Consider the following 111,596-nt stretch of genomic DNA (forward strand, 5'->3'; position numbering starts at 1 on the left):
GACGCTCGACCTGGTCGCCGTCGACGCGGCCACCCTGGCGCAGCGCACCCTGCTGACGGAAACGTCCAAGACCTGGGTCAGCATCCATGACGACCTGCGCTTCCTGCCGAACGGCACCTTCCTGTGGTCGTCCGAGCGCACGGGCCGCAACCATCTGTACCTGTACGACATGGGCGGCAAGCTGCTGCACCCCGTCACTTCCGGCGCATGGGGCATCGACAGCGTGCTGGCCGTGAACCAGAAGACTGGTAAAGTGTTCGTCGCGTCGAACCGAGACGCCGTGATCGACAAGCAGACCTACGCCCTGGCCCTCGACGGCAGCACGGCCGACAAGCCGCAGCGCGTGACGAAAGCGGACGGCTGGCACGACACGACGTTCTCACGCAATGGCGAAGTCTTCGTCGACACGTATTCCGACCCGGCCACGCCGCCGCAAGTGAGCATCCGCCGCCCGGACGGCGCCATGGTGGGCTGGCTGGAAGAAAACGCGCTCAACGCCAGCCACCCCTACTTCAAATACAAGGCCGACCACCTGCCGACCGAGTACGGCACCCTGAAGGCCAACGATGGCCAGACCCTGCACTATTCGATCGTCAAGCCGTCGAACTTCGATGCGGGCAAACGCTACCCCGTCTACCTGTCGACGTATGGCGGCCCGCACTCGCAGCACGTGGCGCGCCGCTGGGGCAACAACTTCGACCAGTACATGGCGCAGCAGGGTTTTGTCGTCTTCCGCCTCGATAACCGGGGCTCGTCGCGCCGCGAGCGCGCGTTCACGGACGCGATCTATCACAAGCTGGGCGCGGCCGAAGTGGCCGACCAGTTGGTCGGCATCGACTGGCTGGGCAAGCAAAGCTTCGTCGATGCGAAACGCATCGGCGTGTTCGGCTGGAGCTACGGCGGCTTCATGACCCTGCGCCTGCTGTCGGCCGCGTCCGACAAGATCGCCATGGGCGTGTCGGTGGCGCCCGTGACCGACTGGTCGCTGTACGACACCCACTACACGGAGCAATTCCTCGGCATGCCGAAGGAAAACGTGGAGGGCTACAAGGCCAGCACCGTGTTCGCACACCTGGACGGCCTGAAGTCGCCGCTGCTGCTGGTGCACGGCATGGCCGACGACAACGTCCTGTTCAGCAACAGCACGCGACTGATCGACGCGCTGGTCAACCGCGGCGTGCAGTTCGACCTGATGACGTATCCGGGCGCCAAGCACGGCATCTCGTCGCGCGCGGGCCAGCGCCACGTGTACAAGAAAATCGAGCTGTTCTTCAAGCAGAACCTGATGAAGCCGGCACAGTAAGCTTGCGCTGCATCAAATAAAAAACCGCCGCCTGTCTCGCGACAGGCGGCGGTTTTTACATTCTTGCTGCCAGAATTAAGGCTTGCGCGTGACGGTCTCTACTGCTTCCTTCACATCGCCAACCTTCTTCTGCACTTTACCTTCGACCTGGTTTGCCAGGCCCTTGGCTTGCTGTTCTTCACTGCCGACGACTTTGCCAGCGGCTTCCTGGATTTTACCGCCGACTTCCTTCAGTTTACCTTCGACTTGATCTTTGTTCATGATGGATCCTCACTGTAGTTGGTACATCTGTTGTCCAGCCAAAAAGGCCGGTACTGCGGCTCACACGCTGCTTGTTGCGTGTCGATGTGTCCATAGTACGCAGTGGGGATCAAAGGCTCTGTACGGTTCCTAACACAGTGCCAACATCGTCGATCAGACCGTCAAATCCTTGCGCCACACGGTGGCCAGCCACGGCTGCTGGTCGCGCGGCAAGCCGGGCGGGCGGTAGTACTGTTCGACCAGGCTGAAACCGGCCGCCTGCACGTACGCGGCCCAGCTCGCTTCATCGTGGTAGCTGCCGTAGCGCGCGCCATTCCAGCCTTCCTGGTTCTGCCCGCGCGGGTTCGAGCTGAACAGCACGCCGCCCTCCTTCAGGCACGCGTGCAGGGCGCGCAGCACGCCGGGCAAGGCGGCGCTGGGCACGTGAAACAGCACGGCATTCGCGAACACGCCGTCGAAATGCGCAGCCGGCAGGTCGAGGTCGACGAAATCCTGCTGCCACACGGTGCAGCCGCTGTAGGCGCGCGCCATCTCGACGAAACGGGGGCAGCCATCGACGCCCGTCGCGTGGTGGCCCAGGGCCGTGAACGCCTTCAGGTCGCGCCCGGGGCCGCAGCCCAGGTCGAGGATGGCCAGCGGCGCCGGCTTGCCGATGGCGTTCAACAGCGCGCCGATGTTCTGGCTGACGTCGTGATCGCGCGTGCCTTCGAAAAACTGCTCGGCGCTGGCGTCGTAGTGAGCCAGGGTGCGGCCCGTGATGGCGTGGATGGGGTCTTGCTGGTCGTGCGGCGGGGTCGGTTTCATGGCGGTCCTGTCGATATGTTCCGCCATTTTACGGTGCCGGCGCGTCGGGCGTCCGGCACCGTCCATGATTACCAGACGCGCACGCGCTGTTCCGGCGCCAGGTACAGCTGCTGCCCCGGCTTGACGTCGAAGGCCGGATACCAGGCGTCGAGGTTGCGCACGGTGGCGGCGCGGTATTGCGCCGGCGCATGGCCATCCGTGAGGATTTGCTGGCGCGCCGCCGCTTCGCGCGCCTTGCTGCGCCAGCTGACGCCGTAGCCGATGAAGAACGCGCGGTCCGCGTCCGCCTGCGCCGGCTTGCCCTGCTGCGACAGGGTGAACGCGTCATGCGCGGCCGCCACGCCGGCCAGGTCGGCCAGGTTTTCGCTCAGGGTCAGCTGGCCATTCACGGCCAGGTCGGGGAACGGTTTGTAGGCGGCGAACTGTTCCACCAAGCGCTTCGATGCCGACTGGAAATGCGCCAGGTCGGCCGGCGTCCACCAGTCGCGCAGCTTGCCCTGGGCGTCGAATTGCGCGCCCTGGTCGTCAAAACTGTGGCTGATCTCGTGGCCGATGGTGGCGCCGATGCCGCCATAGTTGGCCGCATCGGATGCTTGCGGGTCGAAGAATGGCGGCTGCAGGATGGCGGCCGGAAAGTTCAGCGCATTTTGCAGCGGCAAGTTAACGGCATTGACCAGTTGCGCCGGCATGGCCCAGGCCTTGCGGTCGGGCGACTGGCCCAGCTTGGCCAGTTCCTGCCGGTAATGAAACTGTTCCGCCCGCTGCACATTCCCGAGCGCATCGCCGCGCACCACGCGCAAGCCCGCATAGTTTTCCCACCGTTCCGGGTAACCCACGCCCACGTACAGGGTCTTGAGTTTTTCCTGCGCCTGCGCCTTGGTGGCCGGCGCCATCCAGTCCAGCTTGTCGATGCGGCGCGAGAAGGCGGCGACGATATTCGTCACCATGTCTTGCACGCGGGCTTTCGATTCAGGCGGGAAATAGCGTTCCACGTACAGCTTGCCGACGGCGTCGCTGAGGGCCGCATTCGTCGCGGCCAGCGCCCGCTTGCTGCGCGGCGACTGCTGCGGCGTGCCGCTCAGGGCGCTGCCATAGAAGGCGAAGCGCTGATCGGCGGCCGCTTTCGGCAAGACGGTGCTGAAATGGTTGATCGCGTGGAAGGCCAGGAAATCCTTCCACGTGGCCAGCGGCACGCTCGCCACCAGTGCGGCGCTGCCCGTCATGGCCGTCGGATGCCAGACGATGAAATCCGTCTGCCGGCCCAGCCCTGCCGCTTCGAAGAAGGCTTTCCAGTCGAGTCCCGGCGCCTTGCTGGCGAAGTCGGCGGCACGCCACGCATTATTGCCCTTGGCGACATCGGCCGAATCCTCGCGGCTGGCGTGACTGGCGGCAATTTGTTGTTCCAGCGCAAACACGCGCGCGGCGCGGGCCGGCGCATCGCGGTAGCCGGCCTGCTGGAGCATGGCGGCGATATGCGCCTGGTAGCCCGCGCGCAAGCCCTGCATGCGCGCGCTGTCGCTCTGGTAGAACGCGCGGTCGGGCAAGCCCAGTCCGCCCTGCAGCAGGTAGGCCACGTTGCGCGTGGTGTCGTTCAAGTCTTGCGCCACCCACAGGCCGAACAGGTTTTCCGTATAAAAATTGGTGGCGTTGAGCGGGTCGACGTCGGCGCGCAGGCTCTCGCCCAGCGCGCGGGCCAGCCCTGCCCGGTCGCGTATGCCGTCGATCTTCCTGAGCAGCGGCTTGATCGGCGCCCAGCCTTTCGCTTCGATAGCCGCTTCATCCATCCAGGACCGGTAAAAATCGCTGACCTGGCGCGCGCCCGCATCCGCCTGCGGCGCCGCCGCCAGGCCTTCGACGAGGCCGATGATGCGCTCGTTGGTGGCGTTGGCCAGCATGGCGAACGAGCCCCAGCTGCTGCGGTCGGCAGGGATATCCGTGCTGCGCAGCCAGTCGCCATTCACGTAATCGTAGAAATCATCGCCGGGCAAGACCTGCGCGGCAGCGGGGGCGGCGGCGCTGGCGGCCGCTTGCTGGCCATGCGCCTGGGCAGGCAAACCGGTCAGCGAGACGCCGGCCAGGGCGAGGATGATGGCGGCCTGGACTGGTGTCCGGGACCAGGAAAAACGCAAACCGTGCATGACGATCCTTTCGATGTAATAGCCAAAATCATACCCTGAAAATCCTGCCTTTTTAGGTGAAAAAGCGTCCCCTAACTTTTTTGCATGTGGACAAAAAATCGGCATATAGTGGCACGACCGCACGCCGTACCGCGCGAACGCCAAGGAGATTGCCATGCAACTGGAAGCGCTGTTCCAGCATCCCCACGCCCTGCCTGCCGCCCCGAAGATCGTCGATGAACTGGTGCGCAGTTTCGACAACCCCGCCATCGCCACCGAAGACATCGCGCGCCAGCTGGGAGCGGACCCGGCCTTGAGCGCCAAGCTGCTGCGGCTGGCCAACTCGGCCTATTACCACGTCTCGCGCAGCATCGGCACGGTGGAAGACGCCGTGCTGATGCTCGGTTTTGTTACCGTGCGCACTCTTGTCATCAGTTCCGGCCTCGTCAGCGGTTTCAAGGCCGTGCCGGGCCTGAATTTACCGCAATTCTGGCGCTACAGCCTGCACAGCGCCGTGTCGGCCCGCTGGATCGCGAGGCAGACGGGCGACAACCAGGACCTGGCCTTCACCATCGGCATGATGCATGCGATCGGGCAACTGGTGATCCACGCCGCCATGCCCGAGCAAGCCATGCAGCTCGACAAGATTGCCCCGCCGCTCGATGCGCGCCGGCTCGACGCGGAACGGGTATCGCTGGGCTACGATTATGCGCAGGTGGGCGCCGAACTGGCGCGCCGCTGGAAGTTTCCGCCCGCCTTTGCCGAGGCCATCGCCGCCTTTCCCGATCCGCTGGCCAAGGCACCCTTGAACCGCCTGGCCGCCATCATCCACCTGGCCGCCTGGCGCGCGCGCATCGAGGAAAATGCCTTGAGCAATGAAGAAATCATCGCCTGCTATCCCAACGAGGTGGCCGAAGCGCTCGGTTTGCCACCGTCCGTGCTGGTCGACAGGATGCCGCCGCCGGCCGAACTGAGCGCAGGACTGGAAGAACTCGTCAAATAAATCCACCGCTGCCGGCATCGCCACCCCGGCATCCATGGGGGTTTGCGGACGATGCCGGCGGCCAGCCAGAAAACATCCAAATTATTTTCATTTTTTTCAAAAACACCCTCAAGTTCCCGTTGGACCCGCCGTTAATCTGGACAAGCGGTAATCCATTCACTAGTTACGGGTGTGCTCATGACCTCCAACGACGTTCTCTCGATGTATGAAAATATTGCAGGAATGACCAATAAAATGGTCGTGGCCGCACGTTCGAGCGACTGGAATGACTTGGATGCCCTGGAAAACCAGTGCGCCAGCGCCGCCAGCGCAACCATGGCGGGCAAGGTACCTGCCCTGGCCGGCGCCTCGCGCCTGCGCAAGATCGACTTGCTCAAGCAAATCCTGGCCAATGACCGCGAAATCCGCGCCATCACGGAACCGTGGATGACGCAGCTGTCGAACGCCATGCCAGGTTCGCGCGCCCGCATGTAAGCCAAGAGGCAAGCAAGTCGCCGCGCCAGAAACGACAAAAGCACCCGCGGGTGCTTTTTACGTCTATCACCCTGACATCGAGCGCGCCATCTGCGGCGCTCAAAAAGCAAGGTGGGGAATGTGGAAGGCGAGCCCCAGGTATCTCCTGGCGTCGCCTCGCTGCCGGTTGCATCCGGCGTTCGCGAGCACATCGTCGGCATCGCAAACCGCTTCCAGACCCAGGCGTTTATGCAACGCTACACCTGGTTTGCCGCGCCACACTATCGTTGGTGACTGCGCCAGGCTGGGGCTGTTTTGTCGTAGAGCAAGTCCACTGAATTAATCATATCACCATCTTTAAAAAATAGGCAACACGAGAGACGTACATTTTCTGTCTTTTTTGAATATCTTTTTTTATATCAATTTTTAGCACGGCCCCGCACACAATTTAACGCGAGAACGGCTCCGCTTCCGGCTCGGCCGCCCCTTCCTCCACCGCCTCCGTCAACACGGGCACCTCCTTCTTCTTCCTGCGGCCGAACGGCTTGCGCAGCAAGACCCAGTATTTCGACGGCGCACCCGGCTCCGCCGCTTGCCTGCGCTTGCGCACGGCATACACGATGAGCGCCGTCAGCAGCAGGAAGAGCACAGTGCCGATACCGAGCCACAGCAAGCCGTTGCCGCCCGATTTCTTTTCCTTGTCGGCCGCAGGCGCCGCGTGCAGGGGTTTGGGCTTGGCATGGGGCGCTTCCGCCACGGCTGGCGCGGCAGCGGGCGGCACGGCGGCCGTGGCGGCGGCAGGCAGGGCCAACGCCTGCTGCAAGACGCCGATCTTGCCTTCCAGTTCACCGAGCTTTTCATTCAAGGCCGTATTTTTCTCGTCCAGCGCCACGCATGCCGCCGCCTGCCCCGCATCCGCCTGCGGCGCACAGGCGGCCACGGGCGCCGTGGCGCGGCGCAGTGGCGGCGGGCGCAGCGCAGCGGCGGCCGGCTTCGGCGCGGCGGGCGGCGCCACGAACACGCTGGCCGGGCGCACCATGCCCTCGGCCCGCGCGCGGGCCGCCAGCGCGGCGGCGTCGGGCGCCAGCATGCCAGGCACGGCGCGCGGCAACGGCGCAGGCGCGAGCAAAGGCGCGGGCGCCGGAACGGCTGGCCTGGCCGGCGCACTGGCGGCGGCGGGCGGCGCCGGCGTCAGCCACAAGGTAGCCAGGCGCACGATGGCGCCATTGCCATTCCCCAGCAATAAGTACAAATGCACGTGGCCCGCCTGGATCGCTTGCCGCGTGGCCACGCGCACATACTGCCGCCCACCGCGCTCAAACGGGCTGATCGTCAAGGTTTGCAGGGCCGCATCCATGCCGATGCCGCCGCCCCGGTACACATCGGGCGAGGCGAGGCGCACGGCCACGCCGTTGGCCTCATCTGGCGCCAGGGTCGTCAGCTCGATTTCGGCCAGCAGAGGCTGGCCCACGTGCGACTGCACCGCCAGCTCGCCCAGTTCGGCCGCCATAACGGGCGGCAAGGCCAGGCTGGCGGCGGCGCACGCGATCAGGGACCAACGGGGAAGGATGCTGCTCTGCATGGACTGATCGCTTTGATAACGGGATAAATAATGGGGACTCGCCTGTCTTTAACGGCAGGAAATCGCAAAAATATAGATGGGTCAGGGCAAAAATGATGCAATACAGCATCATCCTGTGTCTTTTTGACGTCTGGAGTACACTCGATCCACCTCCATCGATGAAAGGGATGCCATGAGCAGCAGAATCGAACGCGACAGTTTTGGCCCGATCGACGTACCCGCCGACCGGCTGTGGGGAGCGCAAACGCAGCGCTCGCTCGAGCACTTCCATATCTCCACGGAAAAGATGCCGCCCGAACTGATCGCCGCCCTGGCCACCGTCAAGCGAGCGGCCGCCCACGTCAACCTGGACCTGGGATTACTGGATGGCAAGAAAGCCATCGCCATCACGCAGGCGGCCGACGAAGTGCTGGCCGGCAAGCATGATGCGGAATTCCCGCTGGCCGTCTGGCAGACGGGGTCCGGCACGCAAAGCAATATGAACATGAACGAAGTGCTGGCCAACCGCGGTTCCGAGCTGATCGGCGGCTTGCGGGGCGCCGGGCGCCTGCTGCACCCGAACGACGACGTCAACCTGGGCCAGTCCTCGAACGACATCTTTCCCACCGCAATCCACGTGGCGGCGGCGCTGGCCGTCGCCAACACGGTCTTGCCGCCGCTGCGCCAGCTGCGCGCCACCCTGGATGAGAAAGCCACGGAATTTGCCGACATCGTCAAGATCGGCCGCACCCATTTGCAGGATGCGACGCCGCTGACCCTGGGCCAGGAATTTTCCGGCTACGTGGCGCAGCTGGACTTCGCCGAACACATCATCACCGCCTCGTTGCCGCCGCTGCTGCAGCTGGCCGCCGGCGGCACGGCCGTGGGCACGGGCTTGAATGCCCACGTGGAATTTGCCGGCCGCATTGCGGCGGAACTGGCGCGCCTGACGGGCCAGCCATTCGAAACGGCCAGCAACAAGTTTGCCGCCCTGGCCGCCCACGATGCCTTGGTGGCCGCCCATGGCGCCTTGAAAACCCTGGCCACGGCCCTGATGAAAATCGCCAACGACGTGCGCTGGATGGCGTCCGGCCCCCGTTCCGGCCTCGGCGAAATCACCATCCCCGAAAACGAGCCGGGCAGCTCCATCATGCCGGGCAAGGTCAATCCCACCCAGTGCGAAGCGCTGACCATGCTGTGCTGCCAGGTGTTCGGCAACGACGTGGCCATCACGGTAGGCGGCGCCTCGGGCAATTTCGAGCTGAACGTCTTCAAGCCCTTGATTGCACACAACTTCCTGCAAAGCGCGCGCCTGCTCGGCGACGGCATGCGCAGCTTCGATGAGCATTGCGCACACGGCATCGCGCCGAACCGTGGTCGCATCGCCGAACTGATGGAACGCTCCTTGATGCTGGTCACGGCACTGGCGCCGCACATCGGCTACGACAAGGCGGCGCAAATCGCCAAGCAAGCCCAGCACGAAGGCACGACCTTGAAGCAAGCGGCGCTGGCCCTGGGCTTTGTGACGGAAGAGCAATTCAGTGCATGGATCGTTCCCCTGGAGATGACGCAGCCCAAAAAAGTTAAGGCTCAGCCTGCATTCCCCCTCGCTTCATGTAAACTATGACCTTAGTTGACACCGTCATTCAGTGTTGAAAACACATCGTTGCAATAAGGGATACAATGCAAAAAGTAAGCTTTGATTTAACATCCGAGTTCGTCGAGCTGAACCAGCTGCTGAAGCTGGTCGGCTTATGCGACAGCGGTGGCGCAGGCAAGGTCATGGTCGATAGCGGCGTGGTGAAGGTCGATGGCAAGAAGGAATTGCGCAAGACCGCCAAGATCCGCGCCGGCCAGGTCGTCAGCGTGGGCGAGATCCGTATCACGGTCGTCGGCCCCGCTTGATGCCGGCATGGGGCGCGAAAGCAGCCCCATGCGTCCAGCCTGCCTGCCAGCCCGGCTGCCTGGATCAAGCTGCAACACGTCGTTATTGTCAGATAAATATCGATTGCAGAAGGGAAGCGCCATGGACCATCCCGAACAAGGTACGCGCAGCCAGGAACGCCTGATCGGCGACTTGCGCCAGGTAATAGAAAACGCGGAAGAATTACTGCGTAACACAGACAAATACACCAGCAGCCTGTACCAGAGCGCGCGCGCCAGGCTGCAGCTGGCCCTCGTCGCGGCCACCGCCGAACTGGCCCGCTTTGAAGAGGAGCAAGTCACGCGCATGATGGACGCCACGCTGGCCGCGAACGCGCTGTACCGCGATCAGACGGGCGAAGCGCGCGTGCTGCGCGCCTTCGAATAAATAATTACGCCGCCAACACCGCATGCGCCAGCCACTGGCGCAAGTGCGCGGCCAGGTCGAATGCCGGGTCCAGCTCGAACGCCGCATCGAGCGCGGCGCCGAACGTGCGGCCCTGCCGCAAGGCCAGCAAGGCCGCATGCGCGGCCGCATCCAGCACCAGCACCTGCGCTTTCCAGCGCGGCCGGCACACCAGCGCGTAACTAGCCGTCTGCATATCCTGCGGAAATACCCCCTGCCCTTCACCCTCTTGATGCGCCTGCCACAGGGCCGCCGCTTGCCAGTTCGATGCCAGCAAGGCACAAGCGGGATGCAAGGTGAAACACCGCGTTTCCAGTTGATCGGCATGCAAGGCGGCCAGCGCCTCGGGCGCCAGTGCCTGCGCATCGGCCGCGTAATGGGCCAGGTGCAAGGCCCATTCCAGGCGCGCCACATCGGGCAAATAGGGCAATTCGCCGGCTGGCGGGAACTTGGCGAGAAAATCGGCGAAACGGGCGCCAAACTGGTTCAAATCGGCGCTATCCGACGGAGATTGCCGGCCGTATGCGCGCGCCAGGCCGCCAAAGAACGCCTCGCCCACCAGCGCCAGCACGACGGGGTAGACCTGGCTCAGGGTGCGGCGCCAGGTGGCGCCCAAGCTGCCACGGTACAGCGAAAAACGCTGCGGCGCCGCGTCTCCCGCGAACGCTGGCAGAACTGCCGCCGTATCGAGCAAGGCGGTGGCGAACGCTTGCTGGCCGGCCGCCAGCGCGTCAAGCGACGCGGGTGGCGGTGACGGCAGCGGCGCCATCCCAAGCCATGGCGTTTGCGGCGTATGGCGCGCCAGCATGGCTTGCGCCTTGTCCGCCTCGCCCAGCAGGATATCGAGCGGCGGCAACTCCGTATCCCATTCGACCAGGGTGGGAATGGCGCCAAAGCGCCGCAAGGCGGCCGCATATAACGCCCAGACGGGGTCGGCCACGGCGGCGCCATGATGGTCGACCACGGCGTGCGGCGTCAGCAGATGGCCGCCCAGGTGCAGCTCGCCCACGCTGCCCGGCGCGATGGCTTGCATCGCAAGCAAGGCGTCTTCGCCGTGGTTACACTGGTTCACATACAGATTATTGATATCGAGCAGCAGCCCGCAGCCGCTGCGGCGCGCCAGTTCCGCCAGGAATTGCGCCTCGCTCATGGCATCGTCGGCAAAACGCAGGTAAGTGGAGACATTCTCCAGCAAGATCGGCCTTTTCAACACATCCTGCACCCTCCCCACCCTTGCACACAGCAAATCGAGGGCCGCGCCATTCAAGGCCAGCGGCAACAAATCATTGAGTTGCTGCTCCGCCACGGCGCCCCAGCACAAGTGCTCCGACACGAGGACCGGCTCGATGCGCTCGACCACGGCGCGCACGCGCCGCAAATGGTCCTCGGAAAAGCCCCGCGCGGAACCCAGGCCCAGGCCCACGCCATGCAGGCTGATCGGGTAATCCTGGCGCAAGGTGCGCAGCACATGGCTATCCCAGCCCGAAGGCTGCAGATAATTTTCAGTGTGCACTTCCAGCCAGCCGACCTGGGGCCGGCGCGCCAGGAAATCGCGGTAGTGCGCGGCGCGCAGGCCGACGCCGGCAAGCGCCTGGATGGGCGGCGGCATGGACAGGCGGCGGACGCTTAGGGCTGCGTGGCCGGCTTGGCCGCCTTGCCGGCCTTGATGGGCTTGACGGAACCGCCCGCCTGTTCGCACGTGCCCTTGGCTACATAGGCCCATTCCGTGGGCAGCTTGTCCGCCTCCGCCTGGCCCGCGCAGGAATGCGCGCCATCGGACGAGGCGCAATCGTTCTGCCCCGCCTTGGCCACGCCGTAGCATTTTTCCTTGTCGCCGGGGGCGGGACCATCGTGGGCGGCCGCATTGACGGCGGTACCGGCGCAGAGGCCAGCGAGGGCGGCGGCGATGAGAGCTTGACGTTTGTTCATGGGGATTCCTCTTGCATGGGTCAAAGTAAAGTGGGCACGCCCCGGGCTGCACGATGGGCAACGCGAGGTGATGCACGCCATTTTACTGAATCGGCCGATTCATGGCGAACAGAGACGGAAGGAAGGCGAAAAGGAAGCGGAAAAGACAGACAACAACGCCCACGCGCCACCGTCGGCGACGGTGGTGTGGGCGTATCTATGGCGAGCGCCAGGCTGGCGCCGCGGGACCGCGCTCAGGCTGTCGTGTTGATGCGGTTGCCGAGGTGAGCCGGCAGACTCGGCGCCGACTGTACCGGCGGCAGCGCTGCCAGCAAGGCGGTGGCGGTCGAGCTTTGGATATCCTGGGCTTTTTTCAGGACAGTCAAGCCGACGGCTTGCCGCGTGCCTGTCTCCGCCATCGTGGTTGACAGTTGAGCAATGCTTCCGACGTCCATACGTTTCTCCAATGAGGTTCTACCCTTGTTAACGGATGCCGCAGGCAAACCTTTAACTTATTTTTTCAGCTTATTTTCCAACTGCAGCAGCAACCAGCCCAGCACCTGCTCGCGCGCATTCAAGTCCAGCCATTGCACGCCCTCGCGCAGGCCGGCCGGCGCCGGGCTGTCGGAGGCGACGGCGATCACGTACGGGTCATGCGGATATAAGGGTGCTTGCCCCACTTCCGCGCGGAACACTTCCAGCTTGGGGATAGGGTCCGTCTTGAAGCCCTCGACCAGGGTCAGGTCTGCCGGCCCCATGCGGGCCAATTGCTGCGCCAGGCCCGGTTCGGGCGCGCCGCGCAGCTCATGCACGATGGCAAAGCGGTACGGCGACGCCACCAGCACTTCCGCCGCCCCGGCCAGGCGCAGGCGGGCGCTGTCCTTTTGCGGCGGCTCCAGCGCCAGGTCATGGTGGCTGTGCTTGACCAGGTTGACGCGCAAGCCGCGCGCCGCCAGTTCCTTCACCACAAATTCCAGCAGGGTCGTCTTGCCGCTACCGGAACGGCCGATCACACCCAGTACCGGGTGGGTGGGCATCGCATCGTGCATGGTCACTCCTTGATTGAGAAGGAATGATTATACGCAGCCCCACGGGCGCCAGCGCCTTGCATTGCCCAAGCCATCGCACAGGTCAAGCGCCGCCGGATTTTCCGCCATTCCCCCCGTCAAAGGGGGCCGGCGGACCACCCTGCCGCGGGCGCCGGCCCGCCGACTTCGGCGCCTTCTTGCCCGCAGTTTTGCCCGCAGCCCTGCCATTTTGTGCCTGCGCATTCCTGGCCGTGCGGGCCAATTGCCGGTGGGCGGCGATCGCCCCCGCCTCGGCATCGGACTGGAAGGGGACGGCGGCAGCGGCAGCCACCTCGCCATCAGGCTGGCAAGCGGGCGCCAGCGGGGTGAAGTCCTGCGCCCGCACATCGGCTTCCCAGGCGGCCCGCTGCGCCGCCACACTAGCGGGCACGGCCGGCGCCGCGCGGGCGTGCGCCAGGGTCAGCACGGCGCCCAGGCCGCTGGCGGCCGCCACGCGCGCGCCCATCTGGGGCAAGCTGCCATCGGCGGCGCGGCAAAAGCGCTGCAGGATGGTCTTGATGATCGACGTGTGGTCGACCACCTCGTGGCTGACGCTGCCCGGCGCGATCAGCGGCGACACCAGCAGCATGGGCACGCGCACGCCGTACTGGCGAAATGCGGGGTCGTCATCGATGGCGGCGCCAGGCGGTACATGGTCGAAAAAGCCCCCGTGTTCGTCATAGCTGAGGATCAGCAAGGTGCGCGCCCAGGCGGGACCGCGCGACAGGGCCTGATAGACCTGCGCCACCAGCGCCTGGCCGGCGCGGATATCGGCCGGCGGATGGTCGTCGTTTTCAAAAAATGCGGATCGATCCAGCTGACCGGGGGCAAGGTACCCGCCAGCGCGTCGCCGATGAAGCCATAGCGGCGCGCGCTGGAGCCGAACGGCTCGTACAGCTCGGACGAGCGGTAATGGTCGTCCGTCAGCGCCAGGCTCCAGGGTTTCCAGGCGGAATAAAATTTCCAGCCGACCTGGGCGCGGTCCAGGTGGCGCACGAAGGATTTGTTCGCATACAGGGGCACGCGCTTGCTATCCTTGCTGCCGGCCGCCTTGCCGCTGACCGCATACAGGCGGTTGGGCCAGGTGGCGCCAGGCACGGCGCTGTAGCAGCGGTCGCAGACGCAGAACTGCTGCGCCAGGAAATCGTACATGGGCAAGTCGGCCGCATTGTAGTAACCCATCACCAGATCGATGTCGGGGTCGCCCGGGTGCGTTTGCGCATAGTTGTCGACAAAACCGCCGTTATTGTTTTGCAATTGCTGCGCCACCGACAGGCCCGTGTGCGACGGGTCTTGCTGCGGGCCGAAGGCCGTGCGCCGCAAATGGTGCACGGGATAGCTCACGCCCGCATGCACATTGGCATGGCTGGCCTGCAAGCCGTCGATGTCGGTGCGCCCGCCTTCCAGGCTCAGGTAGCCGAGCATGTGGTCGAACGAGCGGTTTTCCATCATCAGCACGACGATATGGTCGATGCGCGCCAGGTTTCCCAAGCCATGCGCATCAAACGCACCCTCACCAGCAGCTGCGGCAGCAATCATGGGACCTCCCCGGCCGCGCACACGGGCGCAGCGACCCTGGTTCGACCAGGCCAGGCCAGTATGGTTCAGCTATGACGGCCCGGCCTTGATGCACAACAACTCAGTACGGCACGCGGTAGCGGTAGCCCTTGAAACTGAAGATGGCCGCCTTCGGCTGCAACTTTTCCAGCACCAGGCCGGGCGCCAGCTCCTCGCCTTCGTGGCGCAGGACCTTGTCGATCAACAATAAACGATCGGCCGGATTCTTCGAATAGATATAGCCGCCGATGGCGATCGGCGGGATTTGCCGCTGTATCGGCTCGGGCAAGTCGCGCATGCCCGGCACGCTTTCTTCGGTCGCAGGCGCGGGCACGGCGGGCACCGGGGCCGCAACGGGCGGCGGCGCGGCCTGGACGGGCGGCTTCGGTTCCTGCTGCGGTTCCGCCACGGGCCTGGCATGGTGCACGGGTGCGGCCGTGGCCGCCGGCGGCACGGGCGCGACTTGCGTGACGGGGGCCGGCGCAGGCGCGGGCACTGGTGGCGGGACTGCCGGCGGAACGACTGCCGGCATCGGCGCGGGCACAGCCTGGACCAGCACGGCAGGAGCGGCCGCAGGTACAGGCACGGGCGGCGCCGCCCCGCCTGCCAAGGCTGCCACAGCAGCAACGCGGCGGCCAAGGCCAGCGTCACGCCGCCCAGCGCCAGCCAGACGGGCGCGCGCCGCGCCGCGCCGGACGCCGCGCCATCGTGCAGCTGCACTTGCGGTGCGTGGATCGACGGCAACTCGCCCAGCTGGCGCTCGGCTTGCGATTTTTTCAGTGCTTCAAGTATGTAGGACATCTTATTTCCCCGCCACCATCGCCGTCGCAGCGGGCGCCGCCACGGCAGGCGCCGCGCTGCTCAGGCGCGGCTCCGCATTGTCACCCAGCTGCATCAGGCGTATATATGTTTTCGGACCCGCCAGGCCATCGGCGCGCAGGTTCTGGCTTTGCTGGAAAGCGCGCAGCTGGCTTTGCATCTCGGCATCGAGCGGCAGATTGGCGGCCGGCGCCGGCAAGCCCCGCTGTTGCGCCAGCCGCTGCGCCAGCCAATCCACGTCGGCGCCGCGCGCGCCCAGCGGCACCTCGTCGCGCCAGCTGCGCGGGGCGCGCCAGAAGGTCGTGAAACCGCCATCGCTGCGCTGCGCCAGCTGGGCCAGCGGCAAGTCTTGCTGTTGGCCGTCGAGCATCAAGGTGGCCGTATCCCCCTGCAGACGCGTCAGCAGCGCCAGCTGTTCCGTGCCACCCGGATCGCGCAAGACCAGCATGGCGGGACGGTCCAGCACGCGCAGCTCGGCGATGCCGCCCCGGCTGTGCAGGCAGCGCAGGCCGGTGCGGGCGCCCGCCTGGCAAGCATCGCCAGCCGGCAACTGCTCGCCCCACAGACTGGCCAGCTGGCGCAGCACGGCGTTGCGGTCCGGCACGCTGACGGGCGCGGGCGCAGGAACAGGTGCGGCAACGGGCGCCGGTGGCGCTACCACGGCGGGTGCTTTCGCCACGGCCACTGTGGCAGGCGCGTGCGGCATGAAATGCCAGGCCAGCGCGGCCGTGACCAGCGCACCGGCCAGCACGCCGCCGGCCACGTGCGGCCAGCGCAAGCCCCGTCCGGCAACCGGCGTCCCCTCTTCCGCAAACACTTCCTCGGCGGCACGGCGCAGTATCTGGCGCGTCACTTGCGGCTGGTTTTCCACGTAGGCGCCCAGCAGCGCGCGGTCGCACAGCAGGTTGATGCGGCGCGGCACGCCTTTACTCAAGGCATGGATGGGCGCCATCAGGCGCGGCGCGAACGGCGTCTGCGCCGTGCTGCCCGCCACGGCCAGGCGGTGGCGGATGTAGCTGGCCGTTTCCCCGGCCGTCAGCGAACCCAGGTGATACCGGGCGATCACGCGCTGCGCCAGCTGCTCCAGTTCGGGCCGCGCCAGCATGGCGCGCAATTCCGGCTGGCCGATGAGGATGATCTGCAGCAGCTTGCGCTCGCTCGTCTCCAGGTTGGTCAGCAAACGCAATTGTTCGAGCACGGCGGCGGACAGGTTTTGCGCTTCATCGATGATCAGCACATTGTTCTTGCCCTGCGCATGGCTGGCCAGCAGGTGCGCATTGATGGCGTCGACATAGCCTTTCACGCTGGCCACGCCGGGCGCCAGGGCGATGCGGAATTCCTCGCAGATCGACAGCAGCAATTCCTCGACGGACAATTTCGGATTGAAGATATAGGCGAGCTGGCAATTCTCCGGAATCTGCTCCATGAAGCAGCGGCACACGGTGGTCTTGCCGGCACCGATTTCTCCCGTCAGCAGCACGAAGCCGCCGCCGCTGCCCACGCCATACAGCAAGTGCGCCAGCGCTTCGCGGTGGCGTTCGCTCATGAACAGGTAGCGCGGATCGGGGGCAATCGAAAACGGCGATTGCTTGAGCTGGAAATAATGCGTGTACATGGAGACCCTGCGGATGAAACGATCAAAATGCGCGACGGCAAGCCGAGACCCTCAGCGGGTGCGGGCGGGCGGCAACGGCTTGTATTTGGCGCAATACACTTTCGCCTTGCTGCGAAAGTAGACGATTTTACTGCCAGGCACGGAACCACGGACAGGAAAGGCGGAATTGTCGAGTTTATTGAAACGCAGGCCCGAAGCGCCGCGGATGGCCGGCTCCAGCTTTTCCGGTGTCGCGTCCGCCACCACGCCCATGAAGACGAGGGGACTGGTGTCGTCGCTGACGATGACGTCGGTAACGGGCGCGCCCCACAGGGTCGCTTCCGTGCGGAACCAGTAGGCGCCCCCTTCATGCTTGTAGGCGGGGCCGAAGGCCGTCAGCAGATAGGCATAAAAGGCCTTGTTGTCGATCTGGTCGATGCACAGCACGGCATTGCCCACCACTTGCCCGAACGTGCTCGGCGCCGGCTTGGCCTGCGCCAGCACGCCGGACACGGGCACGCCGCAGGCCAGCAGGGCGAACGCCGCCAGCAGGGCCGGCGCACGCCACGGGCGCGTCAAGGTACGGCGCACGCGCATGATCAGCGCTTGCGCTCTTCTTTCTTGACCTTCTTGGCTTCCTTCTTTTCTTTCATGGTCTTGGCCGGTTCTTTCTTGGCTTCCTTCTTGCTGTCCTGTGCCTTGCTCATCATCTACTCCATGCCTGGGCGGAAATGCCAGGGCCATTATGACACTCCCCATGAAAATGCCACGTCATTTCCCCCATGCAATAGACCCGCCCGGCAAGCACAGTCAGCGCATGCGCTTATTTGCAAAAAGACGTTTGCATTTTCATTTTATTGTGTTTTAATACACGCAATTTATAAAAAGATATTATTTCTGTGCTGCATGAGCAACACCGGAAAGCATACACACTGGGGACAGGACATGGACCGGCATACGGCGGGGCCATGCGTGATCGACTTACAGCCCTCGGCAGAAATACAGAACATGATGAGAAAGATGATCTTGCTGTGCGCGGCCCTGTCGCTCTGGGCCGCTGGCAACACGCATGCGGCGCGCACGCCGCCGATCCAGGTGGCCGCGTACCAGGCGCCGCCCGCCCCACTGGCCGCGCGCCTGGCCAGTTTTCAGTCGCCCGACGCCAGTCCGCGCGTGCGCGCCCCGGATGAACCGAGCACGCATTCGCTGCTGCTGGTCGCCATCGTGCTGCTGAGCCTGCGCATGCGCGCCAGGGCCACTACCAGCAGCGAAAAATTCAGTACCTGACGTGAAAACGGCCGCGCAAGGCGGCCGCTCCAGTCACGCGTCAGCGCACTATCAATGCAGGCACAGACGGCGGCGCGTCTTTTCGATCAGCGCCGCATCGTAGGGATACAGGTTCTCGATAAAGAACAATTCCGTTTCCGCCTCGTCTTCCAGGCACATTTCGATCATGACCGGGCCATCGCTTTCGCGGCCCAGGAAATCCTTCGGCCAGCGGTTCTTGCGGTGCGTGCGCATCATTTCCATGCCCAGCGCGGCCAGCGGCGCCGACACACCGGCGGCCAGCGCCTCTTGCTGCCAGTCGTCCCAGTACTCGCTCTTTGCTGCCTTGTCGTTCATCATGCTCTTCCAACTCAGGTGTAAAAGGCGGACTTTACTCTTCATGGCGTCCCTTGCCAAGCATGCATACAAGCAATACCGCGCGGCCAACAACAGACCAGTTCGAAAAAATTGGCATTAAACAAGGCCAATTTCAATACCATTTCCAATCGACAAAAACTCCTTTATTAACAACAGCTTGCGGCGAATTTTCCGGGCGCGACACATCAAGCGCAAGAATATTTTACAATACCACTTAAATACCTCTTGACTAGCCATCGGGGCAACAATATAGTGCCTTCAGCTTTTTCGCCGCCCGACAAATAAAAAACCGAGACAGGCGCATCCAACCATAAGCGGGACTGCATAACATGATCGAATACATAATCGGCGTCGACGGCGGGGGCAGCGGTACCCGCGTACGCCTGGCGCGCCTCGATGGCCAGGAACTGGCACAGGGACAAAGCGGCCCATCCGGCCTGGGACTGGGCATCGAACGGGCCTGGACCTCCGTGGCGCACGCCGTCACCCTGGCCTTCCGCACGGCCGGCCTGGAACAGCCCTCCTTGCAGCGCATGGCCATCGGCCTGGGCCTGGCCGGCGTGCACAACAAGCAGTGGGCCGCCAGCTTCGTCGAACACAATCCCGGCTATGCCTTGGTGGCGCTCGAATCGGACGCCCTGACCACCTTGCTGGGCGCGCACGCGGGCCAGCCGGGCGCCATCGTTGCCATCGGCACGGGCAGCGTGGGCGAAGTGCTGCACGCGGACGGCAGCCGCCACGAAGTGGGCGGCTGGGGCTTCCCCTCCGGCGACGAGGCGGGCGGCGCCTGGATCGGCATGCGCGCCATCAACCATGCGCAGCAAGTGGTCGACGGCCGCGTGCCCGGCAGCGCCTTCGCCACGGCCGTCATCGACGCCTGCGGCGGCCAGCGCGACGCCATGCAGGTGTGGCTGGCGGCCGCCAGCCAGACCAATTTCGCGCAACTGGCGCGCCTGGTGCTCGAACACGCGGCCAGCAATGCCGTGGCGCGCGCCATCCTGACCGACGCGGGCCAGCAGATCGCCCTCATCGCCAGGGCGCTCGACCCGGCCGGTACCTTGCCCGTGGCCCTGTGCGGCGGCCTGGCGGCACCCTTGTCCGCCTACCTGCCGGCGGAACTGCTGAAACTGGTCGTGCCGGCACAGGGCGACTCGGCCGCAGGCGGCCTGCGCCTGATACGCAAGCACTTGCGGGAGCAATGACCATGCTGGCCAAACTGTCCGCCTTCAAACCGAATCCCGCCAGCGACACGCCGCTCTACATGCAGCTGGCGAACATGCTGTCGGACGGCATCGCCAGCGGCGACTGGCGCGCCAACCAGGCCTTGCCCTCCGAGCGCGTGCTGTCGGAGATCCTGGAAATCTCGCGCGTGACGGCGCGCAAGGCCATCGACATGCTGTGCGACCGGGGCATGCTGACGCGCAAGCGCGGCTCGGGCACCTACATCACGCCCAAGCTGGAACAGCCGCTGTCGCGCCTGACGAGCTTTTCGGAAGAATTGCGCCAGCGGGGCTTCACGGCCGGCTCGCGCTGGCTGCAGCGCGACATCGGCTCGGCCGCGCCGCTGGAACTGCTGTCGCTGGGACTGTCGCCGCACATGCCGGTGGCGCGTTTGCGCCGCCTGCGCACGGCCGACGAAGTGGTGATGGCGATCGAGACGACCACCATCCCCGCCCTGTACATGCCGGACCCGCAGCAGGTGACCGATTCGCTGTACGGCTACCTGGAGTCGCGCGGCACCATCCCGATGCGCGCGCTGCAGCACATCCGCGCCGTCAACGCCACGGCGGAACAGGCCAAGCTGGCCAATATCAAGACGGGTGAAGCCATGCTGCACATCACCCGTGTCAGTTATCTCGACAACGGCGCAGCGGTGGAACTGACCCACTCGTATTGCCGCAGTGATTATTATGAATTCGTAGCGGAGTCGCGCAGATGAGCAGCACTATCAAAGGCAATATCCTTACCCCCGGCGGCTGGATCCACGGCGCCATCGCCTTCGGCGAAAGAGTCGACAGCATCACGGGCGATTCCCTCCACCCGTCGGGCAACAGCGACGACTACATCCTGCCCGGCTTTATCGACCTGCACGTGCATGGCGGCGCCGGCAAGGACATCATGGAAGGCGGCGAAGCCGTCTACACCATCGCGGCCATCCACGCGCGCCACGGCACCACCAGCCTGCTGGCCACCACCATGACGGCGCCGCCGGAAGATATCGACATGGCCTTGACGGCCATCGGCATCGCCGCCAAGCACCGCCGCCCGAACACGGCGCGCGTGCTGGGCGCCCACCTGGAAGGCCCGTACATCAATTCCGGCAAGCTCGGGGCGCAGCCGAACTACGCGCGCGCCGCCACGCTGGCTGAAATCGAGCGCCTGCAAACCCTGGCCAAGCTGCGCGTCATCACCGTGGCGCCGGAAATCGCCGGCCACCTGGACCTGGTGCGCGCCCTGGCCGACGCCGGCGTGCGCGTGCAGATCGGCCATACGCTCGGTTCCTATGAAGACGGCGTGGCCGCGCTGGAACACGGCGCCATGGGTTTCACACATCTGTTCAACGCCATGAGCGGCCTGCACCACCGCGAGCCGGGCATGGTCGGCGCCGCCCTGGCGCACGCCGAATACGCCGAACTGATTCCCGACCTGCTGCACGTGCATCCGGGCGCCATCAAGGTGGCCCTGCGCGCCATCCCGCGCCTGTACTGCGTCACCGATTCGACGGCCGCCACCGGCATGCCGGACGGCGAATACATGCTGGGCCGCCATGCCGTGCAGAAATGCATGGGCGGCGTGCGCCTGCCCGACGGCACGCTGGCGGGCAGCACCCTGACCCTGGACCAGGCGCTGCGCAACCTGGTGGGACTGGGACTGGACCTGGCCGACGCGTCCAGGCGCGTGTCGACCAACGCCGCCGATTACCTGGGCCTGGAAGAACGCGGCCGGCTGGCCCCGGCACCTACGCCGATCTGGTGGTACTCGATCGCGACCTCAAACTCAAAGCTGTCTATATAGAAGGAGAAATCTGTGACCTCAATGATGCTTAAAGAAGCCGTTTCCGCCGCCGAATGCGTCGCCCTGCAACTGGCCAGCGACACGGAACGCTACGCGGAACTGGGCCGCAAATTGAGGAGCACCTCGTTCTCGACCGCGCTGACCATCGCGCGCGGCAGCTCCGACCACGCCTGCAACTACGTCGCCTACCTGATCATGGCGCGCCTGGGCCGCGTCGTCGCCTCGCTGCCGATGTCGCTGGTGACCCTGAACAAATCGCCGCTGGTGACGCGCGACACCTTGGCCATCTCGATCTCGCAATCGGGCCAGAGCCCGGACGTGGTCGAACCGATCCGCTACTTCCGCGACGGCGGCGCCACCACCGTGGCCCTCGTCAACGACATCGATTCGCCGCTGGCGCACGCCGCCGAATGGGCCATGCCCCTGCGCGCCGGCAAGGAACAAAGCGTCGCCGCCACCAAGAGCTTCATCACCAGCCTGGTCGCCGGCGCGCGCATGGTGGCCCAGTGGCAGAACGATCCCGAGCTGCAGGCCGGCCTGGAAGCGCTGCCTGAAGCGCTGCTCGAAGCGACCCGCGTCGACTGGTCGCCGGCGATCGACGTGCTGGCCCCGGCCCGCAACATCATGGTCGTCGGACGCGGCATCAGCTTTCCCGTGGCGCTGGAGTCGGCCCTGAAATTCAAGGAAACCTCGGCCCTGCAGGCGGAAGCCTTCAGCGGCGCCGAAATCAAGCACGGCCCCATGGCCCTGATCGAAGACGGCTACCCGCTGCTGATTTTCGCCACCCGTGGCCCGACCCAGGCCGGCCTGCTGCAATTGGCCACGGAGATGCGCGGGCGCGGCGCCAAGGTCTTGCTGGCGGCGCCCGCCGACGTGGCCGAGCGCGACCTGACCCTGCCCGTGGCGGCCACGCCGGACCTCGATCCGATCGTCGCCATCCAGTCCTTCTACGTGATGGCGGCAAAACTGTCGGCCGCGCGCGGCATGGATCCGGATGCGCCGCGCCACCTGAGCAAAGTAACAAAAACAAACTAAGCACTCTTCGGCAGCTTCGCCCCCGGCACGGGCGCGGCTGCCGTCAGCAGCACGCATATAAGCGACGGCAAGGGCATGTACCCGCGCCGCGGACTCATGGACATTGGAGCCTCGCGCTCCAGGATAAAAATGACGATCAAGAGACTGTTGGCGGTTGTTGCCTGCGCGGGCCTGCTCGCGCCACAGGCATGGGCCGCCGAGAAAATCGAATTCTGGACCTTCAGCATGAAGCCCAAGTTCACGCCGTATTTCAATGCGGTGGTGGCGCGCTATGAGGCGCAGAATCCCGGCGTCAGGATCGAATGGATCGACTTCCCGTGGGACGTCATCCAGACCAAGCTGGTCACGCGCATCGTGGCCGGCACGCCGCCCGCGCTGGTCAGCCTGAACGTGCCCTGGGCCGACGAATTTGCGCGCGACGGCTTGCTCACACAAGTCGATGACCTGATCGCGCCTGCGCGCGCCAGCTACATTCCCAGCGCCCTGGACGACCTGCGCTTCAAGGGCCGCACCTACGGTTTTCCCATGTACAGCAATGTCGCGGTGATCGCCTTCAATACCGATATCTTCAAACAGGCGGGACTCACGCGCGGCCCTGCCAGCCTTGATGAACAGCTGGCGTTCGCGCGCCAGATCGCGCAACGCACGGGCAAGGCCGGCATCGCCCCGGCGCTGTCGAAGATCGACGGCCTGTTCATGCAGCAGGGCCTGGCCGTCATCACGGACAAGCGCGCCGTCTTCAATTCGCCGCAGCACGTGGCGCTGGTGCAGAAACTGGCCGACACCTACAAGGTGGGCGGCCTGCTGAAGGAAAGCCTGTTCGCCGAAGATAACTTCCCGGCCGTCATCGACGCCTACAAGGGCGGCCGCCTGGGCATGCTGCTGGCGCCCCCCACGGCCATGCAGCGCATCCGCGGCGACGCGAAGGACATCTACGCCATCACCGACGTGGCGCCCGCGCCGCTGGGCCCCACCGGCATCGCCGATGGCGGCTGGCTGGTGCACTTCGCCATCCCGAAAGGCGTGCCGGCGCGCCAGCTGCCCTCGGTGGGCAAGTTCGCGCGCTTCCTGACGAACGATAAAAACCAGCTGGCGTTCGCGCGCCAGGCCAGCGTCTTCCCCACCACCGTCAAGGCGGCGGCCGATCCGTTCTTCCTCGCCACGCCGAAAACGCGGGCGCGGCCGAAAAAGCGGTGGCCGCCGGCGCCCTGTCGATGGGCCACTCGCGCACCCTGTACGTGGCCGGCATCGACGACTACGACGAACTGCGCCGCTCGCTGGTAAAAGCCGTCGAGGCGGGCGTGACGGGCAAGCAGGACGTGAAGCAGGCGCTGGACCAGGCCGTCGCCATCTGGAACCGCAAGCTGGCCACCCTGCCGCGCCACTAAGGACACCATGAAACTCGCCCACCGCCACACCCTGCAAGCCTGGCTGTTCCTCGCCCCGGCCCTGCTGCTGCTGGCCGCCTTTTCCTTCTGGCCCGTCGGCTACGGCTCCGTGCTGGCCTTCACCGACTACAGCCTGATACGCGAGACGCGCTTCGTCGGCCTCGACAACTTCCGCTACATCTTCAACAACGAGATGTTCGTCTCGGGCCTGAAGAATTCGCTGATGTTTTTACTGATGGTGCCCTTCGTGCAGGTGGGCGCCATCACTCTCGCCGTGCTGGTGAACAACCGCCTGCCCGGCATCCGTTTGTTCCGCGCCGCCTTCTACGTGCCCGTGGTGACCACCGTGTCCGTCGTCGGCATCATGTGGGGCTTCATGTTCCACGAACAGGGCGCGCTCAATTACGTGATGATGACGTTAAAACTGGTGAACGCGCCCGTGGGCTGGCTGACGAACGACAGCCTGGCCCTGTTTGCCGTGATGTTCGTCACCTTGTGGCGGGGCCTGGGCTGGTACATGGTGATGTACCTGGCGGCCCTGCAATCGATCCCGTCGGACATGCAGGAAGCGGCCATGCTCGATGGGGCCAGCCGCTGGCAGCGCTTCTGGAAGATCACCGTGCCGATGCTGCGCCCGACCATCATGCTGTGCTCCATCCTGTCCGTGCTGGCGGCGCTGAAGGCTTACCAGGAAGTCGACGTGCTGACCCAGGGCGGCCCGATGAATTCCACCTTCACGGCGCTGTACTACGCCTACGACCAGGGCCTCAAGCACTTGAAACTGCCGCGCGCGCTGGCGGCCAGCTTCGTCGTCTCGCTGTTTTGCATCGCCATCGCCCTGCTGTGCCTGCGCTACCTCAAACCCAAGCACCGCTGACCGGGACAAGACCATGCAAAAACGTTCCCGTCCCCTGAAAACCCGTCTGCACATGCTGGGCCACTATGCCGTGCTGTGCGCGATCGCCGTCGTCTGCGTCTTCCCGTTCTGGTGGACCCTGGTGACGGCCATTTCCACGCAAGGCAATATCTTCGCCTTCCCGCCCACCTTCTGGCCCAAGGCGCCGTCTTTTGAGAACTTCGTCGAAGTGTTCAACGCGATCCCGATCTGGTCGTTCTTCAAGAACTCCGTGCTGATCGCCGTGTTGACCGTGTTCTGGAAGCTGCTGCTGTGTTCACTGGCCGCGTATCCGCTGGCGCGCCTGAAATTCCGTGGCCGCAGACTGGTGTTCGGCCTGATCCTGGCAACCCTGGTGCTGCCGTCGGAAGTGAACTTCCTCGTCAACTTCATCACCATCACGCAAATGAGCCTGGTCGACACCTACACGGGCGTGATCCTGCCCAACGTGGTGACGGCCGTGGCCATCTTGCTGCTCAAGCAGGCGTTCGAGGAAGTGCCGCAAGACCTGATCGACGCGGCGCGCGTCGATGGCGCGTCCGAGTGGGTCATCTTCAGCCGCATCATGCTGCCGCTGATCACGCCATGGCTGGCCACCGTCGGCATCCTGACGGCCGTCGAATCGTGGAACGAGTACATCTGGCCGTCCATCGTCATGAGCAAGCCCGATGAGTTCCCGCTGTCGGTGGGCGTGCTGTATTTGCGCGGCACCTTCGGCAGCAGCACGCGCGTGATCGCGGCCGGCACCTTGATCACCATCGTGCCGGCCCTGCTCGCCTTCCTGTTTACCCAACGCTTCTTCATGCGCGGCATGGACGGCGCCGTCAAATGAAAACGTCTCTCGATAAGGAAGCCTCCATGCACGACAAGCGCATCAGCATCAGCAAACGCAGCCCGATCACCTGGGTGCCCACCTTGTACTTCGCCCAGGGCTTGCCGTTCTACGCGGTGGCCCTGGTGGCCGGCCTGATGTTCAAGAGCATGGGCGTGCCGAACGACCAGATCGCCCGCTGGACGGGCCTGATCGGCTTTGCCTGGGTCTTCAAGTCGCTGTGGAGCCCCTTCCTCGAGCTGGCGTCGAGCAAGAAGAGCATGGTGGTGCTGTTCCAGTTCGCGGGTGGCCTGAGCCTGGGCCTGATCGCGCTGGCCCTGCAAACGCCGCTCTGGTTCGCCGCCTGCATCGCCGTGCTGTTCGTCGCCGCGCTGGCCTCGTCCACGCACGACATCGTCTGCGACGGCCTGTACATCGCCAGCCTGTCGGACAAGCAGCAGGCCGCCTACGCGGGCTGGCAAGGCGCCTTCTTCAACGCGGGCAAATTCATCTCGCTGGGCGGCCTGGTGATCCTGGCCGGCTATCTGGAGAAAAAGATCGGCATCCAGCCCGCCTGGTCGGTGATCTTCCTGATCATCGGCGCCATGATGCTGTCGCTGGCCGCCTACCACCTGTGGGCGCTGCCGCAGGTGCGCAACGCGGCCGTGGCCGACAAGAGCGTGGCGGGCATCAGCCGCACGCTGTGGGACGTGCTGGTGGACTTCCTGAAAAAGCCCGGCATCTGGGGCATGATCGCCTTCATCATCCTGTTCCGCGCGGGCGAGGCGCAAGTGCAGACCATCGGCCCGCTGTTCCTGCGCGAAGCGCGCGAACTGGGCGGCCTGGGCCTGTCGACGACGGAAGTGGGCGCCGTGTACGGCACGGCCGGCACCGTGGCCTTTTTGCTGGGCAGCATAGGCGGCGGCTACTTCACGTCGTGGCTGGGCCTGAAGCGCGCCATGTTCTTCCTGATCCTGGCCATGAACTTGCCGAACCTGGTGTTCTACTACCTGAGCCACAGCATGCCGACCGACCTGACCCTGATCACGGCCGCGCTCAGCGTGGAGATGTTCGGCTATGGCTTCGGCTTCGTCGGCCTGATCCTGTTCATGATGCAGGTGGTTTCTGTCGGCAAGTACCAGACGGCCCACTATGCGTTCGCCACCGGCGTGATGCAGCTGGGCTTCGTGCTGTTCAAGATGATCAGCGGCGACATCCAGACGGCGCTCGGCTACAAGACCTTTTTCCTGTGGGTGCTGGTGTCGGCCGTGCCCGTATTGATCCTGTCGCGCTTCATGCGCATCGGCCCGAAGGATACCTCCGACCCGTCTGACGCCGGCGCCACGTCCGCGCCGGCCAGCGCCAGCTAGGAATCGCACAACCCATGGCACACATCGCTTTAAAGAATATCGTCAAGCTGTACGACGACAAGCACCCCGTCATCCACGGCATCGACCTCGATATCCGCGACGGCGAATTCGTCGTCTTCGTGGGGCCGTCCGGCTGCGGCAAATCGACCCTGCTGCGCATGATCGCCGGGCTGGAAGACATCACCGACGGCGAGCTGCATATCGGCGGCCAGCTGGCCAACGACATCGCGCCGGCCGAGCGGGGCCTGGCCATGGTCTTCCAGAGCTACGCCCTGTATCCGCACATGACGGTGTACGAGAACATGGCCTTCGCCCTCTCCCTGGCTGGGCATAAAAAGGCCGAGGTGCGCGCCGCCGTCGAGCGCGCGGCCGAGATCCTGCAGATCACGCCACTGTTGAAACGCAAGCCGAAGGACCTGTCGGGCGGCCAGCGCCAGCGCGTGGCCATCGGCCGCGCCATCGTGCGCAAACCGCAGGTCTTCCTGTTCGACGAACCGCTGTCGAACCTCGATGCCTCGCTGCGCGTGCAGATGCGCGTGGAAATCTCGCGCCTGCACCAGGAGCTCAAGACCACCATGATCTACGTCACGCACGACCAGGTCGAGGCGATGACCCTGGGCGAGCGCATCGTCGTCTTCAATGGCGGGCGCATCGAACAGGTGGGCAGTCCGCATGAGCTGTACAACAATCCCGGCAACCTGTTCGTGGCCGGCTTCCTCGGCGCGCCGAAGATGAACTTCATCGCTTGCGACGCCGTCGCCTGCGGTCCCGGCACGGTGGCCGTGCGCCTGCCCGGCGGCGCCGTGATCGACGTCGAAGCGCACGGCGAGAGCGTGGCGCCGGGCGAGCGGCTGACCCTGGGCGTGCGGGCCGAGCACGTCAGTCTGCAGAACAGGGAGACGGCGGGCGGCCATGCGGAAAACAACGTCGTCGACGCGGCCGTCAGCCATGTCGAATACCTGGGCGACGTGGCCATCGTCTACGCCAGCATGCCGGGCGTGAGCGAGATGCTGGCCGTCAAGCTGCCGGCCGAGGATGGCTTGCGCCAGGCGGGCGACGCCATGCGCCTGCATCTGCCGCCGCAGCGCTGCCTGCTGTTCAATGCCAAAGGGCAAGCCCTGGCGCGCACGTTTGGCGCTCCAGCCCAGCCGTTTATGTGACAATGCCGTTGTTTACCATGCTGCCGCCCTTTGACTTGTGCGGTCAGGATGGCAGAATACGTGTTTTTAAGATTCCCTGCCCCCGGCAAATGCCGCCGCACACTGTTGCGGCAACCAGTACCGGAGCGTATTTTTGTTATTGATTGAAGGATAACCCATGTCCCAATTCCGCCTTGCCCGTCTTAGCCTGCTCCTGGCCGCCATCGGCCTGAACGTCCTGCCAGCCCTGTCGCACGCGCAGGATGCCAAACCGGCCGCCGCTGCTGCCGCGCCGGCCGACTCGGTGCGTCCTGAAGTGTTCAAGCTGCTCGATCCGGTTGCCGTGAAGGCATCGATGGATGCGAAAAACTACGCCGACGTACAAAGCCGCATCGACCAGGCTGCCGCCATTCCCGCCCTGACGCCGTATGAAACGTTCGTGCTGAACCGTCTGCGCGTGGCACTGGCGTCGACCACCAACAATGCACCGATGGCCATGACGGCGCTGGAAGCGGTCATCGAATCGGGCAAGCTGGACAAGAAAGCCCAGGGCGACTTCATCCAGGCGCTGGCCAACTACCACTACAACGCCAAGGATTATCCAAACGCCATCAAGTGGTTCACCCGCTACCAGACGGAAACAGGCGACGTGGCCACCATGCGCCCGTACATCATCCGCGCCTACTACTTCAGCAATGATTTCGCGCGCGCGAAACAGGAACTGATGGCCGACCTGACGGCCAAGCAGCAAGCGGGCAAAACGCCGACCATCGAAGAACTGCAATTGCTGGCCAATACGGGTTCGAAAAGCAAGGACCCGGCTACCTACCTGGTCGCCATGGAAAACCTGGTGCGCTACTACCCGTCGGATGACTACTGGAGCGATCTGCTGAGCCGCACGCAAGGCAAGGCCGGCTATTCCGACCGCTTCGCGCTCGACGTGCTGCGCCTGCAATTCAAGGCCGTGGGCACCATGCCGCCGCAAGACTACAGCGACATGGCTGAAATTGCCTTGCAGAATGCCTTCCCGACAGAAGCGAAAAAAGTGCTGGACGCCGGCTTTGCCAAAGGCGTGCTGGGCACTGGCGCAAATGCCGCCAAGCACAAGAAACTGCGCGACCAGGCCAACAAGGCTGCCGCCGACGATGCGAAAAACATCGCCAGCGGCGAAGCGTCGGCCATGAAGAGCAAGGATGGCACGGGCTTGATCAACCTCGGCTACGCCTTCGTGACGATGGACCAGTTCGACAAAGGTATCGACCTGATCCAGAAAGGCATCGCCAAGGGCGGCCTGAAGCGTCCTGAAGACGCCAAACTGCGCCTCGGTTATTCCTACGCCATGGCCGGCAAGAAAGATGACGCCATCAAGGTCCTGGAAACCGTCAAGGGCGGCGATGGCGTGGGCGACCTGGCACGCTACTGGATCCTGTGGCTGAACCGTCCTGCCACGGCAGCGGCGGCACCGGCGGCAGCGGCACAGTAATTCCTGTTCCCGCCAGCATGCGCAAGGCAGTTCCCGGCTCACGCCGGGGCTGCTTTTTCGACCTTTGCCCTCCTTCCATGCCGCCAGCCACTGTCGCCACTGCCACCGCCGCCGAACGATTGACCAGCCTGGACGCCTTCCGCGGCTGCGTGATCGTCGTCATGATCTGGGTCAACTATCTGGCCGGCATGCCCGGCATCGCCTGGTGGCTCGAGCATGCGGGTCCGCGCGCCGACGGCATCACCGTGCCCGACCTGGTCTTTCCCGGCTTCCTGTTCATGGTCGGCATGGCCATACCGCTGGCCTTGCAGCGCCATTGCGGCCACGTCACGCCCGCCCTGCTGGGGCGCCTGTTGTGGCGCTCCGGCAGCCTGATGCTGGCCGGCGTGGTGCTGGCCAATGCCTACCGCTACGATGCGCAGGCGGCGCCGCTGCCGCACGCCGTCTACTTCCTGCTGTTTTATGTGGCCATGATGCTGCTGTGGCGCCAGGGCGCGGGCAAGCTGGAGCTGGCCGTGGGTGGCGCGCTGATGCTGTTCCTGCTGGCGACGTTCCGTGGAGAACTGAACAGCGAGTTTTCCAGCACCTGGCTGCAGCCGTCGTGGTGGGGCATCCTCGGCATGATAGGCTGGTCCTACCTGCTGTGCAGCCTGCTTTACCTGGCGTGCCGGGGCAGCGGCACGGCCCTGATGGGCATATTTGCCCTGCTGCTCGTGCTGTACATGGGCGGCACGGCGGGCAGCCTGGATTTCCTGCCTGCAGGCATCAATGCCTTCGTCAACGTGCCGCAGGTGCTCGGCTCGACGGCCGCCAATGTACTGGCCGGCACCCTGGTGGGCCAGCTGTTCCTGCGCGGCGCCGCCCTGAGCCATGGGCAGCGCATCCGCTTCATGGCATGGTTCGCGCTGGGACTGTTCGCTGCCGGCCTGCTGCTGCGGCCGTATCACCACATCAACAAGATCGCGGCGACGGAATCCTACACACTCGTGTGCAGCGCCCTCATCCTGGCCCTGTTCCTCGTGTTTTATATCGTCATCGACGTGTGGCGCTGGCGCGCCTGGGCCGTGGTGCTCTTGCCGGCCGGCACCAATGCCCTGTTCGCCTACATCGTGCCCGACCTGTGGCAGCAGCTGGCGGCCGTGCTGCACCTGCCGCGCTTCTGGTGGCAGTATTGGGAAACGGGCGGCGCGGCCGGCCTGTGGGTTGCCGCCGCCGTCACCGCCCTGATGCTGCTGTTGACCGCCGTGGCCACCCGTTGCGGGCTGAAGCTGAAGTTCTAGCGCTAGACTTTGATATAAATCTTGCGCTTGTCCATCGCATAGGCGATCAGCCAGCACAGCAGCATGAAGCTGACGGCAAACAGCAGCGAGCCCACGCGCGCCGGCGCCCAGCCCGCAAACCAGTGCTGGTACAGCCACTGGTACAGGTTGCCGCCGCCGATGCGCACGGTAAACGCGATGATCACCAGCACTTCCGACACCAGGTAGATGAACAGGGTGTTCTTGCCGAAGACTTCAAAAATACGTCCAGCCCGTGCTCTTGCGCACGTCGATGACGAACATCAGCAGCGCCAGCAGCAGCAAGTCCAGACCGATACCCAGCATCACATAGGAGCTGCTCCACAGCTTCTTATTGATCGGAAACACTTCATTCCAGCACAAGGCCACGGCCACGCAGATGACGCCGGCCACGGCCAGTTGATACAAGCTGGAGCGCAGCCGTGCCGGCGCCGCCTGGCGCACGAAACTGCCCGCCAGGTAGCCGGCGATGACGTTGACGATGGCCGGCAAGGTGCCCAGCACGCCTTCCGGGTCGAAGGCGATGCCCTCGCCGTGGTACAAATGGCTGTCACCCAGCAAGATCAGGTCCAGCTTGGCCGGCGCATTGCCGTGCAGGCTGTAGTCGCCAAAACAGGCCAGGATGGCCCAGTAGCCGAGCAAGGAGCAGGCGCTGAAGACCAGTGCGCCGCGCGTCTTCCAGTAATGGAGGATCAGGGCGGCAGCCAGGTAGCACACGGCGATGCGCTGCAGCACGCCGGGAATGCGCGTGTGCGACAGGGGCGACCAGGCGAACTGGCCCGCGTCGTCGATCTTGAAGAAGGGAAACCAGTACAGTAAGAATCCCAGCAAGAAGATCAGCGCGCTGCGCTTGCACAGCCTGGCCAGCACGGCGCCATGCCCCAGGTGCTCATATTTCCCCAGCGCAAAGGCCAAGGCATTGCCGACGACAAACAAAAAGCTGGGAAAGACCAGGTCCGTGAGGGTAAATCCATGCCATTCGGCATGCAGGAAAGGCGCATACACGGCGCCCCAGTCGCCAGGGGTATTGACGACGATCATCAGGGCGACGGTCAGGCCCCGCAGGACGTCGAGGGCGAGGTAGCGTTGAGGTGCAATAGTCATGTCAAACAATTCCAAAAGATAAAAACCAGCTCCCCGCTTGTGACGGAAAGCCGGTAAAAAACTACAACTTGGCACGCAGGCCAAAATAGAATTGACGGCCGTTCGAATACAGGGCCGTCGGCTGGTCCTGGTTGGCGCCGTAATACTTGAGCACCGGATTGTTCAGGTTCAGCACATCGAAGGTCAGCGAATAGCGCTCGTCGATCTTGTAGTTGAGCGATGCGGCCAGGTTGCCCACGCCATGCACATACTGGGGCGAGCTGCTGAACAGGCCGGCCAGGAAGCTGGAGCGGTAGGTATAGGCCAGGCGCGCGCTCAGCCGCTCGTCCTCGTAATAGCCTTCCAGGTTGTAGGTGCCGCGCGAGCTGCCGACCACGGCGGCGCCATCGTCGGCCTTGCCATTCGTATAGGTGTAATTGCCCACCACGCCGAAACCGCCCCACAAGCCCTGCTGGTAACTGAGTTCCACACCCTTGTTCTTGGCGCCGATATTCGTCGGCGACTGGATCACATAGGTGTTGAATTTCTTGAAGGTATTATTGTAGTAGCTCACGGGCGCCGTACCAAACGTCACGTACGATTTCATGTCCATATAAAAGGCGCCCACGGAGAGCATGGCTTTCGGCGCGAAATACCATTCCAGGGTGGCGTCGTAGTTGGTCGAGCGTATCGGTTTCAGGTCCGGATTGCCACCCGTGCCCGTCAGCAACTGGTCGTTCAGGTTGACGGCGCCCACCAGGGCGCTGTAGTCGGCGCGCGCCATGGTTTTCGCCACTGCCGCGCGGGCCACCAGATCCTTGCTCAAGTCAAACTTGATGTTTGCGCTCGGCAGCACATCCGTGTAGCTGTGCTTGACGACGGTGGGCGTGTAGGGGCCGAAAATATTTTCCTGACCGATCGGGTTCTCGCCGCCCGGCACGTTCGTCACCGTCGTCTGCTGCGTGCGCACCACGCGCACGCCCACGTTGCCCCGCCACTTGTTGCCCGCCAGATTGGCCATGATATAGGCCGCGCTATCCTTTTCCTTCACGTCCAGCTCGGCCGGCCAATTGCGCGAATTCGGGCCGCCCGTATTGTCGTACTTGTTGGCCCACGCCACCAGGTCGGCCGGATCGAGCTGCCAGTAGCGTCCCTGCGCATTGCCGCCCAGGCCCTTGCCGTAGTCGCCCGGGTAGGTGCCGCCATTCCACTTCGGCAAGGGCGCATTCGTCGTGCCGTCGCACACGGCGCAGCTGCGGTTTTCCGGCCACGCCACATTGCGGTGGTGTTCCGCGTAGCGCGCGCCGAACTTCAGCGATTCCAGCACGCCGTAATCCATGCTCAGTTCGCCATCGGCCTGGCCATATTTTTCGGTGTCCAGGGTTTCCACATGGGAACCCCAGGCCGATGCCGTCACCGCATTGGAGAATCTGGAAACGTCGAGACCGGGGAAATTCAGCCTGGCCGGCGACAGGCCGTTCAGCTGGTACGACACGCCCACGCCCGTCAAGCCCGCCTCATAGCCGAGGTCGACGGGCGTCTCGCCGATACCGCGCGTGTAGCCGAGGCTGCCAGTGATGCGCAGGCGCTCGCTGGCGCGGTAGCTGCCGTTGAAGTCCACATACGCAGTCGACGAGTTCGAGCCGGGGCGGTAGATCTGATCGACCAGGGCCGGATACAGCTGGCCGTTATAGGGCGTGGTGGAATTGGCGGCAGGAAACTGCGACGCGGGAAAGTCGGCCGCCACCAGGGTATTGTTCTTGACCGTAAACGCGCTGGGAATCACGCCCACATGCTTGCCGTCATTGTCGACGGCATTCAGGTTGGCGCCGGGCTGGTTATAAAAGCTGCGGTTGTAATTGGCTGCGTCCAGCTTGGAATAGAAGCCGTTGACGTCCAGCATCAAATCAGACGTCGGCTTGAATTGCAGGTCGATGCTGCCGCCCTGTCGCTTGCGCACCTGTTCGAACAGGGCCGAGTTGATGCCCAGCGGTGCCAGCACGCCGGCCAGTTCCGGATGCTTTTGCGCGGCCGGGCTATTGGCGTCGATGGCGCCATAACCGAAGAATTCCTGCCCGTCGCGGCGTTCGTGGCGCTTCTCGGAAAACACCTGGAACAGCACGCCCATGGTCTTCGCTTCGTTCTTCCAGTTGAACAGGGCATTCATTTGCGGATCGGTCTTGCCCGGCAAGTCCGCGTAGATGGCTTGCACGGCCAGCTCGGCCGTGAACGGCTGCTTGAAACTGAGGGGCTTGCGCGTCTCGATATTGATGGAGCCGGCCACGCCGCCTTCCACCAGGTCCGCCTGCGCGCTCTTTTGCACGGTGACGCGGCTGACGATTTCGGACGGCAGCAAGGCAAAGCTGACGCTGCGCCCCACAGTGCCCACCTGGTCCGTGACAAACCAGTCGCCCGTGCCCACGGCGTGGCCGTTGATCAGGGTTTGCGTCAGGCTGGGGCTGGTGCCGCGGATGCTGACCCGGTCATTTTCCGAGAAGCCGCCCTCGCCGCCGGCCGACGAGGAAATGTTGACGCCAGGCACGCGCTGCACGGCATCGGCCACGTTCTTGTCGGGCAACTTGCCGATGTCTTCCGCGCTGACGACGTCGATCACGGAATCGCTGTTGCGCTTCTGGCTCAGCGATTGCTCCAGCGAGGCGCGGATGCCAGTGACGACCACTTCCTGCATGGGGGCTTGCTGCGCCTGGGCAGCCATGCTCATGGACAGCAAGGCTGCGGCGGCGGCGATGGGATGTAATACGGGATGCAAACGACTGTTCATAGACTCCTCGATTATAGGTATGCCCGCAGATGGCGGGACGGTTTTATATGAGTACAGACGGCAGGCGCCCTGCCATGGCGCCGAAAAAAGGCAAGCTCCCGAAACAGGAACTTGCCTTGAAAAGACCGAGGAAGACCCGGCCAGACGCGTGCGCATCAGGCCAGATCGTCTTGTTTACAGCTTGGCGCGCAGGCCCAGGTAGAAGGTACGGCCGTTGCTATAGAAAGCGCGTGGCTGATCCTTGTTTTCCGCGTACATCTTGATGGTCGTGTTCGTCAAGTTAAGCGCATCGAACGTGATCGTGAAATGTTCGTTGATCTTGTAGTTGAGCGAACCGGCCAGGCCGCCGGCGCCGGCAACGTGCTGGCTGGCGCCACGGTCCACGCCCGCTTTGTAAGCCGAACGGTAGTTGTAGGCCAGGCGTGCGCTGAGGGCATTGGCTTCGTAGAAGGCCGTCAGGTTGTACGTGCTGCGCGATGCATTGACCAGTTCATCACCATTGTCCAGCTTGCCATCGGCATAGGTGTAGTTGGCCAAAATGCCGAAGTCGCCGAACAGCGGTTGCTGATAGCTGAACTCAGCGCCCTTGTTCTTGCCGCTGGTATTGAATGGCGACGTGATCTGGTACACGGCGTTGGCATTGCGCTTGCTGTTGAAGTAGGTAGCGTTGACGGTACCGTTCGACACGACCGATTTCAGGTCCATGTAGAACAGGCCCACCGAGAAGGCCGACTTCGGTGCGAAATACCATTCGGCGCTGACTTCGGCGTTATCCGACTTCACCGGATTGAGGTTGACGTTGCCGCCGCTGCCGCTCAATGCATCGTCGTTCAGCGATACCGAACCACCAAGCGCGCTGTAGTCGGGACGGGCGATGGTGCGGGCCACGGCGGCGCGCACCACCAGGTCGTTGCGCACATCGAACTTGATGTTGGCGCTAGGCAAGAAATCGTTGTAGCTGCGCTCATACAGATGCTGCGAGTAGGCACCCCAGTCGGAACCGGTGATCGGGCCGCCGGCCTGGTTCACCAGGGTCGACTGCTTGGTGTGAACGGCGCGCAGGCCGAAGTTGCCGCTCCAGTTGTCGCCCGTCAGGTTGGCCATGGCATAGATAGCCGAGGTTTTTTCCTTCAGCTTGAATTCGTCGGTCCAGTTATGGCGACGCACGTAGTCGAACAGGCGGTTGCCCGGTGCCGCGCCCCACGCGCCCAGTGCCGAGCCGTCGTACTTGAAGTAGTTGCTCGACAGGTTGCCGCCCAGGTTGTTGGCGAAGTCGCTCGGGTACATCGTGCCATTCCACACGGGGCCAGGATTGGAGAAGCCCAGGTCGCCCGGACGGGTTTCGAACGGATGCTCCGCATCGCGCTTGTGATCGGTCAAGCGGCCGCCGAACTTGACGGAATCCCAGATACCCGACGACAGGCGCAGCTCCGCGTCGATCTGGGCATATTTTTCCTGGTCCACGGAACGCGATTCGCCGCCGCCGGCCCATGCCGTCGAGCCAGGCTTGGTGGTGGTGCCGCCCGGATAGGAAACACTGGCCGGGCTCATGCCGTTCAATTGATACACCATGCCGCCATCGACGTTGTTCTGGTAGTACACATCGTCGCGGTCATAGCCGACGCCATGGGTCTTGCCCAGCTTGCCGGTCAGGGTCAGGTCCTTGGTGGCGCGGTATTTGAAGTTGAAATCGAGGTAGTACGACTCGCCGCCGGCATCAGGACGGTAGATATTGTCGACTTCACCAGAGTTTTTTGCGAAGGTGGCGCCTGTCAGTGTGCCATTCTTGACCGTGTAGTTGGTCGGCACCTGACCGGTCGAGACACCTTTATCGTTGGTACTGTTCACCGAGTTGGCCGGTGCAGCCAGCCAGTTGGTGTTTTGATGCGGTGCCTTCAGCTGCGAATAGAAGCCGTTCACGTCCAGGGTCAGGTCCTTGCTGGGCTTGAATTCGATGTCGAATGCGCCGCCTTCGCGGGTTTTCTTTTGCTCGAACAGGCTGGCGCCGATAAAGGTCGGCACTTTTACGCCGGCCAGTTCAGGATGGGCCAAGGCCGCATTGCTGGTAGCGGAGATCGGCGTATAGCCGAGGATTTCCTGGCCATCGCGGCGCACCGTCGATTTTTGCGAGAAACCCTGCACCATGATGCCCAGGGTATTCGTGTCATTCTTCCAGTTCACCAGGCCGGAGAACTGCGGGTCCGTCTTGCCGGCCAGGTCATTATGGAAAGCCTGGATCGAGCCTTCGGCCGTGATCTGGTTCTTGAATTCCAGCGGACGACGGGTGATCACGTCGATCACGCCCGAGACGCCGCCTTCAGGCAGGTCAGCCGTGGCGCTCTTGTGCACGACAACGGAGCTCACCAACTCCGATGGCAGCAAGGAGAAGCTGCTGCTGCGGCCCACGTTGCCGCCAAATTGATTCAAGACAAACCAGTCGCCCGTGCTGATGGCATGGCCGTTGAACAGGGTTTGCTGGAAGCTGGGGCTGGTGCCGCGCAGGCTGACGCGGTCGTTTTCGCCGAATCCGCCTTCGCCACCAGCCGACGATTGGGTATTCACACCTGGCAGGCGCTGGATCGCGTCAGCCACGTTACGGTCCGGCATCTTGCCGATATCTTCGGCGGTCACCACTTCCACCACGGAATCCGCATTACGTTTTTGCTTCAGCGATTTTTCCAGCGAGGCACGCACGCCGGTCACCGTCACCACGGTGGCCACGTCTTCGGCGGGCGCTTCCTGCGCCTGCGCCGAAAAGGACAGACCGGCGACCATCACGGCAACGGCCGCAGCGATCGGCGTACGGCTACGCGAACCGGATTTCACGACGGCAGCTGCAGGTGTCAAATTGCGTTTCATGTACTCCCCTTGATTTAGGCTCCAGGATTGGAGCCTTTTCATTTTTAACGTAGGTCTTCTTTCCAGCCCGCCCACTCTCGCCGGCATGCTGCAGACCCTTCGGCACAACCACTTACAAAACCAATTCAACGCCAATATACTACTATCCAATACCAGAATACTACCAGTTGCAACTTTTTTTATAACGTTGCTTGAATCACACAGACCACTTCACCTGAATCAATCCGTAGCCCGTACGGCCGGCCTAAATACCAGCGAGGGCAGGCATAAATTGCCGGCCTGATAATTCAAATTGGTTTTACAACGGTCTTTTTTGGTATTATCCAGCGACACAAAACAGATACAGAGCGCGTCTGCAACGCGCCGTAACGGAGACCCTCAGCGTATGACAACCCTGGCTCACATCATGCAAGGCCTGGGGCAGACGAGCAGCCTGCCCCTGTACCAGCAACTGCAGCGCGCGCTGCGCGAAGCGATCGACAAGCGCATCCTCGGCCCCGACGAAGCCCTGCCGGCCGAGCGCCAGCTGGCCAGCGACCTGGCCGTCTCGCGCATCACCGTGCGCAAGGCCATCGATGGCCTCGTCAACGAAGGCTTGCTCGTGCGCCGCCCCGGCTCGGGCAATTTCATTAATACGCGCATCGAGAAGAACTTCGCCAAGCTGACCTCGTTTTCGGAGGACATGCGGGCGCGCGGCCGCACGCCGCGCAGCGTGTGGCTCAAGCGCGCAGAAGGCACGGTGACGCCGGAAGAAGCCTTGCGCCTGCGGCTGTCGCCGGGCGCGCCCGTGTACCGCTTCCACCGCATCCGCTATGCGGACGAGGTACCGATGTGCCTGGAATACGCGACCATCGTCGCCAGTTGCCTGCCGGCGCTCGACGCCGTCGACGTCTCGATGTACGACGCGCTGGAACAGGCGGGCAACCGGCCCGTGCGCGCCTTGCAGCGCCTCAGCGCCTTGTTGCTGACAGGGGAGCAGGCCAGCCTGCTGCAGGCGGAGGAAGGCGACGCGGGCTTGTCGGTGGAAAGGCTGGGTTTTTTGCGCGACGGCCGCGCCGTGGAATTTTGCCGCTCCTACTTCCGCGGCGATATGTATGACTTCGTGGCTGAATTAAGTACCAATTAATACCAATCGCCCCATTTCACGAATACCAGATAACACCACTTATTGCAGTGCAATATATATTCCGGCAGCGCCGACTATATATGCACGGCAATGGTGAATTCATCGGCGGCGATTATGTAGCCAGCCTATGGCAAATATAAAAAGCGCCGCGCAATGCGGTTTTGCGCATTGCAGCAAAGCCTGACATTCCCCGTCAGGCAGCGGGCGCGGCGCGGCGTCCCGCGCACAGCAACATCACGCCCAGCGCCACGCACAGCCAGCCGAACAGCGGTCCCAGCCATCCTGCCCAAGTGGTGACGGGCGGGTGTGCCGGCAACGGCGCCAGCAAGGTGCTGCCCGGCATGGCGCTGCTGGCCCGCTCCGCCAGCACGCGGCCATACGCGTCGCTGACCGTCAGTACCCCTCGCGCGCCGCGCGCAGCACGGCATAGCCGTTTTCCACGCCGCGCACCACCGTCATGCGCGCCCCCATCCAGCCGTCCAGCTGGAAATCCCAGGCCGGCACCAGCATCACCTGCGCCCCGGCCGCGCCATACGCCTGTCCTAGGGGCGCGAAATGCATGTCCTTGCAGATGGCCAGGCCCATGGCCAGACCCGCCACCGGCTGCACGGCATACGCGTTGCCCGCAAGAAACTCGCGCTCGGGCGGCGCCAGGTGATGTTTCTGATAGCTGACGGGCGCGACGCCATCGGGGGAAAACAGCCAGGCCAGGTTGCGCCGGCCGGCAACGTCCTGCACGCCGATGCCGAGAACGATCCACGCGCCCGTGCCGCGCGCCAGCGCCTGGAAGCGCTGCCGCACGGCATCCGCCTGCGCGGGGGCCAGCACGGCTATCTTTTCCGGCAACAACACCAGCCGGGCACCCTGCCCGGCCAGCTGTTCGATGTGGCGCGCGTACTGGTCCCAGACGGCTTGCGCGCGCGCCGGCGGCGTGGCCGGGCCGATGAAGTCGTCGATGGCCGCCAGCCCCGCCAGCGGCCCGCCTGGGCTTGGTGCGCCTGGCACGCGCCAGGCGCCAGCGGCAAAGGCGGCCGCCAGCAGCAGCACGGCCGCGCCCGCCGCTGGCGCATACGCGCGCCCGCCGGCCAGCAGCAAGGCCAGCGCGGACGGCGCCAGGCACAGCAAGAACAGCAGGCCAGGCACGCCGGCCAGGGCCGCCACCTGCAGCACGGCAAGGTTATCGGCTTGCGAATATGCAAGGCTGCCCCAGTTACCATCGGGCAGCAAAGCCGCCATCACGGTATCGACGGCCACCCACAGCACGGGATACGCCAGCACCGTCCACCACGCCCGGTAGCGCAGCACGAGGCGCCGCGCGGCCAGCACCACCAGCAGCCACAACAGTGCCTTGACGACGATCACGGCCAGCACGGCCGGCAAGGGCATGAGCAGGCGAAAATAGCTGAAGTTGGATGACAGGCCCAGCACGGCAGCCAGAAACGTCATCCAGGCCGCATCGCGGCGCGACGCGCGCAGGGCCAGCCACAGCACGGGCAGCGGCGCGCACCAGGCCAGCGGGCCCAGCGGCTGCGGGCCCAGCACCCAGTACAGGGGCAGGCCCGCCGCCAGCGCGGCGGCGATTTGCGACAGGCGCTGGCGCAGCGCGCTACTGCCGGCAACCGGCGCAGACAAGGTATGGAGCATGCTCATGCTTTCAAGGGGAGCCAGATTTCCACTCCGCCGATGCCGCTGACGGGATCGAATTGCCGGTCGTAGCGTTCAAAGTCGGGCGCATCGGCCGCTTCCAGCCCGGACTGGGGCAGCCACTCGTTCCACACGGTATGCCAGGTGGCGCGGATGGTGGAAATATGCCCGCGGTGATGAAACACGGCGTAGCGGCGCGGCGCGATGCGCAGCCGCGTCCAGCCATCGGGCGCCTGGGAAAAATCGCTGAGCGGCATGCCGCACAGGTAGTCGAAATTGCCCGCGTCGTCATTGTTGCAGCACACGCCATACACGAGCTGGCCGAGCGCCACGTGGGGCAGGAAGCGCTGCCACAGGGCGGGAATGCCGGCAGACGTTTCCGCGCAATAGCGTTCGACGAGGCCCGCCAGCAGCAAGGCGGGGCCTTGCTCGAAATGGGGCGGCGCCAAAGGCTCGCCCGGCGCCACATCCATCTTGATGGCCTCCACCAGCGCCAGGCTGGCGACGTGGCGCTGGGCCCGCACCTTTTCCGGCGTGATGTGGAACTGGTCGCGGAAAGCCCGCGTAAAGGCTTCATGGGAGCTGTAGCCGGCCTGCAGGGCGACGGCAAGGATGTCTTGTGCGCCCTGCGCCAGCGCGTGCGCCGCGACACTGAGCCGGCGCGCCCGCACATAGCGCATCACGGAGTGGCCCGTGGCCAGGCCGAACGCGCGCGTCAGGTGGCAGGGCGAAGCGCCGCCCACCTGGGCGATATCGCCGAGCGAGAGATCGTCCGCAAAATGCGATTCGATATACCAGAGTGCCTTGGCCAGATAGTGCATGAGCGCTTCCCGTTGAACGAGCAGCGACTGTAGCATTTTCAGCAAGCCGTGGCTTGACCGGAATTGCGCAATAACCGGCAAGCGCTTCCTATTTTCTGGTGCGCTTTTCGTGAACGAGCTGGCCGCTGCTGATGCGCGCCAGCTCGGCCATTTCCTGGGCCAGGAAGGCCAGCAGGTCGTCGATGCTGACGACGCCGGAGAGCGCGCCCAGGCTGTTGACCACGGGCAGGCGGCGGATGCCGTTGACGCGCATGCGTTCGATGATGTCGTAGACGTCTTCGTCTTCGCTGGCGGTGAGCAGCTGCGCGCTCATGATGTCGCCCACCAGCAGGCTGGCGGGGTCGAGACCGAGGGCGATGACGGAAATGACGATGTCGCGGTCGGTGAGGATGCCGATGGGGACGCGTTCGCCGTTCGGCTGTTCGGCCACGATCAGGTCGCCCACGTGGTGCTGGCGCATCAGCAGCGCCGCGTCCTGCACGCTGGTGTCACGCTGGCAATGGATGGTATGCAGGGTGCAGATGTCGCCGATGCGCATGTCGCCACTCCGTTTGAGGCAGAGTGTCCACGCTACGCCAACCCGCCGGGGCGGGTTTGAGGCAAATCAATTGAAACGGACTTACTTTTCTTCGGGGGGCGGCAGGAAGCAGGCTTCGACGATCTGCAAGTCGTTATCCTTGGCAAATTCGCGCACGAAGTGAAACGCCATCGGCTCGATCTCGCGCAGCTTGGTATTGACCACCACCGACTTGACGCCGTTGACCACGGTCGGGCGCACGTAGGGCGAATACTGGAGGTGCGCATTGCGCCCGCCGCCGTCGGGATTGAAACAGGACATCACTCCGCAAAGGCGCTCGGCCCAATCGCTGGGTCGGAATTGCTTGCCATTGCTGGTGAGACCAAGGATGAAGAACTCGTCTGAGAGTTCGTTTTGAGATAACTCGGCCATGTGGCTTGTCGGGACTGGATTGCGTGAATGGCCCCGGCGGGTAAGCCGGGCTGGTAGTCAACTACGTTTGCTGCGGTAAGGCAGTATTATATCTTATAGAAGACTTGGGTTCTACCTCGATCTGCCCTGGCGATGCAAACAGGGGCCGGCACGCCTTGCGCGCCAGCCCCTATTTTAACCTTGTTCCACGCGCAAGGCGCATGGATGGCGCGTGTGCGCCCGCATCAGCCGAGGAAAACGGCGCCCGACATCAACAGCAGCAACAGCATCCACAGCAGCAAGGCGCGCCACACGAGGCCCACCGTGCTCTGCAAGGCGCGTGCGCCCGGCTCTTCGCCGGGCAGGATATCGCTTTCGCTGTCGCTGTCATCGACGGCCATGTCGGGCGTGACCATCACGCGCGCGGCCGTTTCCGCTGGCGTGCCCAGGCGCACGCCCATGGCGCCGCCGCCGGCCGTCAGGATGATGCCGATGGCCTCGTCCTGCCAGCGCTGGGCGAAATTGCGCCAGGCGTAGATGGCGTCCTCGAAATTGCCGACCACGGCAAACGCGACGGCCGTCAGGCGCACGGGGATCCAGTCGATCCAGTAAAAGGCGCGCGCGGCGAACTGGCCGAATGCTTCATTGCGCATGTGCTCGGGTTCGTTCCAGGCGCGCGCCAGGTATTCGGCGACGCGGTACATCACGGCGCAGGCAGGGCCCAGCGGCATGAGGAACCAGAAGAACACGCCAAACACGTTGCGGTGCGTGGTGACGAGGGCTTTTTCCACGGCGATGCGGGCGATTTCGCTCGCTTCCATGCCCACCGTGTCGAGCTTGGTCCAATCGGCCAGCAAGGTGCGGGCCGTCGCTTCGTCGCCGGCGCTCAAGGCCAGCTGGATCGAGGTGAAGTAATGGCTGTAATGGCGAAAGCCCAAGGTCAGGTAGACGATGAGGACGTTCCAGGCAAAGGCCAGCAGGGTCAGCTGGTAGTGGAGCAAGATCCAGTACACGCCCGCCGTCGGCACCATCAGCGCGCCGATCATGAGGAACCAGCCCATGCGGCCATGACTGGCGTGGCCGGCATTGAACCAGGTCTCCATGCGCATTGCCAGGCTCTTGATTTCGGCGTAGATGGGATTATCCGCGCGCAAAGGTTTGAGCTGCTCGATCAGCAATGCGCAAAGTATGGAGAGAAATGTCATCAAACGTCCTTTTTGTCTTTTTCAGCAATACCGCAATGCCCGCTACGATAGCGCAGTGCCGTGCTGGAATCAAACTTATTACGTGCGCGGCGCCATTTTACGCGCGCAGCAGGTGAAACAGATTGCGCAGCATGCCGGCCGTGGCGCCCCAAATATAGAAGCGCTCGTAAGGCATGGCGTAGAACGAGCGCCGTCCGCCGGGCAATTCCACCGACAGGCGCTGATGGTTGATGCCATCCATGAGGAAAGCCAGCGGCACCTCGAAGATTTCCGCCACTTCCGACGGGTCGGCGCGCAGTTCGAACGGCGGCGTCACAAGGCCCACCACGGGCTTGACCTGGTAGCCGGTGCCCGTCAGGTAGTCGGGCAGGCAGCCCAGCACTTCGATATGCTCGCGCGCCAGGCCCACTTCTTCTTCCGTTTCGCGCAGGGCCGTGGCCACGGGCGAGCCATCGAACGGCTCGCTGCGCCCGCCGGGAAAGCTGACCTGGCCCGCATGGCTGCTCAGGTGGTCCGTGCGCATGGTCAGCAAGATGGTCAGGCCCTGTGGGCGTTGCACCAGGGGAATGAGGACGGCGGCGCGCACGGGCACGGCGCGGGCGGAGAGGAAATCCTGGGTGATCTCGGGCTGCCAGTCCGGCTGTTCGGCCAGGCGCTGGCGCAGCCAGTCCGGCGTCAGGCGCACGGCGTCCAGCGCCGCCTCGCCGGCGATCGAATCGATGGCGAGTTGTTTTGGATCAAATGCGATGGTGGCCATGGCAGCTTGTCCCATTAGCAATTCTAAATAAAAAAGGGGCACCAATACGGTACCCCTTTTCCCAACGCAGACGCTGATATTACGCGCTTGCTTTCGCCACAACGCGGCGGTTTGGCAATTTTTCTTTGATACGCGCCGATTTACCCGAACGCTCACGCAGATAGTACAGCTTGGCGCGGCGAACATCACCACGGCGTTTCACTTCGATCGAAGCGATCAGCGGCGAGTACAGTTGGAACGTACGCTCGACGCCTTCGCCGGACGAGATCTTGCGAACGATGAAGTTCGAGTTCAGGCCACGGTTACGACGGGAGATAACGACGCCTTCGTAAGCCTGGGCGCGCTTGCGCGTGCCTTCGACTACGTTGACGCTGACGATAACGGTATCGCCTGGTGCGAAGTCAGGAATCGATTTACCCAGACGGGCGATCTCTTCTTGCTCTAATTGTTGAATCAAGTCCATTTTTATAACTCCGAAAACCATCATGCCGGCGCACTGTGGATAGCGTACTATCCGCCCGGTAGAGGATGGGTATTACCAATTTGGGCAACATGCCCGGCACTGCAAGGCCACCCTGCTTGCCGTCCGAAAACGACTTACAGGCTGGCCAGGAATTTTTCATCGGCCTTGCTGAGCAAGCCGGCGGCGCGCGCACTGACCAAGAGGTCAGGCCGCTTGGTCGCGGTCGCTTCCAGCATGCGCTGGCGGCGCCACTTGACGATCTCGGCATGATTGCCCCCCATCAAGACGGGCGGCACGGCCATGCCTTCATATGTTTCCGGCCGCGTGTAGTGCGGCGAATCGAGCAAGCCATTGACGAAGCTATCCTCGATGGCCGATGCCTCCGTGTTCAAGACACCCGGCAACAGGCGGATCACCGCATCCATCAGCGCCATGGCAGGCAATTCACCGCCCGACAAGACGAAGTCGCCCATGCTGATTTCCTCGTCGACGCACCGGTCCAGCAAACGCTGGTCCACGGCTTCATAGCGGCCGCACAGGATCACCAAACCAGGTTCGGCTTTCAGCTGCGTGACACGCGCATGCGTCAGCGGACGGCCTTGCGGCGACATGAACACCACGCGGGGCGCCGCCAGTCCCAGTTCGGTCTGACGTTGCTTCGCGGCATTAATTGTCGCTTCGAGAGGACGGGCCATCATCACCATGCCGGGGCCGCCGCCATACGGGCGGTCATCCACGGTACGGTGATTGTCGGTCGTGAAATCACGGGGATTCCACAAGGACAAGCCACATTTCCCCTGCTCGAAGGCGCGCCGGGTCACACCCGACTGCGTCAGCGCGGCAAACATTTCCGGGAACAGGGTCACGACATCAAATTGCATCGTTCACCATCCTGAAAACATTGCGCAGCGCAAGGTTATGCGCAGGCGGTTTAATAATCGAGGCCCCAGTCGACCGTGATCTTGCTGGCAGCCTTGTCAACGTGAATGACAAACTGGCCAACAAACGGGATCAGGCGCTCAGGCGCCTTTTCAACGGTCTCATCGGCAGTGGCGACGGGCGTAACGCGCAAGATCGACTGCGGACCATTGCTCATCATGTCGTGCACGGTGCCGAGGCACTCGCCTTGCAAATTCTCGACTGTCAGTCCGATCAGATCGGACCAATAAAATTCATCGGCCGACAGCGTCGGGAAATGGCTACGCGGAATTTGCACAGAGACGCCTTTCAGCGCTTCTGCGGCATCCCGCCCGACCACACCCACCAGCTGGGCCACGACGTCGCCGCCGTGTAACTTCGCTTGCCTGACTTGAACATCATGCAAGGTCGGTTTATCAAACCACCAGGTTTTGACGCTTAATAATGCATCCGCATCGTCGGAGAAAGGAGTGATCCTGACCCCGCCAGCAATGCCATAGGCACCGGAGACATAGCCTACCTGTACCAGGTCATCGGGGACTTTCACCCCGGATGCAGTCTTGACCGTCAAACCAGTGATCTAATTAAGCTGCTGCTTTGCCGTTGCTGGCAACCAGACGAGCAACGGTTGGCGACAATTGTGCGCCAACGCCTTGCCAGTAGGCCAGACGGTCTGCGGTGATACGCAGTGGAACTTCGCCACCTTGCGCCATCGGGTTGTAAAAACCGATACGCTCAATGAAGCGACCATCGCGGCGATTGCGCGAATCAGTAGCGACGATGTTGAAGAACGGGCGCTTCTTGGCGCCTCCACGAGCTAAACGAATAACGACCATAATATTTCCAAAAAGTGTGCTGAGGCGGAAAAAGCCGCAAATTATAGCGCGCTTTACCGCCAGGCAGCAAGCGTTATGATGACGGGCGTGTAATTTGGGCTAATCAAACATTATGACCAGTCATGACCGAAGACGCAATAGGCGTCTGCGCCTATCGTGCCGGCCATGGCGTGAACTCACGCGAAATCATTGCATAAACGCCACAGGAAAGTGCTATCGTTGTGCGAGGCAATGGCCGATACTGGCAATCTTTACTGATGAGCAACTCTGGAGTCCCATGACCACCGCTACCATTTTGCAACAGTCGCACAAGAACAAGGCATTCACCACCTTGCTGGCCTTTTTGCTGGGCACACTGGGCGCGCACCGCTTCTACCTGCACGGCGCCAAAGACCGCTGGGGCTGGCTACACCTGACCGCCCTGCCCGCCAGCGTGCTGCTGCACCAGCTGTTTCCCGAGGCCGACTGGTTTTACCAGATATTGCCGCTGACCCTGTCCGCCCTGGGCGGCTTCCTGGAAGCGCTGGTCCTGGGCCTGATGCCGGACGACAAATGGGATGCCCGCTACAACGCCGCATCAGGCCGCCTGTCGGACACGGGCTGGCCGCTGGCCGTGGTGCTGGTCGCTACCTTGATGCTAGGCGCAGGCGTGCTGATCGCCACCATGGCGCGCCTGTTCGACTTGCTGTATACGGGCGGCGCCTACGGTTAATTTCCGTGTGGGAATGGCATCAGAGAGCCCCCGCCGCACGCACATGTAAGTGTTGGTAAGCAATCATGATTTTCCTCTATACTGCATTCACAATGCCGACATTACTGGCACATTTAACACCCCTAGGAGAAGATCATGATTCGTCGCCCACTCATCCTCGCAGTCGCCGTCACGGCCCTGTTCAGCACCTCCGCCTTCGCGCAAAACCTGTCACCGAAGGCGCAATACGCGTACGACACGAAACAGGCGAACACGCGCTACGCGGACGACAAGAAATTGTGCGCAGAAGAAAGCAGCTCGAAAGCCCGCATGCAATGCCTGCGCGACGCCAAGGGCGAATACGACCAGGCGATCATCAACGCCAAGGCCGCGCAAAAAGCGGGCAATTCCTACGCCAGCCAGCCTTCCAAGCAGCCGCAGCACCAGATTTGCGCCGATTGCGGCAAGGTGCTGGCAGTCAACGTCACTGAAAAAGCGGGTGAAGGCGGCGCGCTGGGCATGATCGGCGGCGGCGTGGCCGGCGCCCTGCTGGGCCGCCAGGTGGGCGGCGGACGCGGCAAGGACCTGGCCACCCTGGCCGGCGCCGCTGGCGGCGCCTACGCGGGCAAGCAAGTCGAAGGCCACATGAAGAACGCCAAGACATGGACCGTCACCGTGCAATACGAAACGGGCGCCAAGGCCGATTTCGCGTTTGACCAGGACCCTGGCCTGGCGGCCGGCGATCTGGTACGCAATTCCGGCAACGGCATCGCCCGCCGCTAGGAACGCAGAGTAAATCTGGGGTCAGACCCGGCGGGTCTGACCCCAGCATTTGTCTTTGTGGTTAAAAAAGCGCTGGAGAGTAGTCTCCAGCGCTTTTTTGCCTTCAGCCGGCTCCCGCCGGCACGGTTTCAACTTAAAACTGCTCTTCCGACAGCGCCATCACGCCGGCGCTGCCGTCGATGATGGTGGCGCGCAAGCCGGGGCCTGCGACAGGATGTGGTCGGCAAAGAAGCGGGCCGTGGCGATTTTCGCCTTGTAGAACGAAGCGTCGCCGCTGCCCTCTCCCAGCTTTTGCTGCGCCACGATGGCCGCGCGGGCCATTTGCCAGCCACCCAGCACAATGCCGGCCAGCTTCAGGTAGGGCACGCTGCCCGCGAACACGGCCTTGATGTCCGTCTTCATGTTCGCCACCACATACTCGACCACGGCTTCCAGCGCGGCGCTGCCTTCGGCCAGGTGGCGCTGCATGGCCTGGAAGTCGGCGCCGGAGAGCTCGCCCAGCTGGGCTTCCGTGGCGCGCACCTGGGCGATGATGGCTTTCGCCACGGCGCCGCCGTCGCGCACCGTCTTGCGGCCCACGAGGTCGTTCGCCTGGATGGCCGTCGTGCCTTCGTAGATCGTCAGGATCTTGGCGTCGCGGTAATGCTGTGCAGCACCTGTTTCCTCAATAAAACCCATGCCGCCATGCACCTGCACGCCGTCGCGCGTGACGTCCTGCGACATTTCCGTGGCCCAGCCCTTGATCACGGGCACCAGGTATTCATAGGTAGCCAGGCTTTCCGCGCGCACCTCGGCATCCGGATGGTGGTGCGCCACGTCGCTGATGGCCGCGCCCACGTAGGCCAGCGCGCGCGCCGCCTCCGTCTGCGAGCGCATCGACATGAGCATGCGGCGCACGTCCGGGTGGTGGATGATGGAGACCGGGCCGGCGGAACCGGCCAGGTCGCGCGACTGCACGCGGTCCTTGGCGAAGGCCACGGCCTGCTGGTAGGCGCGCTCGGCCAGGCCGATGCCTTGCAGGCCAACGCCGAAGCGGGCCGCGTTCATCATGATGAACATGTATTCGAGGCCGCGGTTTTCCTCGCCCACCAGGGTGCCGATGGCGCCGCCGTGGTCGCCGAACTGCAGCACGGCAGTCGGGCTGGCCTTGATGCCGAGTTTGTGCTCGATGGACACGCAGTGCGCGTCATTGCGCGCGCCCAGGCTGCCATCGGCGTTGACGAGGAACTTCGGCACGATGAACAGCGAAATGCCTTTCACGCCGGCCGGCGCGTCCGGCGTGCGGGCCAGCACCAGGTGGATGATGTTTTCCGCCATGTCGTGCTCGCCGTACGTGATGAAAATCTTCGTGCCGAACACTTTATAGGTGCCGTCGCCCTGCGGCACGGCGCGCGTGCGCACGGCGGCCAGGTCGGAACCCGCCTGCGGCTCGGTCAGATTCATGGTGCCCGTCCACTTGCCGGACACCAGGTTTTCCAAATAGGTGGTTTTCTGTTCGTCGCTGCCGGCCGTCAGCAGCGCCTCGATGGCGCCGTCCGACAGCAGGGCCACCAAAGCGAACGAGATGCTGGCCGAGTTGAGCATTTCGATGCACGGCGTGGCCAGCAGCTTCGGTAAACCCTGGCCGCCGAACTCCGTCGGATGCTGCACGCCCTGCCAGCCCGCTTCGCCATACGCCTTGAAGGCTTCCTTGAAGCCTTTCGAGGTGGTGACCTGGCCGTCGTGCCAGAAGCTCGGTTCCTTGTCGCTGGGGCCGTTCAAGGGGGCCACCACGCCGCCGCAGAACTTGGCGTTCTCTTCCAGCACGGCTTCGGCCGTGTCGGGCGTGGCGTCTTCGCAGCCGGGTAAAGTATGGATTTCGGCCAGGCCGGCCAGTTCGTTCATCACGAACAACATGTCTTTCAGCGGGGCTTGATAGCTCATCTTCTTTTCTCCAAGAAAAAGCCACGCGCGGCTCGCCGTGTGGGGCGGGCCGGCGTGGCTTTGCAATATACAAAACCGAATGTGGGTACGACTTAGCCCAGTTCTTTGACCAGTTGCGGCACGATCTCGAACAGATCGCCCACGATGCCGTAGTCGGCCACGGCAAAGATCGGTGCTTCCGGATCCTTGTTGATGGCGACGATGGTCTTCGAGTCTTTCATGCCGGCCAGATGCTGGATCGCGCCCGAGATGCCGACGGCGATGTACAGCGATGGCGCGACGATCTTGCCCGTCTGGCCCACTTGCCAGTCGTTCGGCACGAAGCCGGCGTCGACGGCGGCGCGCGAGGCGCCCATGGCGGCGCCCAGCTTGTCGGCCAGCGGTTCCAGGATGTGGAAGTTCTCGGCCGAACCCATGCCACGGCCGCCCGACACGATGATTTTCGCGGCGGTCAGTTCAGGACGGTCGGACTTGGCCAGTTCGCGGCCCACGAAGGCGGACTTGCCATTGTCGGCGACGGCGGCGACGGTTTCGGTGGCAGCCGAACCGCCGGTGGCGGCAGCGGCGTCGAAACCGGTGGTGCGCACGGTGATGACCTTGATCTTGTCGCCAGATTGTACGGTAGCAATCGCGTTACCGGCGTAGATCGGGCGCTCGAAGGTGTCAGGCGAGTCGACCTTGGTGATTTCCGAGATTTGCGCCACGTCCAGCTTGGCGGCCACGCGCGGCAGGATGTTCTTGCCGTAGGCGGTGGCTGGCGCCAGGATGTGGCTGTAGTTGCCGGCGATGGCCAGCACTTGCTCGGCCACATTTTCGGCCAGGCCGTCGGCAAAATAGGGCGCGTCGGCCACGATGACTTTCGTCACGCCGGCGATTTGCGCGGCGGCAGCGGCGGCAGCCGAGGCGTTCGAACCTGCGACCAGTACGTGCACGTCGCCGCCGCACTGGGCAGCCGCGGTCACGGTGTGGTGGGTGCTGCCCTTTAAGGTAGCGTTGTCGTGTTCAGCAATAACTAATGCGACCATGATGTGTCCTGTAATTGTTCTGGATAAACGGCGAGGCCGCGCTTAGATGACTTTGGCTTCGGTACGCAGCTTGGCGACCAGGGTGGCGACGTCCGGCACCTTGATGCCGGCCGAGCGCTTGGCTGGCTCGACGACTTTCAGGGTCTTCAGGCGTGGCGCGACATCGACGCCCAGGTCTTCCGGCTTGACGGTCTCGAGCGGCTTTTTCTTTGCCTTCATGATGTTCGGCAAGGTCACATAGCGTGGCTCGTTCAGGCGCAGGTCGGTGGTGATGATCGCTGGCAAGGTCAATGCCAGGGTTTCCAGGCCGCCGTCGACTTCGCGCGTGACGGTGACTTTGCCGTCTTCCAGCACGACTTTCGAAGCGAACGTGGCTTGCGGCCAACCCAGCAGGGCAGCGAGCATCTGGCCGGTCTGGTTGCTGTCGTCATCGATCGCCTGCTTGCCCAGGATGATCAGTTGCGGCTGTTCTTTCTCGGCCAGGGACTTGACCAGCTTGGCCACGGCCAGCGGTTCCAGGTCGGTCGTCGTTTCCACCAGGATGCCGCGGTCGGCGCCGATGGCCATGGCCGTGCGCAGGGTTTCCTGGCACTGCGTCACGCCGCAGGAGATGGCGACCACTTCAGTGACCTTGCCGGCCTCTTTCAGGCGCATCGCTTCTTCCAGCGCGATCTCATCGAAAGGGTTCATCGACATTTTGACGTTGGCGGTATCGACGCCAGTGCCGTCACTCTTGACGCGGACTTTGACGTTATAGTCGACCACGCGTTTGACGGGTACCAAGACTTTCATAGCTATGCCTTTGGGAAATTATAAAAATGACGGATCAAGTGCTGATTGTGCGTTCGATTATAAGAGAAATTTGAATCCTGAACCGAATTTAAGCACGATCGTGCGATTTTTTGTTAGAGCAATCCATCTAAACTGTGTAACTTCGGGGAATTCAGGGGAGCCCGCCGCTACGCTGCAGGGCAGCAAAAGAATGCAAAAGTCACGCACACGGCAAGGTATCAGGCAGGCCGCGCCACGGCGGCCCCGGCCGGCAGAATTATTTACGTTGCATCAGGAAGACGAATTCGGTGCCCGTCTGCACGTGCGACAGCAGGGCATTGCCCGTTTGCTTGGCGAAAGCCTGGAAGTCGCGCACGGAACCGGGATCGGTTGCCATGATGCGCAGCACTTCCCCGCTCTGCAGCTCTGACAAAGCCTTTTTCGCCTTCAGAATCGGCAACGGGCAATTCAAGCCCCGCGCGTCGAGTTCTTTGTGAAATTCCATAATCTCGGTATCAAGTAGTGTGTCGCTCATCATCAATATCCCACCATTGTTTTGTTGTACTGATTTTCGACATACTACTCTAAATCAGGGGCATTGACGCGCTGCACCAAAATAGTTCATCGGCTGTTGTGGTGTCACAACGAGATTCCACACGGCAAAACGGCCCGCAAACATCGTCTGCGGGCCGTTTTCAAGGGGCTGTGGGGCGAAAACCCCGCATGCCCTCTAGCTTACGCCTTATTTCGCGCGTTCGCCGACCCAGGCCGGCACACCGGCCAGGGCGTTCGCCAGGCCGCTCGGATCGGTGCCGCCGGCCTGCGCCATATCGGGGCGTCCGCCGCCTTTTCCGCCCACTTGCTGTGCAACGAAGTTCACCAGCTCGCCCGCCTTGACCTTGCCAGTCGCGTCCGCCGTCACGCCGGCGATCAGGCTGACCTTGCCGTCCGCCACGCTGGCCAGCACGATGGCGGCCGTCTTCAGCTTGTCCTTCAGCTTGTCCATGGTTTCGCGCAAACGGGCCACATCGGCGCCATCGAGCACGGCGGCCAGCACCTTGATGCCGTTGACATCGACGGCTTGCGTGACCAGCTCATCGCCCTGGCCCGAGGCCAGTTTCGATTTCAGCGCGGCCAGTTCCTTCTCCAGCGCCTTCACGTGTTCCTGCACCTGGACGATGCGGGCCGTCAATTCTTCCGGCTGCGCCTTCAGGGCGCTGGCCGCTTCGACCAGGCGGCGGTTGATGGTTTGCACCAGCGCCAGCGCGCCCTCGCCCGTCACCGCTTCCACGCGGCGGATGCCGGCGGCCACGCCGCTTTCGCCGATGATCTTGAACAGGCCGATATCGCCCGTGCGCTGCACGTGGACGCCGCCGCACAGCTCTTTCGAGCTGCCGATGTCGAGCACGCGCACTTCGTCGCCGTACTTCTCGCCGAACAAGGCCATCGCGCCATGCTTGACGGCGTCGTCAAACGACATCAAATGGGCTTGCGTGGCGCGGTTTTCCAGGATCTCCTTGTTGACGATCGTTTCCACGGCGGCGATCTGCTCGACCGTCATTGGCGCATTGTGGCTGAAGTCGAAGCGGGTCTTGTCCGGATCGACCAGCGAACCCTTTTGCGCCACGTGACTGCCCAGCACTTCGCGCAAGGCCTTGTGCATCAAGTGCGTGGCCGAGTGGTTGCGGATCGTGCGCGCGCGCTTGGCCGTGTCGACTTCGGCCGAGACGGCGTCGCCCACCTTCAGCACGCCCGATTCCAGCACGCCGTGGTGGCCGAACACGTCGGCCTGGATTTTCAGGGTATCGCTGACGGCAAAGCTGCCTGCGCCCGAGGCGATCACGCCCTGGTCGCCCACCTGGCCGCCCGATTCCGCGTAGAACGGCGTGGTGTCGAGCACGACGATACCGTCCTGGCCCGCCTTCAGCTCCTGCACCGGCGTGCCGGCCGCGTACAGCGCGACGACCTTGCTGCTGAACGTCAACTGGTCGTAGCCGACGAAGGTGTTTTTCTCGCCCGTGTACTCGACCTTGCTGTCCTTGTGCGTCTTGCCGCCCTTGCGCGACAGCTCCTGGCTTTCCTTCAGGGCCGCATCGTAGCCCACCTGGTCGAACGTGATGTCGCGTTCGCGGCAGATATCGGCCGTCAGGTCCGGCGGGAAGCCGTAGGTTTCGTACAAAGTAAAAGCGGTGGCGCCGTCGATGCCGGTGGCATCCTTGGCCAGCTGCGCTTCCAGCACTTTCATGCCCGTTTCCAGGGTTTCGCCGAAACGCTCTTCCTCGGCCTTGAGCATGTTGGCGACGTTTTCTTTCGCCTCTTCCAGCTCCGGATAGGCGCCGCCCATCTCGATGGCCAGATCGGCCACCAGCTTGTAGAAGAACGGTTTCGTCTGGCCCAGCTTGTGGCCATGGCGCAGGGCGCGGCGGATGATGCGGCGCAACACGTAGGCGCGGCCTTCGCTGCCCGGAATGATGCCGTCGACAATCATGAAGGCGGCGGAGCGGATGTGGTCGGCGATCACGCGCAGCGACTTGTTTTCCAGGTCGGTGGCGCCCGTTTCGCGCGCGGCAGCCTTGATCAGGTGCTGGAACAGGTCGATTTCATAGTTCGAATGCACGTGCTGCAGCACGGCGGCCAGGCGCTCCATGCCCATGCCCGTGTCGACGCACGGCTTCGGCAGCTTGTGCATGACGCCCGCTTCGTCGCGGTTGAACTGCATGAACACCAGGTTCCAGATTTCGATGAAGCGGTCGCCGTCTTCGTCAGGCGAGCCCGGCGGGCCGCCAGGAATGTCGGCGCCGTGGTCATAGAAGATTTCCGTGCATGGGCCGCATGGGCCCGTATCCGCCATCTGCCAGAAATTGTCGGACGCGTAGCGCGAACCCTTGTTGTCGCCGATGCGGATGATGCGCTCGGTTGGCACGCCGATTTCCTTGGCCCAGATGTCGTACGCTTCGTCATCCTCGATGTAGACGGTGACCGTCAGCTTGTCAGCCGGCAAGCCGTACACCTTGGTCAACAGTTCCCATGCGTACTGGATCGCGTCGCGCTTGAAATAGTCGCCGAAGCTGAAGTTGCCCAGCATTTCAAAGAAGGTATGGTGGCGCGCCGTGTAGCCGACGTTTTCCAGGTCGTTGTGCTTGCCGCCGGCGCGCACGCAGCGCTGCACCGAGGTGGCGCGCGTGTACGGACGGCTATCCGTGCCCGTAAACACATCCTTGAATTGCACCATGCCGCTGTTCGTCAACAGCAAGGTCGGATCGTTGCCTGGCACCAGGGAACTGGAACGGACGATGGAATGGCCCTTGGATTCGAAAAATTTGAGGAACTTGTCGCGGATTTCAGATGATTTCATGTTTTTTTGGCAAAGAGTGGCGGCAGCTTTAAAGGGAAGATTATACGTGATATGGGGTGCGGCATTGACGGCGGGCACGGGCATTGTTGCAAGCCTGCCCACAGATGCGAGCCTGCCCGTTCAGGCCGGATCGTGGCTGCCGGCGCAGGCGTGCGGGGCGGGTATGACCTTGGTCGCGGCGCCCGCCGCAACGGCAGTGGCGGCATTGCAGTCGGCGCAGCGGCCGTACAGGGTCAATTCGTGGCGTTCGACGACAAAGCCTTGCGGCGCCATGCGCTTCAAGTCGCCCGGGCAATCATGCACGTCGAACACGCGCTGGCAGGTGGTGCACTGGAAATGGTGGTGGTGGTGATTGGCGGCCGTGTTCGACTCGTAGCGCGGGTTTTCGCCCGGCAAGGTCACCACATGCACTTTTTCTTCCAGCACCAGCGATTTCAGGTTGCGGTAGACGGTGGCGATGCCCAGCTGCGTCACTTGCAAGCTGGCCTGTTCGAGGATTTCCTGCGCCGACAGGGGGCGCTGGGCCGACTCGATGGCGGCTTGAATAGCGGTTTTTTGACGTGTTGTGCGTTCCATAGCCGACAGAATACACCATCCGACTATATCTACCGTCCGGAAAAACTGTCACACAATAATGATAATGGGTTATCATTATCATCTTAGGGCAGGCTATTTCCTTTTCACGCGCTGCCCCAACCCTGCCAACACCGATAGCCGATAAGGAACCTTGCCCATGTCCGTCCGTCCTCACCAACCCACTCCCCTCGCGCTGGCCATCATGCTGGCCTTTGCCGCTCCCGCCGGCGCCCTGGCGCAGCAGACGACAACCTTACCCGCCGTCACCGTCTCGGCCAGCGCCCTGGCCCTGGGCAGCGACGACATGAGCACCCCCGTGACCGTGCTGGAAGGCGAGGCACTGGTGCGCGCCCGCGAAGCGACCCTGGGCGAAACCCTGGCGGGCCAGCCCGGCATCACGTCCAGCCATTTCGGCGCCGGCGCCAGCCGCCCCATCATCCGCGGCATGGATGGCCCGCGCGTCAAGGTGCTGTCGGACGGCGCCGAAGTGCAGGATGCCTCGACCATCAGCCCCGACCATGCCGTCGCGGCCGAACCGATGCTGTCGGAACAGATTGAAGTCTTGCGCGGCCCGTCCGCGCTGGCCTACGGCGGCGGCGCCGTCGGCGGCGTCGTCAACGTGATCGACAAGAAAATCCCCACCCGCGTGCCAGCCAAGGGTTTCGAAGGCAGCGCGGAAGTGCGCGCCAACTCGGCCGCGCGCGAAAAGGCGGGCGCCTTTGAAGTGACTGGCGGCTCCGGCAACATCGCCTTCCACGCGGAAGGCGTCAAGCGCGACGCGAAGGAATACAAGGTCGGCAGCGGCTGGGAAGGCGGCTCGAAGGTGGCCGGCAGCTACAACAAGACGGACACGGGCAGCGTGGGCGTGTCGTGGGTGGGTCAACGCGGTTTCCTGGGCCTGGCCTTCACCAGCCAGCACGCGGAATACGGCTTGCCTGGCCACAACCACGAATTCGAAAGTTGCCACCCGCACGGCACCCACCTGCATTGCGGCGGCCATGAAGGCCACGGCCATGGCGATGAAGACGAACATGAGCACGAGCATGAACACGAAAGCGTGCCCTACGTGAAACTGAAGAGCGAGCGCTGGGACGTGCGCGGCGAATTGCGCGATCCCGTGCCCGGCTTCTCCAAGCTGCGCCTGCGCGCCGCGTTCACCGATTACAAGCACGATGAAATCGAAGGCACGGAAATCGCCACCACATTTAAAAACAAGGGTCACGACGCGCGCCTGGAGATGGAACACCATCCCGTCTTCGGCTGGCGCGGCGTGGTGGGCCTGCAAACGTCGAAGCGCGATTTCTCGGCCCTGGGCGAGGAAGCCTACGTGGCGCCGACGGTAACGAAGAAACACGCGGCCTTCCTGGTGGAAGAATACAAGCTCGATCAATGGCGCTTCGAGGCGGGCTTGCGCCACGAATGGCAAGACATCGCGGTCGACAGCGCCACCTTGCAGGACCGCAGCGCCAAGGGCACGTCGGTCTCGCTGGGCGCCGTGTGGAAATTCGCTCCCCAGTATTCGCTCGGTTCGACCATCTCGCGTACGCATCGTTTGCCCAGCGCCGAGGAACTGTATGCGCACGGCGTGCACATGGCCACGGCCACGTATGAACTGGGCAATCAAAACCTGGGCAAGGAAACGTCGAACAATATCGACTTGACCTTGCGTAAATATGCGGGCGCCACGACCTTCTCGGCCAGCGCCTACCGCAACAAGGTCGACAACTACATCTTCGGCTCCACCCTGGACAGCCACGAAGGTTTCCAGCTGATCCAGTACGCCCAGCGCGACGCCACGTTCACGGGCGTGGAAGGGCAAGTCCGTCAGCAATTGAACCCCATGTTCGGCGCCAGCGTGTTCGGCGATTACGTGCGGGCCAAGCTGGCCGACGGCGGTGGCAACTTGCCGCGCATCCCCGCCCAGCGCGTCGGCGTGAAGGTGGACGCCAACTGGCAGGCGTGGAGCGGCGTGGCCGAGTTCTACCGCGTAGGCAAGCAGGACAAGGTGGCCGCGTTCGAAACGGCAACCCCGGGCTACAACATGCTGAACCTGTCCGCCAACTACGACACGCGCATCGGCACGACACCGGCCCAGTTCTACATCAAGGCGAACAACCTGACGAATGAACTGGCGTACAGCCACACCTCGTTCATCAAGAATGCGGCGCCGTTGACGGGGCGTAATATTACGGCAGGCGTGCGCGTGACTTTCTAAGCCGCTTGAAACGTAGGTCGGCTTAGCGCGCAAGCGCGTAAGCCGACAACACCATGGTCCGGACAACTGCCGGGGTCAGACCCGTCCGGGGAATTTTTTCCGATGGGGAAAATTCCACTCCCGAAGGGACTGACCCCGGATTGCCGCTGAGTATGCATCGCATTATTCCGTCGCTCCGATCAAATCTATCCTGTCCGTGCAAAATCCATCCACGCCCCAGGCCAGCAGTTCGCTGGCCCGTTCGGGCGTGTTGACGGTGTAGCAGAACAGCCCCAATCCCGCCCCCTTGACCTCTCGCGCCAGCGCACGCGTCAGTTGCTGGTGATCGCAATGGAGCGCCACCACCTCCAGCTGCTGCGCCGTGTTCGCCCAGTCGTCCGGTATCTGTTCGACCAGCCAGCCGCGCGCCAGTTCCGGCGCCGCCTGGCGCGCCGCTTCCAGGGCGGCGATGCTGAACGACGAGAGCAGCGGCAGTAATTCTCCTGCAGCAATTTCCTTTGCGAAATAATCGCGCGTGGCCCGCGCCACCGCCGTGCCTGTCTGCGCATCGAAGCCGGGCGCCGGCTTGATCTCGATATTCATCCAGATGCGCTGCGCCTTGCAATACGCCGCCACGGCCTCGAACGTGGGCACGCCCTCGCCCGCAAACTGCGGGCCGAACCAGGCACCCGCCTCCATGGCCCCCAGCTGCGCGGCCGTGTAATCGCTGACCTGGCCGCTGCCGGCCACGGTACGCCCCAGCTCGGGGTCGTGCACGACGACGGGCACGCCGTCGGACGCCAGCATGACGTCGAATTCCACGGCGCGGTAGCCGTAGGCGAGGCCGCAGCGCAGGGCGGCCAGGGTGTTTTCAGGCGCCAGGGTGCCGCCGCCTCGGTGCGCCAGGGTGCGTGGATAGGGCCACATGGTGTTCCTTTATCATGATGAGGTTTTCAATGAGGACGTCTTGCCATCATCGCGTGCAAGCGCCACCATGTAAAGGACGCGATCAGGCGATTGGCGCCGTCTCCGCCCGCTTTCGTCGCAACGGCGTTGCGCCCGCATGCAGAGCCGCCCATAATTGCCGCATTGCCAACCCAAACGCCCACCCGAAAGCGGTCCCGCATGCACACTACCGACACCGCCCCCGCAAGACGGGCTTTCCCTACCGGCGCCTGCTGGGCGATGCCCGTTATGCGCTGCTGCTCAATGTCCTGTGCGCCCTCTTCATCACCTTCGTGCTGAGCGGCGGACAAAGCTTCTGGCTCAACCTGCTTGCATCCATGTGCATAGGCGGCATCGCCTTCCTGCTCATCGACGGCATCCGCCTGGCTTGGTGGGGCGAGGGACGCCGCCCCCCAAGACTGCCCTTCACTGCCCTCATCATCGTCAGCGCCACCGTGGCACAGGTAGGCGGCACCATGCTGTTCGGCTGGCTGGCCAATATCGACGTTCCCGCGCCCATCTCCATGTCGTCACGCAATGTCGGCATGACGGTGTTCACCTTGGCGGTGGCGGGAGCGGCCATCCTGTTCTTTGGCAGCCGCGAAAAAATCGCCCGCCTGCAAATGGAGGCGGCCCAGGAAAAGGCCCGCGCCGAATCCGTGGCGCGCCAGGCCATGCAGGCGCAGCTGCAATTGCTGCAGGCGCAGATCGAGCCGCACATGCTGTTCAACACCCTGGCCAACCTGCAGGGCCTGATCAGCTTTGATCCGGACCGCGCCCAGCTGCTGCTCGATCAACTGATCCAATATTTGCGCGCCACCCTCTCATCCTCGCGCGCCGGCGCCACCACGCTGGAGCAAGAATTCTCCCTCATGCAAGCCTACCTGGGCCTGATGTCGATACGCATGGGCGCGCGCCTGGGCTACACGCTGGACTTGCCCGAGGCCTTGCGCGATATCAAGGTGCCGCCCATGCTGCTGCAACCGCTGGTGGAAAATGCCATCCAGCACGGCCTGGAACCGAAGATCGAAGGCGGCCATATCCACGTGCAGGCGTCCACGGACGACGGCATGCTGATCCTGACGGTTGCCGACGATGGCCTGGGCCTCGACCATCCGGGCCAGACCAAGGGCACGCAGCTGGGCGTGGCGAACATCCGCGAACGGCTGCACGGCATGCATGGCGATGCCGCCAGCCTGTCGCTGGCCGCCAACACACCGGCAGGCGTCGTCGCCCGCCTGCGATTTCCCATTCACCCCACCACCGCGAGCCCCACGCCATGAGCAACCCCACCCCGCGCGCCCTGATCGCCGAAGACGAACCCATACTCGCCGCCGCCCTCGCGCATGCCCTGCGCCGGCTGTGGCCGGAACTCGACATCGTTGCCACCTGCGCCAATGGCGTGGAAGCCTTGCAACAAGGCCTGGCGCTGCAGCCCGACATATTATTTCTCGACATCAAGATGCCGGGCAAGACGGGCCTGGAAGCGGCCGAGGAACTGGCGGAGCAGTGGCCGGACGGCGTCGCTTTCCCCCATATCGTGTTCGTCACCGCCTACGATGAATACGCGCTGGCCGCCTTCGAGCACGCGGCCGCCGACTACGTCTTAAAACCCGTCAACGATGCGCGTCTGGGCAAGACGGTGGAACGGCTGCGGCAGCGCTTGCGCGACAGCGCTGGCGCCAGCGGGACAGCAACGCCAGCGGCAGCCACGACGGCGCCGGTGACGGCGGCCGTCACAGCGCCCACCGGCGACGACAACCTGGCCCGCCTGCTGGCCCAGTTGCAGGCAATGGTGCCACCCGCCCCGCGCCTGCACATGATACGGGCGGCCGTCGGCAACAGCGTGCGCATGATCGCCCTGGCCGACGTCGTGTATTTCGAGGCGCTGGACAAATACATCAACGTCGTGTGCCAGGAGAGCGAAGCGCTGATACGCACGAGCCTGAAGGAACTCCTGCCCCAGCTGGACCCGCAACAGTTCTGGCAAATCCACCGGGGCACCATCGTCAATGCCAGCGCCATCGCCACGGCCGTGCGCGACGAGGCGGGCAAGCTGTCGCTGACCCTGCGCCAGCATCCGGCGCAGCTGCGCGTCAGCCCCTTATATGCCCATCTGTTCCGGCAGATGTAGCTAGTGCAGCTGGTGCTTCAAGTCCGATAATTCATCGTGGACCTTGAGTACGGCGCTCTTCATTTCCGGCGTCACGCTGGACGCCGTGCCGCACGCCCGCTTGGCGCGGTCGCCCAGCGATTCCATCTGGTCAACGGCTTGCCGGATGCGCGCATCGTCCTGCGTGTCGATGGCTTGCCGCACGGCGCTCTTTTGCTGGTCCAGCTGGTTGATGCAATCCTTCAAATCCATCGGCATGCCCTGCTGCTTGCCGCACAACTGGGCCGCCTGGCCGATCGCGTGTTCGATGGCGCCAAAGCGCCGTGCCACTTCCTTTACTTGCATCATGATCTGTCCTCCCATGGTATCTGGAGTTGGATCGTCAGGCCGGTCCAGGGTTCCCCGCCAGCGGCCATGGCGTTGAAATTTCCGTGTGGCACTTTGTTGTAAGCGCTTGTGACATTCTAGATAATGATCAAATCCTTCAGATACATTGGTGTACCCGAACTTCCCTGCCCTCCATGACCTCGCTGCCATCCCTGTCCCGCCGCGCTCCCGGCCTGCTGCTGGTCGTCCTGCTGCACGCGGGACTGGCCTATGTCGTGCTGCAGTCGCGCCCCCGCCTTGCCGCTGACGAGAACCTGCCGCAGGGTCCGTCCATCGCCTGGCTGCGCCACACGGCCCCTGCGCCGTCCAGGCCGGCAGCCTTGCCCAGCGCAAAACCGGCCGCTGAAAGCGTGCCGCGCCGAACCATACCGGCGCCCGTCAGCCGCCCCTTGCCGCCACCTGCCATCGAGCCGGCGCCAGCACCGGCAATGCCGGAAGCGATCACGGCGCCGCCAGCGCCCAACGCCGCCGATATCCTGGCGCAAGCCAAACGCGACGTGGGCAAGATCGACAGGGAGCTGCGCAAGGAATTCCCCCAGCGGGGAGAACAAAAACTGGAGGACACGGGCTTCAAACGCATGCAGCAAGGGTTTGCCGAGGCCTACGCGGCCGTGCCGCCGAAATGGTACGAGGCGTCGAAAATCGAGGAAGTGGGCGCGAATGAGGCCAGGGGCAGCCGCACGTATAAAATCACCAGCGCGCTGGGCACCTTGTGCGTGACCACGCGCGCGGGCAAGCAGGGGGAAACGATGATCGGCAACTGCCCCAAATAGCCGGGCTCAGCCCACCGCTTCGCGCGCGCCCAGCGGCTGCAAGTGACGCAGGCGCAGGGCGATCAGCACGCCGCCGCCCAGGCACAGTCCCAGCATGATGATGACACCCGTCCAGCCGTCGAAGCCCCACATCATGCCCGAGGCGGAACCGATCAGGCTTGATCCCAAATAATAGAACAGCAGGTAGAAGGCCGAGGCCAGCGCCTGCGGTGCGCGGGCGCGGCGGCTGACCCAGCTGCTGGCGATCGAGTGCGAGGCAAAGAAGCCGAAGGTGGCCAGCGCCATGCCGAAGACGATCAGCGGCAGCGAGTCGAACAGGGTCAATACAATGCCAGACAGCATCACCGACAGCATGATCCACAGCACGCCCCGCCGGCCCAGCCGGTCCACCAGGCGGCCCGCCCAGACGGAACTGAAGATGCCGATCAGATACAGAAAGGCCAGCAAGCCGACCGTACTCTGGCGCAAGCTGAACGGCGCGGCCAGCAAACGGTAGCCGATGTAGTTATACAGGCTGACGAAACAGCCCATCAGCACGAACGCCAGGCAGAACAGCCACGGCAGGCCACGGTCGGAAAAATGCTGCTTGATGGCATGCGGCAAGGCGTTCCAACCCTTGGTACTGGGCACGAAGTTCTTCGACGCGGGCAGGCTGCGCCAGAATTCCGCCGCCGCCAGCACGCCGGCCACGCCCAGCACGCCCAGGGCCCAGCGCCACGAGAGGAAATCGCTGAGCATGGAAGCAATCAAGCGCCCCGACATGCCGCCAAACGCGCTGCCGGCAATATATAGGCCCATCGACAGTCCCAGCGACGGCCCCTCGATTTCCTCGCCCAGGTAAGCCATGGCCACGGCCGGCATGCCGCCCAAGGCGATGCCCAGCGCGGCGCGGATGGCCAGCAGTTGCGCATAATCCTGGGCGAAGGCGGACAAGATCGTCAATATCGCGGCGGAAAACATCGACGCCACCATCAGCGGCTTGCGTCCCACCCGGTCCGAGACGGCGCTCAGCAGCACCAAGGAGATGGCCAGCAAGCCGCTGGACACGGACAACGACCAGCTGCTTTGCGCGGGCGTCAGATGAAACTGGTGCGACAGCAGCGGGAACAGGGGCTGGATGCAGTACAGCAAGCTGAAGGTGGAAAAGCCGCCGAAGAACAGGGCGCGGTTGCTGCGCTTGAACTCGATGGAACCCTTGGCGATGGCCGTGCGGGGAGCGGGAGCGGAAACCGGAATGGCGGAAGGGGTGGCGGGGGCAAAAGCGAGCGATGAATCAGACATGGCCGTGTTTCGGAAAGGAAGCGAGTCTTCATCTTAGGATTGCCAACTCATATCGTCCAATATATATTCAAGGCCCAACTCATACTTTAAAACGATTACTGACATGGAACTGCGCCACCTGCGTTACTTTGTCGCCGTTGCCGAAGAGCTGCACTTCACGCGCGCGGCCGAACGCCTGCACATCGGCCAGCCGCCGCTGAGCCAGCAGATCCAGGCGCTGGAAGGGGAACTCGGTGCGCAGTTGTTCGAGCGCAACAAGCGCTCCGTGCGGCTGACGCAGGCAGGCGCACTCTTCCTCGACGATGCGCGGCGCATCCTGGCCCTGTCGGAACAGGCGGCCGTGACGGCGCGGCGGGCCCAGCGGGGCGAAGCGGGAGAGTTGCGCATCGGCTTTACCTTTTCCACGCCGTTCACGCCCTACTTCGCGACCGTCATCAACCGCTACCGCCAGCAGTTTCCCCACGTCACCTTGACCTTGCACGAAATGGCGACCTTGCATCAGCTGGAAGCGATCTCGGGCCGGACGATGGACCTGGGTTTCGTGCGCCCGCCGGAAACGACGTATCCGGACGACATCCGCCTGACGCAATTGCGCCAGGACCCGCTGTTCCTCGTGCTGCCCGTCGACCACGCACTGGCGGCCAAGGACAGCATCGCCATTGCCGACATGGCGGGCGAAGGCTTTGTCATGTATCCCAGGGATGCGGGCACGGGGATTTATCCGCAGATCTTCCGCCTGTGCAAGGCGGCCGGCTTCGTGCCCCAGGTGGCGCAGGAAGCGGGCGAGGCGTCGACCATCATCGGCCTGGTGGCGGCCGGCTGCGGCATTTCCGTGCTGCCCGCCTCGTTCGACCGCATCCGCATGGATGGCGTGTGCTACCGCCCCATCGCCGACCCGCAGGCGAGCACCAGTTTATTACTTGCACAACGGGAAGAAGAGACGTCGCCGCTGGTAGCGGCATTCGTCAAGCTGGCCGAAGAGGCGGCGCTGGAAGGGGGAGCGTAGGCCGGCGTGTCGGCTTACGCTGCGGCTGTGCCGCAGCTAAGCCGACCTACGGGACACGCCATCGTAGGTCGTAGGTCGGATTAGCGGGGCCGCCGAGGCCCGCAGGGCGTAATCCGACACCAGCGGTCACGAATAATCCGCGTCCAGCTCGGAACCCGCGTAATTCTCCAGGTCCTCGAACAAGCTCTTCATGCTGGCCCGCGTGAGGATTTTCTGCACCACGGTGCAGCTGCGGCGGTAGGCGGCGATGCGGTCGAGCAGCACGGGGTGATGCTGCACGGGCACCTTGGCCACCAGGGCGGCCCAGCCTTCCTCGAAGTCCGGCTTGTTCTTGCGCACGGAACGCACGAAACGCTCGAACTCCTTTTGACCCGTGCGCGCGATGATGCGCCCGCCGCCTTCGATGGCGAAAATGATGGCCAGCGCGATGACGCCCTCGGCATTCAAGTCGCTGTCGCTGACGGGGCCGTTGTCGTGGTGGCGGCGCAGCCAGCCGGCCAGGCGCACGACGGCTTGCACTTCCTTGCGCTGTTGCAACTGCAACGCATACTTTTCATAGCCGGCCCAGTTCTGGTTCGGGTCGGCCTGGCAAATATCGATGAACAGCTCGCGCAAACGGCGTGCAAGGTAGACGGGGTCCTGGTCGTATTCGCCGACGAGGGCGTCTTCCGGCAGCTGCGACAGGTCCTTGATCAGGCGAAAGCCCACCTGGAACGCGTGCTCGGCGCCGTGCTCGACGAGGAAGTCGAGCGCGGCCTGATCGCCCTCATGCGTGACGGCCTGTTCCAGGCCCAAGGACACGCCGCCCACCGTCAGGTACAGCGCCTTCTGGATGCCGTCGGCCGTGCGTTCATTCGTGAACTTCTCGGCCACCATGGCCGTGATGCCCGTCAATTCGTCGGCCAGGTTCAGCGCCGCGTCCTCGCGCGGGTCGCCCGGCAACAGCTTGATGGCGCGCACCAGGCGCGGGAGATTCTCTACAACAATTGCTGGCAGCATTAGTGATTCCCTGCTTTCATTACGAGAAGATGCCCGTGCCCAGGCTGCGGCGCGTGCTGGAACGCGGCGCGCTGCGCGTGCTCGGCACTTGCTTGCGCAGGCGGTACAGCAATTCCTTGGTACTGCGCTGCAACATGGTCGGTTCTTCGTCCGGGTCGTCCGAGTATTCCGCGTCGGCCAGGTCGGCGCTGTGGCGGAAGTCGGGGAACAGCTCAAACAGCGAGCGGTCCCAGCCGTCTTCATTCGCTTGCGCCAGCTCGATGGCCAGCGGCACGACGTCGTTGTCGGACGAGGTCACGCCCGTCACGTACGGTCCCTTGATGACGATCTCGCCCGCCACTTCGAGGATTTCCTTCGGCGCCATCGAAAACAAAATGGCGAACGCCGTGGCGCCCCAGTCGGTGGCGGATGCTTCCAGCAGCAGCTCGCGGCGGCGCTCTGCGTCGTCGGTGGAAAACACCACGCCGTGGATATGCGCGAACAGCGACTCGGCGATGCGCTCCGGATCGTCCTCGATCTGGTCGTCGCTCCAGGTGGCGGCGATGAAGGCCAGGCTGTCGGCCCAGGCCTTGGGCGGCACCAGCAGGGTCGCCAGCGACATCTTGCCGCCGTCGAAGCCGGCCAGGTGCAGGGCCGTCACTTGCGGCGGGATGGCGCTCAGCACTTCCACCACGGCAAGATCACCGTACTGGTCGGCCGCATCGGCAAACGCCTGCTCGGCGTGGCCCAGCGAACCGGACAGCACCAATTCCGTGACCTGCTTCGTCAGCGCGGGCAGATTGCTTTTTTGATCCGCATTTTGATCCTTGTTATCGGCCATGGTCATCTCCATCCTGGTCAAACATCTGGGCGAAATCGTCGGTGGCTTCGTCTTCATCAATCTCGTCGTCGCCGTCGTCATTGGCGGCCAGCTGGTCGAGCGACTGGTCGTCGTCGTCCCACAGGCGCGGATTCTTGTGCAGGAAGGCCGTGATGATGGCCTGGCGCGCCAGGTCGGGGAAGCTCTCTTCGATGGCGGCGTACATCTTCGCCGCTTCCGGCGCGGCGCAGGCAGCCATGGAAAACACGCGGGCCGGGTCGCCGAACTCGTAGTCTTCGCTTTCGGCCAGCAAGCCTTTCGGGTCGCTGAAGGTGATGTGGTCGACCAGCGCGAAGGCCAGCATATTCACGTCTTCGATGCCGCCGCCGCTGGCGTACTCGCCGACCAGCGCGTCGACCATGCTCTTGTAGTTCTTGCGGTTCGGCGGGTCGCCGAGGATGCCTTCGATCTGGCCTTCCAGCTCGCGCGACTGGTACGCGAATTCAGGGTGTACTCTTCTCATGCTGTGCTTTCCAATGTGATGCTTGGTACTTTTACATAAAGGCAAAAGCACCATTGTTTGTTGTTTTTTAAATCATCCCAACTGTACCGCGTCTCACAGAACCGTAGCGAGCGGCAGTGAGTTGTGGCTAAGAAGCGCAACCGTACTTTAGTACGGTGAGCATCGCAGGCCGCAAATCACGACGCGCAGTAGGTTATGTGAGACGCCCTCAGTCCGCAGGAAGGACCGTGCCGTGAAGGCGGAACACGCCGCACCACAGGGCATAGGCTTCCGCTTCCGGATCGATGATGATGCGGTGGTTCACGCTCTGGTCGTATTCGGCGCGCTTGGCCGGGTCGGCCAGGATTTCATACGCCTTGGTGACGCTCTTGAAGCGCGCCTCGGCGCCGGGGGCCTGGTTGCGGTCGGGGTGGAAGCGCATGGCCAGCGAACGGTAAACTTTCTTGATTTCATCGTCGCTGGCATTGGGCGCGACACCGAGGACGTTATACAAATTTTCCATAAATGGCTCCGGGGTCACGTTTTGTTTGCTAATTAAAGGCGAATTATCCTATAGAACGGCGCCCGCGTCGCTTGCATGCTGGGAAATGGGGCCAAATACGTGCTTATAAAGCGCTTGCGGTACGGTAAAATGCTTTTTACTGTCACTCTTCCGCATTGATCAATGAGCAACGATAAACCGAATACCGCCGCGCCAGCGCTGGCGCCCAATTTCTTGCGTAACATCATCGAAGCCGACCTGGCTGCCGGCGCCCACGTGCGTCCCGGCCTGCCCCAGGTGATCACGCGTTTCCCGCCGGAGCCGAACGGCTATCTGCACGTGGGCCACGCCAAGTCGATCTGCGTCAACTTCGGCCTGGCGCGCGATTACGCCGGCCAGTGCAACCTGCGCTTCGACGACACCAATCCGGCCAAGGAAGAGCAGGAATACGTCGACACCATCATGGACAGCGTGAAATGGCTGGGCTTTGACTGGGAACCGAAACATGCCGATGGCCAGAGCCACCTGCACTACGCCAGCGACTATTTCGACCAGCTGTACGCGATGGCCGAATACCTGATCACGGCCGGCTTTGCCTACGTGGACAGCCAGAGCGCCGAAGACATGGCCGCCAACCGGGGCAATTTCGGCCAGGCCGGCAAGAATTCGCCTTTCCGCGACCGTCCGCGCGACGAATCGCTGGCCCTGTTCCGCGCCATGAAGGCGGGCCAGTTCAAGGATGGCGAACACATCCTGCGCGCGAAGATGAGCGAAGATGCCATGAGTTCGCCGAACATGAACTTGCGCGACCCGGCCATCTACCGCATCCGCCACGCGCACCACCACCGCACGGGCGACGCCTGGTGCATCTATCCGATGTACGACTACACGCACCCGATCTCGGACGCGCTGGAAAACATCACGCATTCGATCTGCACGCTGGAATTCCAGGACCACCGCCCGTTCTACGACTGGCTGCTGGAAACCCTGGCCGCCGGCGGCTTCTTCCAGCAACCGGTGCCGCACCAGTTCGAATTCTCGCGCCTGAACCTGACCTACATCGTCACCAGCAAGCGCAAGCTGCGCCAGCTGGTGGAAGAAAAAATCGTCGACGGCTGGGACGACCCCCGCATGCCGACCCTGGTGGGCATGCGCCGCCGCGGCTACACGCCGGAAGCGATCCAATTGATGTGCGAACGCACGGGCGTGACGAAATCCGACGGCTGGATCGACTACAGCGTGCTCGAAGGCTGTTTGCGCGAAGACCTGGACCCGAAGGCGCCGCGCACGGTGGCCGTGCTGCGCCCGTTGAAATTGATCATCGACAACTTCCCCGCAGGCGAGAGCGTGGAATGCACGGCACCCGTGCATCCGCACTTCCCCGAGCGCGGCTTGCGCACCTTCCCCATCTCGCGCGAGCTGTGGATCGAGGAAGACGACTTCATGGAAGTGCCGAACAAGGGCTATTTCCGCCTGTATCCGCCGATCGACGACAAGCCGGGCAGCAAGGTTCGCCTGCGCTACGGCTACGTGATCGAGTGCACGGGCTTTGACAAGGATGCGGACGGCAAGGTCATCGCCGTGCATTGCAACTATTTCCCGGACAGCAAGTCGGGCACGGAAGGCAGCGCCAACTACAAGGTCAAGGGCAATATGCACTGGGTCAGCGCGCCGACGGCGATTGCCGCCGAAGTACGCCTGTACGACCGCCTGTTTACGGACCCGCAGCCGGACGCGGGCGGCAAGGACTTCAAGCTGGCCCTGAATCCGCTGGCCAAGGAAGTGGTGCAGGCGTGGCTGGAACCGGGCGCGGAACTGGCCCAGCCGGAACAGCGCTTCCAGTTCGAGCGCCACGGCTACTTCGCGGCCGACCGCGTCGACAGCCAGCCGGGCAAGCCCGTCTTCAACCGCATCGTCACCCTGAAAGACAGCTGGCAGCCTGCCAAATAAGGCGCCGGACCACTCACGAAAAAACCGCTGCGGCGGTTTTTTTCGTTTCAGAGAAAAATATTGCCTGTTGACTATAATCACGATAGTTTTGTATATTATGCACCTGTTGAGCAATTTACAATGTCGATAGTGCTTGTACAACTCAGTCTAGCCACCGCCACCGAGGCGGCACCCGATTCCTATTCCTGATGTGGATGGCGATGTCTTCTACTGCTGGCGAACACCCCTTATCTGCTGAAAAAAGGCCGCTCTGGCTGCTTGGCTTTGCGATGTCGATGATGGTGGGCCTGCTGTTCTACATGGCCGCCGCGCTGTCGGTCGAGAACGATGCCAGCGACCTGTTCGACAATCTGGCGCGCAATACCCAGAAAAATATCGAATCGCGCGTCCGCTCGTATGCCAACCTGCTGCGCGGCACGGCCAGCCTGTTCCGCGCCAACGAACACGTGAGCCGCGACCAATTCCACCGCTACGTGGAAAACATCGCCTTGCAGCACAACTATCCGGGCGTGATGAACCTCAATTACAGCCAGGAACTCGACGAGTCGCAGCGCAGCGCCTTCGAAGCGGCCATGCGGCGCGACTATCCGCCCGGGCGCGACGGCTATCCGGCGTTCGCCATCCATCCGCCCGCCCCGCGCGCCCAGTATTCCGTGCTGGTGTACATCGAGCCGGTTGCCAGCGCCCCGGAAAAGTATGGTTATGACATCGCCGAGCGCCCCCTGATCGCCGAAGCGCTGGCGCAGTCGCGCGATTCCGGGCAGATCAGCAATTCCGGCGTGCCCGTGCCCATGGAAGGCCGGCCGCAGATGACGGGCATGGCCATGCGCCTGCCCGTGTACCGCTTCGGCATGCCGATCGACACGGTGGAGCAAAGGCGCGCGGCTTACCAGGGCTCCGTCGGCATCGGCTACGACCTGGTGACGATGATGCGCAGCGCGCTGGCCGACATGCCGGTACGCAACGTGCGCCTGACCTTGTTCGATATCGGCCCGCAGGCGCGCGCGCCGCTGCAACTGCCGCACGACATGCGCCCCATTTTCGACAGCACGACGGCGGGCATGCACGCGCCATGGTGGCTGCCAGGCAACTCGGGCCGCTATCTGAGCAGCACGATGCTGATCGAACATAATGGCCGCATGTGGCAAGCGCTGTTCAGCGTGCGCAAGAGCGACCTGTATACGCGCTTCGACGCCTTTTTGCCGTGGCTGGCCCTGCTGATCGGCTTTGCCAGCACCATGCTGCTGTACATCCTGTTCCACACGCTGGCGTCGTCGCGCCGGCGCGCCATCCAGATGGCGACGGGCATGACGGAGGAGTTGCGCGCCAGCCAGATCCGCCTGCAGCTGTCGCACCAGAAACTGCGCCGCCTGGCGGCCCATGCCGACCAGATCAAGGAAGAAGAGCGCAAGCGCATCGCGCGCGAAATCCACGACGACCTGGGACAGAACCTGCTGGTGCTGCGCATCGATGCCGACATGCTGGCCTCGCGCACGCAGCGCCGCCACCCGCGCCTGAACGCCCGCGCCCGCTCAACCCTGGAACAGATCGACGCCACCATCAAGAGCGTACGGCAGATCATCAACGACCTGCGCCCTACCGTGCTGGACCTGGGCGTGAATGCGGCCGTCGAATGGCAGGTGGCGCAATTTCGCCAGCGCACGGGCATCGCTTGCGAAGTGAGCGAAAGCCATGACGACATTTGCCTGAGCGACCAGTGCGCGACGGCACTGTTCCGCATCCTGCAAGAGTCACTGAGCAATATTTCCCAGCATGCCAACGCCAGCCGCGTGCAGGTCAAGCTGGAAAAGTGCCGCGATACGGTGTCGATGAGCATCAGCGACAACGGCGTGGGCGCGGCCATCGACGGGCGCAACAAGCTGGGCTCGTTTGGCCTGGTGGGGATCGAGGAACGTATCAAGTTGCTGGGAGGCACTTTCTACATCGAAAGCAGCCCCGGCGCCGGCATGAGCGTGCACGTCAGCGTACCGCTGGGCGCGGACGCCACCGCGTTTCCCTACCAGGAAGACAGCCGGACCAGCGCCTGACAGGCGGACCGCATGAAGCAAGCTCAGCTTGCATATTTCGTAATTAGATGCAATATTGATGTAGAACAACTAAACCCCTGCCCACCATGGGCCAGGCATTCATCGACTACTTGCCAGGAGTATATACCCAGCGCTTTCCCTTGTTTTACCGTATTTCCCACAACGCTCTTTACAAAAGGACATTCATGGATACGAACGACAGTTTCAAGGCAATTGCCGATTTGAATTTGGACGCGATCAAGGTCAAGCTGATGCACCGGGAGTCAGGCGAAGGATGGAGTCTGGAGAAGGCGAATGCGGTGGAATTCGAATACCGCCGCTTCCTGATCCTGATGAAACAGTTTCCGGAAGAAGAAACGGCGCCGCTGATGGACGTCGATACCTTCTGGCACTACCACATCCTCGACACCCTGAAATATGCGGCCGACTGCGAACAGGTCTTCGGCTACTTCCTGCATCATTTCCCGTACATCGGCCTGCGCGGCGAAGACGACGAAGCGGCGCACCATCGCGTGGGCGAGCGCATGAAACAGCTGTATGAGCAAACGTTCGGGGAAGATTATATCCGCGCGGAAACGGCGTATTCGGGGCGTGCCGTACAAGCGGCGTATTCGGGACGGGCGGTACAGGCCGCGTATTCGGGACGTGCGGTACAAACAGCATTTTCCAGTGCCGCGGTACAGGCCACCGCCTACTCGGGCCGGGCCGTGCAGACGGCGTTTTCCAGTGCGGCCGTGCAGGCGACGGCGTATTCGGGCCGCGCGACGGGCGCTGCCAGCACCGCATTTTCCAGCGCGCCTGCCACACTGGCCGCTGCGGTGGTCAAGTCGTCCACGACCGGCCTGGAGATGGGGCGTTTCTATGTCGATCGTCCGGTACTGAACCGCGACCCGCAATAGAAAAGCGGAAAACAGATGTGGCTGCCGCACGCGGCAAGCCTGACTTACCCAGACGGCACCTCTCAGTTTGCCGTCTGTCAGGCGCTCTTAGGCAGCCATCAACTCGCGCAGTTCACGGATGCTGAAATCGCTGATTTCATGCATGCGGATGAGGATCGTGGCGCCGATCGGCAAGGTGTTGTGACGAATCTTGCTGATAACAGGTGGCGCCACTTCCAGAGCTCGCGACAAGGCGGCATCATTTTTCAGCTGCAGCTTGTCGATGATCGCATCGAGGACGCGATTCGGGTTGTAGGTAGGCAAAGAGGTAATTTGTTTGAGAGACATGATCAAAAATCCGTACTTGTTGTATTAGTGCAAAAAGAAACCGAATGCCTCTTTTGCAATAATTCAGGGTAAACACACTAAAAAGCGCCATCACTTATGCGGCTTTTACGCCGCAAACAATATAATACACGCTATTGTTGATTTTTGCGTAACTTAAAGCAAAATTGTGATAATTGAAGAGAATTGACGCACTTGGAATGTGCTAGAGGATAACCCAAATCGGAAAAATTTGCTGCAAGTCATCAATTTTTACAATGAGGAACGCCGCTGCGCATCAGCCAGGCAATCGCCATGAGCGCGCCCAGGCGGGCTATTTCCGTAGATAAATGCCAGCCTTGCACGGCCACGCCGGCCGGGGTGGCAAGCAGGCAAGTGCCCGGCGCGCTATCCACGCGGCACCAGGCCAGTTGCCGGCGAATTTCATCGGGCGGCGGCGGCGGCTGCCGCGCATGTTCGCGGCGGCGCATATAGGCGCGCACCTGTTCCTTGCTGGGGTGATTCGTAGCTCGCATGGCTCGCTCCTGCTGGCGGAAAACAGCGTCGCGCTAATTGTAGAGCCCGCCACAAATAGCTGAAACGCGTGACGACATCGCTCACCATATCGCCAGCGCGCCATGACGCGTTTGCGCCGCATCAAATGGCAAGGCCACGGTGTTGCACCGAAGCCCATGCTGCCCACGGCCTGGCGGCCGTCCTTATTTCTTTTGCTGGCGCACGCGCTGTTGCTGCTTTTCCTGCGTCTGCTGGCGGTTCTGCTTGCGCTCGAACAGGGTGACCGCATCTTTCTTGGCTTGTTCCAGGGTACGCATTTCCTCATGCGCATCGTGCGGAACAAAAAATTCGGCGTCCTGCGCCGCCACGACCAGCTTGATGGCGGCGTCGTCGTCGAGGTCGTACAGTTCCGTCAGGACGGTGGTGACCTCGTCCAGGTATGCTTCGTAAGTGAGGGTGCTCATGCGGTAATCCTTAAGTGAATGGCGCAACGCCGGAACGGCGCGCTGCGCGCCGGCCCAGCAAAGTGCGCAGATAACCGGCCATTTTACCCGATGCGGACCCCGCCGGCTGCCAGCGCCTGCAAGGCATCGGCCACGCGCGCGTAGCGCAGACGCACGCCCAGCTCGCGCTTGATGCGCGTATTGTGCAGGCGACGCGATTCGGACATGAACGACAGCAGCATCGGCGTGACCGCTTGCCGCAGCTCGGCACGGGGCAGGCGCGGCGGGCGCGGCAGGCCGAAGGCTTCGGCCACGGCATCGAAATACTCGGCCATTTTGAGTTCGCTGTCATCGCTGGCGTGATACACGCGTCCCGGCTTGCCTCGCCACAAGGCCCGTTCGATGATGCGCGCCAGGTCATCGGCATGGATATGGTTGGTGTACACGTCGTCGCCCGCGGCCAGGGCCGGCGTGCCTTCGCGCAAACGTTTCAGGGGCAGGCGGTCTTCCGCATAGATGCCCGGCACCCGCAGGATGGCCACGGTGGCGCCACGGCGCGCGCCCCAGCCCCGCAAGACCTGCTCGGCGTCCACGCGCCGCTTCGCGCGCGCATTGGCCGGCGCCACAGCCCGCGTTTCATCGACCCAGGCGCCGCCGCAATCGCCATACACGCCGCTGGTGCTCACATACACCATGCGTGCATGCTCAGGTAAAATGGCGGCCAGATTGCGCGTGCGCCGGTCCAGCAAGCCCGACGACAGGGGCGGCGCCAGGTGCACCACCATCGTCGCCAGTCCCGCCAGCCGTTTCAGGCTGGCGCGGTCGTCGAGGTTGGCCACGATGGGCACGGCGCCGGCCGCCCGCAGCTGCGCGCAGCGCGCCGGCTGGCTGGTGACGGCAAAGACGCGAAAACGCGCGCGCAGCAGGGGCAGCAGGCGCATGCCGACGTCGCCGCAGCCCAGGATCAGCAGGCGCGGCAAGCCAGAGGGCTTGCGCAAAGAGTGCATTAACATATTTTTCATCTCAAGGATTGTATGACTTTTCAAGTTACTGTTCAGCCCAGCGGCCACCAGTTCAGCTGCGAAGCGGACGAAACCGTGCTGGCGGCGGCGATACGCGCCGGCGTGGGCTTGCCGTATGGCTGTAAAAATGGCGCCTGCGGCTCCTGCAAGGGCAAGGTTGTTGCCGGCACCGTCCAGCACAAGGCGCACCAGCAGCGCGCCCTGACGCCGGAAGAGGAAGCGGCCGGCTTTTCCCTGTTCTGCTGCGCCACCACGCACGCCGACCTCGTCATCGAGGCGCGCGAAGTGGCGGGCAGCAGCGACTACCCGATCAAGAAAATGCCGTCGCGCGTGACCACCATCGAGAAAGTCGCGCCCGACGTCGTCGTGCTGACCCTGCAGTTGCCGGCCAGCGAGCGCCTCAACTACCGCGCCGGACAGTATATCGAAATCCTGTTGCGCGACAACAAGCGCCGCAGCTACAGCATGGCCAGCGCGCCTGCCGATGGCGGCCCCGTGACCCTGCACATCCGCCACCTGCCGGGCGGCCTGTTCACCGACCAGGTGTTCGGCAGCATGAAAGAGCGCGACATCCTGCGCTTCGAAGGCCCGATGGGCACCTTCTTCCTGCGCGAAGATTCCGACAAGCCCATCGTGCTGCTGGCCTCGGGCACGGGCTTTGCCCCCTTGAAAGCCATCGTCGAGCACATGATCAGCGTGCGCTCCACGCGCCCGATCACCCTGTACTGGGGCGGCCGCCGTCCGCACGACCTGTACATGGATGCGCTGTGCCGCCAGTGGGCCGCCGACTTGCCGCAGTTTACCTATGTGCCCGTCGTCTCGGACGCCTTGCCGGAAGACGCCTGGAGCGGCCGCACGGGCTTCGTGCACCAGGCCGTCATCGCCGACCTGCCCGACATGTCCGGCTACCAGGTGTATGCCTGCGGCGCGCCCGTGATGGTCGATGCGGCCCACCGCGATTTCGTGCAGCGGTGCCAGCTGCCAGCCGACGAGTTCTACGCGGACGCCTTCACCAGCGAAGCCGACCTGGCCAAGTAAGCATCTCCTTCCAGACAGCGGGGCGCTGCTGGCGCGGCATCCGCTGCCGCCACCCGCCCCACCCCGCTGTTTCCTGGAAATCTCATGTCTCTCTCCATCCTGCGTCACCGCAATTTCGCCTGTTATCTTTCCGCCCGCGTGCTGGGCACGGTGGCCGTGCAGATGCAAAGCGTGGCCATCGGCTGGCAGGTGTACCAGATCACGGGCAGCCTGTTCGACCTGGGCTTGATCGGCCTGGCGCAGTTCGCGCCCTTCCTCGTATTGATTTTGCCGGCCGGCCACGTGGCCGACCGCTACAACCGCCGCAACATCATCGCCTGGTGCCTGACGGCGCAGCTCGCTTGCGCGCTGGCCCTGCTGGCGTTTACGTTAAGCAATCTTTCCATCGTCTGGCCCGTGTTCGCCGTGCTGGTGCTGTTCGGCAGCGCGCGCGCCTTCATGATGCCGGCCACGCAAGCCGTGCTGGTCAACATGGTGCCCACGCAACACTTCAGCCGCGCCGTCGCGCTCAGCTCGTCAAGCTCGCACGTGGCCATCATCCTGGGCCCGACCCTGGGCGGCTTGCTGTATTACTTCGGCCCCAAGGTGGTGTATCTGATCTCGTCGGCCTTGCTGGTGCTGTCCGTGCTGCTGATGCGCGCCACCACGCCGGCGCCGCAAGTGGTCAAGCGCGAACCCGTCAACTGGCACACCCTGCTCGAAGGCTTGCGCTTCGTCTGGTCGAAACCCATCGTGCTGGGCGCCATTTCGCTCGACCTGTTCGCCGTGCTGTTCGGCGGCGCCACGGCCCTGCTGCCGGCGCTCGCGCATGACGTGCTGCATATCGGCCCCGGCGGCCTGGGCCTGCTGCGCACGGCCCCGGGCGCCGGCGCGGCCCTGTGCTCGATCGCGCTGGCCATCTTTCCCATCACGCGCCGGGTCGGCGCCTGGATGTTCGGCGGCGTGGCCGTCTTCGGCCTGGGCACCCTGGTGCTGGGCAGCACCAGCTATTTCCCGCTGGCGCTGGCGGCGCTGTTCCTGATGGGCGCCGGCGACATGGTCAGCGTCTACATCCGCCACCTGCTGGTGCAGTTCGAGACGCCGGACGAGATCCGCGGCCGGGTCAGCGCCGTGAATGCCGTCTTCATCGGCGCCTCGAACGAGCTGGGCGAATTCGAATCGGGCCTGACGGCCGGCTGGTTCGGCCTCGTGCGCGCCGTGCTCTTCGGCGGCGCCGCCACCCTGGCCGTGACGGGCATGTGGGCCGTGCTGTTCCCCGTGCTGTCGCGCATGGACCGCTTCCCCCACCACGAGAAGGAAGCGGCCGCAGGACGGCCACCGGAGCGGGCACTTAAGGGCTAAGATGCGCCATTGCCACTGACTAAGCCGCCCCATGAAAATCACGCTGCCCTTGCACGGCTTCATCCGCAGCCGCCCCCACCTGAGCATGGCCACGGCCATCGGCGTGGCGGCCGGCCTGCTGCTGCCCGCATCGTGGCAACAGATGACGCGTCTGCTGACGGCGTGGAACGTGGCCGTCTGGTTCTACCTGGCGACGATGGCCTGGATGATGATGCGTGCCAACCATCACAAGGTCAAGGCCATGGCGGTGCGCCAGGATGAGCGGGCGGCCACGGTGCTGTCGGCGCTGTCCGTCGCATCCGTGATGAGCCTGGTGGCCATCGTCTCGCAGCTGTCCTCGATGAAAGACATGGCGCCCGACGAGCGCGCGCTGCATTACGGCTTGACGATCCTCACCCTGGTCGGTTCCTGGTTCCTCGTCGGCACCCTGTTCTGCTTTCATTACGCCCACCTGTATTACCAGGCCGACCCCGCGCTGCGCCCCCTGAAGTTTCCCGACGACGAGCAGAATCCCGATTACTGGGATTTCCTGTATTTCGCCTTCACCATCGCCGTGGCCGTGCAGACGTCGGACGTTTCCGTGCAGACGCGGCCGATGCGGCAGATCGTGCTGGGGCAATCCGTGCTGAGTTTTTTCTTCAATCTGGTCGTGCTGGGGCTGTCGATCAATATCGCCGCCGGCCTGATCAATGGATAAAGCTGAGGCCGGCTTGAAAAGATTCTGCGAGGAAACTTGACCTGGGTGTAGGGTTAAGCTCATCTTAATCGTGCGCACCCTCTTGAAATACTGGAAAGAGGAGTAAGATAAGTTCCATGCACGAGGTCATGTGCATGAGGCAGCAACCAGGCCGCAGCACGCCTGAGATGGGTTTTTTGAATTGACAGGAGTAAGCATATGCAAATCAATATTCATACCGACAGCACCATCGCCAACACCGCTGGACTGAACGAACATGTGCAATCCGTACTTGAAAGCGCACTGAGCCGCTTCCGCGACAACCTGACCCGCATCGAAGTCCACATCAGCGACACGAATGGCCCGAAAGGCGGCGCCGACGATATCCGCTGCGTCATGGAAGCACGCGTTGCTGGCTATCAACCGATTGCCGTGACCGAACAGAACGCCACCGTGCACCAATCCGTTGCCGGCGCCACCGACAAACTGAAACGCGCCATCGATAGCGCCCTGGGCCGCCTGCAAGACAGCAAGCGCCACGCCACCGGCAAGAATGCCGTGATCGATACGGCCGAAGCGGAAGAAACCGCCGAGTAATTCCCCCACCCGCAGGATTTCCAGAGACTGAGGCAGCCGTTCAAGGCTGCCTTTGCACATCCGGGCCCGCCTTTCGCCTGCGGCAACAAGCATAGTAAAACCACCATCATTTCAGCTTATTAACACAGCAATGAAATAATTGTCGCATTTCCCACAGTAAGTGACACCAAGCAAGCCTTTGCCGTTACAGCCTAGGCCGCTTTACGCTATCATGAAGCTACCGGCTCTCTGCTCGCGCGCGCCGGCTTTTTGAAAGTGTGATTGTGGAACAGATCGGCAACTTTGGCGCTTCAGGCTGCAACATCGGCGATTTACAGCTATTTCGCGATGGGGCGGATAGCCAGACGGCCGCCATGCTGGCACCCTGCCCCGTCATGCGCCTCGAAGCGGGCGAAGCCATTGCCGACACACAGGGCGCCAGCCTGTACATCGTCCTGCGCGGTTCGCTGGCCGTGGCCGCCGACACCCACACGGGCATGGATGACGGCACCGTCAGCAAGGTCTTGCCCGGCGAAAGCGTGGGCGAACAATCGGTGCTCGATGAAGCGAGCAACCTGGCCGCCATTTCCGCTCTGGAAGAAACCGACTTGCTGGTGATCGACGCGGCCGTCGTCTGGGAATTGATCGAGCAATCGAACGGCCTGGCACGCAACCTGCTGCGCTTGCTGTCCTTCCGCATCCGTGCCGCCAACGCCCTGCTGCGCCGCCGGCAGAAACTGGGCGAATTCTACCGCCAGCTGTCGATGGTCGACAGCCTGACGGGCCTGTACAACCGCGCCTGGCTCACTGATTTATTGCCGACCATGATAGTCACGGCCCACGGCAGCGGCTCGCCGCTGTCGCTGGTGATGATAGACCTCGACCATTTCAAGCGCTTCAACGACACCCACGGCCACCAGGCGGGCGACCAGGCGCTGCGCATCGCCGCGCAAGTGCTGGGCGCGGCCCTGCGCCCCACGGATTTTGCCGTGCGCTATGGTGGCGAGGAAATGATGGTGATCTTGCCCGATACCAGCGAACACGTGGCCTTGCGGGTGGCCGAGCGCCTGTGCGAGCGCATGCGGCAAGCCGTCATCTTCGCCGACATGCGCAGCGCGCTGCCGCACATCACGGGTTCCTTCGGCGTGGCCAGCCTGGCGGCGGAACAGGACGACGAAGCGCTGATCGCCACTGCGGATGCGGCGCTGTACCGGGCCAAAGCCGGGGGCCGCAACCGCGTAAGCACCTGATATTCTCAGGCGCTTCATATAAATTATCAGGCAGCCTTGCTGTCGGCCGGCTTGCTTGCATCCGGCTTGGCGGCATCATCCTTCTTGCTGCTGTGCGCGGCGATGAAATCCGCGTAGCCCTTCTGCACCAGTTCATACGTCTTGTCGATATTGCCGGCGATATCGCCGTTCAGCACTTTCAAGCCGCCCAGGATGTCGCGCGCTTCCTTGAAGCCTTTTTCCATGCCGCCGCTGATTGTGTCCATGAACTTGGTCAGGGCCGTATCGTCGTCCATGCCGGGGTTCTGCTTCTTGAACGCCTCAAAAAACCCGTCGACAACGAGACGATGCGGCTCGCCGTCGCTTCGGCGCTGTTGTCCTGCGACGCGGCGTTCTGGATCGCATCCTCGCCGTACTGGCCCTTCAGCGCTTCATTGATATTCGTGATGGCCGTCTTGTACAGCAGCGCCAACGGTTCGTTCTCGGAACCGATGGAGACGTTCAGCGACGCCTGCATGATGGAGGCGTTCAATTGCAGCTTGCTGCGGTCGTTCACGCTCATTTCAGCGTTGACGCCGTGCTGGACTTTATCGTCCTTGCCGGCAACACCCGTACTGACGGAAGTCACGGAAGCAGTGGAATTGCCGCTTGCGGCGATGGGAATTGACACGATAGACCTCCTTGAACGGACAATGTATGCCACCATGCGGGAAACGCGATGATGACCATCCTCTCGTGTAGTATCGGCAGGTTTTCAGAAAACTGAAGCGGCCCGGACAATTAAGATAACAATTAAGCAAGCAACGACCATCAATGACTACCCAGACCTTTCTTTGGCACGACTACGAAACCTTTGGCGCCCAGCCGCGCCGCGACCGCCCGGCCCAGTTCGCCGCAATCCGCACGGATGCCGAACTCAACGAAATCGGCGAACCGATCATGCTGTATTGCCAGCCTGCCAATGATTTCCTGCCCGACCCGCAATCGTGCCTGATCACGGGCATCACGCCGCAGCAATGTCTGCAGCTGGGCGTGCCCGAACACCAGTTCGCCGCTACCGTCGAAGCGGCCTTTTCGGAACCGGGCACCATCGGCGTGGGCTACAACACCATCCGTTTCGACGATGAAGTCACGCGTTTCCTGTTCTGGCGCAACCTGATCGACCCGTATGCGCGCGAATGGAAGAACCATTGCGGCCGCTGGGATATCCTCGACGTGGTGCGCATGACGCACGCGCTGCGCCCGGAAGGCATTCAATGGCCGAAGCGCGACGATGGCCAGACCAGCTTTAGACTGGAACACTTGAGCAAGGCCAATGGCCTCGTGCACGAAGCGGCGCATGATGCGCTATCGGACGTGCGCGCAACGATCGCCCTGGCGAGATTGATCCGCGAAAAGCAGCCGAAACTGTTCGAATTCTGCCTGGCCCTGCACAAGAAGGACAGGGTCGCCAGCGAAATGGGCATGCACCTGGCCGCTGGCGAGCGCCAGCCGTTCCTGCACGTGTCCGGCATGTTCCCGGCCGAACGCGGTTGCCTGGGCGTCGTCTGGCCGCTGGCCACGCACCCGAGCAATAAAAATGAAATCCTCGTCTGGGATTGCGCCTACGACCCGCGCGAACTGTTCGAACTGGACGCCGACACCATCCGCACGCGTTTATTTACGCGCAAGGAAGCCATGCCGGAAGGCATGACGCGCCTGCCCGTGAAAAGCGTTCATTTGAACAAGTCGCCCATGCTGGTGGGCAACCTGAAGACCCTGTCGCCGGCCATGGCCGCGCAATGGGGCATCGACGTGGATGCGGCGAAGGTCAACGCCCAGCTGGCCGCCACGGCGCCGAACATGGATGCCATCTGGGCCGAAGTGTTCCAGCGTCCGGGCGCGAACACCGCGCTGGACGTGGATGAGGATTTGTACAACGGTTTCGTCAGCAACGACGACCGCCGCCTGCTCGAATCCTTGCGCCGCGACACGCCGGCCAAACTGGCCACGGCCCGCCCCTCGTTTGCCGACGAACGCCTGCAGGAATTGCTGTTCCGCTACCGCGCCCGCAATTTCCCGCAAACCTTGAGCGAAGCGGAAAGCCTGCGCTGGGAACAGCACCGCGCCGCCCGATTGTTCGACGGCGACGGCGGCGCCCGCACCATCGAAATGCTGTTTACGGAAATCGACGTGCTGTCGGAATCGGTCGATGAGCGTGGGGAAGAGATTCTTGGCGAACTCTACGATTATGCGGAGATGGTGGCGCCCATGCGCGACTGAAGGACCAGGCTGGGTAGGTCGGATTAGCGGGGCAAGGCCCCGCGTAATCCGACAACATTGTTGACGTTACTGGTGTTGTCGGATTACGCGGCGTCGCCGCTAATCCGACCTATGCTGCACGGTGTTGATTGATCGCATCGCGCGTCTCGATCGCCACGCGGCGCGCCGCGTCGGCGAAGTCTTCGCCCGCTTGCGGCGTGGCGTAGATGATGGCGCGCGAAGAGCTGATCATCATGCCCATGCCGTTCGCCGTCTGGCCCGCGCCGACGGTGGCGGCAATATCTCCGCCCTGGGCGCCGATGCCGGGCACCAGCAGCGGCATGTCGCCCACGATGGCGCGCACTTGCGCCAGTTCTTCAGGGAAGGTGGCGCCGACGACGAGCGCGCACTGGCCATTCTTGTTCCATTTCCCGGCCACCAGGCGCGCCACGCGCTGGTACAGCGGTTCGCCGTCCGTGTCGAGGAATTGCAGGTCCGAGCCGCCCGGGTTCGAGGTGCGGCACAGGATGATCACGCCGCGGTCTTTCCACGCCAGGTAGGGGTCGAGCGAATCCTCGCCCATGTAGGGGTTGACGGTGACGGCGTCGGCGCCGTAGCGTTCGAACGCTTCGCGCGCGTATTGCGTGGCCGTGGCGCCGATGTCGCCCCGTTTCGCGTCGAGGATCAGGGGGATGTGCGGATAGTTTTCGCGCACGTAGCGGCAGATGTCTTCCAGCTGCTTTTCCGCGCCCAGTGCGCCGAAATACGCGATCTGCGGCTTGAAGGCGCAGGCCAGGTCGGCCGTGGCGTCGATGATGCGCGTGCAAAAGGTGGTGATTCCATCAGGCAAGTCGCGCAGGTCCGCCGGCAGTTTCGCCAGGTCCGGGTCCAGGCCCACGCACAGCAGGGAATTATTGGCCGTCCATGCGGCGGATAATTTATTGATGAAATTCACGGCACACCTTCTCTATATTCAGTTGCAAACCCCGTATTGTAACGCGGCGCGGGCGCGATAAGGCAGCCTGAGGCGGAGGCCGGCGCTTATTAAACCGACATGACGGGCCGTTTCAGGTATATTTGCCTCATCCCTTCTACTCTGCACGGAACCCATCATGCAAATCACCAAACAATTCACCAAATGGCTGCGCCTGGCGCTGAGCGTCACCGTCCTGGCCGGCATCCTGACGGGCTGCGGCTACAACGACTTCCAGAGCAAGGACGAAGCCACCAAGGCGGCCTGGGGCGAAGTGGTCAACCAGTACCAGCGCCGCGCCGACCTGATCCCCAACCTGGTCAATACCGTCAAGGGCTATGCCACGCACGAGCGCGAAACCCTGGAAGCGGTGACCAAGGCGCGCGCCGCCGCCACCAGTTTCCAGATCACGCCCGAAGTGCTGAACGACCCGGCCGCCTTCGAAAAATTCCAGCAAGTGCAGGGGCAGCTGTCGTCGGCCCTGTCGCGCCTGATGGTGGTGTCCGAGAAATATCCTGACCTGAAAGCCGACACCAGCTTCCGCGACCTGCAGTCGCAGCTGGAAGGCACGGAAAACCGCATCACCGTGGCGCGCCAGCGTTACATTGCCGCCGTGCAGGATTACAACGTGCATGCGCGCAGCTTCCCGAACAACCTGACGGCCATGGTCTTCGGCTACAAGGTCAAGCCGTCGTTCACGGTGGAAAACGAAAAAGCCATTTCGACCGCGCCGACCGTCAACTTCGGCAAATAAGATGAAAGCCTGGTCTTATCTGGCGACGCTGGCGACGGCGCTGTTGCTGTGGACAGCCTTGCCCGCCGGCGCGCAGGGCTTGCAGCCCGTGCCGCCGCTGGCGGCGCGCGTGACGGACAACGCCGGCATGCTCGATGACAAGCAGAAAGCGGCGCTGGAAGGCGTGCTGGCCGACTACCAAGCCAAGACGGGCAGCCAGATCGCCGTGCTGCTGGTCAAGAGCACGGAACCGGAAGCCATCGAGCAATACAGCATCCGCGTGACGGATGCCTGGAAGCTGGGCCGCAAGGGCGTCGATGACGGCGTGCTGCTGATGGTGGCGAAGGACAACCCATCGTCCTTGCGCCGCCTGCGCATCGAGGCAGGCCGTGGCGTGCAGGGCGTGCTGACGGATGCGCAATCGAAACGCATCCTGCAAGACGTGATCGCGCCGCATTTCAAGCAGAACGACTATTACGGCGGCCTGGTGGCTGGCATCGGCGCCATCGCTACCCTGCTGAATCAGGAGCAATTCCCCGCTCCCGCCCAGCAAAAGGCGCCGGCGACCGTGGAAGCGGGCGGCCTGACCTTCTGGCTGCCGCTGCTGTTCTTCGGCTTTCTTGTGCTCCTGACCGTGTTCCGCTCGCGCGGCGGCCCGAACCGGCTGCAGCGCGGCAGCAACTGGTCCAGCGGCGCCACCGGCGTCGTGCTGGGCAGCATTTTGAGCCAGGCGCTGAACAACCGGGGTGGCGGTGGCGGCTTCGGCGGCGGCGGTGGTTTTGGCGGTGGCGGCGGTGGTTTCGGTGGCGGCGGCGGCGGTTTTGACGGCGGCGGCGCCTCGGGAGATTGGTAATGACGAAACAACTGACATTCGGACAACGCTGCGGACGGGCTCTGAAACATTTGCGGGGCACGCCGGCGACGGCGCGCCAAGCCTTTCCCGAGCGCACCCTGAAAGCCATCGAAACGGCGATTGCCGATGGTGAAGCGATGCACCGGGCGGAAGTGCGCCTGATCGTCGAGGCGGCATTGACGCCGGGCATGGCTTACCAGGGCGTGAGCAACCGCGAGCGGGCGCGCGAACTGTTCGCCCAGTATGGCGTGTGGGATACGGAAGACAACGTTGGCGTGCTGATCTATATCAACCTGGCCGAACACCAGGTCGATATCGTGGCCGACCGCAACGTGGGCCGGCGCGTGACGCCGGAACAGTGGCAAGCCGTATGCCGCACCATGACGGGCGGCTTCAAGGAGGGCAATTACCACGACAGCACGCTCGATGCCTTGCAGCAGTTGAATGCCTTGCTGCAAAGCCACTTCCCTGCCGATGGGACGCGCGGCAACCAGCTGCCGAACGAACCCATCCTCCTCTGAATCCCGGACAGGGATTAAAATCCGCCATGGCGCCGCAGCATGGCGGCGCCCCCAACCGCCGAGGAGAATACATGAAACTGGTCAATAAAACCGCCATCGTCACGGGCGCCACGCAGGGCATCGGCCTGGCCTGCGCCACCCGCCTGATCGCCGAAGGGGCGCAGGTGATGCTGGTCGACATCAAGGAAGAAGGCGCGCAGGCGGCGGCCGCCCTCGGCCCGCAGGCGCGTTTCTTTGCGCCGACGTCAGCCAGAAGGCGGACGTCGACGCCATGCTGAAGGAAACGCTGGCGCAGTTCGGCCACATCGATATCCTCGTCAACAATGCGGGCGTCACGCACGCGGCCGATTTCCTCGACGTGTGCGAGGACGATTTCGACCGGGTCATGCGCATCAATCTGAAATCGATGTTCCTGTGCGGCCAGGCCGTGGCGCGCGAGATGGTCAAGCGCAACAGCGGCTGCATCATCAATATGTCCAGCGTCAATGCGGAACTGGCCATTCCGAACCAGGTGCCGTATGTGGTGTCGAAAGGCGCCATCAACCAGCTGACCAAGGTCATGGCCCTGAACCTGGCGCCGCACGGCGTGCGCGTGAACGGCATCGGGCCGGGCACCATCCTGACGGAACTGGCCAAGCAGGCGGTACTGTCGAGCCCGCAGGCGCGCCACACGATTCTGTCGCGCACGCCGCTGGGGCGCTGCGGCGAGCCGGAAGAAGTGGCAGGCATCGCCGCCTTCCTGGCCAGCGACGACGCCACCTACATGACGGGCCAGACCATCTACGTCGATGGCGGACGCATGGCGCTCAACTACACGGTGGCCGTGAAAGAGTGATGCAATCGAGTTATATCAAAAAAGAATAATGCATATCTAAAAAGATCATTAGACACATATCGTGCGACGCAGCATAATGCACCTGTCTCCACTATTCTCCTCCAAGAAAATAGTTTTAAGCCCGCTTTCACCAGCGGGCTTTTTTTGCCATCGCTGCTGCAACATGGCCATTCTTGCCATTTCCCGCAATCTTCCCGCTCATTCTGCCTGCCGCAAAAAAATGTTGCGGCGTGTCATCAGCCCGTCATTTTCGCCCCCTATACTTGCTTCATCTGCTGTACAGGCAACCGATATGCCTGACTACAGACAGGTGTGCCGCGATGGCACACCACTCCCCTTTTATGCCGTGGCGGGCGCCGGCAAGGCGCGCGACATGGCGAGTACCGAGCAACTCTCAACTCTTGACCCATTTCATTTGGGTTTTTGGCCCGCGCCCCCGCGGGCCTTTTTTGCCTGCCCGGCAAGCTCTTGCGCAAAAACACGGTGCCCCGCCACGCCCATGATATTGTGACTGCCTTTCCACCCATCCTGACGCATCATGCCTGTACCCTTGCCCGAACTTTGTTTTGCCGACCGCTACGAGCGCCTGCGCTACCGCACGGCCCTGGTGTTGTATGTGCTGGTGATCCTGATCGGCGACATCCCCGGCGTGCGCGCCGACGTGGGCCAATATGCGTCGGGCGGCGTGCTGCATTCCTTCGGCTATGGCGTGCTGGCCCTGATCCTGTTCAGCGGCACGGGCGGCGGCATGGCCCGCCGGGCGCTGCTGTCGGTGCTGATGGTGGCGGCCATGGGCGCGCTGGACGAATTCATCCAGAGCTTCCTGCCTTACCGCCATGGCGCCGTCAGCGACTGGGTGGTCGATATCACGGCCGCCACGGCCGTGGTGCTGCCGCTGTACTTCCTCTGGCCCGGCATGGCCGCCTCCGCGCTGAAGAAGTCGCGCGGCTGATCAGGGCGCCGCGCCGTCGCCGGTGCTCAGCGCCAGGGGCAACTGGCCCTGGCCGGTCGCGGCCCGGCCGGCAATGCGGCGCAAGGCCGCGTGCATCTCGCGCCGGCTGTGCGCTCCCGCCGCGCGCGCCGCATCGCGCTGCATCTCCATCAACTGCTCCGACCGCGACAGCCGGGTCAAGGCATGCAGGGCCTGCGTCAACGCATAGCGGGCGCGCATATCGTTCGCAGTGCCCGGCGCACCGTACACCGCAATCACCAACTCATTGATCAGCTTGACGCTAGTGGAATCGGAAGCCATTTATTCTCCTGAGATAAGCAGCGGGAAGGACAGCGGGACAGCGCTGACGCTGTGCACGTTCGTACAAGAATGTCTTTTATACCAAGCTCGACAATTGAAGCGCTTGATGTATCTCAATGTGAAATAACAAGGATCGAACATCTTTCCTCCCCTGCTCTCTTACTAGCAGTAGTTACGGCCATGCCTGGCATGCGCCATTGACGCTGACCTCCGCCACACCCTGAAAACCGGGTTACCACTTTGTCAGACCAAGAGGAGAACAAGATGAGAGCAAAAAAACCATGGCGCTGGCCGGCCTGCTGTGTACGCTGGCCGCCTGCAGTTCGAATCCGAACAACACCGGCATGAGCAGCACGAATGGCCGCAGCGGTGAAAGCTACAGCAATACGGCCGGGACGGGCAGCACTACGGCCGGGACCAGCACCAGCAGCACCATGAGCAGTACAGGGGTCAATACCGCCGGCACATCCACGGCCAACAACGCCATGAACATGGACGGCAGCCAGACGGGTGTCAGCATTGCCTCTGCCACGGTGCAATCGATCGAGCCAGTGCCGCGCGGTATGGAACAGCGCAGCGGCGACATGCAATCCGGCAGTTCCGGCACAGCGGGCAGCACCTCGGGCAACACGCAGTACCGGGTCACCCTGCGCCTGGACGACGGCAGCACACAGACCCTCATGCAAAACTCCCAGCCCAGCTACCAGATCGGCGACCACGTCAAGGTGGTCAACGGCTTGCTGCAGCGCTACTAGGCATAGCGCATCTCGATGCGGCGATAGCGTCCGGGCACAGGCAAGGCAGGTATTTCATCTGCCTTGCCTGTTGCCTGTTGCCTGTTGCCTGTTGCCTGTTGCCGTTTGCCTGTTGCCGTTTGCCTGTTGCCGTTTGCCTGTTGTCTTTTCCCTATTTACGCCTTTTCCCTGCTTACCTGTCCACGGCGCGCCGGGAGCACCGTTCCAGGCCCCCGGCGCAAGCGCCTATTCCACCATGCTCACCTTGCGCCGGCTGGCCGCCAGCCCGGCGATCTGTTCCGCCGCTTTTTTCCCGGCCAGGAAGGCATGGTCGGAATTGTAGTATTCCCATTCGCTGTAGCGTCCCGCCAGCACGATATCCTGCGTGGCCAGCCAAGCCTTCACCAGCGCCACGTTGGCGGCCCGCGCGTGGTCGTACACGACGTAGGCGTAGGGCATGTCCACCTGGCTGGCAGCGAGCAGCCGGTCATCGTCGCGCAGCAAGCCCACGGCGATGCAATCGGCCACGCAGCGGTCGATCAGGGCTTGCCCATCCAGCGGCAACGGCTTCCAGGGCGAATAACTGATCTCGCACGTCAGGCCAAAGCCGCCCGGCGCATTGCAGTGGGGGCTGGCGTTACCTTGCAGGAAGATACGGTGAAATATCGTCTCTTCCGGGTAGTAAATCCAGTGTTTCTCGCTGATGTGTTCACGTGCCACGCCCAGGTTGACGCAGCGCACGGAAATATGCCGCAAGGCGCGCGCCGCCGCCCGTACCTGCTGCGGCGCCTGCTCACCGCTCAGGCGCACCAGCTCCGGCAAGGGCATGGTGCTCAGCAGGTGCTGGTAACGGAAGCGGCGGCCATCGGCCAGCACGATCAGGTGCTGGCGCGGCAGGATCTGCACCACCTCGGCGTTAAGTTCCAGCTGGCCTTGCAGATGCGGCAGGAAGCCCGACATCAATGCCTGGAAACCACCGCGCAAGGGATAGCCGAAACGGGCATTCGGGCCCATCGGCCTGGCCACCGGTTCGAGTGCGCCCTCGATGATGTCTTCCAGGTTCGGCAAGGGTACCCGCCCGCCCAGCCACGACGTTTCCATCTCGGCCAGCGGTACGGTCCACAATTTCCTGTTGTAGGGAATGGCGAAATGGCGGGCGATGCCGCTGCCCCATACCTGATGGATGAACTGTTCGAAATTGAGTCCCGCCTGGGGCGGCGCCGCCACGGCATCGTGCGCCTGTTCCAGTCCCGTGCCGCCGTCGGCGCAGCAGTCCTCCACGGCGCAGGCCCCCGCCGCCGCATGGCCCGGCACGGCCGGCGCCTTGCCGTAGCGCGCCTCGACGGCACCGACGATGCATTCCTTGATGACGGCCGGCGGCAAGCCGTACAGCGCCCCCTGGAAAGGATAGCGCGTGTAGACCTGCTTGCTGTACACCCAGGCTTCGCGGTTTTGCCAGTGCAGATTGGTGCCCAGCAAGGTGCGGTACATGTCGAACACATAGTCGTCGTTGGAAAACATGATGTGGCCCGCATGGTCGAAAGTGAACCCCCGGTCGACGATGGAGCGGCACCAGCCGCCCACCGCGGCATTTTTGTCCAACAACAAGGTGTCGGCGCCCAGGTGATAGGCGGCGCTCAAGCCTGTCGGGCCGGCGCCGATGATGGCGCAGGCCACGGCTTGCGGCGCACCGGGGGGATGCAGGAGGTTGACGGCGGCGCCCGGTGCGGCGGCCTGTGCCGTGCTGGCGGCGGGCAACGCCTGGCGGGCTCCCTGTCCCGGCGGCGTCGTGTCGAGCAAGTGGCGCATCTGCTCGGCCGTGGCATCCCACGAGGTAGCCGCGACGATGGCGCGCATGCCGGCGGCCATGGCCGCGCGCTGCTCCGGCGTCGCGGCCAGCGCCGCCTCGCAGGCGCCGACAAAGGCCTCGGGCGTGTCGGCGATGGCCACGATGCCGCCATACGGCACGGCCACGTCGGTGATCGAAGTGCTGACGATGGGCAACTGCGCCGCCATGTATTCCAGCACCTTGGTGGGACTGATGAAGCGGGTCGCCTCGTTCCTGGCGAAGGGCAGCAGGCACACGTCCCAGCCGGCCAGGAAGTGCGGCAGCGCCTGGTACGGCTGCTGGCCCAGATAATGGATATTTTGCCGCTGCGGCAAGCTGGCCGGGTCGATCTTGAGGATGGGGCCGACGAGCACGATTTGCCAGTCGGGATGGGCATCGGCCAGCGCTGCCACCAGGGCAGGCTCGAAACGCTCGTCGATCACGCCGTAGTAGCCCAGCCTGGGCCGCCCGATCTCCGCTTGCGCGGGATGGCCGTTGTGGCGGTCCAGCGCCTGTTCGAAGTGCACGGTGTCGACGCTGCTGGCGAAGCAATGCACGTTCGCATGGCGCGTGCGTTTCGCCTCGAACAGGCTGGGGCCGCCCGCGAACACCAGTTCGGCGCGCGCCAGCAGGGCCGTTTCGCGCTGCAGCAATTGTCGGGGAGCATACTTGAATGCGGCCAGTTCATCCATGCAGTCATACACCACCAGGCCAGCGTGCAGGGCCGGCAGCAGCGGCAGCGCCATCGGCGTATAGAACCAGACGATGGGGTCGTCGGCGGGCGTGATCTGCGCCAGCAGGGTTGCAGCACGGCCAGCTGGTCGTCGTGAAAACCGGGCGCCCGCACGGCCGTGCGGGGCTGGCACACGGTCACGTTCGGCGCCGGGGTGGACAGCTCCAGCGTGCCGGGCCCGTCGTGCCAGACGGGTTCCTCGATGAAGACCACGCGGTAGAACTGCGCCAGCCGCGACAGCAGCTGTTGCGGACGCTGATACACGAAATTCCAGCGCAGGTGTGAAAAGACGATAATGGTTCGCATGCCAGTTCCTTTCTGCCCCGCCGGGGCAAACGTTGAACAAAGGTGTGCGGTCAGGCGCTGGGCCTGCCGTAGCGCCGCCGCGTAAGGCGGCGACAGGATGCGCCGCAGCCGCTCCCCTCCCTCGCCTTCCAGCTTGACATCCCACAGGCCGCTGCGGTGCCAGTGGCTGGCATCGTCCCAGTCGGGACGGTCGATGACGGGATAGAGGCAGATGCCGCGCAGGTCCGCGCCGTGCTGGACGGCCAGCGCCGCCTCGGCGGCCACGTCGCGTATCCAGGCGCCGCGCCCGCTGCCCACGTGGCTCGTTTCCGCCAGCAGCAGCGGCCGCCCATAGCGCCGCCCCACTTCCAGCAGCAGCTGGTGCAGGGGCATGCGGCGCGGCTCGCCCAGATGCCACCACAGGCGCAGGTTGCTGCCGCTTTCCCACTGGTTGCTGTGGTAGTAGTTCAGGCCGATCAAGTCCAGGTAGCGCGGCGCGCCGCCCAGTTTCGGGGACAGGCGCCCGCACAGCATGTCCCAGGCCTCGAACTGCGAGGCGCGCCAGGCGGCCGCCTGGGCGACCCAGTCCGGCCGTCCCGGCGGCGCGATCACGTGGATCAGGGGATCGCATTGCAGGAAGCGCGCATGCGGGCTGACGGCGCGGATGGCGTCGCAGCCGGCCACGGTGGCGCGCACCAGCTGCCGCTTGCCTTCGTGGCCCGCGTCCGGCCGCTGCATGTTCAGGCACTGGAACATGTGCACCGACAAACCCCAGCTGGTAAACGAGATTTCATTGATGGGCGAATATACGGGCGCGCTGCCCGCATAGGGCGCGAGAAACTGCGCCGCAGCCCGGCAATAGCGGGCAAAGCGCGGCACGAAGTCCGGCGAGAACAGGTCGACGTCGGGCGGCCAGCCGTAGTGGCAGAAGGTCCAGTTGACCTGCAGGCCCAGCTCCCGCGCCACGGCGGCGCGCTCCTCGATGCAGGAAAAATCGAAACGGCCGTCGCGCTCGGCCAGGCGCCAGCCTATGCTTTCGCGCACGCCGCGGATGCCGAACTGGCGCAGCAGCAGGTAGTCTTCGCGCACCCGGTCCAGGTGGCCCGTGGCGCGGTTCATGTCCAGCGCCTGGCCGCCATGGGTGACGTGGTCGGCGCCCTCGTATCCCGCCTGCCAGTAAGTAGGAAAGGGCGCTGCCGCGCCATCGGTATCGGCCATGCCTGCTCCTCTTGATGTAGGGACCGGATGAAAACTGCCAGGCCCGGCTTGCGTTCAATTGAGCCGGATATTGCGGGTGGCCGCGCTGAGCAGTTCCAGCGCGGCCTTCGGCGTTCGGTTCGCCGTCAGCAGGCCATTGGTTTCCTGGAACGTGTCGGCGAACTGCGTGTAGCAAAAGCCGCTGAACATTTGCGCCGTGTTGACGACCGTCATCAGGCGCCGGTACAGGTCGAGGAAGGCCGCCTCGTTGCTCACGCGCGCATAGCCCCAGGTATCGGCATCGCCCTGTTCCCGGTCAAAGGCGATGCCGCCAAATTCCGTGAGGACGATGGGCTGGCCCCGGTGCGGAAAACCGTCGAGCGTGAGGATGCGCCCGCCCGGGCGGCGCTGGTCGAACAAGGTGGTGCGGGCCGAATCGCTGATCGCATAGCGCGCCTGCAGGCGTTCCGGATCGCAGTCGTAGTCGTGGATGCCGAGGATGTCGGTGGCCGACGCTTCCCAGCCGTCGTTGCCGATCACGGGCCGCGTGGGGTCGAGCGTGCGCGTCAGGTGGTACAGCGCCTCGACGGCATTGCGGTGGGCCTGGATGGCCGTCAGGTTGGGCACGCCCCACGATTCGTTGAACGGTACCCAGACGAGGATGCACGGGTGGCTGTAATCGCGTTCGATCACGTCCGTCCATTCGCGCACCATGCGCGTGATCGCCTTGCCGGAAAAGCGGTAGGTGGACGGCATTTCTTCCCACACCAGCAAGCCCAGGCGGTCTGCCCAGTACAGGTAGCGCGGGTCCTCGATCTTCTGGTGCTTGCGCACGCCGTTGAAACCCATGGCCTTGGCCAGTTCCACGTCGTGCCGCAAGGCCGCATCGGAAGGCGCCGCCAGCAGGGTGTCGGGCCAGTAGCCCTGGTCCAGCACCAGGCGCAGCGGATACGGCCGGCCATTGAGCATGAAGCGGTCGCGGTTGATCGCCACCGAGCGCAGCGCCGTGTACGACCTGACCGTGTCGAGCAGCTCGTCGCCATGCCGCAGCGTGACTTCGGCATCGAGCAGGATGGGCCGCTCCGGGCTCCACAGCAGTTCGTTGCGCGAATCGTCGATGCCGGGATCGGACAAGGCGATCTTGCGGCTCGCTTCGTTTTCGATCAGCTTGTACTGGTCGTCGGCCAGCAGGTTGTCGCCATGCCAGATGCGCACGCCCACGATGAGATCGTCGTGCAGCTCGCCCATGGCGAACACGTCGCAGCCGATTTCGTAGCCCTCGAACACGGGCGTCCAGCGCAGCTTGCCGATGTAGGTGCTGGCCACGCGCTCGATCCACACGCTTTGCCAGATGCCCGTGGTGCGCGGATACCAGATGGAATGGGGCAGCAGCTGCCAGTCCTGCTTGCCGCGCGGCTTGGCCAGGTCGTGCGGATCGTCCTCGACGCGCACCGTCAGCACCTGCGGCCCGTCGGCCAGCAGGGCATGGCTGATGTTGGCGACAAACGGCGTGTGGCCTCCTCATGCTCGGCCACCACGTGGCCGTTCAGCCAGACCTTCGCATGGTAATCGACGGCGCCGAAATGCAGCAGCACGCGGGGACCGCCCGGCTGCAGCAGGAAGTCGCGCTGGTACCAGCACACGCGGTGAAAACCGCGGTCGCCCACGCCGCTGGCCTGCGATTCCGGCGGAAACGGCACGATGATCTCGTGCGTCCAGCCGATGCCGCCGTCGGGCAGGCGGTAGCGCCGTTCATTGTCGAAGGTGAAACGCCAGGCGCCGTTCAGCGATTGCCAGTTCTCGCGCACCATCTGCGGGCGGGGATAGGCAAAGCCGCCCGCGCCAGGCAGGGCGATACCGGCCTGGCCGTCATCCGTATGGGGTGGGGAGAGATGGTCGTCGAGCATGCCAGTTGGATGCGTGCGGCATGGGGCAAGTTCCGCCGTATGGGGCTTGCCCTGTAACGCATGAGCAGGATCAAACCATGCTCAGTCGAGCGGAACCACCATGCGTGCGTGGTGTCCCAGGGCGTTAAAGCGCTGCACCACCGTACGCCCCGCGCTGGCCGCGCCCTGCTTGCGGCACAGGGCCACGCAGGCGCCGCCAAAACCGGCGCCCGTCAGGCGCGCGCCGTACACGGCGGACTGCGCCGACAGCAGCGCCACCAGCGCATCGAGCACCGGCAGCGATACCTCGTAATCGTCGCGCAGGCTGGCGTGCGACTGCGCCATCAGCTGGCCGAAGAGCACGGGACCATGCTGGCCGCAAGCCTGCAGCACGCGCAGGTTTTCGCTGACCACGTGGCGCGCACGGCGGCGGTACGGCTCGGGCAAGCCTTCCACCACGGACGGCTCGCGCACGTCGCGCAGCGCCGCCACGCCCAGCAGGCGCGCCGCCTGTTCGCACTCGGCGCGGCGCACGTTGTAGGCGCTGCCGGCCAGGGTGCGCGGCACGCCGCTGTCGACCACCAGCACCTCGCTGTCGTGGGGCAGCGCCAGCAGCGCATGGCGCAGGGTGCGCGCGTCGAGCAGCAGCATGTGATGCTCGTCGGCCAGGCTGCACGCCATCTGGTCCATCACGCCGCAATTGACCTGCGCGTAGCGGATTTCCGCCTGCTGCCCCATCAGCGCCAGCGACACGTCGTCGATCTGCAGCCCCAGCAACTGGCGCAGCGCGCGCAGCATGGCGATCTCCAGCGCGGCGCTGCTCGACAGGCCGGCGCCCGGCGGCACGTCCGAATCGATGTGGCCGCGCACGGCCGGCACCGCGACGCCGCGCTCCTCGAACAGGCGTATGCAGCCTTCCAGGTAGCAGCCGAAGCCGGGCGGCGCGGCGCTCTGGCGCTCGAAACGCACGAGTTCGTCAAGGGTGGCCGAATAGAACTGGTGGTGCCCGTCGGCGGCCGGCGCCAGTATCACCCGCGTGCGCTGCGGCGTGGCGCACGGCAGCATGTAGCCGTCGTTGTAGTCCGTATGCTCGCCCAGCAGGTTGACCCTTCCGGGCGCCGAGGCCGCCACCACGGGGACGGCGCCGAAATATGCGTCGGGAGTGATCATTGCACTTCCAGGGTCAGCGGACGCCGCCGTCCCTGCACCGTTGCCGCCGGCCAGTCCGGATCGCAGGTCAGGTTGTGCAGGCGCCCGCCGCTGAGCAGGAAAGTGTCTTCCACCATGCTGCCGGGCAGGCTGGGATGGAAGGCCACGGCCATGCCGTCCTTCAGGGCGATTTCCGTATGCGCGCCGGCGGCCACCTCGGGCGCGCGGTAGCCGGCGATGCCGCCCTGCCGGAATTCCTGCACCGTATCGGGCTGGCCCGCATATGCATAGGCGCTGTCGAGCGCGTGATACACCATGCTCAGCGCATGCCCCGCCACGCAGGCATCGAGCGCCACCGCTTCCAGCGCCAGGATGGCCGCGTCGGCTTCGCCGATGCCGTCGCGCGCAGGACGGAAACGGCGCTGGCGGCTCAAGCTGGCGCACAGGCCGAAACCTTGCGCGCACAGCGCCAGCACGGCCCGTTCGCCCAGCGGCGACGCGGCGGGCGGCGCGCGCCGGTAGCGCTCGAAGCGCTCGGCGCCCGCCGCCAGCACGTACACGGCATGCAGGCCGCGCGACCACAGAGCGCGGGCGCAGGCGCCGGCCAGTTCCTGCTCGCTCCAATCGGGCCGCGCGGCGCGCAGCGCCTCGCTGGCGGCAGCGGAGGCCAGCCGGCCCACTTCGCGGTAGCGCGCCTGTTCCGGCGCCAGCAGGGGCAGGCGCTCCTCGCGCAAGGCGACGGGCAGGCAGCGCTCGTGCAGGCCGGGCCGGTCGCACAGCACGGGCCGCCCTCCCGCCGCATGCTGCACGAAATGCTCACGCAATTCAGCCAGCCGGGGCTGCATCCACGGCGTCACTTGCCAGGTCCAGCTGCCGCGCACCTCTTCCTGGCGCAGCCGCTGCGCCTCGGCCGCATCGGTGAGGATGTAGGCCGCATCGCGCGTGACGAGCACCTCGGCACAGCCGCACTCGGCCGTCTGGCAGCTGCTGCCCGACGCGCCCGCCGTGGCCCAGGCGAACCAGTCCACGCCGCGCAGGCGCAACGCGCCGGCCCTTTCCTGTTCCAGCCAGCCACGCATCTGCGCCAGTTTGTGCGCAATTTCCAGTTCGACATTCCAGTTCATGCGATTTCCTCTGCCATTTCCCATGCCACGCGCACTTGCTGCAGCTGCCGCGCCGATTCCTCGGGCAGGGCATCCATGGCGTACATGCCGGCGGCCAGCTCGGTGCCGGCCAGATATTTGAGCCGTTCGCGCGTGCGGTACGGCGGATAAAACTGTGCGTGCAGCTGCGTGTCCGGGTGCGCGCGGCCGTCTGGCGGCGCCTGGTACCAGGCCATCAGGTAAGGCATGGCGCGCCGCCACAAGCCGTCGTATTTCAGCAGCACAGTCTTGAGGGCGCGCGCCAGGTCGTCGCGCTGCCGCGCCGACAAGGCCGCAAAGCTGTCCGTCTGCCGCCGCGGCATCACCCACGCTTCATACGGATAGCGGGCGCAGGCGGGCACGAAGGCGATCGCTTCCGGCCCCAGGTACAGCAGGCGCGCGCCGTCATCGGCTTCGCGCCGCGCCATGTCGACCAGCAGGGCCTGGCCATGGCTGGCGAAATGTGCGTGTTCCTGCTCCAGCATGCGCGCCGGCACGGGCGGCACAAAGGGGTAGGCGTAGATCTGGCCATGCGGATGGTGCAGGGTCACGCCCACTTCCGCGCCGCGGTTCTCGAACGGCAGCACGTACGCGATGCCGGGCCGGCTGGCCAGCTGTGCCGTGCGCTCCCCACACCTGCAGCAGCAAGGCCATGTGGCCAAGCGCCAGCGTGCCCAGCGAGGCGCCGGCATCCTGCGCGAACACCACCACTTCGCAATGGCCGCGGGCGGGCGCCGTGGCGACCGTCAAGTCGGGCGGATCATGCGCGTGCGGCGCCAGGGTGGGAAAGCGGTTGTCGAAGACGGCGATGTCGTAATCGCCGGCAGGCAATTCCGTCGGCTGCGCGGGATCGCGCGTGGGCGCCAGCGGGTTGTACCGGTCCGGCGGCAGGAAGGGGCGGCCCTGGCGGTAAGCCGCATACGCCACCCATTCGCCGCGCAAGGGATGCCAGCGCAAGTGCGGATTGGCTTCCTGCGCCGCGGGGAAGGGACTCGGTGCAACGCCGGCGACGACGATGGGACGCCGGCTGTACAGAGTCAGCTGGCGCCCGTCGGGCTTGGCGAGTTGCTTGCAATACATGATGTTTCGCAATCTTAAGACACGAATTCTTAAGACTGGCACTGCCCAAAAAGTTCCGGCGAAGACGTTTATTTCGCCAGTTCGATCAGCACGGCCGTGTACATCTGCAAGTTCAGCAGCAACTGTTTTTCCGTGATGAACTCATGCTCGGAATGGCCCGTGTACACCGTATGCGGCATGGCGGGGCCGAAGCTGACGGCATTCGGGAACAGGCGCGAATTGGTGCCGCCGCCGATGGACACCGGTTGCGGATGCGCCATGCCCGTGTAGTGCTCGAAAACGGACAGCAAGGTGGGAATCTGCGGCGCCGCCGTCTGCAGCCACGGCTCGCCGATCTGCACCTGCAACGCGGCCGGCACCTGGCGCCGCACCTTCCAGCCATCGAAGGCGGCCGTCACCTGCTGCAGCAGCACGGCCGCCGTCTTGCCTTGCGGACGGCGCAGGTTGATGTTCAGTTCCAGCGCGCCGCCATCTTGCTTGAGCACGGTAGGCGCCACCGTCATCGGGCCCATGAAACCGTCGCGGTAGGCGATCTGGCCGAAGCGCTCGCCGTAAATGCCGGTACCCACCAGTTCATTCAGGAACGACAGCATGTCGGCCGCCTGCGTGCCCCGCCACGGCTGCACGGCCAGCGCGTCGGCCAGCATGCTGATGGCGTTGACGCCGTCTTCCGGCTTCGACGAGTGGGCCGACACGCCCAGCGCCGTCACCGTCAAGGCGCCGCCCTCGCGCGCGTAGCTGTAGCGCATGCCCTTCTGCTGCTGCGCGCGGGCGCGGATGGCCGCTTCCAGCGCGGCCGGCGCGCGTTCGATGACGGCTAGCGCGTCTTCCGGAATCTGGCTGCCGAAAAAGCCGCCCGTCAGGCTCTTCAGCACGGGGCCGCCGTCGGCCGGCATGGCCGTGCGCGGCGGCAAGGTCAGCTTGATGGAGCCATAGCCTTTCTCGGCCGTCACCACCGGGTATTCCGCATCGATGGTGATGTTCAGCTGCGGCGGCGTGTGGGTCTTGAGGAACTGTTTCAGCGGTTCCCAGTCCGACTCCTCGGCCATGTACACGTACAGCTCGATGCGCTTGCTCAACGGCACTTGCTTGTCCTGGATGGCTTTCATCGCGTACAGGGCCGTGGCGATGGGGCCCTTGTCGTCTTCCGTGCCCCGTCCCAGCAGTTTGCCCGGTTCGCTGGTGCGGTCCAGCTCAAACGGCGAGCGGGCCCATTTGGCGGGGTTCACAGGCTGCACGTCGCCGTGCGTGATCACGCCCACCCGCTCGCTGCCCTTGCCCATGCCGATCACCAGCACATGGCCGTGATCGTGGAAATCGAAACCGAGGCGCTGCGCCTCGGCCGCCAGGTAGCGTTTAAAACCCGTGTGCTGGGGATTCTCGGCAAACGGCACGGCCGGGTCGGCCACCGTGTTGAAACTGACCATCTTTGCCAGGCTGGCGATCAGCGGTTCGGGATAGGTGGCCAGCGCGTAGCGGGCCGTCTCCTGCGCCTGCGGGCTGACGGGGGCGGCGTGAACGGAGGGCTGCAGCAGCAGGCCAAGCAGGGACAACAGCAGGGGTTTCTTGAACATGGCGGGACGCGTAAAGTGGGGAGGCCCACTCTAGCATCGCCCGCACCGATTTCCAATCGCTACGAGTTTTTTACCGATCAGTACGCAAATTCCCGATTCGCATTATCATGTGCCCAGCCTGTCTTCCCCGCCACGCCGTCATGGGTGACCCTGCCAGCGTCAGGGGATAGACAAATCGTCCATTGTGATTTTCCACCACGTCCCGATATCGCTACCATGATTCCATTTTCCATACTCGACCTCGCGCCCATCGCCGAAGGCAGCAACGCCAGCCAGTCGTTCAAGAACACGCTGGACCTGGCGCAGCACGGCGAACGCTGGGGCTACAACCGCTACTGGCTGGCCGAACACCACGGCATGCCCGGCATCGCCAGCGCCGCCACGGCCGTCGTCATCGCCCATGTGGCGACCGGCACCAAGACCATCCGCGTGGGCGCGGGCGGCGTGATGCTGCCGAACCACTCGCCGCTGGTCATCGCGGAACAGTTCGGCACGCTGGAAGCGCTGCATCCGGGCCGCATCGACCTGGGCCTGGGCCGCGCGCCCGGCTCCGACCAGACGACGGCGCGCGCCCTGCGCCGCGACCTGCAGTCCGACGCGGAACAGTTTCCGCAGGACGTGCTGGAATTGATCGACTATATGTCCGACGAACCGCGCCAGCGCGTGCTGGCCGTGCCCGGCAAGGGCGCGAAAGTGCCCGTGTGGATACTGGGGTCCAGCCTGTTCGGCGCCCAGCTGGCGGCCCACCTGGGCTTGCCGTATGCCTTCGCCTCGCACTTCGCGCCGCAGATGATGATGCAAGCCGTGGCCTACTACCGCGAGCACTTCAAGCCATCGAAACAATTGGTGCAACCGTACGTGATGCTGGGCTTTAACGTCTTCGCCGCCGACACGGATGCCGAGGCGCACTTGCGCGCCACGTCGATGCAGCAGGCGTTCGTCAACCTGCGCACGGGCCGCCCGTCGCGTCTGCAACCGCCCGTGCCCGGCTACCTGGAACAGCTGGGCCCGCAGGAACGCGCCATGCTCGATTCCGTCCTGTCCTGCACGGCCATCGGCGCACCGGACACGGTGAAGGCAAAGATGGCCGCCTTCATCGCCGAAACGGGTGCCGACGAATTGATGATCACCTCGCAGATCTTCGAGCACCAGCACCGCCTGCGCTCGTATGAAATCACGGCGCAGGTGCATGCGGAGCTGGCGCGCGCGCAGTAACTTCACTGTCTCCCCCGGTATTTCCCCAAATACCCTTTTCCCGGCCGTCGGCAACGATCGCCGGGATTTTTTTGCTCACGCCCAGCCGCAAAATCGGCCGCGCCCGGCAAGAAATGCGCAGCCCCGCTATCATGCTCATCCAAAAGCGTCATTCCAAGAAAGTTGTATCGCATGAAATCTGCACCCTCGTCCGTCGATGCCAGCGCCCTGCTGAGCTCCACCCGTATCCTGTTGTTCGCCCTGTCCGCCGGCGTGCTCGTCGCCAGCCTGTACTATGTGCAGCCGCTCACATCCATGCTGGCCGCCTCGTTTGGCGTCAGCGTGCCGCAAGCGGGCTACCTGGTCACGGCGACGCAGATCGGCTACGTGCTGGGCATCGTGTTTCTGGTGCCCCTCAGTGACGTGCTGAACCGCCGCCAGTTGCTGACGTGGATGCTGATCGCCAAGATCGGTGCCCTGCTGCTGGCCGCCACCAGCCAGAACATCATCGTCTTTGCCATCGCCAGCGTCCTGATGGGGATCACGTCCAGCGCCTTGATGGTGGTCACGGCCATGGTGGCCTCGTATGCGCCCGACCACAGCCGGGGCCGCATGGTGGGCACCGTCATGACGGGTTTGTTGCTGGGCATCTTGCTGGCGCGTACCGTGTCCGGCACCGTGTCGCAGATCAGCGGCGGCTGGCGCACCATCTACGTGCTGGCCGCCATCGTCGTGGCCGCCCTGCTCGTCATGCTGCGCCGCATCCTGCCGAACGAGGCGCCACGTGGCACGCTGCAATACGGCAAGCTGATGGCCTCGCTGGCTGACATCATCCGCCAGGAACCCTTGCTGCGCCAGCGCGCCCTGTTCTCCGGCCTGGGCCTGGGCACCTTCAGCGTGTTCTGGACGGGCCTGACCTTCCTGCTCAGCGGCGCGCCGTATCATTACTCGGAAATGCAGATCGGCCTGTTCGGCCTGGCGGGCGCCACGGGCGCCTTTGCCGCCAACACGGCGGGCCGCATGGCCGACCGCGGCTATGCGCGCCAGGCCACCTGGCTGCTGGCGGTCGCCTCGATCGCGGGCTGGGCCCTGATCGGCTTCGGCGCCCATTCGCTGGTGCTGCTGTTGATCGGCATCGTGCTGCTGGACATGGGCGTGATGGGCCTGCAAGTGACGCACCAGTCCATCATCTATAAACTGGCGCCGCATGCGCGGGCGCGGGTCACCACCGTCTTCATCGCGGGCGGCTTCATCGGCGCGTCGGCCGGCTCAGCCCTGGCCAGCGCCAGCTTTGCCGCCGGCGGCTGGCCCGCCCTGTGCATGGTGGGCGGCGCCATGCCGCTGTTGCTGCTGCTGGTGTGGAGCAAGTACCGGCACGCGCAGCGCAAGCTGGAACGGACGGCTTGATCCGGCGCTGCGGGGCTGCGGCGCCAACAATGTTGTCGGGTTACGCGCTGGCGCGCTAACCCGACCTACGCACTTGCTCCAAGCGAACAGGCGTAGGTCGGATTAGCGGGGCCGCCGAGGCGCGGCGAGGCCGCGTGTAATCCGACAACGTTGCTTGCACAGACCAAGTCTTATTTCGCGGCCTGCCCGCGCGCCTTGCCAAACGCATCGCCCGCCTTCCAGGCCGGCATCTTCGCCGCATTCGCCACGGCTTGCCCCAGATTCAGGGTAAATTGCGCCTGCTGCGTCATGCCGGACAGATCCCAGCTGGCGTCGTACTCATCGGTGACCTGATGGTAGCGGGGGCCGTAGGCGGCGGCCTTGGCTTTCGACGCTGCCACGTCCTTGATGTACTCGCGTCCGCCATTGATGGAAAACGCGGGCACGCCCGCCTTGGCAAAGCTGAAATGGTCGCTGCGGAAATAACCGCCGGCCAGGTCGGGACGCGCTGCCGCAATGTGCATGCCCATGGCTTTGGCGGTTGCCGCCGCCATCGCCCCCAGCTCCGTGCGCTCGCTGCCCTGTGCGCCGATGTCGTGCGTGGCGCCCACGAAGTTCAGGCTGTCGAGGTTCAGCGCGGCGGCCGTCTTGTCCAGCGGCCACAGCGGATCGGCCGCGTAGGCGGCGCTGCCCAATAGCCCCTGTTCCTCGGCCGCCACCCACAGGAATATCTGCGTGCGCTTCGCAGGCTTTTTCACGGCTTCCTGCGCCATGGCCAGCAAGCCGGCCGTGCCCGACGCGTTGTCGACGGCGCCGTTGTAGATCGTGTCTCCAGAGTCACCTTGCTTGCCCAGGTGGTCCCAGTGGCCGCTGTAGATGACGGCTTCATCTTTCAATGTCGGGTCGGTGCCCGGCACCATGCCCGCGATATTGAATTGTTCCACCTTGCGCACGATGGACTTCATCTCGCCCGACAGCTTGGCGTTCAAGGCGACGGCCTGGAAATCCTTGCTTTCCGCCTTGGCGCGCAAGGCGTCCAGATCCTGTCCGCCCGCCGCAAACAGCCGGCGCGCCGCCTCTTCCGCGATCCAGCCCTGCAAGGGCGTGCCGGCCGTGCGGTCTGCCAGTTGAAAACGTTCGCTGCCGCTCCAGCTGTTCTGCACCACGCTCCAGTCGTACGAGGCCGATGGTTTCGTGTGGATCAGCAATACGCCCGCCGCGCCCTGACGTTTGGCTTCCTCGAATTTGTAGGTCCAGCGGCCGTAATAGGTCAGCGCCTTGCCGGCGAAGCGGTTCGGATCAAGCGCGGTCGGCTGCGGGTCGTTGACCATCATGACGACGATCTTGTTTTTGACATCGGCGCCCTTGAAATCGTTCCAGCCCTCTTCCGGCGCCGTGATGCCGTAGCCGACGAACACGAGCGGCGCGTCGAATGTGTGGGCGGCAACGGAGTCGCCCGTGGCCCAGACCCAGTCCGGGCCGAACGCCAGCGGCACGGCCTTGCCGCCCGCCACCGCCTGCAGGCTGCTCTCGGCCGGCAGCGACTTCACGCCGGCGATCTGCACGCTCTGGCGGTAGCTGTTGCCGCGCACGGGTTGCAGTCCGGCCATCTGCGCCTGGGTTTCCAAATACGCCACCGTCAGGTCGGCGCCGCGCTGGCCCGTGCCCCGGCCTTCCAATAAATCGTTGGACAGGAAGGCCAGGTGAGCGCGCAGGGGCGCTTCCTGCACCACGGGCAAACTGGTGGCGGCCTGGGCGGAAAACGCCAGTGCAGTCAAGGCGAGGGAAGAAAACAGCTTCTGCATAAGATCCTTTGGATAAGAGGAGACATTCAGTCCGGCGGATGGCCGGGCCGGCGATTGTATGCCATGGGGCAAGCGCGGCAAAATGCGGACGAAAAAAATCCCCGCGGCAAGGCGGGGATGTCATGGCCGAGTAAATTACACGAGCAAGGCGGCCGCCAGCGATTCGATCTCTTCGGCCGATTCCTCGAGGATCGTGTGCAGGGTGCTGCCGCCGATGCCGAAGTCGATCTTCGCCGCCGCCTGGCGCCGCGCGGCGCTTTCCGGCGGGTGCAGCGGCGAGCCGACGGGCGACAGATCGTTGGCCAGCACCAGGGTCGCGCCCAGGGTGCGGGGCGGGAACGTGCTGCCGCCGTGCCACATGCCTTCCACTGCCTGCAAGACCATGTCCGGCACCTGCAGTTGGCGCAGCACGCCGCGGCCGATCAGTTTTTCGCCGTATTCGATCCAGTCTTCCGTGTTGTCGTCGAGCAGACCCGGATATTCCTCGGCGCGCGACAGCAGATAAAAGCCGCCCACTTCGTGCACGATGGCGGCAAACATGGCCGTTTCCACGTCCACATGCGTGACTTTCCTGGCAATCACCTGGCTCAGCGCGGCCACGTGGGCCGTGTGTTCCCACAGCTTGGCCGCCTTGGCGCGCAATTGCGGGTCCGTAATCTGGCTGCCCAGCTGGCGCACGATGACGGAAGCCACCATCGATTTCAAGGTGGCAAAGCCCAGGCGCGAAACGGCCGCGCGCACATTGGCGATTTCATTGCCGGAACGGTTGTAGGCGGCCGAGTTGGCCAATGCCACGACCCGCGCCGACAGCAGCGGCTCGGCCATGACCATGCGGGCGGCCGCTTCGATATGACAATCGGGGTCGTCCAGCGCTTCCTGCAGCTTCAAGGTGGCCTTGACGTTGGCGGGGAACGTCAGCTCGCCCTTGCTCGCTTGCAGCGCGATAATCTTGAATACTTCCAGTCTGTCCATGGGTCGATCTCCGGTACGGGCCTATTAGGCTCTGCTGTGTGGGTGGGCCGGGAACGCGCATGTATCCCCGGCCTGACTCCCGTTTCCGGCAATATTACAGCAAGTTTATACGCAACCCTATTACTTTACGGAAACTTTCCCTGTCACGCCTTCGACAAAATAATCCATCTTCGTCAGCGCCGCATCGTCGAGCACGCCTTTGTCCAGGCGCACCTTGCCATCGTTATCCTTGATCGGCGCGCTGAACGGATTGAGCTTGCCAGCAACCAAGTCTTTCTCGCGCGCCAATACAAACTGTTTCACGTCGGCGGGCACGGCAGCGTTGATGCCTTCCAGCTTGACCATGCCATCCTTGATGCCGCCCCAGGTGCTGCTGGACTTCCACGTGCCGTCCAGCACGGCCTGCGCCTGCTTCGTGTAGTACTCGCCCCAATGGTGGGTGACGGCGGCCAGCTGCGCCTTCGGCCCGTACTTTTTCATGTCCGAGTGGTAGGCGATCGCATATTTGCCCTTCTCTTCCGCCGCCTGCACCACGGCGGTCGAGTCCGTGTGGTGGGTGACCACGTCGGCGCCCTGGCCGATCAGGGTGATGGCCGCGTCGCGCTCCTTGCCCGGGTCGAACCAGCTATTCACCCACACCACTTTCACTTCCGCCTTCGGGTCGACGCTGCGCATGCCGCGCGTGAAGGCGTTCACTCCCTGTAACACTTCCGGGATGGGAAACGCCGCCACGTAGCCGGCCACATGGGTCTTGCTCATCTTGCCGGCCAACACGCCGGCCAGGTAGCGGCCTTCGTAGAAACGGGCGTTGGTGTTGGCCACGTTGACGGCCGTCTTGTATCCCGTCAAATGAATGAACTTCACATTAGGAAATTGCTTCGCCACTTTCAAGGTGGGATTCATGTAACCGAACGAAGTCGTGATGACCAGCTTGCTGCCCGTTTGCGCCAGGTCGCGGATCACGCGCTCCGCATCGGCGCTTTCCGGCACGTTTTCCACATACTTGGTGCTGATCTTGTTGCCCAGCGCCTTTTCCATTTCCTTGCGCGCCTGGTCGTGCTGGGTGGTCCAGCCCGCGTCGCCGATGGGGCTGATATACACGAAGCCGACGTTCAGCGGAACGGTGGCGGGCGCGGCAGCCATGGCAGGCATGGCGGACATCAGCGCAACACTGCAGACGGCGGCGCACAATAGTTTCTTGGACATGGTTTTCCTTGTGGTGAGTGATTAATTTCCGGGATTGAAATTTTTCCCCAGCGAAGCGGGCATGTTGAGCTTGATGTAATTGGCATTGCTGGAAATGAGCACGAGCACGACGATGGCCGCCACATACGGCAGCATCGACAGCAGTTGCGAGGCGATGGGCACGCCCAGCGCCTGCGCGTGGAACGTCAATATCGTGATGCCGCCGAACAGGTAGGCGCCGCCCACCACGCGCGCCGGGCGCCAGGTGGCAAAGGTCGTCAGCGCCAGCGCGATCCATCCCCGTCCCGCCACCATGCCCTCGACCCACAGCGGCGTGTACACGAGCGACAAAAATGCGCCGGCCAGACCACAGCAGGCGCCGCCGAACAGCACGGCCGCCAGGCGGATACGCCGCACGGGATAGCCGAGTGCATGCGCGGACGCGGGCGATTCGCCCACGGCGCGCAGCACCAGGCCCGCCCGCGTGCGGTACAAGAACCAGGCGATGGCCACGCACAGCAGCAAGGACAGATACACCATCGGATGCTGGCGGAACAGGGCCGGCCCCAGCACGGGAATGTCTTCCAGTACAGGGATGCCGAAGCGGCCGTTCTGCAGGCTGTTGCCCACGTACTTCAGGCCGATGTACGTGGACGCGCCCGCGCCGAACAGAGATAAAGCCAGGCCCGTCGCGTACTGGTTCGTGCCCAGCCACACGGTCAGCCAGGCAAAGAAGCCCGACAGGACCATGCTGGCCCCTGCCCCCGCCAGGAAGCCCAGGGTGGGGCTGCCCGTGTTGACGGCCACGGCAAAGCCCGTGATGGCCGAGACCAGCATCATGCCTTCCGCGCCCAGGTTGACCACGCCCGCCTTTTCATTCACCAATAAACCGAGCGCGGCGAGCATCAGCGGCGTGCCCGCGTTGATGCTGGCGGCAATCAAGGGCGCTATCGTCAGGGCCAGGTTATCCATGTTTTCTCCAGCGCAATTTGTATTGGATCAGTACGTCGCAGGCGAGCAAGGCGAACAGCAAGATGCCCTGGAACACGCCAGTGATGGCGCTGGGCAAGCCGAGGCGCGATTGCGCCAGTTCGCCGCCGATATAGAACAGGGCCATGACGAAGCTGGAGAAAATCACGCCCACGGGATGCAGCCGCCCCACGAAGGCGACGATGATGGCGGCAAAGCCGTAGCCGGGCGAGACCGTGGGCGTCAGCTGCCCCATCGGTCCCAGCACTTCGCAGGCGCCCGCCAGGCCCGACAGGGCGCCGCAGATCAGCAAGGACGACCACAAGGTCTTGCGCGAAGAAAAACCCGCATAGCGGGCGGCGGCGGGCGCCATGCCGCCCACGCGCAGGCGGAAACCGGCAATGCTGCGCGACAGATACAACCAGCCGCCCAGCGAGGCCAGCAGGGCAAACACGATACCCACGTGCAAGCGCGTATCGCTGATCACCATCGGCAACAGCAAGCCGTCCGACAGCAGTTTCGACTGAGGAAAATTGAACCCTTCCGGGTCGCGCAGCACGCCGTACACGAGATAGCTGAGCAGCAATTGCGCGATATAGACGAGCATCAGCGAAACGAGGATTTCGCTGGCGTTGTAACGGTCGCGCAGCCAGGCCACCAGGCCCGCCCACGCCATGCCGCCCGCCATGCCGGCCAGCAGGGAAATGCCGATGATGGCCGCGCCGCCCGCGCCATCGCCCGTGTCCAGGTACAGGGCCGCCGCGCCGCCGCAGATGGCGCCCAGGGTCAGCTGCCCTTCCGCGCCGATGTTGTAGATGTTGGCGCGAAAGCAGATGGCCAGGCCCACGGCGATCAACAGCAAAGGGGCGACTTTAATCCCCAGTTCGGACCAGCCGTGCGCATCGCGCAAGGGTTCCACGAAGAAGACGGCCAGGCCGGCCAGCGGATCGTGGCCCAGCGCAAGAAATAACAAAGCGCCGCACAGCACGGTCAGCAGCACAGCCAGCACGGGCGACAGCCACGACATCAGCCGCGATGGTGCGGGCCGGGCTTCCAGGCGCAAGGCGAACTTAGCCATGGGCAGCCTCCTGCGGCCACAGCCCGCTCATCCATTGTCCCACGAGGTCCACGCTGGCCTCGCCCACGTCCAGCGACGGTGAAATTTTTCCTTTCGCCATCACCAGCAGGCGGTCGCTGATCTCGAACAATTCATCGAGTTCCTCCGATACGACCAGCAGCGCGCAACCCGCATCGCGCAGCGCCAGCAATTCGGCGCGGATTTGCGCGGCCGCGCCCACGTCCACGCCCCAGGTCGGTTGCGCCACCACCAGCACCGTGGGTTCGCGCACGATTTCGCGTCCGACTATGTATTTCTGCAAGTTGCCGCCCGACAGGCTGCGCGCCAGCGCCTGCGGCCCGCCCGCCTTCACCTGGAAGCGGGCGATGATGGCGGCCGCCCGCTGCGCGATCGCGCCACGGCGCAGAAAGCCGTGGCGGATGGTGGCGGGGGTCTGCAAGCTCAATAGCACGTTGTCGGCCAGCCCCATGTCGGGCACGGCGCCGCGTCCCAGCCGTTCTTCCGGCACGAAGCCGAAACCGAGGGCGCGCCGGCGGCCCGGCGGCAGGCGCCCGGCAGGCGTGCCGTTCAGCACGATGCTGGCGGGGGCCGCGCGCATGTCCTCGCCCGACAGGGCGGCCAGCAATTCCTGCTGGCCATTGCCGGATACGCCCGCGATGCCGACGATCTCGCCCGCGCGCACGTCGAAATGGATATCGATCAATTGCGTGGCGAACGGATGGCTCTTCGGCAAATGCAGATTGCGCACGCTCAGCATGGCGGCGCCGGGCGTGCGCGCCACGCGCGTGACGGCGGGCGGTTCGGCGCCGATCATCATGCGCGACAGGCTGGCCGCCGACTCTTGCGAAGGGTCGCATACGCCCGCATTCTTTCCCGCGCGCACCACCGTGCACGTATGGCACAGGGCGCGGATCTCGTCGAGCTTGTGGCTGATGTACAGGATGCTGCAGCCTTCGGCCGCCAGCTGGCGCAAGGTGGCGAACAGCTTTTCCACGGCGCCCGGCGTCAGCACGGACGTCGGTTCGTCGAGGATCAGCAGTTGCGGCTTGGCCAGCAAGGCGCGCACGATTTCCACGCGCTGGCATTCGCCGACGGATAGCGTGTGCACGTGGCGCTGCGGTTCCAGGTCCAGGCCGTACTGGCGCGCCGTGTCTTCGATGCGCTGCGCCAGCTCCGCCATGTTGGTGCCGGCGGGCAAACCGAGGGCGATGTTTTCCGTCACCGTTAAAGTATCGAACAGGGAAAAGTGCTGGAACACCATGGCGATGCCGAGCGCGCGCGCGGCCGACGGGTTGGCGATCCCGACCTCGCGGCCGTTCCACACAATGCGGCCGCCGTCGGGCTGCACGGCGCCGTAGATAATTTTCATCAGGGTCGATTTGCCGGCGCCGTTTTCGCCGAGCACGGCGTGGATTTGTCCGGGCGCGACGGTGAGATCGATGCCGTCATTGGCCACCACAGCCGGATAGCGCTTGCTGATATCGTGTAATTCCAGGCGTGCCGTCATTGTTTTTTTCGTGCCTCGCTGCGGGGTCGCCGGCATGGTCGCCGGTGGAGGAAAAATTCAAGCTCTTGTCTCTATCGTATCGGCATCCACGGCGCTTGGGGGATGGCGTGGCGGCACGCATTTCTATTTCCGCAAAAAAACAACACCTGTCTACAATTCTGAAAAAATTATCAGCTTTACAGCGGCCGCCTTGCCCGGCAAGGGCGGGAAGGTGCGATGATTATATGCAGGAACTGATAGTAAGTATGCAGGCAAGACATATCGCCCAGTGCGGCGCTTCTCGCATCATGGATTGAACGGCGCGCAATGTCCCACCGCCGCGCTTCATGCGCTAGTGGGCTCCCCCTGCGCCCAGCCATCCCAGTTTCCGTTTCCCAACACCGCCATCAGGAGCCGAAAGTGCCAAAAACCATACCGTGTCTGTTGCTCTGCCTCACCACCACTCTGGGCGTGGGCGCGACCGCCCAGGCCGCCGAATGGAGCGATACCGCGCTGAGCTGGCGCGCCGGCAATGATTACCGCGAACCGTTCAATCCGGACGACATCAAGAAAAACATCTTTGCCATCACGCACGCCAGCGGCTACAAATACGGCAGCAACTTCGTCAACCTGGACTTCCTGATCTCCGACAGCAAGGACCCTGGCACACTGGGCAAGACGTCCGGCGCGCAAGAGGCGTACCTGGTGTACCGCAACACCATCGACATCGGCAAGGTGCGCGGCAGCGACATCAAGTTCGGCCCCGTGCGCGGCGTCGGCGTGACCCTGGGCTTCGACGTCAACACGAAAAATGACGTCGGCTACAACTCGCGCAAGCGCATGCTGGTGGCCGGCCCCACCCTGATGTGGGACGTGCCCGGCTTCTTCAACACCAGCCTGCTGTTGCTGCGCGAAAGCAATGCCCCCAGCGGCGCCTTCCCGCCCATCTCGCAAGTAACGGGCCGCTACACGTATAAAACCCACGCCATGCTGACGGGCGCCTGGGCCATCCCATTGTCGCCGCTGTTCTCGTTCGAAGGTTTCTTCAACCTCATCGACTCGAAAGGCAAGGATGAAGTGGGGCGCGACACGGCGGTGGAAACAAATATCGACATGCAAGTGATGTACGACGTGGGCGCAGCCCTGGGCAGCGCCAAGAACACCTTCCGCGTGGGCCTGGAATACCAGTACTGGAAGAACAAGTTCGGCAACTCGCCCGCCACCACGGGCAACGTGGGCCAGACGGCGAAGACGCCGATGATACGCGCGGAGTATCATTTCTAAGAATCATTGTCACGCATCAACACCCACCGTCGCGCCTGATGCCAGCATGAAGCTTTCCTGCTGGCGGAGAGCGCGACCGTGGAACAACTGCTGCCGTATTACGAGCGTGAGCTGGGCCTGTTCCGCCAGTACACGCGCGAGTTTTCCAGCCGCTATCCGAAAGCGGCCGGGCGCCTGCTGATCGCCGGCGAGACGTGCGAAGACCCGCACGTCGAGCGCCTGATCCAGTCCGTCGCCCTGCTCATGGCCAGGGTCGCCAAGCGCCTCGACGACGCCTATCCACAATTCACCCATTCCCTGCTGGAAACTTTGTACCCGCACTATCTGCGGCCCTTTCCCTCGTGCTCCATCGTGCGCATCGCGGCAGACGAAGCGCCGGGCGGCGGCCAGCTGGCCCAGGTGGCACATGTGGCGCGCGGCACCGTGCTGCGCTCGCAGCCGGTGCAGGGCGTGGCCTGCAAATTCACCAGCGCGTATGACGTGACCCTGGCACCGCTGGCTATTTCTCGCCTTCATTTTTCGCCGCTCATCGACGCGCCGCCCGGCCTGCGCCTGCCCGCCGGCGCCAGCGCCTTGCTCAGCATTCAATTCACCAGCAGCAGCGATCACTACCATCTGGATCAGCCAGGTTTTCCCGGCTGCGCCTGTTTGCCGATGGCGAACCGTCCGTGCGCGCGGCCCTGCTCGACGCCCTGTTCCTGCGCGGCGCGGGCGCGTACGTGGCGCTGGACGAATACGGCCCGTGGCAAGCCGTCGACGGCACCTTGCTGGCACCGGCCGGCTATGCGGACGACGACGCGCTGATCCCCTTTTCCGCCCGCTCGCACCCGGCCCTGCGCCTGCTGACCGAGTACTTCGCGTTTCCGGAAAAATTTCATTTCATCGACGTCGACTGGTCCCTGCTGGCTCCTCTTCTGCCGAAACAATGCCGCCAGTTCACCCTGCACCTGCCGCTCAAGGGCGTGCGCAGCGACAGCCACGAGGCGCGCCTGCTCTCCGGCGCCAGCCGCGACAACCTGCTGCTGGGCTGCACGCCCGTCGTCAACCTGTTTGCCAAGTCCGGCGTGCCGATCCGCCTCACGCACACGGAGCCCGACTACGCGCTGGTGGCCGATGCCACGCATGCGTTTGCCTACGACATCCACAGCATCGAAACCGTCACTGTGGTGCGCAAGGACGAGGCCGGCGAGCGTCTGAGCACCTTCTTGCCGCTGTATGCCACGCTGCAGGGTTCTCAGGCAGAGCATGGCCCAGAGCAAGGACAGTATTGGCTGGCGCGCCGCGACGAAGCCGTGGCGGCCGTCAGCCCCGGCCATGAAATGCGGTTGAGCCTGATCGACCCGCAGTTTTCACCAAGCAGCGCCGCCTGCGCCACGGTCTCGACGCAGCTGCTGTGCAGCAACCGCGACTTGCCCACGCAACTGCACTACGGCTTGCCCGGCGGCGACCTGCTGGCCGAAGACGTGCCCGACGGCATCCCCGCGCGCTTCCTGCGCAAGCCCACGCCCAGCGTGCGTTTTCTGGCGGACACGCACTGGCGCCTGATTGCCCACCTGTCGCTCAACTATTCCAGCCTGACGCAAGCGGGCCTGGGCGAATTCCAGAAAATGCTGGGCCTGTACGACCTGCCCCGCTCGCCCACCACGCAACGCCTGATCCAGGGCATCGTCACGCTAGAACACGGCAGCACGCGTGCGTGGATGCCCACCGTGCCGTTTCCCACCTTGATGCCCGGCATCGCCATCCGTGTGGGCATCGACGAGCAAGCCTTCGTCGGCAACAGCTTCACTATTTTTGCCCAGGTGCTGCAACGCTATTTCGCCCTGAACAGCCAGCTCAACTGCTTTAGCCAACTGACGCTGCTGTCGCACCGCAGCGGCGAGGAACTGATACGATGCCCGGAACGCAGCGCCGACGCCACGCCAGCGTGATCCAGCAATTGCTCGATGCGCCGCAGCGCTTCGAGTGCTTCCAGGCCCTGCACCTGCTGCTGGCCTGGCTGGCCGAACACGGCATCGACGAGCACACGGCGCTGGCAAAGCTCATACGCTTCGACAATAGCGTCTCGCTGCGCTTTCCCGCCAGCCAGGTCGAGACGCTCACGACAAGCGGCATCGCCGATGCGGATGCCTTGCTGCAAGCGCTGCTGTCGGGTCATTTACACCATATCCACATCACGCCCACCTTCATGGGCTTGCTGGGCTGCCAGGGCAGCTTGCCCAGCCACTATTCGGAGCGCATCGTCGCGCACCAGCACAGCGAACGCGACACCAGTGCGC

The 111,596-nt window shown here is 64.0% G+C and carries 107 protein-coding genes and 6 pseudogenes (2 of these 113 running past the window's edge); 49 read left to right on the forward strand and 64 right to left on the reverse strand.

Features of this window, described 5'->3' with window-relative positions:
- Positions 1-1,303: the 3' portion of a S9 family peptidase gene (locus ACRHIG_RS27685; protein WP_489628589.1), read on the forward strand. It extends 908 nt beyond the left edge of the window; only the last 1,303 of its 2,211 coding nucleotides appear in the window; its start codon lies off the left edge, out of view; the stop codon is at positions 1,301-1,303.
- A gap of 75 nt (positions 1,304-1,378) precedes the next feature.
- Here the strand turns inward: ACRHIG_RS27685 and ACRHIG_RS27690 are convergent, their stop codons facing one another.
- The 3 genes from ACRHIG_RS27690 to ACRHIG_RS27700 all read right to left on the reverse strand — a co-directional run bounded on the left by ACRHIG_RS27690 (position 1,379) and on the right by ACRHIG_RS27700 (position 4,506).
- Positions 1,379-1,564, reverse strand: a complete 186-nt coding sequence (locus tag ACRHIG_RS27690) for a CsbD family protein (RefSeq protein WP_071324957.1) — start codon at positions 1,562-1,564, stop codon at positions 1,379-1,381.
- 153 nt (positions 1,565-1,717) lie between these two features.
- On the reverse strand, positions 1,718-2,368 hold the full coding sequence (locus tag ACRHIG_RS27695) for a class I SAM-dependent methyltransferase (RefSeq protein ID WP_489628590.1): 651 nt from the start codon (positions 2,366-2,368) through the stop codon (positions 1,718-1,720).
- Positions 2,369-2,436: 68 nt separating this feature from the next.
- Positions 2,437-4,506 carry a M13 family metallopeptidase gene (locus ACRHIG_RS27700; protein WP_489628591.1) on the reverse strand — a complete coding sequence of 690 codons (2,070 nt, stop codon included), beginning with the start codon at positions 4,504-4,506 and terminating at the stop codon, positions 2,437-2,439.
- Positions 4,507-4,660: 154 nt separating this feature from the next.
- Between ACRHIG_RS27700 and ACRHIG_RS27705 the strand changes: the two genes are divergently transcribed.
- From ACRHIG_RS27705 to ACRHIG_RS27715, 3 genes are all read left to right on the forward strand, one after another.
- Positions 4,661-5,488, forward strand: a complete 828-nt coding sequence (locus ACRHIG_RS27705) for an HDOD domain-containing protein (RefSeq protein ID WP_489628592.1) — start codon at positions 4,661-4,663, stop codon at positions 5,486-5,488.
- A 201-nt stretch (positions 5,489-5,689) separates the two neighbouring features.
- Complete coding sequence (locus ACRHIG_RS27710; protein WP_489630883.1) at positions 5,690-5,962, forward strand: flagellar protein FliT; 273 nt, start codon at positions 5,690-5,692, stop codon at positions 5,960-5,962.
- Between the two features lie 120 nt (positions 5,963-6,082).
- On the forward strand, positions 6,083-6,235 hold the full coding sequence (locus ACRHIG_RS27715) for a hypothetical protein (protein WP_161911801.1): 153 nt from the start codon (positions 6,083-6,085) through the stop codon (positions 6,233-6,235).
- A 154-nt stretch (positions 6,236-6,389) separates the two neighbouring features.
- On the opposite strand, the gene ACRHIG_RS27720 is transcribed toward ACRHIG_RS27715, so the two are convergent.
- A complete protein-coding gene (locus tag ACRHIG_RS27720) occupies positions 6,390-7,523 on the reverse strand; it encodes a type IV pilus assembly protein FimV (protein ID WP_489628593.1) in 1,134 nt (377 codons plus the stop codon).
- Between the two features lie 172 nt (positions 7,524-7,695).
- Between ACRHIG_RS27720 and fumC the strand changes: the two genes are divergently transcribed.
- The 3 genes from fumC (at position 7,696) to ACRHIG_RS27735 (ending at position 9,813) form a co-directional block, all read left to right on the forward strand.
- A complete protein-coding gene (fumC, locus tag ACRHIG_RS27725) occupies positions 7,696-9,129 on the forward strand; it encodes a class II fumarate hydratase (RefSeq protein ID WP_489628594.1) in 1,434 nt (477 codons plus the stop codon).
- A 56-nt stretch (positions 9,130-9,185) separates the two neighbouring features.
- Positions 9,186-9,407: an RNA-binding S4 domain-containing protein gene (locus ACRHIG_RS27730; protein ID WP_489628595.1), complete on the forward strand. Its 222-nt coding sequence runs from the start codon at positions 9,186-9,188 to the stop codon at positions 9,405-9,407.
- Between the two features lie 121 nt (positions 9,408-9,528).
- Positions 9,529-9,813: a hypothetical protein gene (locus ACRHIG_RS27735; protein WP_326459592.1), complete on the forward strand. Its 285-nt coding sequence runs from the start codon at positions 9,529-9,531 to the stop codon at positions 9,811-9,813.
- Positions 9,814-9,817: 4 nt separating this feature from the next.
- On the opposite strand, the gene bufB is transcribed toward ACRHIG_RS27735, so the two are convergent.
- The 9 genes from bufB to ACRHIG_RS27780 all read right to left on the reverse strand — a co-directional run bounded on the left by bufB (position 9,818) and on the right by ACRHIG_RS27780 (position 17,373).
- The gene (gene bufB, locus ACRHIG_RS27740) at positions 9,818-11,440 is read right to left on the reverse strand and encodes an MNIO family bufferin maturase (protein WP_489628596.1); all 1,623 of its coding nucleotides are present in this window, start codon (positions 11,438-11,440) and stop codon (positions 9,818-9,820) included.
- A 17-nt stretch (positions 11,441-11,457) separates the two neighbouring features.
- Positions 11,458-11,760: a BufA1 family periplasmic bufferin-type metallophore gene (locus ACRHIG_RS27745; RefSeq protein ID WP_489628597.1), complete on the reverse strand. Its 303-nt coding sequence runs from the start codon at positions 11,758-11,760 to the stop codon at positions 11,458-11,460.
- Between the two features lie 233 nt (positions 11,761-11,993).
- Positions 11,994-12,194, reverse strand: a complete 201-nt coding sequence (locus tag ACRHIG_RS27750) for a YjfB family protein (RefSeq protein WP_034781856.1) — start codon at positions 12,192-12,194, stop codon at positions 11,994-11,996.
- 57 nt (positions 12,195-12,251) lie between these two features.
- Positions 12,252-12,788 carry a molybdopterin-guanine dinucleotide biosynthesis protein B gene (gene mobB, locus ACRHIG_RS27755; protein WP_489628598.1) on the reverse strand — a complete coding sequence of 179 codons (537 nt, stop codon included), beginning with the start codon at positions 12,786-12,788 and terminating at the stop codon, positions 12,252-12,254.
- Positions 12,789-12,870: 82 nt separating this feature from the next.
- Positions 12,871-13,554, reverse strand: coding sequence for an alkaline phosphatase family protein (locus ACRHIG_RS27760; protein ID WP_489628599.1), 684 nt, complete (start codon positions 13,552-13,554; stop codon positions 12,871-12,873).
- Positions 13,497-14,345 carry an alkaline phosphatase family protein gene (locus ACRHIG_RS27765; RefSeq protein WP_489628600.1) on the reverse strand — a complete coding sequence of 283 codons (849 nt, stop codon included), beginning with the start codon at positions 14,343-14,345 and terminating at the stop codon, positions 13,497-13,499. The genes ACRHIG_RS27760 and ACRHIG_RS27765 overlap by 58 nt, the downstream gene beginning before the upstream one ends.
- 100 nt (positions 14,346-14,445) lie before the next feature.
- Positions 14,446-14,949 (reverse strand): general secretion pathway protein GspB, encoded by a 504-nt coding sequence (locus ACRHIG_RS27770; RefSeq protein WP_489628601.1) that lies wholly within the window; start codon positions 14,947-14,949, stop codon positions 14,446-14,448.
- 216 nt (positions 14,950-15,165) lie between these two features.
- A complete protein-coding gene (locus ACRHIG_RS27775) occupies positions 15,166-16,797 on the reverse strand; it encodes an ExeA family protein (protein WP_489628602.1) in 1,632 nt (543 codons plus the stop codon).
- A 51-nt stretch (positions 16,798-16,848) separates the two neighbouring features.
- The gene (locus tag ACRHIG_RS27780) at positions 16,849-17,373 is read right to left on the reverse strand and encodes a hypothetical protein (RefSeq protein WP_489628603.1); all 525 of its coding nucleotides are present in this window, start codon (positions 17,371-17,373) and stop codon (positions 16,849-16,851) included.
- Between the two features lie 414 nt (positions 17,374-17,787).
- Here ACRHIG_RS27780 and ACRHIG_RS27785 point away from each other — a divergent pair, with 414 nt between their 5' ends.
- On the forward strand, positions 17,788-18,063 hold the full coding sequence (locus ACRHIG_RS27785; RefSeq protein WP_489628604.1) for a hypothetical protein: 276 nt from the start codon (positions 17,788-17,790) through the stop codon (positions 18,061-18,063).
- 51 nt (positions 18,064-18,114) lie between these two features.
- On the opposite strand, the gene ACRHIG_RS27790 is transcribed toward ACRHIG_RS27785, so the two are convergent.
- Entirely contained in the window at positions 18,115-18,402 is a 288-nt protein-coding gene (locus ACRHIG_RS27790) for a hypothetical protein (RefSeq protein WP_034759823.1), read from the reverse strand.
- Between the two features lie 347 nt (positions 18,403-18,749).
- Here ACRHIG_RS27790 and ACRHIG_RS27795 point away from each other — a divergent pair, with 347 nt between their 5' ends.
- The 12 genes and pseudogenes from ACRHIG_RS27795 (at position 18,750) to ACRHIG_RS27850 (ending at position 30,836) form a co-directional block, all read left to right on the forward strand.
- Positions 18,750-19,622: a glucosamine kinase nucleotide-binding domain-containing protein gene (locus tag ACRHIG_RS27795; RefSeq protein ID WP_489628605.1), complete on the forward strand. Its 873-nt coding sequence runs from the start codon at positions 18,750-18,752 to the stop codon at positions 19,620-19,622.
- Positions 19,623-19,624: 2 nt separating this feature from the next.
- Positions 19,625-20,359, forward strand: coding sequence for a GntR family transcriptional regulator (locus ACRHIG_RS27800; RefSeq protein ID WP_099410621.1), 735 nt, complete (start codon positions 19,625-19,627; stop codon positions 20,357-20,359).
- Positions 20,356-21,467 (forward strand): annotated as a pseudogene (nagA, locus tag ACRHIG_RS27805) (N-acetylglucosamine-6-phosphate deacetylase). Before ACRHIG_RS27800 ends, nagA begins: the two are co-directional and overlap by 4 nt.
- A complete protein-coding gene (locus tag ACRHIG_RS27810) occupies positions 21,457-22,470 on the forward strand; it encodes an SIS domain-containing protein (RefSeq protein WP_152285307.1) in 1,014 nt (337 codons plus the stop codon). Before nagA ends, ACRHIG_RS27810 begins: the two are co-directional and overlap by 11 nt.
- Positions 22,471-22,599: 129 nt before the next feature.
- The gene (locus tag ACRHIG_RS27815; RefSeq protein WP_489628606.1) at positions 22,600-23,754 is read left to right on the forward strand and encodes an ABC transporter substrate-binding protein; all 1,155 of its coding nucleotides are present in this window, start codon (positions 22,600-22,602) and stop codon (positions 23,752-23,754) included.
- Entirely contained in the window at positions 23,685-23,858 is a 174-nt protein-coding gene (locus tag ACRHIG_RS27820; RefSeq protein ID WP_489628607.1) for a hypothetical protein, read from the forward strand. Before ACRHIG_RS27815 ends, ACRHIG_RS27820 begins: the two co-directional genes overlap by 70 nt.
- A gap of 7 nt (positions 23,859-23,865) precedes the next feature.
- On the forward strand, positions 23,866-24,735 hold the full coding sequence (locus tag ACRHIG_RS27825; protein WP_475414318.1) for a carbohydrate ABC transporter permease: 870 nt from the start codon (positions 23,866-23,868) through the stop codon (positions 24,733-24,735).
- 13 nt (positions 24,736-24,748) lie between these two features.
- On the forward strand, positions 24,749-25,585 hold the full coding sequence (locus ACRHIG_RS27830; protein ID WP_489628608.1) for a carbohydrate ABC transporter permease: 837 nt from the start codon (positions 24,749-24,751) through the stop codon (positions 25,583-25,585).
- A gap of 26 nt (positions 25,586-25,611) precedes the next feature.
- Positions 25,612-26,934: an MFS transporter gene (locus tag ACRHIG_RS27835; RefSeq protein ID WP_475414316.1), complete on the forward strand. Its 1,323-nt coding sequence runs from the start codon at positions 25,612-25,614 to the stop codon at positions 26,932-26,934.
- 14 nt (positions 26,935-26,948) lie between these two features.
- On the forward strand, positions 26,949-28,094 hold the full coding sequence (locus ACRHIG_RS27840; RefSeq protein WP_489628609.1) for an ABC transporter ATP-binding protein: 1,146 nt from the start codon (positions 26,949-26,951) through the stop codon (positions 28,092-28,094).
- A gap of 157 nt (positions 28,095-28,251) precedes the next feature.
- Positions 28,252-29,556 (forward strand): tetratricopeptide repeat protein, encoded by a 1,305-nt coding sequence (locus tag ACRHIG_RS27845; RefSeq protein ID WP_489628610.1) that lies wholly within the window; start codon positions 28,252-28,254, stop codon positions 29,554-29,556.
- Positions 29,557-29,633: 77 nt separating this feature from the next.
- Positions 29,634-30,836, forward strand: a complete 1,203-nt coding sequence (locus tag ACRHIG_RS27850) for a DUF5009 domain-containing protein (RefSeq protein WP_489628611.1) — start codon at positions 29,634-29,636, stop codon at positions 30,834-30,836.
- 2 nt (positions 30,837-30,838) lie between these two features.
- Here the strand turns inward: ACRHIG_RS27850 and ACRHIG_RS27855 are convergent, their stop codons facing one another.
- From ACRHIG_RS27855 to ACRHIG_RS27870, 4 genes are all read right to left on the reverse strand, one after another.
- Positions 30,839-31,036 (reverse strand): hypothetical protein, encoded by a 198-nt coding sequence (locus ACRHIG_RS27855; protein WP_489628612.1) that lies wholly within the window; start codon positions 31,034-31,036, stop codon positions 30,839-30,841.
- Between the two features lie 34 nt (positions 31,037-31,070).
- Positions 31,071-31,958, reverse strand: a complete 888-nt coding sequence (locus ACRHIG_RS27860) for an acyltransferase family protein (RefSeq protein ID WP_489628613.1) — start codon at positions 31,956-31,958, stop codon at positions 31,071-31,073.
- 61 nt (positions 31,959-32,019) lie between these two features.
- Positions 32,020-34,719 carry a TonB-dependent receptor gene (locus ACRHIG_RS27865; protein ID WP_475414311.1) on the reverse strand — a complete coding sequence of 900 codons (2,700 nt, stop codon included), beginning with the start codon at positions 34,717-34,719 and terminating at the stop codon, positions 32,020-32,022.
- A gap of 174 nt (positions 34,720-34,893) precedes the next feature.
- Positions 34,894-37,578, reverse strand: coding sequence for a TonB-dependent receptor (locus tag ACRHIG_RS27870; RefSeq protein ID WP_475414310.1), 2,685 nt, complete (start codon positions 37,576-37,578; stop codon positions 34,894-34,896).
- A gap of 385 nt (positions 37,579-37,963) precedes the next feature.
- On the opposite strand from ACRHIG_RS27870, the gene ACRHIG_RS27875 reads away from it, so the two are divergent.
- On the forward strand, positions 37,964-38,704 hold the full coding sequence (locus ACRHIG_RS27875; RefSeq protein ID WP_034759852.1) for a GntR family transcriptional regulator: 741 nt from the start codon (positions 37,964-37,966) through the stop codon (positions 38,702-38,704).
- Between the two features lie 193 nt (positions 38,705-38,897).
- Here ACRHIG_RS27875 and ACRHIG_RS27880 read toward each other — a convergent pair whose 3' ends face one another.
- From ACRHIG_RS27880 to rpsP, 11 genes are all read right to left on the reverse strand, one after another.
- Positions 38,898-39,074, reverse strand: coding sequence for a hypothetical protein (locus tag ACRHIG_RS27880; protein ID WP_489628614.1), 177 nt, complete (start codon positions 39,072-39,074; stop codon positions 38,898-38,900).
- 23 nt (positions 39,075-39,097) lie between these two features.
- Entirely contained in the window at positions 39,098-40,354 is a 1,257-nt protein-coding gene (locus ACRHIG_RS27885; RefSeq protein WP_489628615.1) for a nitrilase-related carbon-nitrogen hydrolase, read from the reverse strand.
- Positions 40,351-41,169, reverse strand: a complete 819-nt coding sequence (locus ACRHIG_RS27890) for a GyrI-like domain-containing protein (protein WP_489628616.1) — start codon at positions 41,167-41,169, stop codon at positions 40,351-40,353. The genes ACRHIG_RS27885 and ACRHIG_RS27890 overlap by 4 nt, the downstream gene beginning before the upstream one ends.
- 88 nt (positions 41,170-41,257) lie before the next feature.
- A complete protein-coding gene (locus tag ACRHIG_RS27895; RefSeq protein ID WP_070221849.1) occupies positions 41,258-41,707 on the reverse strand; it encodes a CBS domain-containing protein in 450 nt (149 codons plus the stop codon).
- Positions 41,708-41,788: 81 nt separating this feature from the next.
- A complete protein-coding gene (locus tag ACRHIG_RS27900) occupies positions 41,789-42,118 on the reverse strand; it encodes a DUF3579 domain-containing protein (protein ID WP_475414307.1) in 330 nt (109 codons plus the stop codon).
- A gap of 224 nt (positions 42,119-42,342) precedes the next feature.
- On the reverse strand, positions 42,343-43,302 hold the full coding sequence (locus tag ACRHIG_RS27905) for a CobD/CbiB family protein (RefSeq protein WP_475414306.1): 960 nt from the start codon (positions 43,300-43,302) through the stop codon (positions 42,343-42,345).
- Between the two features lie 97 nt (positions 43,303-43,399).
- Positions 43,400-44,059, reverse strand: coding sequence for a CoA pyrophosphatase (locus ACRHIG_RS27910; protein ID WP_099410619.1), 660 nt, complete (start codon positions 44,057-44,059; stop codon positions 43,400-43,402).
- 79 nt (positions 44,060-44,138) lie between these two features.
- Positions 44,139-44,522, reverse strand: a complete 384-nt coding sequence (rplS, locus tag ACRHIG_RS27915; protein ID WP_035825414.1) for a 50S ribosomal protein L19 — start codon at positions 44,520-44,522, stop codon at positions 44,139-44,141.
- A gap of 134 nt (positions 44,523-44,656) precedes the next feature.
- The gene (trmD, locus tag ACRHIG_RS27920) at positions 44,657-45,403 is read right to left on the reverse strand and encodes a tRNA (guanosine(37)-N1)-methyltransferase TrmD (protein WP_489628617.1); all 747 of its coding nucleotides are present in this window, start codon (positions 45,401-45,403) and stop codon (positions 44,657-44,659) included.
- Positions 45,404-45,453: 50 nt separating this feature from the next.
- A complete protein-coding gene (rimM, locus tag ACRHIG_RS27925) occupies positions 45,454-46,011 on the reverse strand; it encodes a ribosome maturation factor RimM (protein ID WP_475414305.1) in 558 nt (185 codons plus the stop codon).
- 13 nt (positions 46,012-46,024) lie between these two features.
- Entirely contained in the window at positions 46,025-46,276 is a 252-nt protein-coding gene (rpsP, locus tag ACRHIG_RS27930) for a 30S ribosomal protein S16 (RefSeq protein WP_076567307.1), read from the reverse strand.
- 277 nt (positions 46,277-46,553) lie between these two features.
- Here rpsP and ACRHIG_RS27935 point away from each other — a divergent pair, with 277 nt between their 5' ends.
- On the forward strand, positions 46,554-46,988 hold the full coding sequence (locus ACRHIG_RS27935) for an NINE protein (protein ID WP_475414304.1): 435 nt from the start codon (positions 46,554-46,556) through the stop codon (positions 46,986-46,988).
- A gap of 135 nt (positions 46,989-47,123) precedes the next feature.
- Entirely contained in the window at positions 47,124-47,750 is a 627-nt protein-coding gene (locus ACRHIG_RS27940; protein WP_070221856.1) for a glycine zipper 2TM domain-containing protein, read from the forward strand.
- A 133-nt stretch (positions 47,751-47,883) separates the two neighbouring features.
- Here the strand turns inward: ACRHIG_RS27940 and ACRHIG_RS27945 are convergent.
- The 6 genes and pseudogenes from ACRHIG_RS27945 to ACRHIG_RS27970 all read right to left on the reverse strand — a co-directional run bounded on the left by ACRHIG_RS27945 (position 47,884) and on the right by ACRHIG_RS27970 (position 55,400).
- Positions 47,884-49,673: pseudogene (locus tag ACRHIG_RS27945) on the reverse strand (acyl-CoA dehydrogenase).
- 92 nt (positions 49,674-49,765) lie between these two features.
- Positions 49,766-50,698 carry an electron transfer flavoprotein subunit alpha/FixB family protein gene (locus ACRHIG_RS27950; RefSeq protein ID WP_034781780.1) on the reverse strand — a complete coding sequence of 311 codons (933 nt, stop codon included), beginning with the start codon at positions 50,696-50,698 and terminating at the stop codon, positions 49,766-49,768.
- 42 nt (positions 50,699-50,740) lie between these two features.
- On the reverse strand, positions 50,741-51,490 hold the full coding sequence (locus tag ACRHIG_RS27955; RefSeq protein WP_070221859.1) for an electron transfer flavoprotein subunit beta/FixA family protein: 750 nt from the start codon (positions 51,488-51,490) through the stop codon (positions 50,741-50,743).
- A gap of 256 nt (positions 51,491-51,746) precedes the next feature.
- Entirely contained in the window at positions 51,747-51,974 is a 228-nt protein-coding gene (locus ACRHIG_RS27960) for a sulfurtransferase TusA family protein (protein WP_010395510.1), read from the reverse strand.
- Between the two features lie 237 nt (positions 51,975-52,211).
- Positions 52,212-54,824 carry an alanine--tRNA ligase gene (alaS, locus tag ACRHIG_RS27965; protein WP_489628618.1) on the reverse strand — a complete coding sequence of 871 codons (2,613 nt, stop codon included), beginning with the start codon at positions 54,822-54,824 and terminating at the stop codon, positions 52,212-52,214.
- Between the two features lie 120 nt (positions 54,825-54,944).
- Positions 54,945-55,400, reverse strand: a complete 456-nt coding sequence (locus ACRHIG_RS27970) for a Fur family transcriptional regulator (RefSeq protein ID WP_475414300.1) — start codon at positions 55,398-55,400, stop codon at positions 54,945-54,947.
- A gap of 157 nt (positions 55,401-55,557) precedes the next feature.
- Here ACRHIG_RS27970 and ACRHIG_RS27975 point away from each other — a divergent pair, with 157 nt between their 5' ends.
- Positions 55,558-57,615 (forward strand): TonB-dependent receptor domain-containing protein, encoded by a 2,058-nt coding sequence (locus tag ACRHIG_RS27975; RefSeq protein ID WP_489628619.1) that lies wholly within the window; start codon positions 55,558-55,560, stop codon positions 57,613-57,615.
- A gap of 162 nt (positions 57,616-57,777) precedes the next feature.
- Here the strand turns inward: ACRHIG_RS27975 and ugpQ are convergent, their stop codons facing one another.
- Positions 57,778-58,521, reverse strand: coding sequence for a glycerophosphodiester phosphodiesterase (gene ugpQ / locus ACRHIG_RS27980; RefSeq protein ID WP_489628620.1), 744 nt, complete (start codon positions 58,519-58,521; stop codon positions 57,778-57,780).
- A gap of 29 nt (positions 58,522-58,550) precedes the next feature.
- Here ugpQ and ACRHIG_RS27985 point away from each other — a divergent pair, with 29 nt between their 5' ends.
- Together ACRHIG_RS27985 and ACRHIG_RS27990 are read left to right on the forward strand one after the other, a co-directional pair.
- Positions 58,551-59,822: a sensor histidine kinase gene (locus ACRHIG_RS27985; RefSeq protein WP_489628621.1), complete on the forward strand. Its 1,272-nt coding sequence runs from the start codon at positions 58,551-58,553 to the stop codon at positions 59,820-59,822.
- Complete coding sequence (locus ACRHIG_RS27990) at positions 59,819-60,673, forward strand: LytR/AlgR family response regulator transcription factor (RefSeq protein ID WP_489628622.1); 855 nt, start codon at positions 59,819-59,821, stop codon at positions 60,671-60,673. Before ACRHIG_RS27985 ends, ACRHIG_RS27990 begins: the two co-directional genes overlap by 4 nt.
- On the opposite strand, the gene ACRHIG_RS27995 is transcribed toward ACRHIG_RS27990, so the two are convergent.
- Positions 60,674-61,000 carry a hypothetical protein gene (locus tag ACRHIG_RS27995; protein ID WP_141171999.1) on the reverse strand — a complete coding sequence of 109 codons (327 nt, stop codon included), beginning with the start codon at positions 60,998-61,000 and terminating at the stop codon, positions 60,674-60,676.
- A 173-nt stretch (positions 61,001-61,173) separates the two neighbouring features.
- On the opposite strand from ACRHIG_RS27995, the gene ACRHIG_RS28000 reads away from it, so the two are divergent.
- Positions 61,174-61,812: a hypothetical protein gene (locus ACRHIG_RS28000; protein WP_489628623.1), complete on the forward strand. Its 639-nt coding sequence runs from the start codon at positions 61,174-61,176 to the stop codon at positions 61,810-61,812.
- Between the two features lie 6 nt (positions 61,813-61,818).
- Here ACRHIG_RS28000 and ACRHIG_RS28005 read toward each other — a convergent pair whose 3' ends face one another.
- Positions 61,819-63,093: an MFS transporter gene (locus ACRHIG_RS28005; RefSeq protein WP_489628624.1), complete on the reverse strand. Its 1,275-nt coding sequence runs from the start codon at positions 63,091-63,093 to the stop codon at positions 61,819-61,821.
- A 103-nt stretch (positions 63,094-63,196) separates the two neighbouring features.
- Here ACRHIG_RS28005 and ACRHIG_RS28010 point away from each other — a divergent pair, with 103 nt between their 5' ends.
- Positions 63,197-64,099: a LysR family transcriptional regulator gene (locus tag ACRHIG_RS28010; protein WP_489628625.1), complete on the forward strand. Its 903-nt coding sequence runs from the start codon at positions 63,197-63,199 to the stop codon at positions 64,097-64,099.
- 126 nt (positions 64,100-64,225) lie between these two features.
- On the opposite strand, the gene ACRHIG_RS28015 is transcribed toward ACRHIG_RS28010, so the two are convergent.
- The 4 genes from ACRHIG_RS28015 to ACRHIG_RS28030 form a co-directional block, all read right to left on the reverse strand.
- Entirely contained in the window at positions 64,226-65,098 is an 873-nt protein-coding gene (locus ACRHIG_RS28015) for a hypothetical protein (RefSeq protein ID WP_475417371.1), read from the reverse strand.
- A gap of 19 nt (positions 65,099-65,117) precedes the next feature.
- Positions 65,118-65,918 (reverse strand): hypothetical protein, encoded by an 801-nt coding sequence (locus ACRHIG_RS28020; RefSeq protein ID WP_475417372.1) that lies wholly within the window; start codon positions 65,916-65,918, stop codon positions 65,118-65,120.
- The gene (locus ACRHIG_RS28025) at positions 65,908-66,420 is read right to left on the reverse strand and encodes a hypothetical protein (protein WP_489628627.1); all 513 of its coding nucleotides are present in this window, start codon (positions 66,418-66,420) and stop codon (positions 65,908-65,910) included. The genes ACRHIG_RS28020 and ACRHIG_RS28025 overlap by 11 nt, the downstream gene beginning before the upstream one ends.
- Before the next feature lie 208 nt (positions 66,421-66,628).
- Positions 66,629-66,922, reverse strand: a complete 294-nt coding sequence (locus ACRHIG_RS28030) for a DnaJ domain-containing protein (protein WP_010395442.1) — start codon at positions 66,920-66,922, stop codon at positions 66,629-66,631.
- A gap of 162 nt (positions 66,923-67,084) precedes the next feature.
- On the opposite strand from ACRHIG_RS28030, the gene ACRHIG_RS28035 reads away from it, so the two are divergent.
- From ACRHIG_RS28035 to ACRHIG_RS28045, 3 genes are all read left to right on the forward strand, one after another.
- Positions 67,085-68,851 carry a glutamine--tRNA ligase/YqeY domain fusion protein gene (locus ACRHIG_RS28035; RefSeq protein ID WP_489628628.1) on the forward strand — a complete coding sequence of 589 codons (1,767 nt, stop codon included), beginning with the start codon at positions 67,085-67,087 and terminating at the stop codon, positions 68,849-68,851.
- Between the two features lie 200 nt (positions 68,852-69,051).
- Positions 69,052-70,899, forward strand: a complete 1,848-nt coding sequence (locus ACRHIG_RS28040; protein WP_489628629.1) for a CHASE domain-containing protein — start codon at positions 69,052-69,054, stop codon at positions 70,897-70,899.
- A 185-nt stretch (positions 70,900-71,084) separates the two neighbouring features.
- A complete protein-coding gene (locus ACRHIG_RS28045) occupies positions 71,085-71,798 on the forward strand; it encodes a glycine-rich domain-containing protein (protein ID WP_475417376.1) in 714 nt (237 codons plus the stop codon).
- Positions 71,799-71,885: 87 nt separating this feature from the next.
- Here the strand turns inward: ACRHIG_RS28045 and ACRHIG_RS28050 are convergent, their stop codons facing one another.
- From ACRHIG_RS28050 to ACRHIG_RS28065, 4 genes are all read right to left on the reverse strand, one after another.
- Positions 71,886-72,125 (reverse strand): hypothetical protein, encoded by a 240-nt coding sequence (locus tag ACRHIG_RS28050; RefSeq protein WP_029496207.1) that lies wholly within the window; start codon positions 72,123-72,125, stop codon positions 71,886-71,888.
- Between the two features lie 242 nt (positions 72,126-72,367).
- Positions 72,368-72,637 (reverse strand): hypothetical protein, encoded by a 270-nt coding sequence (locus ACRHIG_RS28055; RefSeq protein WP_475417377.1) that lies wholly within the window; start codon positions 72,635-72,637, stop codon positions 72,368-72,370.
- 183 nt (positions 72,638-72,820) lie between these two features.
- On the reverse strand, positions 72,821-73,081 hold the full coding sequence (locus tag ACRHIG_RS28060) for a hypothetical protein (RefSeq protein ID WP_475417378.1): 261 nt from the start codon (positions 73,079-73,081) through the stop codon (positions 72,821-72,823).
- Positions 73,082-73,164: 83 nt separating this feature from the next.
- A complete protein-coding gene (locus tag ACRHIG_RS28065; protein ID WP_489628630.1) occupies positions 73,165-74,082 on the reverse strand; it encodes an SDR family oxidoreductase in 918 nt (305 codons plus the stop codon).
- A 12-nt stretch (positions 74,083-74,094) separates the two neighbouring features.
- Between ACRHIG_RS28065 and ACRHIG_RS28070 the strand changes: the two genes are divergently transcribed.
- From ACRHIG_RS28070 to ACRHIG_RS28090, 5 genes are all read left to right on the forward strand, one after another.
- The gene (locus tag ACRHIG_RS28070) at positions 74,095-75,120 is read left to right on the forward strand and encodes a CDP-6-deoxy-delta-3,4-glucoseen reductase (protein WP_489628631.1); all 1,026 of its coding nucleotides are present in this window, start codon (positions 74,095-74,097) and stop codon (positions 75,118-75,120) included.
- An 84-nt stretch (positions 75,121-75,204) separates the two neighbouring features.
- A complete protein-coding gene (locus ACRHIG_RS28075; RefSeq protein ID WP_489628632.1) occupies positions 75,205-76,461 on the forward strand; it encodes an MFS transporter in 1,257 nt (418 codons plus the stop codon).
- A gap of 31 nt (positions 76,462-76,492) precedes the next feature.
- Entirely contained in the window at positions 76,493-77,158 is a 666-nt protein-coding gene (locus ACRHIG_RS28080; RefSeq protein ID WP_489628633.1) for a DUF1345 domain-containing protein, read from the forward strand.
- A 198-nt stretch (positions 77,159-77,356) separates the two neighbouring features.
- Entirely contained in the window at positions 77,357-77,734 is a 378-nt protein-coding gene (locus ACRHIG_RS28085) for an HPF/RaiA family ribosome-associated protein (RefSeq protein ID WP_070221366.1), read from the forward strand.
- A gap of 263 nt (positions 77,735-77,997) precedes the next feature.
- Entirely contained in the window at positions 77,998-78,963 is a 966-nt protein-coding gene (locus ACRHIG_RS28090) for a GGDEF domain-containing protein (protein ID WP_489628634.1), read from the forward strand.
- 26 nt (positions 78,964-78,989) lie between these two features.
- On the opposite strand, the pseudogene ACRHIG_RS28095 reads toward ACRHIG_RS28090, so the two are convergent.
- Positions 78,990-79,648: pseudogene (locus ACRHIG_RS28095) on the reverse strand (DUF5610 domain-containing protein).
- A gap of 107 nt (positions 79,649-79,755) precedes the next feature.
- Between ACRHIG_RS28095 and sbcB the strand changes: the two are divergent.
- Entirely contained in the window at positions 79,756-81,204 is a 1,449-nt protein-coding gene (gene sbcB, locus ACRHIG_RS28100; RefSeq protein WP_489628635.1) for an exodeoxyribonuclease I, read from the forward strand.
- 109 nt (positions 81,205-81,313) lie between these two features.
- On the opposite strand, the gene pyrF is transcribed toward sbcB, so the two are convergent.
- Entirely contained in the window at positions 81,314-82,138 is an 825-nt protein-coding gene (pyrF, locus tag ACRHIG_RS28105) for an orotidine-5'-phosphate decarboxylase (RefSeq protein WP_489628636.1), read from the reverse strand.
- 157 nt (positions 82,139-82,295) lie between these two features.
- Between pyrF and ACRHIG_RS28110 the strand changes: the two genes are divergently transcribed.
- From ACRHIG_RS28110 to ACRHIG_RS28130, 5 genes and pseudogenes are all read left to right on the forward strand, one after another.
- Positions 82,296-82,910: a LemA family protein gene (locus ACRHIG_RS28110; RefSeq protein ID WP_076567255.1), complete on the forward strand. Its 615-nt coding sequence runs from the start codon at positions 82,296-82,298 to the stop codon at positions 82,908-82,910.
- 1 nt (position 82,911) lies between these two features.
- Positions 82,912-83,742 carry a TPM domain-containing protein gene (locus ACRHIG_RS28115; protein ID WP_489628637.1) on the forward strand — a complete coding sequence of 277 codons (831 nt, stop codon included), beginning with the start codon at positions 82,912-82,914 and terminating at the stop codon, positions 83,740-83,742.
- On the forward strand, positions 83,742-84,263 hold the full coding sequence (locus ACRHIG_RS28120; RefSeq protein WP_475417389.1) for a TPM domain-containing protein: 522 nt from the start codon (positions 83,742-83,744) through the stop codon (positions 84,261-84,263). Before ACRHIG_RS28115 ends, ACRHIG_RS28120 begins: the two co-directional genes overlap by 1 nt.
- Positions 84,264-84,334: 71 nt before the next feature.
- Positions 84,335-85,098: pseudogene (locus tag ACRHIG_RS28125) on the forward strand (SDR family NAD(P)-dependent oxidoreductase).
- Positions 85,099-85,636: 538 nt separating this feature from the next.
- Positions 85,637-86,050, forward strand: coding sequence for a VanZ family protein (locus tag ACRHIG_RS28130; protein ID WP_489628638.1), 414 nt, complete (start codon positions 85,637-85,639; stop codon positions 86,048-86,050).
- Here the strand turns inward: ACRHIG_RS28130 and ACRHIG_RS28135 are convergent, their stop codons facing one another.
- Positions 86,051-86,350 carry a hypothetical protein gene (locus ACRHIG_RS28135; protein WP_475417391.1) on the reverse strand — a complete coding sequence of 100 codons (300 nt, stop codon included), beginning with the start codon at positions 86,348-86,350 and terminating at the stop codon, positions 86,051-86,053.
- Between the two features lie 281 nt (positions 86,351-86,631).
- Between ACRHIG_RS28135 and ACRHIG_RS28140 the strand changes: the two genes are divergently transcribed.
- A complete protein-coding gene (locus tag ACRHIG_RS28140) occupies positions 86,632-87,105 on the forward strand; it encodes a hypothetical protein (protein WP_489628639.1) in 474 nt (157 codons plus the stop codon).
- Between the two features lie 225 nt (positions 87,106-87,330).
- On the opposite strand, the gene ACRHIG_RS28145 is transcribed toward ACRHIG_RS28140, so the two are convergent.
- The 9 genes and pseudogenes from ACRHIG_RS28145 to ACRHIG_RS28185 form a co-directional block, all read right to left on the reverse strand.
- The gene (locus ACRHIG_RS28145) at positions 87,331-89,469 is read right to left on the reverse strand and encodes an NAD(P)-binding protein (protein WP_489630884.1); all 2,139 of its coding nucleotides are present in this window, start codon (positions 89,467-89,469) and stop codon (positions 87,331-87,333) included.
- Positions 89,352-91,148, reverse strand: a complete 1,797-nt coding sequence (locus ACRHIG_RS28150; protein ID WP_489628640.1) for a glycoside hydrolase family 1 protein — start codon at positions 91,146-91,148, stop codon at positions 89,352-89,354. The genes ACRHIG_RS28145 and ACRHIG_RS28150 overlap by 118 nt, the downstream gene beginning before the upstream one ends.
- 54 nt (positions 91,149-91,202) lie before the next feature.
- Positions 91,203-92,588, reverse strand: a complete 1,386-nt coding sequence (locus ACRHIG_RS28155; protein ID WP_489628641.1) for a glycoside hydrolase family 2 protein — start codon at positions 92,586-92,588, stop codon at positions 91,203-91,205.
- Positions 92,582-93,034, reverse strand: a complete 453-nt coding sequence (locus ACRHIG_RS28160) for a hypothetical protein (RefSeq protein WP_489628642.1) — start codon at positions 93,032-93,034, stop codon at positions 92,582-92,584. The genes ACRHIG_RS28155 and ACRHIG_RS28160 overlap by 7 nt, the downstream gene beginning before the upstream one ends.
- 81 nt (positions 93,035-93,115) lie before the next feature.
- Complete coding sequence (gene galK / locus ACRHIG_RS28165; RefSeq protein ID WP_489628643.1) at positions 93,116-94,183, reverse strand: galactokinase; 1,068 nt, start codon at positions 94,181-94,183, stop codon at positions 93,116-93,118.
- Positions 94,180-95,286: a M24 family metallopeptidase gene (locus ACRHIG_RS28170; protein ID WP_475417395.1), complete on the reverse strand. Its 1,107-nt coding sequence runs from the start codon at positions 95,284-95,286 to the stop codon at positions 94,180-94,182. Before ACRHIG_RS28170 ends, galK begins: the two co-directional genes overlap by 4 nt.
- Positions 95,283-95,891, reverse strand: coding sequence for a galactose-1-phosphate uridylyltransferase (galT, locus tag ACRHIG_RS28175; protein ID WP_489630885.1), 609 nt, complete (start codon positions 95,889-95,891; stop codon positions 95,283-95,285). Before galT ends, ACRHIG_RS28170 begins: the two co-directional genes overlap by 4 nt.
- Positions 95,865-96,384: pseudogene (locus ACRHIG_RS28180) on the reverse strand (galactose-1-phosphate uridylyltransferase); the annotation flags it as partial. The pseudogene ACRHIG_RS28180 and the gene galT, both read right to left, overlap by 27 nt.
- Positions 96,385-96,452: 68 nt before the next feature.
- On the reverse strand, positions 96,453-97,958 hold the full coding sequence (locus ACRHIG_RS28185; RefSeq protein WP_489628644.1) for a dipeptidase: 1,506 nt from the start codon (positions 97,956-97,958) through the stop codon (positions 96,453-96,455).
- Positions 97,959-98,174: 216 nt separating this feature from the next.
- Between ACRHIG_RS28185 and ACRHIG_RS28190 the strand changes: the two genes are divergently transcribed.
- A complete protein-coding gene (locus ACRHIG_RS28190; protein WP_489628645.1) occupies positions 98,175-99,173 on the forward strand; it encodes an LLM class flavin-dependent oxidoreductase in 999 nt (332 codons plus the stop codon).
- Positions 99,174-99,344: 171 nt separating this feature from the next.
- Positions 99,345-100,559: an MFS transporter gene (locus ACRHIG_RS28195; RefSeq protein WP_489628646.1), complete on the forward strand. Its 1,215-nt coding sequence runs from the start codon at positions 99,345-99,347 to the stop codon at positions 100,557-100,559.
- A gap of 170 nt (positions 100,560-100,729) precedes the next feature.
- On the opposite strand, the gene ACRHIG_RS28200 is transcribed toward ACRHIG_RS28195, so the two are convergent.
- From ACRHIG_RS28200 to ACRHIG_RS28225, 6 genes are all read right to left on the reverse strand, one after another.
- Positions 100,730-102,343, reverse strand: coding sequence for a M28 family peptidase (locus ACRHIG_RS28200; protein ID WP_489628647.1), 1,614 nt, complete (start codon positions 102,341-102,343; stop codon positions 100,730-100,732).
- A 135-nt stretch (positions 102,344-102,478) separates the two neighbouring features.
- Positions 102,479-103,315 (reverse strand): HDOD domain-containing protein, encoded by an 837-nt coding sequence (locus tag ACRHIG_RS28205; RefSeq protein ID WP_326458580.1) that lies wholly within the window; start codon positions 103,313-103,315, stop codon positions 102,479-102,481.
- 120 nt (positions 103,316-103,435) lie between these two features.
- On the reverse strand, positions 103,436-104,521 hold the full coding sequence (locus tag ACRHIG_RS28210; protein ID WP_489628648.1) for a BMP family ABC transporter substrate-binding protein: 1,086 nt from the start codon (positions 104,519-104,521) through the stop codon (positions 103,436-103,438).
- Positions 104,522-104,542: 21 nt separating this feature from the next.
- Positions 104,543-105,472: an ABC transporter permease gene (locus ACRHIG_RS28215; RefSeq protein ID WP_139090222.1), complete on the reverse strand. Its 930-nt coding sequence runs from the start codon at positions 105,470-105,472 to the stop codon at positions 104,543-104,545.
- On the reverse strand, positions 105,465-106,547 hold the full coding sequence (locus tag ACRHIG_RS28220; RefSeq protein WP_475417402.1) for an ABC transporter permease: 1,083 nt from the start codon (positions 106,545-106,547) through the stop codon (positions 105,465-105,467). Before ACRHIG_RS28220 ends, ACRHIG_RS28215 begins: the two co-directional genes overlap by 8 nt.
- Positions 106,540-108,054, reverse strand: coding sequence for an ABC transporter ATP-binding protein (locus ACRHIG_RS28225; protein WP_489628649.1), 1,515 nt, complete (start codon positions 108,052-108,054; stop codon positions 106,540-106,542). The genes ACRHIG_RS28220 and ACRHIG_RS28225 overlap by 8 nt, the downstream gene beginning before the upstream one ends.
- Before the next feature lie 34 nt (positions 108,055-108,088).
- On the opposite strand from ACRHIG_RS28225, the gene ACRHIG_RS28230 reads away from it, so the two are divergent.
- The 4 genes and pseudogenes from ACRHIG_RS28230 to tssG form a co-directional block, all read left to right on the forward strand.
- Positions 108,089-108,274: a hypothetical protein gene (locus tag ACRHIG_RS28230; RefSeq protein WP_489628650.1), complete on the forward strand. Its 186-nt coding sequence runs from the start codon at positions 108,089-108,091 to the stop codon at positions 108,272-108,274.
- Positions 108,275-108,504: 230 nt separating this feature from the next.
- Positions 108,505-109,317, forward strand: a complete 813-nt coding sequence (locus tag ACRHIG_RS28235; RefSeq protein WP_489630886.1) for an outer envelope protein — start codon at positions 108,505-108,507, stop codon at positions 109,315-109,317.
- A 78-nt stretch (positions 109,318-109,395) separates the two neighbouring features.
- Positions 109,396-111,248, forward strand: a pseudogene (tssF, locus tag ACRHIG_RS28240) (type VI secretion system baseplate subunit TssF).
- Positions 111,212-111,596, forward strand: partial view of a type VI secretion system baseplate subunit TssG gene (gene tssG / locus ACRHIG_RS28245; protein ID WP_489628651.1) — the 5' portion only. Its footprint extends 656 nt past the window's final position; only the first 385 of its 1,041 coding nucleotides appear in the window; it begins with the start codon at positions 111,212-111,214; the stop codon falls past the right edge of the window. Before tssF ends, tssG begins: the two are co-directional and overlap by 37 nt.

The sequence above is a fragment of the Janthinobacterium sp. C22 genome, assembly GCF_057919405.1.

What these genes read in the sequence shown, in the direction of transcription:
- ACRHIG_RS28170 (WP_475417395.1), bottom strand. Translation starts at nt 95,286, where the DNA reads ATGAACTGGAATGTCGAACTGGAAATTGCGCACAAACTGGCGCAGATG.
- ACRHIG_RS27695 (WP_489628590.1), bottom strand. Translation starts at nt 2,368, where the DNA reads ATGAAACCGACCCCGCCGCACGACCAGCAAGACCCCATCCACGCCATC.
- ACRHIG_RS28035 (WP_489628628.1), top strand. Translation starts at nt 67,085, where the DNA reads ATGAGCAACGATAAACCGAATACCGCCGCGCCAGCGCTGGCGCCCAAT.
- ACRHIG_RS28230 (WP_489628650.1), top strand. Translation starts at nt 108,089, where the DNA reads ATGGTCGCCGGTGGAGGAAAAATTCAAGCTCTTGTCTCTATCGTATCG.
- ACRHIG_RS27750 (WP_034781856.1), bottom strand. Translation starts at nt 12,194, where the DNA reads ATGGACGTCGGAAGCATTGCTCAACTGTCAACCACGATGGCGGAGACA.
- ACRHIG_RS28195 (WP_489628646.1), top strand. Translation starts at nt 99,345, where the DNA reads ATGAAATCTGCACCCTCGTCCGTCGATGCCAGCGCCCTGCTGAGCTCC.
- ACRHIG_RS28040 (WP_489628629.1), top strand. Translation starts at nt 69,052, where the DNA reads ATGTCTTCTACTGCTGGCGAACACCCCTTATCTGCTGAAAAAAGGCCG.
- ugpQ (WP_489628620.1), bottom strand. Translation starts at nt 58,521, where the DNA reads ATGTGGCCCTATCCACGCACCCTGGCGCACCGAGGCGGCGGCACCCTG.
- ACRHIG_RS27885 (WP_489628615.1), bottom strand. Translation starts at nt 40,354, where the DNA reads ATGAGCATGCTCCATACCTTGTCTGCGCCGGTTGCCGGCAGTAGCGCG.
- ACRHIG_RS28045 (WP_475417376.1), top strand. Translation starts at nt 71,085, where the DNA reads ATGGATACGAACGACAGTTTCAAGGCAATTGCCGATTTGAATTTGGAC.
- ACRHIG_RS28050 (WP_029496207.1), bottom strand. Translation starts at nt 72,125, where the DNA reads ATGTCTCTCAAACAAATTACCTCTTTGCCTACCTACAACCCGAATCGC.
- ACRHIG_RS27690 (WP_071324957.1), bottom strand. Translation starts at nt 1,564, where the DNA reads ATGAACAAAGATCAAGTCGAAGGTAAACTGAAGGAAGTCGGCGGTAAA.
- ACRHIG_RS28025 (WP_489628627.1), bottom strand. Translation starts at nt 66,420, where the DNA reads ATGAGAAGAGTACACCCTGAATTCGCGTACCAGTCGCGCGAGCTGGAA.
- ACRHIG_RS27765 (WP_489628600.1), bottom strand. Translation starts at nt 14,345, where the DNA reads ATGATTGCTGCCGCAGCTGCTGGTGAGGGTGCGTTTGATGCGCATGGC.
- ACRHIG_RS28160 (WP_489628642.1), bottom strand. Translation starts at nt 93,034, where the DNA reads ATGCTCGACGACCATCTCTCCCCACCCCATACGGATGACGGCCAGGCC.
- ACRHIG_RS27820 (WP_489628607.1), top strand. Translation starts at nt 23,685, where the DNA reads ATGGGCCACTCGCGCACCCTGTACGTGGCCGGCATCGACGACTACGAC.
- ACRHIG_RS27700 (WP_489628591.1), bottom strand. Translation starts at nt 4,506, where the DNA reads ATGCACGGTTTGCGTTTTTCCTGGTCCCGGACACCAGTCCAGGCCGCC.
- ACRHIG_RS27950 (WP_034781780.1), bottom strand. Translation starts at nt 50,698, where the DNA reads ATGGTCGCATTAGTTATTGCTGAACACGACAACGCTACCTTAAAGGGC.
- fumC (WP_489628594.1), top strand. Translation starts at nt 7,696, where the DNA reads ATGAGCAGCAGAATCGAACGCGACAGTTTTGGCCCGATCGACGTACCC.
- ACRHIG_RS28115 (WP_489628637.1), top strand. Translation starts at nt 82,912, where the DNA reads ATGAAAGCCTGGTCTTATCTGGCGACGCTGGCGACGGCGCTGTTGCTG.
- ACRHIG_RS28060 (WP_475417378.1), bottom strand. Translation starts at nt 73,081, where the DNA reads ATGAGCACCCTCACTTACGAAGCATACCTGGACGAGGTCACCACCGTC.
- ACRHIG_RS27875 (WP_034759852.1), top strand. Translation starts at nt 37,964, where the DNA reads ATGACAACCCTGGCTCACATCATGCAAGGCCTGGGGCAGACGAGCAGC.
- ACRHIG_RS27810 (WP_152285307.1), top strand. Translation starts at nt 21,457, where the DNA reads ATGATGCTTAAAGAAGCCGTTTCCGCCGCCGAATGCGTCGCCCTGCAA.
- ACRHIG_RS28055 (WP_475417377.1), bottom strand. Translation starts at nt 72,637, where the DNA reads ATGCGAGCTACGAATCACCCCAGCAAGGAACAGGTGCGCGCCTATATG.
- ACRHIG_RS27960 (WP_010395510.1), bottom strand. Translation starts at nt 51,974, where the DNA reads ATGGAATTTCACAAAGAACTCGACGCGCGGGGCTTGAATTGCCCGTTG.
- sbcB (WP_489628635.1), top strand. Translation starts at nt 79,756, where the DNA reads ATGACTACCCAGACCTTTCTTTGGCACGACTACGAAACCTTTGGCGCC.
- ACRHIG_RS28110 (WP_076567255.1), top strand. Translation starts at nt 82,296, where the DNA reads ATGCAAATCACCAAACAATTCACCAAATGGCTGCGCCTGGCGCTGAGC.
- ACRHIG_RS28015 (WP_475417371.1), bottom strand. Translation starts at nt 65,098, where the DNA reads ATGCTGCCAGCAATTGTTGTAGAGAATCTCCCGCGCCTGGTGCGCGCC.
- ACRHIG_RS27800 (WP_099410621.1), top strand. Translation starts at nt 19,625, where the DNA reads ATGCTGGCCAAACTGTCCGCCTTCAAACCGAATCCCGCCAGCGACACG.
- ACRHIG_RS27910 (WP_099410619.1), bottom strand. Translation starts at nt 44,059, where the DNA reads ATGGCCACCATCGCATTTGATCCAAAACAACTCGCCATCGATTCGATC.
- ACRHIG_RS28220 (WP_475417402.1), bottom strand. Translation starts at nt 106,547, where the DNA reads ATGGCTAAGTTCGCCTTGCGCCTGGAAGCCCGGCCCGCACCATCGCGG.
- ACRHIG_RS27730 (WP_489628595.1), top strand. Translation starts at nt 9,186, where the DNA reads ATGCAAAAAGTAAGCTTTGATTTAACATCCGAGTTCGTCGAGCTGAAC.
- rpsP (WP_076567307.1), bottom strand. Translation starts at nt 46,276, where the DNA reads ATGGTCGTTATTCGTTTAGCTCGTGGAGGCGCCAAGAAGCGCCCGTTC.
- ACRHIG_RS27990 (WP_489628622.1), top strand. Translation starts at nt 59,819, where the DNA reads ATGAGCAACCCCACCCCGCGCGCCCTGATCGCCGAAGACGAACCCATA.
- galK (WP_489628643.1), bottom strand. Translation starts at nt 94,183, where the DNA reads ATGATCACTCCCGACGCATATTTCGGCGCCGTCCCCGTGGTGGCGGCC.
- ACRHIG_RS27790 (WP_034759823.1), bottom strand. Translation starts at nt 18,402, where the DNA reads ATGATGAACGACAAGGCAGCAAAGAGCGAGTACTGGGACGACTGGCAG.
- ACRHIG_RS28140 (WP_489628639.1), top strand. Translation starts at nt 86,632, where the DNA reads ATGGCGCTGGCCGGCCTGCTGTGTACGCTGGCCGCCTGCAGTTCGAAT.
- ACRHIG_RS28020 (WP_475417372.1), bottom strand. Translation starts at nt 65,918, where the DNA reads ATGGCCGATAACAAGGATCAAAATGCGGATCAAAAAAGCAATCTGCCC.
- ACRHIG_RS27860 (WP_489628613.1), bottom strand. Translation starts at nt 31,958, where the DNA reads ATGACTATTGCACCTCAACGCTACCTCGCCCTCGACGTCCTGCGGGGC.
- ACRHIG_RS28200 (WP_489628647.1), bottom strand. Translation starts at nt 102,343, where the DNA reads ATGCAGAAGCTGTTTTCTTCCCTCGCCTTGACTGCACTGGCGTTTTCC.
- ACRHIG_RS27905 (WP_475414306.1), bottom strand. Translation starts at nt 43,302, where the DNA reads ATGACATTTCTCTCCATACTTTGCGCATTGCTGATCGAGCAGCTCAAA.
- ACRHIG_RS27785 (WP_489628604.1), top strand. Translation starts at nt 17,788, where the DNA reads ATGAGAAAGATGATCTTGCTGTGCGCGGCCCTGTCGCTCTGGGCCGCT.
- rplS (WP_035825414.1), bottom strand. Translation starts at nt 44,522, where the DNA reads ATGGACTTGATTCAACAATTAGAGCAAGAAGAGATCGCCCGTCTGGGT.
- ACRHIG_RS28085 (WP_070221366.1), top strand. Translation starts at nt 77,357, where the DNA reads ATGCAAATCAATATTCATACCGACAGCACCATCGCCAACACCGCTGGA.
- ACRHIG_RS27890 (WP_489628616.1), bottom strand. Translation starts at nt 41,169, where the DNA reads ATGCACTATCTGGCCAAGGCACTCTGGTATATCGAATCGCATTTTGCG.
- ACRHIG_RS28120 (WP_475417389.1), top strand. Translation starts at nt 83,742, where the DNA reads ATGACGAAACAACTGACATTCGGACAACGCTGCGGACGGGCTCTGAAA.
- ACRHIG_RS28130 (WP_489628638.1), top strand. Translation starts at nt 85,637, where the DNA reads ATGCCTGTACCCTTGCCCGAACTTTGTTTTGCCGACCGCTACGAGCGC.
- ACRHIG_RS27850 (WP_489628611.1), top strand. Translation starts at nt 29,634, where the DNA reads ATGCCGCCAGCCACTGTCGCCACTGCCACCGCCGCCGAACGATTGACC.
- ACRHIG_RS27995 (WP_141171999.1), bottom strand. Translation starts at nt 61,000, where the DNA reads ATGATGCAAGTAAAGGAAGTGGCACGGCGCTTTGGCGCCATCGAACAC.
- ACRHIG_RS28210 (WP_489628648.1), bottom strand. Translation starts at nt 104,521, where the DNA reads ATGTCCAAGAAACTATTGTGCGCCGCCGTCTGCAGTGTTGCGCTGATG.
- ACRHIG_RS28225 (WP_489628649.1), bottom strand. Translation starts at nt 108,054, where the DNA reads ATGACGGCACGCCTGGAATTACACGATATCAGCAAGCGCTATCCGGCT.
- ACRHIG_RS28010 (WP_489628625.1), top strand. Translation starts at nt 63,197, where the DNA reads ATGGAACTGCGCCACCTGCGTTACTTTGTCGCCGTTGCCGAAGAGCTG.
- ACRHIG_RS27985 (WP_489628621.1), top strand. Translation starts at nt 58,551, where the DNA reads ATGAGGACGTCTTGCCATCATCGCGTGCAAGCGCCACCATGTAAAGGA.
- ACRHIG_RS27710 (WP_489630883.1), top strand. Translation starts at nt 5,690, where the DNA reads ATGTATGAAAATATTGCAGGAATGACCAATAAAATGGTCGTGGCCGCA.
- trmD (WP_489628617.1), bottom strand. Translation starts at nt 45,403, where the DNA reads ATGCAATTTGATGTCGTGACCCTGTTCCCGGAAATGTTTGCCGCGCTG.
- bufB (WP_489628596.1), bottom strand. Translation starts at nt 11,440, where the DNA reads ATGCCGCCGCCCATCCAGGCGCTTGCCGGCGTCGGCCTGCGCGCCGCG.
- ACRHIG_RS28030 (WP_010395442.1), bottom strand. Translation starts at nt 66,922, where the DNA reads ATGGAAAATTTGTATAACGTCCTCGGTGTCGCGCCCAATGCCAGCGAC.
- ACRHIG_RS27775 (WP_489628602.1), bottom strand. Translation starts at nt 16,797, where the DNA reads ATGTACACGCATTATTTCCAGCTCAAGCAATCGCCGTTTTCGATTGCC.
- ACRHIG_RS27900 (WP_475414307.1), bottom strand. Translation starts at nt 42,118, where the DNA reads ATGGCCGAGTTATCTCAAAACGAACTCTCAGACGAGTTCTTCATCCTT.
- ACRHIG_RS28185 (WP_489628644.1), bottom strand. Translation starts at nt 97,958, where the DNA reads ATGTTCAAGAAACCCCTGCTGTTGTCCCTGCTTGGCCTGCTGCTGCAG.
- ACRHIG_RS27735 (WP_326459592.1), top strand. Translation starts at nt 9,529, where the DNA reads ATGGACCATCCCGAACAAGGTACGCGCAGCCAGGAACGCCTGATCGGC.
- ACRHIG_RS27940 (WP_070221856.1), top strand. Translation starts at nt 47,124, where the DNA reads ATGATTCGTCGCCCACTCATCCTCGCAGTCGCCGTCACGGCCCTGTTC.
- ACRHIG_RS28080 (WP_489628633.1), top strand. Translation starts at nt 76,493, where the DNA reads ATGAAAATCACGCTGCCCTTGCACGGCTTCATCCGCAGCCGCCCCCAC.
- ACRHIG_RS28190 (WP_489628645.1), top strand. Translation starts at nt 98,175, where the DNA reads ATGATTCCATTTTCCATACTCGACCTCGCGCCCATCGCCGAAGGCAGC.
- ACRHIG_RS28065 (WP_489628630.1), bottom strand. Translation starts at nt 74,082, where the DNA reads ATGAAAAATATGTTAATGCACTCTTTGCGCAAGCCCTCTGGCTTGCCG.
- ACRHIG_RS28135 (WP_475417391.1), bottom strand. Translation starts at nt 86,350, where the DNA reads ATGGCTTCCGATTCCACTAGCGTCAAGCTGATCAATGAGTTGGTGATT.
- ACRHIG_RS27870 (WP_475414310.1), bottom strand. Translation starts at nt 37,578, where the DNA reads ATGAAACGCAATTTGACACCTGCAGCTGCCGTCGTGAAATCCGGTTCG.
- ACRHIG_RS28070 (WP_489628631.1), top strand. Translation starts at nt 74,095, where the DNA reads ATGACTTTTCAAGTTACTGTTCAGCCCAGCGGCCACCAGTTCAGCTGC.
- ACRHIG_RS28205 (WP_326458580.1), bottom strand. Translation starts at nt 103,315, where the DNA reads ATGGACAGACTGGAAGTATTCAAGATTATCGCGCTGCAAGCGAGCAAG.
- alaS (WP_489628618.1), bottom strand. Translation starts at nt 54,824, where the DNA reads ATGAAATCATCTGAAATCCGCGACAAGTTCCTCAAATTTTTCGAATCC.
- ACRHIG_RS27705 (WP_489628592.1), top strand. Translation starts at nt 4,661, where the DNA reads ATGCAACTGGAAGCGCTGTTCCAGCATCCCCACGCCCTGCCTGCCGCC.
- ACRHIG_RS27845 (WP_489628610.1), top strand. Translation starts at nt 28,252, where the DNA reads ATGTCCCAATTCCGCCTTGCCCGTCTTAGCCTGCTCCTGGCCGCCATC.
- ACRHIG_RS27795 (WP_489628605.1), top strand. Translation starts at nt 18,750, where the DNA reads ATGATCGAATACATAATCGGCGTCGACGGCGGGGGCAGCGGTACCCGC.
- ACRHIG_RS27815 (WP_489628606.1), top strand. Translation starts at nt 22,600, where the DNA reads ATGACGATCAAGAGACTGTTGGCGGTTGTTGCCTGCGCGGGCCTGCTC.
- ACRHIG_RS27970 (WP_475414300.1), bottom strand. Translation starts at nt 55,400, where the DNA reads ATGGAACGCACAACACGTCAAAAAACCGCTATTCAAGCCGCCATCGAG.
- ACRHIG_RS27955 (WP_070221859.1), bottom strand. Translation starts at nt 51,490, where the DNA reads ATGAAAGTCTTGGTACCCGTCAAACGCGTGGTCGACTATAACGTCAAA.
- ACRHIG_RS27935 (WP_475414304.1), top strand. Translation starts at nt 46,554, where the DNA reads ATGACCACCGCTACCATTTTGCAACAGTCGCACAAGAACAAGGCATTC.
- ACRHIG_RS27865 (WP_475414311.1), bottom strand. Translation starts at nt 34,719, where the DNA reads ATGAACAGTCGTTTGCATCCCGTATTACATCCCATCGCCGCCGCCGCA.
- ACRHIG_RS27975 (WP_489628619.1), top strand. Translation starts at nt 55,558, where the DNA reads ATGTCCGTCCGTCCTCACCAACCCACTCCCCTCGCGCTGGCCATCATG.
- ACRHIG_RS27780 (WP_489628603.1), bottom strand. Translation starts at nt 17,373, where the DNA reads ATGCGCGTGCGCCGTACCTTGACGCGCCCGTGGCGTGCGCCGGCCCTG.
- ACRHIG_RS28075 (WP_489628632.1), top strand. Translation starts at nt 75,205, where the DNA reads ATGTCTCTCTCCATCCTGCGTCACCGCAATTTCGCCTGTTATCTTTCC.
- ACRHIG_RS27835 (WP_475414316.1), top strand. Translation starts at nt 25,612, where the DNA reads ATGCACGACAAGCGCATCAGCATCAGCAAACGCAGCCCGATCACCTGG.
- ACRHIG_RS28215 (WP_139090222.1), bottom strand. Translation starts at nt 105,472, where the DNA reads ATGGATAACCTGGCCCTGACGATAGCGCCCTTGATTGCCGCCAGCATC.
- ACRHIG_RS27825 (WP_475414318.1), top strand. Translation starts at nt 23,866, where the DNA reads ATGAAACTCGCCCACCGCCACACCCTGCAAGCCTGGCTGTTCCTCGCC.
- ACRHIG_RS27745 (WP_489628597.1), bottom strand. Translation starts at nt 11,760, where the DNA reads ATGAACAAACGTCAAGCTCTCATCGCCGCCGCCCTCGCTGGCCTCTGC.
- mobB (WP_489628598.1), bottom strand. Translation starts at nt 12,788, where the DNA reads ATGCACGATGCGATGCCCACCCACCCGGTACTGGGTGTGATCGGCCGT.
- ACRHIG_RS28005 (WP_489628624.1), bottom strand. Translation starts at nt 63,093, where the DNA reads ATGTCTGATTCATCGCTCGCTTTTGCCCCCGCCACCCCTTCCGCCATT.
- ACRHIG_RS27895 (WP_070221849.1), bottom strand. Translation starts at nt 41,707, where the DNA reads ATGCGCATCGGCGACATCTGCACCCTGCATACCATCCATTGCCAGCGT.
- ACRHIG_RS28000 (WP_489628623.1), top strand. Translation starts at nt 61,174, where the DNA reads ATGACCTCGCTGCCATCCCTGTCCCGCCGCGCTCCCGGCCTGCTGCTG.
- ACRHIG_RS27840 (WP_489628609.1), top strand. Translation starts at nt 26,949, where the DNA reads ATGGCACACATCGCTTTAAAGAATATCGTCAAGCTGTACGACGACAAG.
- ACRHIG_RS28150 (WP_489628640.1), bottom strand. Translation starts at nt 91,148, where the DNA reads ATGGCCGATACCGATGGCGCGGCAGCGCCCTTTCCTACTTACTGGCAG.
- ACRHIG_RS27720 (WP_489628593.1), bottom strand. Translation starts at nt 7,523, where the DNA reads ATGCAGAGCAGCATCCTTCCCCGTTGGTCCCTGATCGCGTGCGCCGCC.
- ACRHIG_RS27830 (WP_489628608.1), top strand. Translation starts at nt 24,749, where the DNA reads ATGCAAAAACGTTCCCGTCCCCTGAAAACCCGTCTGCACATGCTGGGC.